At 67.7% G+C, this 111861-nt stretch carries 103 protein-coding genes, 2 pseudogenes and 1 riboswitch (2 of these 106 only partly in view); of the genes and pseudogenes, 55 read left to right on the forward strand and 50 right to left on the reverse strand.

From position 1 onward, the window contains the following. The 15 genes and pseudogenes from mraZ to lpxC all read left to right on the forward strand — a co-directional run. Nucleotides 1-413, forward strand: the 3' portion of a protein-coding gene (gene mraZ, locus C9412_RS00265; RefSeq protein ID WP_004143635.1) for a division/cell wall cluster transcriptional repressor MraZ. The gene continues 34 nt to the left of window position 1, outside the view; the window shows 413 of its 447 coding nt (coding positions 35-447); its start codon lies beyond the left edge, outside the window; the stop codon is at nt 411-413. Nucleotides 414-427: 14 nt separating this feature from the next. After that, nucleotides 428-1396: a 16S rRNA (cytosine(1402)-N(4))-methyltransferase RsmH gene (gene rsmH, locus C9412_RS00270; RefSeq protein ID WP_107229850.1), complete on the forward strand. Its 969-nt coding sequence runs from the start codon at nt 428-430 to the stop codon at nt 1394-1396. Continuing rightward, a complete protein-coding gene (gene ftsL / locus C9412_RS00275) occupies nt 1393-1656 on the forward strand; it encodes a cell division protein FtsL (RefSeq protein WP_087921528.1) in 264 nt (87 codons plus the stop codon). The genes rsmH and ftsL overlap by 4 nt, the downstream gene beginning before the upstream one ends. Next, nucleotides 1653-3497 carry a penicillin-binding transpeptidase domain-containing protein gene (locus tag C9412_RS00280; protein WP_107229851.1) on the forward strand — a complete coding sequence of 615 codons (1845 nt, stop codon included), beginning with the start codon at nt 1653-1655 and terminating at the stop codon, nt 3495-3497. The genes ftsL and C9412_RS00280 overlap by 4 nt, the downstream gene beginning before the upstream one ends. Next, complete coding sequence (locus C9412_RS00285) at nt 3494-5053, forward strand: UDP-N-acetylmuramoyl-L-alanyl-D-glutamate--2,6-diaminopimelate ligase (RefSeq protein WP_258189898.1); 1560 nt, start codon at nt 3494-3496, stop codon at nt 5051-5053. Before C9412_RS00280 ends, C9412_RS00285 begins: the two co-directional genes overlap by 4 nt. Continuing rightward, the gene (murF, locus tag C9412_RS00290; RefSeq protein WP_107229852.1) at nt 5050-6444 is read left to right on the forward strand and encodes a UDP-N-acetylmuramoyl-tripeptide--D-alanyl-D-alanine ligase; all 1395 of its coding nucleotides are present in this window, start codon (nt 5050-5052) and stop codon (nt 6442-6444) included. The genes C9412_RS00285 and murF overlap by 4 nt, the downstream gene beginning before the upstream one ends. Continuing rightward, nucleotides 6434-7519 (forward strand): phospho-N-acetylmuramoyl-pentapeptide-transferase, encoded by a 1086-nt coding sequence (gene mraY, locus C9412_RS00295; protein WP_057498482.1) that lies wholly within the window; start codon nt 6434-6436, stop codon nt 7517-7519. Before murF ends, mraY begins: the two co-directional genes overlap by 11 nt. Nucleotide 7520: 1 nt before the next feature. Then, nucleotides 7521-8843, forward strand: a complete 1323-nt coding sequence (gene ftsW, locus C9412_RS00300) for a putative lipid II flippase FtsW (RefSeq protein ID WP_107229853.1) — start codon at nt 7521-7523, stop codon at nt 8841-8843. Next, nucleotides 8840-9925, forward strand: a complete 1086-nt coding sequence (gene murG / locus C9412_RS00305) for an undecaprenyldiphospho-muramoylpentapeptide beta-N-acetylglucosaminyltransferase (RefSeq protein ID WP_107229854.1) — start codon at nt 8840-8842, stop codon at nt 9923-9925. The genes ftsW and murG overlap by 4 nt, the downstream gene beginning before the upstream one ends. A gap of 40 nt (nt 9926-9965) precedes the next feature. After that, nucleotides 9966-11402, forward strand: a complete 1437-nt coding sequence (gene murC, locus C9412_RS00310) for a UDP-N-acetylmuramate--L-alanine ligase (protein WP_107229855.1) — start codon at nt 9966-9968, stop codon at nt 11400-11402. Continuing rightward, the gene (locus C9412_RS00315) at nt 11399-12361 is read left to right on the forward strand and encodes a D-alanine--D-alanine ligase (RefSeq protein WP_107229856.1); all 963 of its coding nucleotides are present in this window, start codon (nt 11399-11401) and stop codon (nt 12359-12361) included. Before murC ends, C9412_RS00315 begins: the two co-directional genes overlap by 4 nt. Next, nucleotides 12358-13032 (forward strand): annotated as a pseudogene (locus C9412_RS00320) (cell division protein FtsQ/DivIB); the annotation flags it as partial. The gene C9412_RS00315 and the pseudogene C9412_RS00320, both read left to right, overlap by 4 nt. Before the next feature lie 71 nt (nt 13033-13103). After that, nucleotides 13104-14339, forward strand: a complete 1236-nt coding sequence (gene ftsA, locus C9412_RS00325; protein WP_005408083.1) for a cell division protein FtsA — start codon at nt 13104-13106, stop codon at nt 14337-14339. A 162-nt stretch (nt 14340-14501) separates the two neighbouring features. Beyond that, on the forward strand, nt 14502-15737 hold the full coding sequence (ftsZ, locus tag C9412_RS00330) for a cell division protein FtsZ (protein WP_107229858.1): 1236 nt from the start codon (nt 14502-14504) through the stop codon (nt 15735-15737). A 192-nt stretch (nt 15738-15929) separates the two neighbouring features. Continuing rightward, a complete protein-coding gene (gene lpxC / locus C9412_RS00335) occupies nt 15930-16841 on the forward strand; it encodes a UDP-3-O-acyl-N-acetylglucosamine deacetylase (protein WP_107229859.1) in 912 nt (303 codons plus the stop codon). A gap of 281 nt (nt 16842-17122) precedes the next feature. On the opposite strand, the gene C9412_RS00340 is transcribed toward lpxC, so the two are convergent. Beyond that, nucleotides 17123-17572, reverse strand: a complete 450-nt coding sequence (locus C9412_RS00340) for a DUF721 domain-containing protein (RefSeq protein WP_014035989.1) — start codon at nt 17570-17572, stop codon at nt 17123-17125. A 12-nt stretch (nt 17573-17584) separates the two neighbouring features. On the opposite strand from C9412_RS00340, the gene C9412_RS00345 reads away from it, so the two are divergent. The 3 genes from C9412_RS00345 to C9412_RS00360 all read left to right on the forward strand — a co-directional run bounded on the left by C9412_RS00345 (nt 17585) and on the right by C9412_RS00360 (nt 22630). Next, nucleotides 17585-18541, forward strand: coding sequence for a M23 family metallopeptidase (locus tag C9412_RS00345; protein WP_107229860.1), 957 nt, complete (start codon nt 17585-17587; stop codon nt 18539-18541). Nucleotides 18542-18839: 298 nt separating this feature from the next. Further along, nucleotides 18840-21572: a preprotein translocase subunit SecA gene (gene secA, locus C9412_RS00355; RefSeq protein ID WP_107229862.1), complete on the forward strand. Its 2733-nt coding sequence runs from the start codon at nt 18840-18842 to the stop codon at nt 21570-21572. A 101-nt stretch (nt 21573-21673) separates the two neighbouring features. Next, entirely contained in the window at nt 21674-22630 is a 957-nt protein-coding gene (locus C9412_RS00360; protein ID WP_107229863.1) for a Nudix family hydrolase, read from the forward strand. 51 nt (nt 22631-22681) lie between these two features. On the opposite strand, the gene C9412_RS00365 is transcribed toward C9412_RS00360, so the two are convergent. Both C9412_RS00365 and metF read right to left on the reverse strand, forming a co-directional pair. Further along, on the reverse strand, nt 22682-23266 hold the full coding sequence (locus C9412_RS00365; RefSeq protein WP_107229864.1) for a DUF4124 domain-containing protein: 585 nt from the start codon (nt 23264-23266) through the stop codon (nt 22682-22684). A 40-nt stretch (nt 23267-23306) separates the two neighbouring features. After that, on the reverse strand, nt 23307-24134 hold the full coding sequence (metF, locus tag C9412_RS00370) for a methylenetetrahydrofolate reductase [NAD(P)H] (RefSeq protein ID WP_107229865.1): 828 nt from the start codon (nt 24132-24134) through the stop codon (nt 23307-23309). Between the two features lie 203 nt (nt 24135-24337). Between metF and C9412_RS00375 the strand changes: the two genes are divergently transcribed. Genes C9412_RS00375 through C9412_RS00385 form a run of 3 tightly spaced genes read left to right on the forward strand, consistent with a single transcriptional unit; the run spans nt 24338 to nt 27076 of the window. Next, nucleotides 24338-25264, forward strand: a complete 927-nt coding sequence (locus C9412_RS00375; protein WP_107229866.1) for an alpha/beta hydrolase — start codon at nt 24338-24340, stop codon at nt 25262-25264. A gap of 34 nt (nt 25265-25298) precedes the next feature. Then, a complete protein-coding gene (locus C9412_RS00380; RefSeq protein ID WP_107229867.1) occupies nt 25299-26348 on the forward strand; it encodes a histidine kinase in 1050 nt (349 codons plus the stop codon). Further along, nucleotides 26345-27076 carry a LytTR family DNA-binding domain-containing protein gene (locus tag C9412_RS00385; protein WP_107229868.1) on the forward strand — a complete coding sequence of 244 codons (732 nt, stop codon included), beginning with the start codon at nt 26345-26347 and terminating at the stop codon, nt 27074-27076. Before C9412_RS00380 ends, C9412_RS00385 begins: the two co-directional genes overlap by 4 nt. A gap of 47 nt (nt 27077-27123) precedes the next feature. On the opposite strand, the gene C9412_RS00390 is transcribed toward C9412_RS00385, so the two are convergent. Genes C9412_RS00390 through C9412_RS00400 form a run of 3 tightly spaced genes read right to left on the reverse strand, consistent with a single transcriptional unit; the run spans nt 27124 to nt 30235 of the window. Further along, entirely contained in the window at nt 27124-28416 is a 1293-nt protein-coding gene (locus C9412_RS00390; RefSeq protein WP_107229869.1) for a HAMP domain-containing sensor histidine kinase, read from the reverse strand. Continuing rightward, on the reverse strand, nt 28413-29102 hold the full coding sequence (locus tag C9412_RS00395; protein WP_107229870.1) for a response regulator transcription factor: 690 nt from the start codon (nt 29100-29102) through the stop codon (nt 28413-28415). Before C9412_RS00395 ends, C9412_RS00390 begins: the two co-directional genes overlap by 4 nt. Before the next feature lie 2 nt (nt 29103-29104). Beyond that, complete coding sequence (locus C9412_RS00400) at nt 29105-30235, reverse strand: type 1 glutamine amidotransferase domain-containing protein (protein WP_107229871.1); 1131 nt, start codon at nt 30233-30235, stop codon at nt 29105-29107. 105 nt (nt 30236-30340) lie between these two features. Between C9412_RS00400 and C9412_RS00405 the strand changes: the two genes are divergently transcribed. From C9412_RS00405 to C9412_RS20800, 3 genes are all read left to right on the forward strand, one after another. Beyond that, nucleotides 30341-30898: a DUF3228 family protein gene (locus tag C9412_RS00405; protein ID WP_107230406.1), complete on the forward strand. Its 558-nt coding sequence runs from the start codon at nt 30341-30343 to the stop codon at nt 30896-30898. A 113-nt stretch (nt 30899-31011) separates the two neighbouring features. Then, nucleotides 31012-31203, forward strand: coding sequence for a hypothetical protein (locus tag C9412_RS20795; RefSeq protein WP_258189900.1), 192 nt, complete (start codon nt 31012-31014; stop codon nt 31201-31203). Nucleotides 31204-31224: 21 nt separating this feature from the next. Next, nucleotides 31225-31635: an energy transducer TonB gene (locus tag C9412_RS20800; protein ID WP_258189901.1), complete on the forward strand. Its 411-nt coding sequence runs from the start codon at nt 31225-31227 to the stop codon at nt 31633-31635. A 101-nt stretch (nt 31636-31736) separates the two neighbouring features. On the opposite strand, the gene C9412_RS00415 is transcribed toward C9412_RS20800, so the two are convergent. The 3 genes from C9412_RS00415 to ahcY form a co-directional block, all read right to left on the reverse strand. Then, nucleotides 31737-32222: a hypothetical protein gene (locus C9412_RS00415; protein WP_107229872.1), complete on the reverse strand. Its 486-nt coding sequence runs from the start codon at nt 32220-32222 to the stop codon at nt 31737-31739. Then, complete coding sequence (gene ybaK / locus C9412_RS00420; protein WP_107229873.1) at nt 32222-32695, reverse strand: Cys-tRNA(Pro) deacylase; 474 nt, start codon at nt 32693-32695, stop codon at nt 32222-32224. The genes C9412_RS00415 and ybaK overlap by 1 nt, the downstream gene beginning before the upstream one ends. Before the next feature lie 212 nt (nt 32696-32907). Further along, nucleotides 32908-34353 carry an adenosylhomocysteinase gene (gene ahcY, locus C9412_RS00425; protein ID WP_107229874.1) on the reverse strand — a complete coding sequence of 482 codons (1446 nt, stop codon included), beginning with the start codon at nt 34351-34353 and terminating at the stop codon, nt 32908-32910. A 36-nt stretch (nt 34354-34389) separates the two neighbouring features. Further along, nucleotides 34390-34473: riboswitch (S-adenosyl-L-homocysteine riboswitch) on the reverse strand. A 120-nt stretch (nt 34474-34593) separates the two neighbouring features. Between ahcY and C9412_RS00430 the strand changes: the two genes are divergently transcribed. Both C9412_RS00430 and ppc read left to right on the forward strand, forming a co-directional pair. After that, complete coding sequence (locus C9412_RS00430) at nt 34594-37110, forward strand: prolyl oligopeptidase family serine peptidase (RefSeq protein WP_107229875.1); 2517 nt, start codon at nt 34594-34596, stop codon at nt 37108-37110. A 260-nt stretch (nt 37111-37370) separates the two neighbouring features. After that, nucleotides 37371-40082, forward strand: a complete 2712-nt coding sequence (ppc, locus tag C9412_RS00435) for a phosphoenolpyruvate carboxylase (RefSeq protein WP_107229876.1) — start codon at nt 37371-37373, stop codon at nt 40080-40082. 124 nt (nt 40083-40206) lie between these two features. On the opposite strand, the gene C9412_RS00440 is transcribed toward ppc, so the two are convergent. Then, complete coding sequence (locus C9412_RS00440) at nt 40207-40710, reverse strand: acyl-CoA thioesterase (RefSeq protein ID WP_107229877.1); 504 nt, start codon at nt 40708-40710, stop codon at nt 40207-40209. A gap of 183 nt (nt 40711-40893) precedes the next feature. Beyond that, nucleotides 40894-42105: a methionine adenosyltransferase gene (metK, locus tag C9412_RS00445; protein ID WP_010481882.1), complete on the reverse strand. Its 1212-nt coding sequence runs from the start codon at nt 42103-42105 to the stop codon at nt 40894-40896. A 334-nt stretch (nt 42106-42439) separates the two neighbouring features. On the opposite strand from metK, the gene C9412_RS00450 reads away from it, so the two are divergent. From C9412_RS00450 to C9412_RS00460, 3 genes are all read left to right on the forward strand, one after another. Then, nucleotides 42440-44155: a lysophospholipid acyltransferase family protein gene (locus C9412_RS00450; RefSeq protein WP_107229878.1), complete on the forward strand. Its 1716-nt coding sequence runs from the start codon at nt 42440-42442 to the stop codon at nt 44153-44155. Next, on the forward strand, nt 44152-44952 hold the full coding sequence (locus C9412_RS00455; protein WP_107229879.1) for a UDP-2,3-diacylglucosamine diphosphatase: 801 nt from the start codon (nt 44152-44154) through the stop codon (nt 44950-44952). Before C9412_RS00450 ends, C9412_RS00455 begins: the two co-directional genes overlap by 4 nt. 114 nt (nt 44953-45066) lie before the next feature. Next, nucleotides 45067-46098 (forward strand): metal-dependent hydrolase, encoded by a 1032-nt coding sequence (locus tag C9412_RS00460; protein WP_107229880.1) that lies wholly within the window; start codon nt 45067-45069, stop codon nt 46096-46098. 84 nt (nt 46099-46182) lie between these two features. Here the strand turns inward: C9412_RS00460 and C9412_RS00465 are convergent, their stop codons facing one another. The 5 genes from C9412_RS00465 to C9412_RS00485 all read right to left on the reverse strand — a co-directional run bounded on the left by C9412_RS00465 (nt 46183) and on the right by C9412_RS00485 (nt 51182). Next, nucleotides 46183-47010, reverse strand: a complete 828-nt coding sequence (locus tag C9412_RS00465; RefSeq protein WP_107229881.1) for a class I SAM-dependent methyltransferase — start codon at nt 47008-47010, stop codon at nt 46183-46185. A gap of 168 nt (nt 47011-47178) precedes the next feature. Beyond that, nucleotides 47179-48174, reverse strand: coding sequence for a tRNA dihydrouridine synthase DusB (dusB, locus tag C9412_RS00470; RefSeq protein WP_107230407.1), 996 nt, complete (start codon nt 48172-48174; stop codon nt 47179-47181). Nucleotides 48175-48321: 147 nt separating this feature from the next. Next, on the reverse strand, nt 48322-48753 hold the full coding sequence (locus C9412_RS00475; RefSeq protein ID WP_107229882.1) for a hypothetical protein: 432 nt from the start codon (nt 48751-48753) through the stop codon (nt 48322-48324). 148 nt (nt 48754-48901) lie between these two features. After that, nucleotides 48902-49858 (reverse strand): ribokinase, encoded by a 957-nt coding sequence (locus C9412_RS00480; RefSeq protein ID WP_107229883.1) that lies wholly within the window; start codon nt 49856-49858, stop codon nt 48902-48904. A gap of 25 nt (nt 49859-49883) precedes the next feature. Beyond that, nucleotides 49884-51182, reverse strand: coding sequence for a nucleoside transporter C-terminal domain-containing protein (locus tag C9412_RS00485; protein WP_107229884.1), 1299 nt, complete (start codon nt 51180-51182; stop codon nt 49884-49886). Nucleotides 51183-51375: 193 nt separating this feature from the next. Here C9412_RS00485 and C9412_RS00490 point away from each other — a divergent pair, with 193 nt between their 5' ends. The 5 genes from C9412_RS00490 to C9412_RS00510 all read left to right on the forward strand — a co-directional run bounded on the left by C9412_RS00490 (nt 51376) and on the right by C9412_RS00510 (nt 56751). Further along, nucleotides 51376-52347, forward strand: coding sequence for an aldo/keto reductase (locus tag C9412_RS00490; protein ID WP_107230408.1), 972 nt, complete (start codon nt 51376-51378; stop codon nt 52345-52347). Between the two features lie 238 nt (nt 52348-52585). Next, a complete protein-coding gene (locus tag C9412_RS00495; RefSeq protein ID WP_005412278.1) occupies nt 52586-52780 on the forward strand; it encodes a hemin uptake protein HemP in 195 nt (64 codons plus the stop codon). Nucleotides 52781-52969: 189 nt separating this feature from the next. Beyond that, the gene (locus C9412_RS00500) at nt 52970-55135 is read left to right on the forward strand and encodes a TonB-dependent hemoglobin/transferrin/lactoferrin family receptor (protein ID WP_107230409.1); all 2166 of its coding nucleotides are present in this window, start codon (nt 52970-52972) and stop codon (nt 55133-55135) included. A 4-nt stretch (nt 55136-55139) separates the two neighbouring features. Beyond that, complete coding sequence (locus C9412_RS00505) at nt 55140-55742, forward strand: Hemin transport protein (RefSeq protein ID WP_107229885.1); 603 nt, start codon at nt 55140-55142, stop codon at nt 55740-55742. A 73-nt stretch (nt 55743-55815) separates the two neighbouring features. Further along, nucleotides 55816-56751 (forward strand): DUF6607 family protein, encoded by a 936-nt coding sequence (locus tag C9412_RS00510; RefSeq protein WP_107229886.1) that lies wholly within the window; start codon nt 55816-55818, stop codon nt 56749-56751. Nucleotides 56752-56824: 73 nt separating this feature from the next. On the opposite strand, the gene C9412_RS00515 is transcribed toward C9412_RS00510, so the two are convergent. The 3 genes from C9412_RS00515 to C9412_RS00525 form a co-directional block, all read right to left on the reverse strand. Beyond that, entirely contained in the window at nt 56825-57178 is a 354-nt protein-coding gene (locus C9412_RS00515; RefSeq protein WP_106550131.1) for a DMT family protein, read from the reverse strand. Between the two features lie 67 nt (nt 57179-57245). Next, nucleotides 57246-59762, reverse strand: a complete 2517-nt coding sequence (locus C9412_RS00520; protein WP_107229887.1) for an FtsX-like permease family protein — start codon at nt 59760-59762, stop codon at nt 57246-57248. Beyond that, entirely contained in the window at nt 59759-60406 is a 648-nt protein-coding gene (locus tag C9412_RS00525) for an ATP-binding cassette domain-containing protein (RefSeq protein WP_107229888.1), read from the reverse strand. The genes C9412_RS00520 and C9412_RS00525 overlap by 4 nt, the downstream gene beginning before the upstream one ends. Nucleotides 60407-60481: 75 nt before the next feature. On the opposite strand from C9412_RS00525, the gene C9412_RS00530 reads away from it, so the two are divergent. The 3 genes from C9412_RS00530 to C9412_RS00540 all read left to right on the forward strand — a co-directional run bounded on the left by C9412_RS00530 (nt 60482) and on the right by C9412_RS00540 (nt 63354). Continuing rightward, entirely contained in the window at nt 60482-61126 is a 645-nt protein-coding gene (locus C9412_RS00530; RefSeq protein WP_107229889.1) for an arylesterase, read from the forward strand. 87 nt (nt 61127-61213) lie between these two features. Further along, nucleotides 61214-61927: a response regulator transcription factor gene (locus tag C9412_RS00535; RefSeq protein WP_002811889.1), complete on the forward strand. Its 714-nt coding sequence runs from the start codon at nt 61214-61216 to the stop codon at nt 61925-61927. A gap of 155 nt (nt 61928-62082) precedes the next feature. Beyond that, on the forward strand, nt 62083-63354 hold the full coding sequence (locus C9412_RS00540) for a HAMP domain-containing sensor histidine kinase (RefSeq protein ID WP_107229890.1): 1272 nt from the start codon (nt 62083-62085) through the stop codon (nt 63352-63354). Between the two features lie 260 nt (nt 63355-63614). Here the strand turns inward: C9412_RS00540 and C9412_RS00545 are convergent, their stop codons facing one another. Beyond that, on the reverse strand, nt 63615-64316 hold the full coding sequence (locus C9412_RS00545) for an SGNH/GDSL hydrolase family protein (protein ID WP_107229891.1): 702 nt from the start codon (nt 64314-64316) through the stop codon (nt 63615-63617). Between the two features lie 211 nt (nt 64317-64527). Between C9412_RS00545 and C9412_RS00550 the strand changes: the two genes are divergently transcribed. The 3 genes from C9412_RS00550 (at nt 64528) to C9412_RS00560 (ending at nt 67110) form a co-directional block, all read left to right on the forward strand. Continuing rightward, nucleotides 64528-64923, forward strand: a complete 396-nt coding sequence (locus tag C9412_RS00550) for a diacylglycerol kinase (RefSeq protein ID WP_107230410.1) — start codon at nt 64528-64530, stop codon at nt 64921-64923. Nucleotides 64924-64956: 33 nt separating this feature from the next. Continuing rightward, nucleotides 64957-65706 carry a TerC family protein gene (locus tag C9412_RS00555; RefSeq protein ID WP_107229892.1) on the forward strand — a complete coding sequence of 250 codons (750 nt, stop codon included), beginning with the start codon at nt 64957-64959 and terminating at the stop codon, nt 65704-65706. Nucleotides 65707-65949: 243 nt separating this feature from the next. After that, on the forward strand, nt 65950-67110 hold the full coding sequence (locus tag C9412_RS00560; RefSeq protein WP_107229893.1) for an MFS transporter: 1161 nt from the start codon (nt 65950-65952) through the stop codon (nt 67108-67110). 342 nt (nt 67111-67452) lie between these two features. Here C9412_RS00560 and C9412_RS00565 read toward each other — a convergent pair whose 3' ends face one another. Beyond that, entirely contained in the window at nt 67453-69789 is a 2337-nt protein-coding gene (locus C9412_RS00565; RefSeq protein ID WP_146160111.1) for a hypothetical protein, read from the reverse strand. Here C9412_RS00565 and C9412_RS00570 point away from each other — a divergent pair. The 6 genes from C9412_RS00570 (at nt 69788) to C9412_RS00595 (ending at nt 74064) form a co-directional block, all read left to right on the forward strand. Then, nucleotides 69788-70408: a LemA family protein gene (locus C9412_RS00570; protein WP_069139522.1), complete on the forward strand. Its 621-nt coding sequence runs from the start codon at nt 69788-69790 to the stop codon at nt 70406-70408. The two genes, C9412_RS00565 and C9412_RS00570, sit on opposite strands and share 2 nt — an antisense overlap. A 3-nt stretch (nt 70409-70411) precedes the next feature. Then, on the forward strand, nt 70412-71299 hold the full coding sequence (locus C9412_RS00575; RefSeq protein ID WP_107229895.1) for a TPM domain-containing protein: 888 nt from the start codon (nt 70412-70414) through the stop codon (nt 71297-71299). Then, nucleotides 71299-71793 carry a TPM domain-containing protein gene (locus C9412_RS00580; protein WP_107229896.1) on the forward strand — a complete coding sequence of 165 codons (495 nt, stop codon included), beginning with the start codon at nt 71299-71301 and terminating at the stop codon, nt 71791-71793. Before C9412_RS00575 ends, C9412_RS00580 begins: the two co-directional genes overlap by 1 nt. 95 nt (nt 71794-71888) lie before the next feature. Further along, nucleotides 71889-72776 carry a prolipoprotein diacylglyceryl transferase gene (gene lgt / locus C9412_RS00585; RefSeq protein ID WP_107229897.1) on the forward strand — a complete coding sequence of 296 codons (888 nt, stop codon included), beginning with the start codon at nt 71889-71891 and terminating at the stop codon, nt 72774-72776. Beyond that, entirely contained in the window at nt 72773-73567 is a 795-nt protein-coding gene (locus tag C9412_RS00590; RefSeq protein WP_107229898.1) for a thymidylate synthase, read from the forward strand. Before lgt ends, C9412_RS00590 begins: the two co-directional genes overlap by 4 nt. A gap of 5 nt (nt 73568-73572) precedes the next feature. Next, the gene (locus C9412_RS00595; RefSeq protein ID WP_107229899.1) at nt 73573-74064 is read left to right on the forward strand and encodes a dihydrofolate reductase; all 492 of its coding nucleotides are present in this window, start codon (nt 73573-73575) and stop codon (nt 74062-74064) included. Between the two features lie 116 nt (nt 74065-74180). Here the strand turns inward: C9412_RS00595 and C9412_RS00600 are convergent, their stop codons facing one another. The 10 genes and pseudogenes from C9412_RS00600 to C9412_RS00645 all read right to left on the reverse strand — a co-directional run bounded on the left by C9412_RS00600 (nt 74181) and on the right by C9412_RS00645 (nt 84079). Next, nucleotides 74181-74831, reverse strand: a complete 651-nt coding sequence (locus C9412_RS00600; RefSeq protein ID WP_107229900.1) for a DUF1287 domain-containing protein — start codon at nt 74829-74831, stop codon at nt 74181-74183. Continuing rightward, a complete protein-coding gene (locus C9412_RS00605; RefSeq protein ID WP_107229901.1) occupies nt 74828-75853 on the reverse strand; it encodes a symmetrical bis(5'-nucleosyl)-tetraphosphatase in 1026 nt (341 codons plus the stop codon). Before C9412_RS00605 ends, C9412_RS00600 begins: the two co-directional genes overlap by 4 nt. Nucleotides 75854-75868: 15 nt before the next feature. Then, entirely contained in the window at nt 75869-76252 is a 384-nt protein-coding gene (gene apaG, locus C9412_RS00610) for a Co2+/Mg2+ efflux protein ApaG (protein WP_005415346.1), read from the reverse strand. A gap of 13 nt (nt 76253-76265) precedes the next feature. Then, nucleotides 76266-77069, reverse strand: coding sequence for a 16S rRNA (adenine(1518)-N(6)/adenine(1519)-N(6))-dimethyltransferase RsmA (rsmA, locus tag C9412_RS00615; RefSeq protein WP_107229902.1), 804 nt, complete (start codon nt 77067-77069; stop codon nt 76266-76268). Further along, the gene (gene pdxA / locus C9412_RS00620; protein WP_107229903.1) at nt 77066-78046 is read right to left on the reverse strand and encodes a 4-hydroxythreonine-4-phosphate dehydrogenase PdxA; all 981 of its coding nucleotides are present in this window, start codon (nt 78044-78046) and stop codon (nt 77066-77068) included. Before pdxA ends, rsmA begins: the two co-directional genes overlap by 4 nt. An 18-nt stretch (nt 78047-78064) precedes the next feature. Next, a pseudogene (locus C9412_RS00625) lies at nt 78065-79396 on the reverse strand (peptidylprolyl isomerase); the annotation flags it as partial. Further along, complete coding sequence (gene lptD, locus C9412_RS00630; protein ID WP_107230411.1) at nt 79393-81894, reverse strand: LPS-assembly protein LptD; 2502 nt, start codon at nt 81892-81894, stop codon at nt 79393-79395. The gene lptD and the pseudogene C9412_RS00625, both read right to left, overlap by 4 nt. A gap of 89 nt (nt 81895-81983) precedes the next feature. Continuing rightward, entirely contained in the window at nt 81984-82922 is a 939-nt protein-coding gene (locus C9412_RS00635) for a histone deacetylase family protein (protein WP_107229905.1), read from the reverse strand. A 9-nt stretch (nt 82923-82931) separates the two neighbouring features. Further along, a complete protein-coding gene (locus C9412_RS00640) occupies nt 82932-83486 on the reverse strand; it encodes a cob(I)yrinic acid a,c-diamide adenosyltransferase (RefSeq protein ID WP_107229906.1) in 555 nt (184 codons plus the stop codon). A gap of 8 nt (nt 83487-83494) precedes the next feature. Beyond that, nucleotides 83495-84079: a hypothetical protein gene (locus tag C9412_RS00645; protein WP_107229907.1), complete on the reverse strand. Its 585-nt coding sequence runs from the start codon at nt 84077-84079 to the stop codon at nt 83495-83497. A 107-nt stretch (nt 84080-84186) separates the two neighbouring features. Here C9412_RS00645 and ubiH point away from each other — a divergent pair, with 107 nt between their 5' ends. After that, nucleotides 84187-85395, forward strand: a complete 1209-nt coding sequence (gene ubiH, locus C9412_RS00650; RefSeq protein WP_107229908.1) for a 2-octaprenyl-6-methoxyphenyl hydroxylase — start codon at nt 84187-84189, stop codon at nt 85393-85395. Further along, a complete protein-coding gene (locus tag C9412_RS00655) occupies nt 85392-86573 on the forward strand; it encodes a UbiH/UbiF family hydroxylase (protein ID WP_107229909.1) in 1182 nt (393 codons plus the stop codon). Before ubiH ends, C9412_RS00655 begins: the two co-directional genes overlap by 4 nt. Before the next feature lie 233 nt (nt 86574-86806). Here C9412_RS00655 and C9412_RS00660 read toward each other — a convergent pair whose 3' ends face one another. The 6 genes from C9412_RS00660 to C9412_RS00685 all read right to left on the reverse strand — a co-directional run bounded on the left by C9412_RS00660 (nt 86807) and on the right by C9412_RS00685 (nt 92176). Next, nucleotides 86807-87202 (reverse strand): hypothetical protein, encoded by a 396-nt coding sequence (locus C9412_RS00660; protein WP_107229910.1) that lies wholly within the window; start codon nt 87200-87202, stop codon nt 86807-86809. A 49-nt stretch (nt 87203-87251) separates the two neighbouring features. Next, complete coding sequence (rlmM, locus tag C9412_RS00665) at nt 87252-88319, reverse strand: 23S rRNA (cytidine(2498)-2'-O)-methyltransferase RlmM (protein ID WP_107229911.1); 1068 nt, start codon at nt 88317-88319, stop codon at nt 87252-87254. Next, nucleotides 88303-88863, reverse strand: a complete 561-nt coding sequence (locus C9412_RS00670) for a nucleoside deaminase (RefSeq protein ID WP_107229912.1) — start codon at nt 88861-88863, stop codon at nt 88303-88305. The genes rlmM and C9412_RS00670 overlap by 17 nt, the downstream gene beginning before the upstream one ends. Nucleotides 88864-88959: 96 nt before the next feature. Further along, on the reverse strand, nt 88960-89682 hold the full coding sequence (locus C9412_RS00675) for a DUF6348 family protein (RefSeq protein ID WP_107229913.1): 723 nt from the start codon (nt 89680-89682) through the stop codon (nt 88960-88962). Nucleotides 89683-89730: 48 nt separating this feature from the next. Continuing rightward, nucleotides 89731-90384, reverse strand: coding sequence for a hypothetical protein (locus C9412_RS00680; protein ID WP_107229914.1), 654 nt, complete (start codon nt 90382-90384; stop codon nt 89731-89733). A gap of 43 nt (nt 90385-90427) precedes the next feature. Continuing rightward, the gene (locus tag C9412_RS00685; RefSeq protein WP_107229915.1) at nt 90428-92176 is read right to left on the reverse strand and encodes a glutamine--tRNA ligase/YqeY domain fusion protein; all 1749 of its coding nucleotides are present in this window, start codon (nt 92174-92176) and stop codon (nt 90428-90430) included. A gap of 287 nt (nt 92177-92463) precedes the next feature. On the opposite strand from C9412_RS00685, the gene C9412_RS00690 reads away from it, so the two are divergent. Beyond that, nucleotides 92464-92727 carry a DUF2007 domain-containing protein gene (locus C9412_RS00690; RefSeq protein ID WP_106550103.1) on the forward strand — a complete coding sequence of 88 codons (264 nt, stop codon included), beginning with the start codon at nt 92464-92466 and terminating at the stop codon, nt 92725-92727. 30 nt (nt 92728-92757) lie between these two features. Continuing rightward, on the forward strand, nt 92758-93423 hold the full coding sequence (gene msrA / locus C9412_RS00695; protein WP_181358653.1) for a peptide-methionine (S)-S-oxide reductase MsrA: 666 nt from the start codon (nt 92758-92760) through the stop codon (nt 93421-93423). Nucleotides 93424-94167: 744 nt separating this feature from the next. Here the strand turns inward: msrA and C9412_RS00700 are convergent. From C9412_RS00700 to ahpC, 5 genes are all read right to left on the reverse strand, one after another. Beyond that, nucleotides 94168-95124, reverse strand: a complete 957-nt coding sequence (locus C9412_RS00700; RefSeq protein WP_107229917.1) for a transaldolase — start codon at nt 95122-95124, stop codon at nt 94168-94170. Nucleotides 95125-95174: 50 nt separating this feature from the next. Further along, a complete protein-coding gene (rnk, locus tag C9412_RS00705; protein ID WP_079220704.1) occupies nt 95175-95579 on the reverse strand; it encodes a nucleoside diphosphate kinase regulator in 405 nt (134 codons plus the stop codon). A gap of 123 nt (nt 95580-95702) precedes the next feature. Next, complete coding sequence (locus C9412_RS00710; RefSeq protein ID WP_107229918.1) at nt 95703-96668, reverse strand: LysR substrate-binding domain-containing protein; 966 nt, start codon at nt 96666-96668, stop codon at nt 95703-95705. Nucleotides 96669-96753: 85 nt separating this feature from the next. Beyond that, nucleotides 96754-98346: an alkyl hydroperoxide reductase subunit F gene (ahpF, locus tag C9412_RS00715; RefSeq protein ID WP_107229919.1), complete on the reverse strand. Its 1593-nt coding sequence runs from the start codon at nt 98344-98346 to the stop codon at nt 96754-96756. Nucleotides 98347-98571: 225 nt separating this feature from the next. After that, on the reverse strand, nt 98572-99135 hold the full coding sequence (gene ahpC / locus C9412_RS00720; RefSeq protein WP_107229920.1) for an alkyl hydroperoxide reductase subunit C: 564 nt from the start codon (nt 99133-99135) through the stop codon (nt 98572-98574). Between the two features lie 344 nt (nt 99136-99479). On the opposite strand from ahpC, the gene prmC reads away from it, so the two are divergent. Next, complete coding sequence (prmC, locus tag C9412_RS00725) at nt 99480-100337, forward strand: peptide chain release factor N(5)-glutamine methyltransferase (RefSeq protein ID WP_107229921.1); 858 nt, start codon at nt 99480-99482, stop codon at nt 100335-100337. Between the two features lie 48 nt (nt 100338-100385). Continuing rightward, on the forward strand, nt 100386-101327 hold the full coding sequence (gene pip, locus C9412_RS00730) for a prolyl aminopeptidase (protein ID WP_107229922.1): 942 nt from the start codon (nt 100386-100388) through the stop codon (nt 101325-101327). Between the two features lie 103 nt (nt 101328-101430). Here pip and C9412_RS00735 read toward each other — a convergent pair whose 3' ends face one another. Beyond that, on the reverse strand, nt 101431-102315 hold the full coding sequence (locus C9412_RS00735) for a LysR family transcriptional regulator (protein WP_107229923.1): 885 nt from the start codon (nt 102313-102315) through the stop codon (nt 101431-101433). A 105-nt stretch (nt 102316-102420) separates the two neighbouring features. On the opposite strand from C9412_RS00735, the gene C9412_RS00740 reads away from it, so the two are divergent. Further along, on the forward strand, nt 102421-103839 hold the full coding sequence (locus C9412_RS00740; protein WP_107229924.1) for an MFS transporter: 1419 nt from the start codon (nt 102421-102423) through the stop codon (nt 103837-103839). A gap of 177 nt (nt 103840-104016) precedes the next feature. On the opposite strand, the gene C9412_RS00745 is transcribed toward C9412_RS00740, so the two are convergent. From C9412_RS00745 to C9412_RS00760, 4 genes are read right to left on the reverse strand one after another with little or no spacing between them, the layout of a single operon-like run. Continuing rightward, the gene (locus C9412_RS00745; protein WP_107229925.1) at nt 104017-104814 is read right to left on the reverse strand and encodes an N-formylglutamate amidohydrolase; all 798 of its coding nucleotides are present in this window, start codon (nt 104812-104814) and stop codon (nt 104017-104019) included. Next, complete coding sequence (locus tag C9412_RS00750; protein WP_107229926.1) at nt 104807-105361, reverse strand: NUDIX hydrolase; 555 nt, start codon at nt 105359-105361, stop codon at nt 104807-104809. Before C9412_RS00750 ends, C9412_RS00745 begins: the two co-directional genes overlap by 8 nt. After that, entirely contained in the window at nt 105358-106320 is a 963-nt protein-coding gene (locus C9412_RS00755) for a 5'-3' exonuclease H3TH domain-containing protein (protein ID WP_107229927.1), read from the reverse strand. Before C9412_RS00755 ends, C9412_RS00750 begins: the two co-directional genes overlap by 4 nt. After that, complete coding sequence (locus C9412_RS00760; RefSeq protein ID WP_107230412.1) at nt 106305-106883, reverse strand: nitroreductase; 579 nt, start codon at nt 106881-106883, stop codon at nt 106305-106307. Before C9412_RS00760 ends, C9412_RS00755 begins: the two co-directional genes overlap by 16 nt. Before the next feature lie 331 nt (nt 106884-107214). Here C9412_RS00760 and C9412_RS00765 point away from each other — a divergent pair, with 331 nt between their 5' ends. Both C9412_RS00765 and C9412_RS00770 read left to right on the forward strand, forming a co-directional pair. Next, nucleotides 107215-109530, forward strand: coding sequence for a DUF1631 domain-containing protein (locus C9412_RS00765; protein WP_107229928.1), 2316 nt, complete (start codon nt 107215-107217; stop codon nt 109528-109530). A 52-nt stretch (nt 109531-109582) separates the two neighbouring features. Further along, nucleotides 109583-110662, forward strand: coding sequence for an NAD(P) transhydrogenase subunit alpha (locus tag C9412_RS00770; protein WP_107229929.1), 1080 nt, complete (start codon nt 109583-109585; stop codon nt 110660-110662). 119 nt (nt 110663-110781) lie between these two features. Here C9412_RS00770 and C9412_RS00775 read toward each other — a convergent pair whose 3' ends face one another. The 3 genes in view from C9412_RS00775 to C9412_RS00785 are tightly spaced (at most 3 nt apart) and all read right to left on the reverse strand, a layout consistent with a single transcriptional unit that may run on beyond the window. After that, a complete protein-coding gene (locus C9412_RS00775; protein WP_107229930.1) occupies nt 110782-111243 on the reverse strand; it encodes a DUF3106 domain-containing protein in 462 nt (153 codons plus the stop codon). A gap of 3 nt (nt 111244-111246) precedes the next feature. Beyond that, a complete protein-coding gene (locus C9412_RS00780; protein WP_107229931.1) occupies nt 111247-111573 on the reverse strand; it encodes a hypothetical protein in 327 nt (108 codons plus the stop codon). Next, nucleotides 111570-111861, reverse strand: the end of a protein-coding gene (locus C9412_RS00785) for an RNA polymerase sigma factor (protein WP_107229932.1). The gene runs 293 nt beyond the window's last position; only the last 292 of its 585 coding nucleotides appear in the window; the start codon falls outside the window, past its right edge; its stop codon occupies nt 111570-111572. Before C9412_RS00785 ends, C9412_RS00780 begins: the two co-directional genes overlap by 4 nt.

A 111861-nucleotide genomic window follows, 5' to 3' on the forward strand; every position in this document is an offset into this window, starting at 1 on the left:
ACAAAGGGCGCATGGCGGTTCCCACCGCTTACCGCGACCTTGTCGCGCGCGCCAGCAACAACCGTCTCGTCTTGACCTACAACCCGTTCGAAGCCGGCTGCCTGTGGCTGTATGCAGAGTCGGAATGGGAGCGGGTCCGCGACGACGTCATGTCCAAGCCCAACACCCAGCGCGTCGTGCGCCTGTTGCAGCAGAAGCTGGTCGGCTCGGCCGCCCATCTGGAGCTGGACGGCAACGGTCGCATCAGCATCCCCGCCAGCCACCGCGGTGCGGTGGGCATTGAGAAGAAGGCGGTATTGCTCGGTATGGGCGACAAGTTCGAATTGTGGAGCGAGCAGGCGCATCGGGCCCTGATCCAGCAGACGTTGTCTGACGAGGATCTGGGTGATGGGTTGCTCGACCTGAAGTTGTGAGCCGGGGTGCCCGGATGCGCCCAGAAGCGCAGACCGGTCACCTTCCGGTGTCGCAGTCGCCGGCGGTGCACCTGCCGGTCCTGTACACCCAGGTCATCGAAGGCCTGAGGGTGATCGAAAACGGACGTTATCTGGATGGCACGTTCGGTCGTGGCGGTCATGCACGTGGCGTGCTCACCCAGCTCGGTCCCGAGGGGCGCCTGCTGGTCATGGACAAGGATCCGGAAGCCATCGCCGTTGCTGAGCGCGATTTCGCGCCGGATGCGCGCGTGTCCATCTTCCGTGGCAGCTTCGCCCAGCTGCTGCAGTGGGATGCGACGGCTGAAGGCCTGGACGGTGTGCTGTTCGATCTGGGCGTGTCGTCGCCGCAGCTGGACGTGGCCGAACGTGGCTTCAGTTTCGGCAAGGACGGCCCGCTGGACATGCGCATGGATCCGGACAGCGGTGAAAGCGCCGCGCAGTGGATCAACCGCGTGGAAGAGCGCGAGATTGCCGACGTGCTGTGGACCTACGGCGAAGAGCGCCAGAGCCGCCGCATCGCCCGCGCCATCGTGGCCCGCCGCGAGAAGCAGCCGTTCTCCCGCACCGCCGAACTGGCCGAGCTGATCGCCTCGGTGATGCCGCGTGGCAAGGACAAGATCCACCCGGCCACCCGCAGCTTCCAGGCCATCCGCATCCACATCAACCGCGAGCTGGCCGATCTCGAAGCCGGGCTCGATGCGGCGGTGGAACGGCTCAAGCCCGGTGGCCGCCTGGCGGTGATCAGCTTCCACTCGCTGGAAGACCGCATCGTCAAGCAGTACATGAACCGCCTGGCCAAGGCGCCGCCGGCCAACCGCCGCCTGCCCGAGGCGGTCGCGTTCGTGCCGACGCTGGACCTGATCGGTGGTGCCATCAAGGCCACCGACGAAGAGCTGGCCGCCAACCCGCGTGCGCGCAGCGCCGTGCTGCGTGTGGCGCAGAAGCGGGAGGCCAGCGCATGAGCCGGCTGCTGCTGATCATCCTGTTGGCCTCGACCGTGGCCTCGGCGATCGGCGTCGTGTTCGTGCGTCACCGCCATCGGCAGACGTTCATCGAGCTGTCGCGCGCCGAGCGCACGCGCGATGACATCAATCTGGAATTCGGCCGCCTGCAGCTGGAACAGGCCACGCTGGCCGAAGCCAACCGCGTCGATCGCATCGCCCGCGAGAAGCTCGGCATGAAGTTCCCCGAGGCTGCCGACATCGTGGTGGTGCGGCCATGAGCAAGACCGGCCGCAACCGCCCGCGCAACGCCTTCAACCTGCGCCAGCGCCTGCGCTGGGTCGCGCTGGCGCTTGGCCTGTGCTCGGTGTCGCTGGTCGGTCGCGCCGCCTACGTGCAGATCATCAACAGCGATTTCTACCAGCGCCAGGGCGAAGCCCGTTACCTGCGCGAGCTGCCGATCAAGACTTCGCGCGGCATGATCACCGACCGCAACGGCGAGCCGCTGGCGGTGTCCACGCCGGTCGCCTCGATCTGGGTCAACCCGCAGGACCTGCTGCGTTCGCCCGAGCGCATCCCGGAACTGGCCCAGGCCGTCGGCATGTCGGTGGACGAGCTGAGCAGCCGCCTGTCGCAGAAGTCGGACAAGGAATTCATGTACCTGCGTCGCCGGATCAATCCGGACGAGGCAGAGAAGGTGGTGGCGCTGAAGATTCCGGGCGTGGCCGCACAGCGCGAGTTCCGCCGCTTCTACCCGCAGGGTGAGGCGATGGCGCACGTGCTGGGCTTCACCAACATCGACGACCGCGGCCAGGAAGGGCTGGAGCTGGCGTTCGACGAATGGCTGCGCGGCAAGGCCGGCGCCAAGCGGGTGATCCGCAACCGCAAGGGCGAGACCGTCGAGAGCGATCTGCTGCGCGCCGCCGAACCGGGCAAGGACCTGACCCTCAGCATCGACCGCCGCATCCAGTACCTGGCGTTCAAGGAACTGCGCAACGCGCTGGTGGCCAACAAGGCGGCCGGCGGTTCGATGGTGATCATGGATGTGACCACCGGCGAGATCCTGGCCATGGTCAACCTGCCGACCTACAACCCGAATTCGCTGACCGGCGCGCTGCCTGATGCGCGCCGCAATCGTGCGGTGACCGATCTGGTCGAGCCGGGTTCGACGATGAAGCCGCTGACCATTGCCACCGCGCTGCAGGCCGGTGCGGTGACCAAGGACACCATCATCGACACCAACCCGGGTTACATGACCCTGGGCCGCTTCACCATCCGCGACGTGCCGCGCAACAACGGCGTGCTGAACGTGACCGGCGTGATCACCCGCAGTTCGAACGTGGGCGCGGCCAAGGTCGCGGCGAAGATGCCGGACCAGGTGTTCTACGACGGCGTGCGCCGCTTCGGCTATGGCTCGGTGCCGCACAGCGGTTTCCCGGGTGAATCCGGCGGCGTGGTGCTGCGGCCGGCGCGCTGGTCGGGTACCACCAAGACCACGATGTCCTATGGCTACGGCCTGAACGTCACTCCGCTGCAGATCGCTACCGCCTATTCGGCACTTGCCAACGGCGGTCGTCTGATCGCGCCGACCTTCGTCAAGGGCCAGCGCAACGAAGGCCAGCAGATCATCGATGAGAACGTCGCCAAGCAGGTGGTGGCGATGATGGAAACGGTGGTCACCCAGGGCGGCGCCAAGCAGGCGGCGGTGCTGGGCTACCGCGTGGCCGGCAAGACCGGTACCGCGCGCAAGGCCGGCCCCGGTGGCTACGAGCGCGGCCACTACAACGCGCTGTTCGCCGGTGTGGTGCCGGCCACCAACCCGCGCTTTGCCACCGTCATCGTCATCAACGACCCGCAGGCCGGCAAGTTCTACGGCGGCCTGGTGTCGGCGCCGGTCTATCACAACGTGATGGAAGGCACCCTGCGCCTGATGGACGTGCCGCTGGACGACCTGCAGTCGTGGCTGGCCGCACAGCAGTCCGGCAAGGTCGGCCACTCGGCTTCGATCCTGCCCGCGCCGCCGGCTGAGGCCGCACTGCCGGCCGATGCCGCCGCCGAATTCGATGCTGCGCTGCCCAGCGCGCACGCCCAGACGCCGCCCGCTACGGGAGGCACGCAATGAGTCCTTCGATGTTGCTTTCGCAGTTGCTTCCGGACGTGGCCCTGGCGGGCCATGATCCCGTTCTGACTGGCCTGGTGCTGGACAGCCGCGCTGTGCGCCCCGGCAATGCCTTCGTCGCCATCGCCGGTTTCGGCGCGCATGGCCTGGGCTTTGTCGAGCAGGCCCGTGCGGCGGGCGCTGGCGTCATCCTGTTCGAACCGCCGGCCCCTGCTGAGCTGCCGGCGCCGGCCGATGCGATCGCGGTGCCGGGTCTGCGCGCGCGCATGGGCGCGATGGCCGACCAGTTCCATGGCGCACCGTCGCGGGCGATGGCAATGGTTGGCGTGACCGGCACCAACGGCAAGACCTCCACCGTGCAGCTGCTGGCCCAGGCCTGGCACCTGCTCGGTACGCCCAGTGGCAGTATCGGCACGCTGGGCGCCGGACTTTATGGCGCGGTCGAGCCGACCGGCTTCACCACGCCGCTGGTGCTGCAGATGCACGCGCTGCTGGCGCAGCTGCGTGATGCCGGCGCGCGCGCGGTGGCGATGGAAGTCAGCTCGCACGCGCTGGACCAGGGCCGCGTGGATGCCGTGCACTACGACGTGGCGGTGTTCACCAATCTCACCCGCGACCATCTGGACTACCACGGCGACATGGCCAGCTACGGCGCGGCCAAGGCGCGGCTGTTCCATCGCCCGGGCCTGAAGGCAGCGGTGATCAACTTGGACGACGCCTTCGGTCGCCAGCTGTTCGCCGGCCTGCCGGCGGGCGTGCAGCCGATCGGCCTGAGCTCGCGCGGTGCCAGCGAGGCCAGCGTGCGCGCCGAAGCGCTGCAGCTCGATGGCCGTGGCATTGCCTTTGAACTGGTCATCGACGGCCAGCGCGCTGCGGTGCAGTCGCCGCTGCTGGGCCGCTTCAACGTGGACAACCTGCTGGCCGTGGCCGGCACCCTGCATGCGCAGGGCCAGCCACTGCCGCGCATCGCCGAGGTGCTGTCGGCGCTGCAGCCGATCCGCGGCCGCATGAACCGCCTCGGCGGCGAAGACGGTCTGCCGACCGTGGTGGTCGATTACGCACATACCCCGGACGCGCTGGAACAGGCGTTGGACAGCTTGCACGGCCACCTGCACGGTGCGCTGTTCTGCGTGTTCGGCTGCGGTGGCGAGCGCGATACCGGCAAGCGCCCGCAGATGGCTGCGATCGCCGAGCGCCTGGCCAACCAGGTCATCGTCACCGACGACAACCCGCGCGGCGAGGATGGCGACGTGATCGTGGCCGACATCCTGGCCGGCTTCCAGAACGCCGAGGCGGTGACCGTGCAGCGCAGCCGCGCGCGCGCGATCGGCCTGGCGGTGAAGCGCGCCGGTGCCGGCGACATCATCCTGATCGCCGGCAAGGGCCACGAGCCGTACCAGGAAGTGAACGGCGTGCGCCATGACTTCGACGACACCGAAGTGGCGGCGGCTGCATTGGCGGCCAAAGCCGGTGTTCTAGCAGCGACGCGCATGGATGCGCTAGTGGCCCGGCCGCAGGACGCGGAAGAGGGCCCCCAGGCCGGGGAGGGCGCCGCATGAAGCGCACCCTGCTTTCGCTGATCGCGCATTGGGCCGGCGGCGAGATCCACGGCGATGACGTGGCCATCGACGCGGTAAGCAATGACACCCGCAGCCTCGGCCCGGGCAGCCTGTACGTGGCGCTGCGTGGCGAGCGCTTCGATGGCCATGACTTCGCCGCCGACGCACTGGCACGCGGTGCCAGCGCGCTGCTGGTCGAACGCCTGCTGCCGCTGGACGTGCCGCAGGTGCTGGTGGCCGACAGCGAGTTGGCGCTGGCCAAGATCGCCACCGGCATGCAGCGCGACCGCGGCACCGAGGTGTTCGCGATCACCGGCAGCAATGGCAAGACCAGTGTGAAGAGCCTGCTGCTGTCGATCCTGCAGCAGGTGGCGCGCGAGGCGCACCGGGTGGTCTACGCCAACCCGGGTAACCGCAACAACGAGATCGGCTTGCCGCTGGCGGTGATCGACGCGCCGGAAGATGCCGACTACGCCGTCTACGAGATGGGTGCCGGCAAGCCGGGTGACATCGCTTACCTCACCGACATCGCCCGCCCGCGCTATGCGCTGGTCAACAATATCGCCCCGGCGCACCTGGAGCGCATGGGCAGCCTGCTCGGCGTGGCGGTCACCAAGGGCGCGATCTACGCGGCGCTGCCGGCCGATGGCGTGGCGGTGATCAACGTGGACGATGCCTACGGGCGCTGGTTCGAACAGCATTTCGTCGGCACTCTGCCGCGCTGCCGCGTGCTGCGCTACGGCCTGGAGCACACCGCCGAGGTCACCGCGCGTGATATCCGTGGCGGTGCACAGGGCAGCCAGTTCGTGCTGGTCGCGCCGACGGGCGAGGCCCGCGTGGTGCTGGGCCTGCCGGGGCGCCACAACGTCAGCAACGCGCTGGCCGCCGCCAGCCTGGCGCTGGCCGCCGGTATCGATCTGGCGCTGATTGCGGCCGGGCTGGCCGAGGCACAGCCGGTGCCGGGCCGCCAGATCGCCCATCAGCTGCACAACGGTGCAGTGCTGGTGGACGACAGCTACAACGCCAACCCGGGTTCGCTGGCCGCCGCCATCGACGCCCTGGCCGCTGCGCCGGAAGAGGGTTGGCTGGTACTGGGCGACATGCGTGAGCTGGGCCCGGATGCCGAAGCGCTGCATGCCCAGGCCGGTCTGCGCGCCCGCGCGGCCGGTCTCAAGCGGCTGTACGCGCTGGGTCCGCTCAGTGCCGCCGCTGCGGCCGCCTTCGGTGAAGGTGGCCGCCATTTCGCCACCCATGATGCGCTGTCACAGGCGCTGCAGGACGAGTTGCACGCTGGTGTGCGCTGCCTGGTCAAGGGTTCCCGTGGCAGTGCCATGGACCTGATCGTCAAAGCGCTGCTGGCGCAAGGAGAGGAATCCCCGCATGTTGTATGAACTGGCTCGATGGTTGCAGCAGTTGGAGAGCCTGTTCGGGCTGTTCAACTACCAGACGTTCCGCGCCATCCTTGCCGCGCTGACGGCGCTGTTCCTGTCGCTCTGGCTGGGCCCGGCGATGATCCGCAAGCTTGCCCAGTTCAAGGGCGGCCAGCCGATCCGCAGCGACGGCCCGCAGACCCACTTCTCCAAGGCCGGCACGCCGACCATGGGCGGCTCGCTGATCCTGCTTACCGTCACCCTGTCGGTGCTGATGTGGGCCGACCTGCGCAACCGCTACGTGTGGCTGGTGCTGGCGGTGATGCTGTGCTTCGGCGCCATCGGCTGGTATGACGACTGGATCAAGATCGTCCGTCGCGACCCGAACGGCCTGAAGTCGCGCTGGAAGTACCTGCTGCAGTCGATCTTCGGCCTGGCCGCGGGCATCTTCCTGTTCCAGACCGCCGACGTACCGGCGGCGCTGACCTTCTATATCCCGATGTTCAAGTCGGTGGCGCTGCCGCTGGCCGGCATCGGCTTTGTGGCCATCGCCTACTTCTGGATCGTCGGTTTCTCCAATGCGGTGAACCTGACCGACGGCCTGGACGGCCTGGCCATCATGCCGACCGTGCTGGTGGCCTGCGCGCTGGGCGTGTTCGCCTATGCCTCGGGCAACGTGGTGTTCGCCAACTACCTGCAGATCCCGCAGATTCCGGGGGCCGGCGAGCTGGTGATCATCTGCGCGGCCATTGCCGGCGCCGGCCTGGGCTTCCTCTGGTTCAACACCTATCCGGCCATGGTCTTCATGGGCGACATCGGCGCGCTGTCGCTGGGCGCGGTGCTGGGCACGATCGCGGTGATCACCCGCCAGGAGCTGGTGCTGGTGATCATGGGCGGCGTGTTCGTCATCGAAACGCTGTCGGTGATGATCCAGGTCGCCTCGTTCAAGCTGACCGGCAAGCGCGTGTTCCGCATGGCGCCGATCCACCACCATTTCGAACTGAAGGGCTGGCCCGAACCGCGCGTGATCGTGCGCTTCTGGATCATCTCCGTCGTGCTCGTGCTGATCGGCCTGGCCACGTTGAAGGTGCGCTGAGATGAACGACCTGTCCCGCCAGGCAACACGCCTTGAAGCCATCGAAGGCAGCTACGACAAGTGGCTGCTGGGCGCGATCATCGCGCTCACCGGTGTCGGCGTGGTGATGGTGGCGTCCAGCTCGATCGCCTTGATGAGCAGCCCGTTCTACTACCTCAACCGCCACCTGATCTTCCTGGCGGTCGGCATCGTGCTGGCGGTGGTGGCCGCGCGTACCGAGCTGAAGTCCATCGAGCAGTACAACCAGATGCTGCTGCTGGGCTGCTTCGTGCTGCTGCTGGCGGTGTTCGCGCCGGGCCTGGGCAGCACCGTCAACGGTGCGCGCCGCTGGATCAACCTGGGCATCTCCAAGTTCCAGACCGTGGAAGCGGTGAAGGTGCTCTACATCGTGTGGCTGTCCAGCTACCTGGTGCGCTTCCGCGATGAAGTGAACGCGACTTGGCCGGCGATGCTCAAGCCGCTGGGCGTGGCCGGTGCGCTGGTGGTGCTGCTGCTGCTGCAGCCGGACTTCGGTTCGTCCACCCTGCTGCTGGCGATCACCGCCGGCATGCTGGTGCTGGGCGGGGTCAACATGCCGCGCATGTCGATGCCGGTGATCATCGGCCTGGTCGGCATGAGCGCGCTGGCGATCATCGAGCCGTACCGCATGCGCCGCATCACCTCGTTCCTCGACCCGTGGGCCGACCAGCAGGGCGACGGCTACCAGCTGTCCAACGCGCTGATGGCGGTAGGCCGTGGCGAGTGGACCGGGGTTGGCCTGGGCAATTCGGTGCAGAAGCTGTACTACCTGCCCGAGGCGCATACCGACTTCATCTTCTCGGTCACCGCCGAGGAATTCGGCTTCCTGGGCACCTGCGTGATCGTGGCCCTGTACGCGCTGCTGGTGGGCCGCACCTTCTGGCTGGGCATGCGCTGCGTGGAAATGAAGCGCCACTTCTCCGGCTACATCGCCTTCGGCATCGGCCTGTGGATCAGCATGCAGACCTTCGTTTCGATCGGCGTGAACCTGGGCATCCTGCCGACCAAGGGCCTGACCCTGCCGCTGATCTCCTCCGGCGGTTCGTCGGTGCTGATGACCTGCGTGGCGATGGGCCTGCTGCTGCGCGTGTCCTATGAACTCAAGCGCGCCGAGCGTCGCCAGGCCGTGCGTATCGGTGGTGGCGCCGAAGACGCCGTTGCCGAGCCGATGGACGAACCTGCTGCACCTGCGGCGGCCAGCGTACCGATGAGCGCCGAGCCGGTGGCCACCACTGCGCCGAATGCCGCGCGTGGCACCAGCCGCCTGCAGTCGCGTATCGAACCGACCTTCGGGAGGCTGTCATGAGCAGCGCCTCCAACGCCCGCCCGGTGATGATCCTGGCCGGTGGCACCGGCGGCCACATCTTCCCCGGCCTGGCCGTGGCCCGGGTGCTGCGCGAGCGCGGCGTGCCGGTCACCTGGATGGGCGCCGAGGGCGCGATGGAAACCCGCCTGGTGCCGCAGCACGACATCGCCATCGACACGCTGGCCATCACCGGCCTGCGCGGCAAGGGCAAGCTGGCCCTGCTGGGTGCACCGTGGCGGCTGATGCGCGCGCTGCGTGCGGCCGGCATGATCATCCGCAAGCGCCAGCCGCGTGCAGTGGTGGCCTTCGGCGGCTTTGCCTCCGGCCCCGGTGGCATGGCCACGCGCCTGCATGGCCTGCCGCTGATCGTGCATGAGCAGAACCGTGCGCCGGGCCTGACCAATCGCATCCTGTCGCGCTACGCGCGCCGCCTGCTGACCGGTTTCCCGGGCACCTTCGCCAAGGGCGAGGAGTTCGTCGGCAACCCGGTGCGTGCGGAAATCGCCGCCATCGCACCGCCCGAGCAGCGCTTTGCCGACCGCCACGGTCCGCTGCGCGTGCTGGTGGTCGGTGGCAGCCAGGGCGCGCGTGCGCTCAACACCGGCGTGCCGCAGGCCATCGCGGCGCTGGGCGCGGACGTGCCGGTGCAGGTGCGCCACCAGAGTGGCGAGAAGCTGCATGCCGAAGCGGTCGAGGCCTATGCCAAGGCCGGCGTGCAGGCTGAAATCACGCCGTTCATCGCCAACATGGCCGAGGCCTTCGCCTGGGCCGACCTGGTGGTGTGCCGTGCAGGCGCGTCGACCCTGGCCGAGCTGTGCGCGGTCGGTGTCGGCAGCGTGCTGGTGCCATTCCCCGCCGCCGTCGACGATCACCAGACCCGCAATGCGGAGTACCTGGTCGAGCGCGATGCGGCGGTGTTGCTGAAGCAGGACGGAACGCTGGCCGACGGCATTGCCGCACTGCTGCGCGATCTGTCCGAAAATCCCGCCCGCCGCATGCAGATGGCGCAAGCCGCGCGTGCCCTGGCCAAGGTCGATGCCGCCGAGCGCATCGCCGATATCATTCTTGAGGAAGCTGTATGAAGAAGGCATGCCACCGCGCCTGCCCTGCGCGAGGCCGCGCATGATCCGTCGCCTGCACGACACCAACGACCTGGTGCGCGCGTTCCCGCGCGTGCACTTCGTCGGTATCGGCGGCACCGGCATGAGCGGTATCGCCGAAGTGATGCTGACGCTGGGCTATGAAGTGTCCGGCTCGGACAACGCTGACAACGGCGCCACCCGCCGCCTGGCCAGCCTGGGTGCGCGCATCATGCGCGGCCATTCGGCGGCCAACGTGCTGGGCACCGACTGCGTGGTGGTGTCCAGCGCGATCCGCGAAGACAACCCGGAACTGATGGAAGCGCGCAGCCAGCGCATTCCGATCATGCCGCGTGCGGCCATGCTGGCCGAGCTGATGCGCTTCCGCCGCGGCATCGCGGTGGCCGGTACGCACGGCAAGACCACCACCACCAGCCTGACCGCTGCGGTGCTGAGCGAAGGTGGCCTGGACCCGACGTTCGTGATCGGTGGTCAGCTGCTGGCCGCCGGTGCCAACGCCAAGCTGGGCGGTGGCCAGTGGCTGGTGGCCGAGGCCGACGAAAGCGATGGCAGCTTCCTGCGCCTGAACCCGCTGATGTCGATCATCACCAACATCGATGCCGACCACCTGGAGAACTACGGCAACGATTTCGCCCGCGTGCAGGCGGCGTTCGCCGAATTCCTGCAGCGCCTGCCGTTCTACGGACTGGCGGTGCTGTGCATCGATGACCCGGAAGTGGCCGCGCTGGCCGCCAAGACCCCGCGCCACGTGATGAGCTACGGCATGAGCCCGCAGGCCGACGTGCGCGCCGAGAACGTGGTGCAGGAAGGTTCGCGCATGCGCTTCACCCTGCGCCTGCCGCAGGGCACCAGCCAGGAAGTGGTACTGGCGCTGCCGGGCAGGCACAACGTGCTGAACGCACTGGCCGCTGCGGCCGTGGGCTGGCAGCTGGGCGTGGCCCCGGACGCGATCGCGCGTGCGCTGGAAAGCTTCGCCGGCGTTGGCCGTCGCTTCAACGATCTGGGCGAAGTGACCACCGCCAGCGGCGCCAAGGTGCGCATCATCGACGATTACGGTCACCACCCCAGCGAGCTGGAAGCGGTGTTCGCCGCCGCCCGCGGTGGTTGGGCCGACAAGCGCCTGGTGGTGGCCTTCCAGCCGCACCGTTACAGCCGTACCCGCGACCAGTTCGACAAGTTCGCTGCGGTGCTGTCCAGCGTCGATGCGCTGGTGCTGAGCGAGGTCTACCCGGCCGGTGAGGAACCGATCGCCGGTGCCGATTCGCATGCGCTGGCCCGCGCCATCCGTGCGCGCGGCCGCAGCGAGCCGGTGGTGGTGGGCAAGGCTGCCGAACTGGCCAGCGTGCTGCCGGACGTGCTGCAGGACGGCGACCTGCTGCTGATGATGGGCGCCGGCGACATCGGTGCCGTGGCCACCCAGATCGCGGTGGAAGGCTTCAAGGCGGAGGGCCAGGCGTGAGCACGCTGACCTTCCCGCCGCTGCACGTGACCGACCCGGCCGTGTTCGGCCGTGTGGCCGTACTGCTCGGCGGCAGCTCGAGTGAACGCGAGGTGTCGCTGGATTCGGGCCGCAACGTGCTTGAAGCGCTGCAGTCGCGCGGCGTCGATGCGTTCGCGGTGGATGGCATCCCTGCGCTGGCCAAGGCGCTGGCCGCCGGTGGCATCGACCGCGTGTTCAACATCCTGCACGGCCACAACGGTGGCGGTGAGGATGGCATCGTGCAGGGCCTGATGGACGCCTTCGGTGTGCCGTACACCGGTTCGGACGTGCTGGGTTCGGCGCTGAGCATGGACAAGATCCGCACCAAGCAGGTGTGGCTGTCGCTGGGCCTGCCGACCCCGCAGTACCGGAAGGTCGATGCCTCCAACGTGCATGCGCTGGCCGCCGAACTGGGCCTGCCGGTGGTGGTGAAGCCGGCCAATGAAGGTTCCAGCGTGGGCATCAGCCGGGTCACCGACGAGGCCGGCCTGGATGAGGCGGTGGCGCTGGCTGCACGCTACGACGGCCAGCTGCTGATGGAACAGATGGTGGTCGGCGATGAACTGACCGTGGCCATCCTCGGCGATGTCGCGCTGCCGTCGATCCGCATCGTGCCCAAGGGCCAGTGGTACGACTACAACGCCAAGTACATCGCCGAAGACACCCAGTACCTGTGCCCGGGCCTGGACGGTGACGCCGAAGAAGAAATCCGGCGCATCGCGCTGGCCGCGTTCCGCGCTGCCGGCTGCCGTGGCTGGGGCCGCGTGGACGTGATGCGCGACCGCAGCAGCGGCCGTTTCTTCCTGCTGGAAGTGAACACCGCGCCGGGCATGACCAGCCATTCGCTGGTGCCCAAGGCCGCACGCCAGGCCGGCATCGGTTTCGAGGAACTGGTGTGGCGCGTGCTGGAGCAGACCCTGGAGGCCAGGCACGCATGAACGCGCTGCTGCGCATCTTCGTCTGGCTGTTGGCGCTGTCGGTGGTTGCACTGCCGGTGGTGGCCGTGGTCAATGGCTGGGTCGGCGCCGAGCGCTGGCCGCTGGCGAAGCTGCGCGTGCATGGCGAGTTCAAGCGGGTACCGGCCGAACAGCTGCAGCAGGTGCTGCTGCCGTACGCGCGCGCCGGCTTCTTCGCGGTCAAGCTGCAGGATGCCCAGGATGCGCTGGAAAACCTGCCGTGGGTGGAGAGTGCACGGGTGCGCAAGCAGTGGCCGGACGTGCTGGAAGTGACCCTGGTCGAGCACAAGCCGTTTGCGCGCTGGGGCAATGATCGTCTGGTCTCCGAGCAGGGCAAGCTGTTCCCCACGCCGAAGAAGTTGTCCGACCTGGCACTGCCCGAGCTGGACGGCCCGGACAGCCAGACCGAAGAAGTGATGAAGCTGTACAGCGACTCGCGTGCATTGTTCGCACCGGCCGGTGTTGACGTGCGGCGGGTGACGATGGACGCGCGCGGCAGCTGGTCGCTGGTGCTGAGCAACGGCACCGAGGTGGTGGTCGGCCGTGACGACGCGCGCTCGCGCCTGCAGCGCTTCGTCAAGGTGCTGCCGCAGCTCAACCGCCAGGACGCGCCGATCGAGCGCGCCGACCTCCGTTACACCAATGGTTTCACGCTGAGCTGGGGTACCCCGGCCACGCCGGCGAAAACGCCGGCGACCCCGGCCAGCAGGACGCAGGAAAGGACATGAATCGCAAGGGTGACAAATCGCTGATCGTTGGCCTGGACATCGGCACCTCCAAGGTGGTGGCGCTGGTGGGCGAGTACTCGCCGGGCAACCCGATCGAAGTGATCGGCATCGGCTCGCACGAATCGCGCGGCCTGAAGCGCGGTGTGGTGGTGGATATCGAATCGACCGTGCAGTCGATCCAGCGCGCGGTGGAAGAAGCCGAGCTGATGGCCGGCTGCGAGATCCGCTCGGTGTACGCCTCGATCTCCGGCAACCACGTGCAGTGCAAGAACTCGCCCGGCATCGTGCCGATCCGCGACGGCGAAGTGACCTGGGGCGACCTGGATCGCGTGCTGGACGCGGCCAAGGCGGTGGCGATTCCGGCCGACCAGAAGATCCTGCACGCCATTCCGCGCGAGTACGTGCTGGACGATTCGCAGGAAGGCATCCGCAACCCGGTCGGCATGACCGGCGTGCGCCTGGAAGTGCACGCGCACCTGGTGGTGTGCGCGCAGTCGGCCGCGGCCAACATCAGCAAGTGCGTGCAGCGCTGCGGCCTGCAGGTGGACGATCTGGTGCTGTCCTCGCTGGCCTCCAGCGTGGCGGTGCTGACTGCCGACGAGCGCGAGCTGGGCGTGGTGCTGGTCGACATGGGCGCCGGCACCACCGATATCGCAGTGTTCGTGCAGGGCGCGATCTGCCACACCGCCTCGCTGCCGATTGCCGGCGACCACGTGACCAACGACATCGCGCACATGCTGCGCACGCCCACGCCGGAAGCCGAGCAGATCAAGGTGCGCTACGCCTGCGCGCTGGCCCAGCTGGCCACCGCCGAGGAGAGCATCCAGGTGCCGTCGGTGGGTGACCGCCCGCCGCGCCGCATGCCGCGCCATTCGCTGGCGCAGGCGGTGCAGGGCCGTTACGAGGAGATCTTCGAAATGGTGCAGGCCGAACTGCGCCGCTCCGGCTTCGAGGAACTGGTGCGCGCCGGCATGGTGCTGACCGGCGGCGCTTCGAAGATGGAAGGCGTGGTCGAGCTGGCCGAGGAAATGCTGCAGATGCCGGTGCGCGTGGGCATCCCGCAGCACGTGACCGGCCTGGGCGAAGTGGTCGGCAACCCGGTGCACGCCACCGGCGTGGGCCTGCTGCTGATGGGCAGCCAGATCGAACACCCGCGTCGCCCGTCGCTGCCCACCGGGCGCGCCGGCAGCATGTTCAAGAAACTGAAGACCTGGTTCCGCGGCGAGTTCTGACGCGGCACCGGCACCACCCGGGTGACCCCCGGCAGCAACACCGGCAACACGACGCAACACCGGCAACACACAACCCACACAGCCGCAACGTCGGCATGCAGCAGGACGGCAGGACGCCCGAATGCCCATGCCAGCCAAAGCGGATACAACGAGGACACGGACATGGCGCATTTTGAACTGATCGAAAAGATGGCACCCAATGCGGTGATCAAGGTGGTTGGCGTGGGCGGCGGCGGCGGCAATGCCGTGGCGCACATGGTCAACTCGGCGGTGGACGGCGTGGAATTCATCACCGCCAACACCGACTCGCAGGCCATCAAGAATTGCGGTGCCAAGCTGCAGCTGCAGCTGGGTACCAACGTGACCAAGGGCCTGGGCGCAGGCGCGAACCCGGAAGTCGGCCGCCAGGCCGCGCTGGAAGACCGTGAGCGCATCATGGACGCGCTGCAGGGCGCGGACATGGTGTTCATCACTGCCGGCATGGGCGGCGGCACCGGCACCGGCGCTGCGCCGGTGGTGGCCCAGCTGGCCAAGGAAATGGGCATCCTGACCGTGGCCGTGGTCACCAAGCCGTTCCCGTTCGAAGGCCGTCGCCGCATGCAGGTGGCGCTGAAGGGCATCGAGGAACTGAGCCAGCACTGCGACTCGCTGATCACCATCCCGAACGAGAAGCTGATCACCGTACTGGGCCGCAACGCGACCATGATCCAGGCCTTCCGTGCCGCCAACGACGTGCTGCAGGGCGCCGTGCAGGGCATCGCCGACCTGATCGTGCGTCCGGGCCTGATCAACGTCGACTTCGCCGACGTGCGCACCGTCATGTCCGAAATGGGCCTGGCGATGATGGGTACCGGCACCGCCCGTGGCGATGACCGCGCCCAGGCCGCCGCTGAAGCCGCGATCCAGAACCCGCTGCTGGACGATGTGAACCTGGCCGGTGCCAACGGCATCCTGGTCAACATCACCGCCGGCGCCGACTTCACCATGGCCGAGTTCGACGAGATCGGCCGCACCATCGATGGCTTCGCTTCCGAAGACGCCACCGTGGTGGTCGGCACCGTGCTGGATCCGGACATGCAGGACGAAGTGCGCGTGACCGTGGTCGCCACCGGCCTGAACCGCGTCTCGGCCAGCAAGACCCAGCGTCCGGGCGAGCGTGCGCCGATCAAGCTGGTCCGCAACGCCACCACCGGCCAGCCGGAGTTCGGCGACTTCGACAACGGCGGCGACGCCGTGTCCAAGGCGGTGGGTGGCATGGGCCTGGGCCTGCGCCGTGCCAGCAGCGATACCGCGGCCGCTTCGACCCCGTCGGCGCCGGCCTCCTCGGCCCCGGCCGCGGCGGAACTGCCCAACGACTACCTGGACATCCCGGCGTTCCTGCGCCGCCAGGCGGACTGAGCGGAGTCGCCCGGGGCTTGTCCTCCCCGGGTTGCGCCACCATGTCCTGAAAACGCGGGCGCCGGGCCAGGATGGGCCCGGCCGCCCTGCTTGACGCGCGTCCCATCGGCGCGCCGGTGTGTCCTGCCTGCCTTTCAGCCAGGGTAGGGGACCGCGCGTGTTAATCTAATGTGTCACTTCCGGCCATCCCCCATGATCCAGCAACGCACCCTCAAGAACACGATCCGCGCCACCGGCGTTGGCCTGCACAGCGGCGACAAGGTCTACATGACCCTGCGCCCGGCACCGGTCAATCATGGCATCGTGTTCCGCCGCGTCGATCTGGACCCGGTGGTGGAAGTGCCGGCCAAGGCCGAGCTGGTCACCGAAGTGACCCTGTGCACCGGCCTGACCTGCAACGACGCCAAGATCCAGACCGTCGAACACCTGATGTCGGCGCTGGCCGGCCTGGGTGTGGACAACATCATCGTCGAACTGTCCTCGGCCGAGCTGCCGATCATGGACGGTTCGTCCGGCCCGTTCGTGTTCCTGCTGCAGTCGGCCGGCATCGTGGAACAGGATGCGCCCAAGCGCTTCATCCGCGTGCTCAAGACCGTGGAAGTGACCGAGGGCGACAAGGTGGCCCGCTTCACCCCGTACGAAGGCTACAAGCTGGGCTTCACCATCCAGTTCGACCACCCGATGATCCCGGCCAAGCAGTCGCGCCAGGAAATCGAGTTCTCCACGCTGGCCTACACCAAGGAAATCTCCCGCGCGCGCACCTTCGGTTTCATGCGCGACCTGGAGTACATGCGCGAGCGCAACCTGGGCCTGGGCGGTTCGATGGACAACGCGATCGTGCTGGACGAGTTCCGCGTACTCAACGAAGACGGCCTGCGCTACGCCGACGAATTCGTGCGCCACAAGATCCTCGACGCGATCGGTGACCTCTATCTGGCCGGTGGCCAGGTGCTGGGCGCCTATGAAGGCTTCAAGTCGGGCCACGCGCTCAACAACAAGCTGGTGCGGGCGCTGATGGCCGACGCCACGGCCTGGGAATGGGTCACCTTCGACTCGCCGGCCACGCCGGATCCGGTTGAGTACGCCACGCCGGCCTACGCCTGATCTGCGTAAATAATTGAATTAAAAAGAAAAACGCCGCCTTACAGGGCGGCGTTGTCGTTTCCGCGGCCGTTGCCGCATTCAGCGTGCTTGGCGATCGTCAAGCCGGGTTCGAGGTCACGATTTTGTGAACCTGTTGGATCGGAAGCCTGAATTTAACGTTGTTTTAACAACAATCTAACGACAGGGCCCCGGATGGCAGATAGGATGCGACCCGGCCCCCGAAATGTTTCACGCCGTGGTGACACGTGCGACGGGGAGCGGAGCCGGATGCTCCGTTGCCCTCAGGATCGCTTCTTCGGCTTCGAAGGAATGTCCTGCAGGCAAGCCAAGGCGTCGCGTAGCCCTTTGTGCGTGGCGGCTGAAACTGCGTGGGGGCCATTCCGGTTGTCGATCGCTGGGGAGCGTGAGGGAGTGGTGGACGCAGTCTTGATGGTCACCCTGGTGGCCTTCAGCCCGATGGAACGGGCCGCGTCGAGCAACTGGGCCTCGGCAAGCCGCAACTTGGCATGCCAGACCGGGGATTCGACGAGAAAAACGAGGTGTTCCCCGTCCACATTGGCCAGCCGGCAACGGCTGCGCAGAGGTGGCGGCAACTGGGGGCGCAACTGACGGTCCAGCGCGTCGAGCCACAAGGCACGCCGCAGCGGGTTCCCGCTTTTGTCCGCCATCACCGCATCCAGCGCCGGTTTCGGCACTGACGCGGGGCGAACGCTGGATTTCGGCTCAGACATGAAAACTCACTGATGGCATTCAAAAAGATCGTAATCAAAACGCGTGAAGGACAGGCCAAGGCGTCGCCGATCACGCGATTGCGGTTCTATTTCGAGGACCGCCCCCGCGCCCTGCTGGGCAGCGTGCTCGGGGTAGGCTGCATTATCGGCCTTGCCGGCGGCATTGGCGCCAGCGCGCTGAATGATTCGCGCCTGCAGGCCAAGGTCGAGCGCCAGGATGCGGAGCTGGCCAAGGTCAAGCGCGATGCGCAGACCCAGGTCAACGCATTGGCGGCCCGCCTCGGCGAGCTGCAGGCCCAGGCCACCCGCCTCAACGCCCTGGGCGAACGGCTGACCCAGATGGGCAAGCTGGAAGACGGCGAATTCGACTTCAACGAGACCCCCGGCCTCGGTGACGGCGATGCCGGCGGCCCGACCGCCGACATCCCGGTGAAGGACGTCAACGCCGACTTACAGGTGCTGGAGCAGCGCTTCGCTGCTTCAGGCCGCCAGCTGTCGGTGATGGAATCGCTGATGTTCGACCACCAGCTGCAGCAGAACGCCGTGCCCTCGCGCATGCCGATCCGCAACAGCTATGTGACCTCCGGTTTCGGCACCCGTGCCGACCCGTTCGGCCGCGGTGCCGCCACCCACAAGGGCATGGACTTCCACGCCAGGGTCGGTGACCCGGTGATGGCCGTGGCCGAGGGCGTGGTCAGCTTCGCCGGCGTGAAGGGCGGCTACGGCAACGTGGTCGACGTCGACCACGGCAATGGCTATGTCACCCGCTACGCGCACAATTCGCGCCTGGTGGTGAAGGTCGGCGATCTGGTCCGTGCTGGCCAGGAAGTGGCCAAGGCCGGTTCCACCGGCCGTTCGACCGGCGCCCACGTGCACTTCGAGGTGTGGGAAAACGGCAACGTGGTCAACCCGCGCAAGTTCCTCGGCGACGGCGGCAACACGCCGGTCGGGCGGATCAGCCGCGGCTGATCCCCGGCTTGGGGGCAACGCCGGGGTCAGGGCCCTTCCGCGCTGCGGAAGGGATCCGACCCGATGCGGTTGATCTGGTAGTGCCGGCCGCTGGCCGGCAACCTCATGATCTTCGGCAGCATCGCGGGTTGCCGGCCAGCGGCCGGCACTACCCAAAGCGGGGTTGAAACCTCAGCCGCCCGTCCCAAGCTACAATGGGTGTTGCCATCGACAGGGCGCCAGGCGCCCTGTTTCGTTTGCGGCGGACGGATCCCAAGGGGGAGGCCGGGCGTCGTGTCCATCCAACCCGGTTCCTTCAATGATCAACAGCCTGCTTACCCGCGTATTTGGCAGTCGTAACGAACGACAGCTGCGCCAGCTCAACCGCATCGTCGCCAAGATCAATGCGCTGGAGCCGGAGATCGAGAAGCTTTCCGACGAGCAGCTTCAGGCCAAGACGCCGGAGTTCAAGCAGCGCATTGCTGGCGGTGAAGCCCTGGACAAGGTGCTGCCCGAAGCCTTCGCGGTCTGCCGCGAAGCCGGCCGCCGCGTGCTGGGCATGCGCCACTACGACGTGCAGCTGATCGGTGGCATGGTGCTTCACCTGGGCAAGATCGCAGAAATGCGCACCGGTGAAGGCAAGACCCTGGTGGCGACCCTGCCGGTGTACCTCAACGCGCTGGAAGGCCAGGGCGTGCATGTGGTCACCGTCAACGACTACCTGGCCCGCCGCGACGCCGCGCAGATGGGCAAGCTGTACAACTGGCTGGGCCTGAGCGTGGGCGTGGTGTACCCGGGCATGCCGCACAGCGACAAGCGCGAAGCCTACGCCGCCGACATCACCTACGGCACCAACAACGAATTCGGTTTCGACTACCTGCGCGACAACATGGCGCTGTCCAAGGCCGACCGCTACCAGCGCGGCCTGCACTACGCCATCGTCGACGAAGTCGACTCGATCCTGATCGACGAAGCGCGTACCCCGCTGATCATCTCCGGCCCGGCCGACGATTCCCCGGAGCTGTACATCCGCGTCAACCGTGTCGTGCCGAACCTGGTCAAGCAGGAAGCCGAAGACGGCGAGGGCGATTTCTGGGTCGACGAGAAGGGCAAGCAGGTGCACCTGTCCGAAGCGGGCATGGAGCACGCCGAGCGCCTGCTGGTCGAGGCCGGCATCCTCAACGGCGAGACCGAGGGCCTGTACGCGGCGCAGAACCTGACCGTGGTCCACCACCTGAACGCCGCACTGCGCGCGCACGCCATCTACCAGCGTGATGTGGACTACATCGTGCGCGACGGCGAAGTGGTCATCGTCGATGAGTTCACCGGCCGCACCCTGTCCGGTCGTCGCTGGTCCGACGGCCTGCACCAGGCCGTGGAAGCGAAGGAAGGCGTGCCGGTGCAGCGTGAGAACCAGACGCTGGCCAGCATCACCTTCCAGAACCTGTTCCGCATGTACAAGAAGCTGTCCGGCATGACCGGTACGGCCGATACCGAAGCGTTCGAATTCCAGAGCATCTACGGCCTGGAAGTGGTGGTGATCCCGACCAACCGCCCGACCATCCGCAAGGACAGCCCGGACCAGGTGTTCCTCAACCGCAAGGGCAAGTTCAATGCGGTGCTGGCCGACATCGAAGAGTGCGCCAAGCGCGGCCAGCCGGTGCTGGTGGGTACCACCTCGATCGAAACCTCGGAAATGCTGTCCGAGCACCTGCGCAAGGCCGGTGTGAAGCACGAAGTGCTCAACGCCAAGCAGCATGACCGCGAAGCGACCATCGTGGCCAACGCCGGCCGTCCGGCGGCGGTGACCATCGCCACCAACATGGCCGGCCGTGGTACCGACATCGTGCTGGGCGGTTCGCTGGAAGCGGAAATCCACGAGCTGGGCGAAGGCGCGACCGACGAGCAGAAGGCCGCGATCAAGGCCGAATGGCAGAAGCGCCACGATGCAGTGAAGGCCGCCGGCGGCCTGCACATCGTCGGTACCGAACGCCACGAATCGCGCCGTATCGACAACCAGCTGCGTGGTCGTTCCGGCCGCCAGGGTGACCCGGGTTCGTCCCGCTTCTACCTGTCGCTGGAAGACAACCTGATGCGCATCTTCGCCTCCGACTGGGTGCAGAAGGCCATGCGCATGATGGGCATGAAGGAAGACGACGTCATCGAGGACCGCCTGGTCAGCCGTCAGATCGAGAAGGCGCAGCGCAAGGTGGAAGCGCACAACTTCGACATCCGCAAGAACCTGCTGGACTTCGACGACGTCAACAACGACCAGCGCAAGGTGATCTACGCCCAGCGTGACGAACTGCTGGACGCCGAATCGGTGAAGGACAACGTCGATGGCATCCGCGACGACGTGATCTTCGACATCGTGGCCCGCTTCGTGCCGCCCAATTCGATCGACGAGCAGTGGGACCTGCGCGGCCTGGAAGCGACCCTGGAGTCGGACTTCGGCCTGCAGATGTCGCTGACCGATCTGGTCAAGTCGCACGAGGAGCTGGACGCCGAAGCCATCGCGGTGAAGGTGCAGGAGCGCGTCAACCAGCACTTCGCCGAGAAGGAAGCCGGGCTGGGCGAAGAGACCATGCGCGCGCTGGAGAAGCACGTGATGCTGACCGTGCTGGACCAGAGCTGGAAGGAGCACCTGGCCCGCATGGATTACCTGCGCCAGGGCATCTACCTGCGCGGCTACGCACAGAAGCAGCCGAAGCAGGAGTACAAGAAGGAAGCCTTCGAGCTGTTCTCGGACATGCTGGAGAACGTCAAGCGTGAAGTGGTGACCCTGCTGGCCCGTGTGCGCATCCGCAGCGACGAGGAAGTGCAGGCGCTGGAAGCGGCCGAGCGCCAGCAGGTCGAAGCGCGCCTGAGCCAGTCGCAGTTCCAGCACCAGGATGCCGGTGGCTACAGCGCCGACGAGGAAGCCGCGCAGGTGCAGGCCGCGCAGCAGGGTGTGGCGCAGATGCAGCGCGACGAGCCCAAGATCGGCCGCAACGACCCGTGCCCGTGCGGCAGTGGCAAGAAGTACAAGCACTGCCACGGCCAGTTGAGCTGACCCCGGAAGGCCCCGCGAAAGCGGGGCCTTTTCTTTGTGCAGGACGATGCGACCTTCCGATGCGATTGCGCCGGTCGCCCTGTTCTGGGCATGCTCCCCCCATGCCTTCTCCCACCCGATCGATCCACGTCGTGGCCGCCGTCATCACCGACGCCCGTGGCCGTGTGCTGCTCAACCGCCGTACCGGCAACCGCGACATGGCCGGGCTGTGGGAATTTCCCGGCGGCAAGCGCGAGCCGGGCGAAACCTCCGAACAGGCACTGGTGCGTGAACTGCGCGAGGAACTGGGCATCGAGGCCGATGTCGGCGAGTGGCTGATGGATGTGCCACAGCGCTACCCCGACAAGCACCTGACCCTGGAAGTGCGCCACGTGCGCAGCTGGAAGGGTACGCCCCGCGGCCGCGAAGGGCAGGCGATCACCTGGGTGGCGCAGGACAAGCTGGGGCGCTATTCGATGCCGCCGGCCGACCTGCCAGTGGTCGCCGCGCTGCGCCAGCCCGACCGCTACCTGATTACCCCGGCGCCGGCGGACGCGGCCGATGGCGTACAACGCTGGCACGATCAACTGCAGCACGCCGTGGCGTCCGGCCAGCAGCGCATCCAGCTGCGCCTGCCGCCGGCCCATCCGCAGCGGCAGGCGATGCTTGAGCAGGCGCTGCGCACGCATCGGCGCAGTGGCGTGCAGTGGTTGCTCAACCGCGATATCGAACTGGCGCGTGCGCTGGGGGTGGGCGTGCATCTGGGCAGTGAACAGCTGCTGGCGCTGCCGCAGCGCCCATTGCCGGAAGGGCAGCTGGTGGCGGCGTCCTGCCACGACCTGCAACAGCTGCAGGCCGCACAGCAGCTGGGCTGTGACTTCGCGGTGCTCGGCCCGGTGCAGGCCACCGCCAGTCATCCCGAGGCCGTGCCGCTGGGGTGGGATGCCTTCGCCGAGCTGCGTGCACAGGTGTCACTGCCGATCTACGCGCTCGGTGGCATGGGCAGTGGCCACATCACCGAAGCGCGCCGCCATGGTGGGCAGGGCATCGCTGCCATCCGCGGGCTGTGGCCGGCGTAACGCCGCACGCGGGGTCGGATCCCTGTGCAGCAGGGCTCTGACCCCTGCCGATCACAAGGTGATCCAGAAACATCCGTATTGCCGCCGCAGGCCCAGCACGGTGGACGCCCGCGCCACGCTGCCCGGCAGCGTCTGCTCCAGGCGCAGGCCGACTGGATGCCGTGCCACTGGTGGCTCAGGGTCGGATCCCTGCGCAGCAGGGCTCTGACCCTCCTCCTGCAGGACGTCCTGATCCTGCCGCGGATACACCGGCACCACGTCCACCAGCGGCCGCCGCGCCAGTGATTCCAGCTGGCCCAGGATGCGCTGTGCACCCGCGTCCGACACCGCGCCCCACAGGTACAGCGAGGACAGCCGGTTCACATCGTTGCTGACGATACCGGTGCGCAGTGCGTCCACCAGCTCGCTCAGGCGCCGTGGGCAGCGCGCACCCAGGGTGTCGGGCGGGGCGGTGTTGCCAGTGGGTGCCGGCGGCGGCAGCCGTGACCGTGCACCCACGCTGTCACAGGGCCGGTCGGTGTAGACGCTCTGCCCCTGCGCATCGGTGCAGCGGTTCAGGCGCGGGGACTGCGCATGGGCAACAGGGGCCATCGACGACAGCAGCACCAGCACCAGCGGGAAGGACATCCGGATCATCGACGCAGGGTAGCGCCGATCGTGGCTGCGCGGCGTGCTTTCAGCCCTGCAGCAGTTTGAGCACTGACGTGGTCGGCTTGGCCAGGTTCAGGGTGTAGAAGTGCAGGCCAGGCGCGCCGCCTTCGATCAGGCGCTGGCACAGACGGGCCACCACCTCGGTGCCGAAGGCGCGCACCGATTCGGCGTCATCGCCGTAGGCCTGCATCTTGCGGCTGATCCAGCGCGGTATCTCCGCCCCGCACTGCTCGGAGAAGCGGCGCAGCTGACTGAAGTTGGCGATCGGCATGATGCCCGGTGTGATCGGTACCTGCACGCCGAGTCGGCGCACTTCATCGACGAAATGGAAGTAGGCATCCGGATTGAAGAAATACTGGGTGATCGCCGCGTCGGCGCCGGCATCGATCTTGGCCTTGAAGTGCTTCAGATCGGCCAGCGCATCGCTCGCCTGCGGGTGGGTCTCTGGATACGCGCCCACTTCGATGTGGAAGGCGTCACCGTGCTCGGCGCGGATGAAGGCGATCAGCTCGGAGGCATAGCGCATGTCACCGGGAAAGCCCATGCCCGAGGGCAGGTCGCCGCGCAGCGCGACCAGGCGCCGGCAGCCGATGGCGCGGTACAGCTTGAGCAGTTCGCGGATTTCCTGGCGGGTGCCGCCGACGCAGGACAGGTGCGGTGCGGCATCGAAACCGTGGTGCTGGTTGAGGTGGCGCACGGTCTCGGAGGTATAGCTCAGGGTCGAACCACCGGCGCCGAAGGTGCACGACACGTAGTCGGGGGCGTAGTCCTTCAGCCGGGTCGCGGCGCGGTCGAGCTGGCTGCGCTGTTCGTCGGTCTTGGGCGGATAGAACTCGAAGCTGATGGCGGTCATGGCACGGGCGGCGGCAGCGGGTGTGGATCAGTATATCGCTTCATCAAGATGGATGTGTGATAGCGGTGCGAGGGTAGGTCATCCGTGGCGCGCGACCGTTCGCCCTGCTGGCCGGCCGTTGCTCCGGAATCTCAACCGGGGGCGCTGCACCGGCAGCACGCTGTTCCCATCCCGGCACCACCCACCCGATGAAGGAGCAGACAATGAAGATCTTCCTGGCACTCTGGTACGCGATGAAGGCCCTGGCCCGGCTGGCGATGATCGGCATGGCGATGGCCGTGCTGGGCTCCGGCTCGGCGCATGCCGCCACCGACGCGGCGGCCGGCAAGGTGCAGGTCGAGGTGGTCGGCAAGGGCCGACCGCTGTTGATGATTCCCGGCCTCAACAGCAGCGCCGAGGTCTGGCGCGAAACCTGCCTGGCGCTGAAGGATGTGCAGTGCCACCTGGTGCAGCTGCCGGGCTTTGCCGGCGCCGCGCCCACCGATCCGCGCCCGGCCGAATTCCTGCCGGCGATGCGCGGGCAGCTGCTGGCCTACCTGCACGACCAGCACCTGGGCCCGGTGGTGGTGGTCGGCCACAGCCTCGGCGGCCTGCTGGGCCTGCAGATGGCGCAGGCCGAGCCGAAGGCGGTCAGCGCGCTGGTGGTGGTTGATGCATTGCCGTTCCTGCCGGCGGCGCGCGACCCGAACGCCACCGCAGACAGCGCGCGGCCGATGGCCGACCAGCTGCGCAGGGGCATGCTCGCCGCCGATGCCGAGCAATGGCAGGCGCAGCTGAAGGCGGGCCTGCCCGGCATGACCCGCGATCCGCAGCGCCAGGCCGAGCTGGGGCGCTGGGGTGAGAGCAGTGACCGCCAGACCACCGCCGACGCCATGCACGGGGTGATGACCACCGACCTGCGTGACAGCATCGCAGCGATCACTGCACCGACGCTGGTGCTGGGCAGCTGGGCCGGCTACCAGCCGATGGGCGGCACCGAGGGAAGCACCCGGGCCATATTCCAAGCCCAGTACGCCAAGCTGCAGGGCGTGCAGATCGCGATGAGCGCACAGGGGTTCCACTTCCTGATGTGGGATGATCCGCGCTGGCTGCAGGAGCAGCTGCGTCGCTTCCTGGCCGCGCATCCCTGATCGCTGCCCTTTTCCGCTCACAGCCCAGGTTCCGATGGACGCCACCACCTCATCCCGCCGCTTCTGGACGCTCAATGCGCTGGCCTGGGCCGGTTACGCGATGTACGGGCTGTGGGCCGGAATGCGGATCGGTGGCGGCGTGGTGTACAGCGGCATCGTGTTGATCACCGTCAGCGTGGCCGCCTGCCTGTGGCTGTGCAGCGGCATGCTGCGTGCGGTGGCACTGCGCCAGCGCTGGTGGGACGGCAGCCTGGGCCTGCTGATGCTGAAGCTGGCCGCCGGCGTGGTGCTCGGGGCCAGCGTCGCGCAGGCGGTCACGGCCGCACTGCTGCTGCCGGCACTGGCGCTGGGCTGGGTACAGCTGCCCGGCGGTCATGCCGATTACCAGTGGTCGTCGTTGCTGGTGTACTGGATGAACACCGCTCTGTTCCTGCTGATGTGGACCGGTCTGTGGGCCGGCCTGCACGGCCTGCGCCGGGCCCGCCACAGTGAGCTGGCCCGCCTGCGTGCCGAGGCCGAGCGCAGCGCACTGGAACGCGATGCACTGCGTGCACGGCTCAATCCACATTTCATGTTCAATGCGCTGAACAACCTGCGCGCGCTGATCCTGGAAGACCCCGAGCGCGCCCGCGACATGGTCACGCGCCTGTCGCGCACCCTGCGCCAGGCGCTGGCGCACAACCGCAGCGAGCAGGTCACCCTGGCCGAAGAACTGGCGGTGGTGGACGACTATCTGGCGATCGAGGCCATCCACTTCGAACAGCGCCTGCAGGTCGTTCGGCGCATCGATGATGACGCCCTGCAGGCGCAGTTGCCGGCGATGGCGTTGCAGCTGCTGGTGGAGAACGCGATCAAGCACGGCATCGGCAGCCGCCCCGGTGGTGGCGAGGTGCAGATCCGCGCCACGCTGGACGGCGATGTATTGCGCCTGCAGGTGGACAACCCGCTGGGCAGCGCCAGCGAGCCTGCCGACGGGCATGGCGTCGGCCTGGCCTACCTGCGTGCGCAGCTCGGTTCGCGTGGCCGTTTCACCCTGCAGCCGGTCGGCGACCGCATGCAGGCCCTGCTGGAGATTCCGCAATGAGTGGCGTACTGCGTGTGCTGATTGTCGATGACGCACGGCTGGCACGGCAGGAGCTGCGCACACTGCTGTCTGCGTTGCCGTGGGTGCAGTGCGTGGGCGAGGCCGACGATGTGCCCGCCGCGCGCGAGGCGATCCTGACGCTGGCGCCGGACCTGGTGCTGCTGGATGTGCAGATGCCTTCGGGCAGTGGATTCGACGTGCTGGACGGCCTGGAGACGGTGCCGGCGGTGGTGTTCGTCACCGCCTACGACACCTATGCCGTGCGCGCGTTCCAGGCCAATGCACTGGACTACCTGGTGAAGCCGGTGGAGGCGCCGCGGTTGCTGGAGGCGCTGAAGCGGGCACACCAGCGTGAGGCGGTGCAGGCCGAAGCGCCGGAGTCGCGCAGCACGCTGGGCGCGCAGGACCAGGTGTTCGTGCGCGAGGGAGAACGCTGCTGGTTCGTGGCGGTCTCCGAGATCCGCCGGCTGGTGGTGGATGGCAACTACACGCGGCTGTGGTTCCGCGACCAGAACGCCCTGCTGACCCGCAGCCTGAGCGCGCTGGAATCGCGCCTGCCGCAGGACCTGTTCTTCCGAGCCAACCGCAACACGCTGGTCAACCTGCGCCGCATTCGTGGCGTGACGCCCAGCATCGGTGATGGTTACGACCTGACGCTGGATGATGGCAGTGAGGTGGAAGTATCGCGGCGGCAGGCGCGGGAACTGCGCGAGCGGATGGCGTTGTAGGGCCGGCTACAGCTTGGCGCTGACCGGGCTGGACCGCCGGATGCGCTTCATGCCTCGGCTGGCTGCCCCCTCAAGCGGGCCGTCACCCCGCCACCGCCGTGCTGGATGACCAGTTCGAGCCCGTAGTGGCTGCACAGTCGTCGCATGATATCCAGGCCCAGGCCGTTGCCCTCGCTGCCATCACGCTTGTCGAATGGCCGCGGCTCGGGCCAGTTGCCAAGGAAGGGCGAAGTCCCTGCCGTGTTGTGCACCAGCAGCTGACCGTCCTGCCATGCAATCAGGACCTGTCCCTGCGCGGTATGCGCGAACGCATTGCCGACCAGATTGGCCAGGACTACGCGCAGGGCCGCCTCGGGCGCGCGCAACGTGGCCCCGTCGGGCACGGTCAGCCGTACCTCGACCGGCCGTGCAGCCAGCAACGGAGACTGCTCGATGATCACCCGTTCCAGCAGCGGCACAAGTTTGACCGGTGGAGCGCCGTGGCTGGCGGTTTCTTCGCGAGCCAGCGCCAGCAGCGCCGCAATGGCCTGCTGCAGCTGCAGTGCCGAAAGACGGATATGCTGCACATGCTGGCGGCCACGCTCGGACAGGCCCGACTCGCTGGCCAACTGGCCAGCCGCACTGGAGATGACGCTCAAGGGGGTGCGCAGTTCGTGGCTGGCATCGCGCGTGAACGCATGTTCGCGGGCAACGAAGGCAGCGATGCGTGCGGACAATCCATCCAGGGCGCGGGCGAGCACGCCAATCTCGTCGTCCTCGAAACGTGCTGCCAGGCGCGCGCCGGGGCCTGGTTCCGGCTGCAGCGCTTCAACCTCTTCGACCAGCGTGTAGAGCGAGCGTGTACTGCGATGGGCGAGCCAGATGCCGAGGACAATCGCCGCGATCAGGACCAGCAGTGCTGTGCCGGCAAGCAGCATCACGACCCGATCGCGGATCGGCCTGACCACTAGTTGCGCACTGACCTCAGACACAAGCCAGGCAGGGGGAGCGCCGGCCGGGGGATCGATCCGCTTGAGATGGTAGTGCCGGCCATCGACACCCGCGAACTCCGAGCGCCAGGGTTCCTTCGCGAACTCGCTGCGCAGATCGTCAGGGAAGGTAGAGGGTGAACGATGCAGCTGGATTGCGGCATCGGCAGGTGTCCGCCAGTCCCCTTCGTGTGCGTGCCGGGCGAGCTGAGCCTGTGCTTCACGGTCCAGTTGGGCGTTGAAGATGCTGTCTTCCACCACATACATGAACACCAGCGAGTAGGTACCGAACACCATGGCGGTGAACAGCGCGAAGGCTGTGAATGTGATCACCAGTCGACGGCGCAGGCGCAGGGTGGGCCGCGGCTTCATGGCGAAGCTTCCAGACGGAAGCCGACACCGTGGACGGTGCGCAGCATCTCGCCTTCGAACGGCCTGTCCAGTACCTGCCGCAACAGGTACAGATGCGAGCGCAGCGGATCGGAAGGAGGTGCTTCATCCCCCCACAGGCGTTGAACGAGCTCGCTGCGGGTGACGGTTCGCGGCCAGGCCTCGGCCAGTACGAGCAGGATGCGCTGCGGAACCTGTGCCAGCTCCAGCAGCAATCCCGCGCGCCAGGCCTGGCCGCTGCGGCGGTCGATGCTCAACGGTCCAATCTGCAGGAGGTTCGGCTGACCCACGCGATGGCGGCGGGCGAGGACGAGACAGCGGGCGAGCAGCTCGGCATCGTCGAAGGGCTTGACCAGATAGTCATCCGCGCCCGCAGCGAAGCCCTGCAGCTTGTCGTCGATCGCATCGCGTGCGGTCAGCATCAGGATGGGGACGTGTCGATCGCTGCACTGGCGCAACCGACGGCAGACCGCCGTACCATCGATGCCCGGCAACCCGATATCGAGCAACAGCACATCCGGTGGTGACGCCAGCGCCAACTGCAGCCCGACGTGTCCGTCAGCGGCGAAATCGACCAGATGGCCACGCGCCTGCAGCATGTCGATGATGGCCGAGGCCAACGGCAGGTTGTCTTCAATCAACAGCAGGCGCAGGCGCTCGGCGTCCATGGTCAGGGCTGCATGCGGGCCAGGAGAGCGCTAGCTTCGTCCAGACCAGGCTGCTTTTCCAGCACAGCCAGTACTTGCGAACGGGCCAGATCGGTCCGGCCCAGGCGCCAGTGCGCTTCTGCCATCGCGACCTGCAGCCTTGGCTCGTCCATATACGGGCTGGCCAGCTGCATGATGGACAGCGCGTCGGCGATCGCAGTGGCGTCCTTTGCCGCTTTCAGCTGGTAGAAGCCCAGCATGCCGATCAGCTCGACGTGATGGTCGGACGGGCGCTGCGCCAGTATTCGCGCCGCCTGCCCATCGCGCTGCTGCAGGTGCTGCTCCACCAGCGCCATGCTGCGTTCATCGCGCCATGCCTGGCGTGCCAGCGGCACACGCCCGCTGGCGCGCACGAAGGCATCAGCCAGTGCGGCGGTCGAGAACGGGTTCTGACCGGTCAGCAGGCGTCCATCAACTACGATCTTGGGCATCATCAGCGGTGCCTCCTGCCAGCGTGCGCCCAGCTCGCGCATGCGCGGTTCGAGCTGGAACGCGAATTCCTTCGCCCAACGTTTGCCGAACAGTGCTTCTTCCTCTTCCGTGAATCCGGTCATGGCGCGGCCTTCCACCATGGCCCGGCCATCGGGAAGGCGAACACCTGCCAGTGCGGCCGGACCATGGCATACCGCCGCGACCAGTCCACCCTGCTGCCAGATTCCGGCAATCGTGGCATGCAGGGCCTTGTCGGCCGGAAGGTCGAACATGGCACCCTTGCCGCCGATCACCAGGACGCCCTGGTAGTCGCTGGCACGCAATTGTGCAGTGGGCAGCGTCGCGGCAAGCTTGCCCATGGCCTGGGAATCGGCAAGGACGGCTGCGTTGAAGGCCTCGGTGGGGTTGTACTTGTCAGCCTCGACGGCGCCGCCACGCGGACTCGCCACATCGATGTCGAAGCCGTTCTGCTTGAGGATGAGCCAGGCCTGGGCGAATTCGTCCATCTCGAAGCCCGGACGGGTCTTCCCCTGGTCCCTGCCTTCGCTGCTGACGACGAGCAGCACCCGTGATGGTGCGGCAGACGCGGAAGATGGGGTCATGGCAGGGAGGAGAAGGACGGTCAGAAGGCTGAACAGCAGGGGGAGGCGGAAGCGGTTCATGCAGGACTCTCCGGGATATGTGCGTGCACTGTGGCCGGCAAATGTGAAGCAGACTTCAAGCGCGTCGACCGTTACCCTGAGGGCCTGTTCCCGTTCGTGCATGCCATGTCCATCGTCCTCACCGATTTCGCCCGCCCCCGCCTGTTTCCGCGCGTGCCGCGCGGCAACACCATCCAGGACTGCACTGCCGAGCAGTTCGAAGCCCACCTCAATGCGCATGCACCGCTGAAGGTGCTCGATGGCTACGCGCCGTTCTGCAAGCTGTTCGTCTATGAGAACTGGACCAGCACGCGCTGCCTGACCGTGCCGGTGACCGAGGCCAACCGTCACCTGCTGCGCAGCGGTTACGAGGCGCGCAACCGTGAAGAACTGCCGGTGCTGGTGCGCTGGTTCGAAGGCGTGGAATCGCCGCGTGCGAACTACCTGGTGGTGATCCTGTACAGCGCCGAACAGCTGGCCAGGGAAGGTTCGCCGATCGAAGCCGACTGGGGCATCGTCGGCTGCATCTATACCGCCGAGCCGGAAGAGGTGCCGATGGCGCCGATCACGATGATGCGCAATGCGCTGGGTGTGGAGGAGGGTGGTTCCGGCGTGCCGCTGGACCGCGAGGCCTACCAGCGTGCGGTGGCGTTCTGGGAGCACAACGCCAACTGGCGGCCATAGGCGGCCCGGGTCGGACCCCCGCACTGCGGGGCCCTGACCCGATCATCCGATCCCATGCGCCCGCTATGATCGGGGCCAGGCAAACCGACCAGGGATGGGGTATGGATATCTGGATGAAGATGATTCCGGTGGTGCTGGCAGGGCTGTTGCCCGCTGCCACGGTGTTGGCGGCGAAGCCCTCTGCTGACACCGCGTGTGCTCCACTGGCCACAGTTTCCGGACTTCGCGATGCGAACGTGACTGCATTGTCGATGCAGCCCCGGGACGGTCGCTGCGTGGTCGAGGTGACGGCGAGCGACGGCTAGGGGCTGCTTCGGCAGCGACAGATGCTGGAGGTGCTGGTGCAGCATGCCTGCGCAGCACCTGCGGAGGTGACGGTAGACAGCCTGCGGCCATCACTGATGCTGCGTACACCGAAGCGATGTGCCGCGCGCAGCAGCCGGGATCTGTTCGCGGGCGACGAGACGGCCTGGATGCCACCCCGCGGTGTGTCGCCGCGCTACCCGAGGCAGGCCATGCAGGAAGGGCTTTCCGGTCGCAGTCTGCTCAAGGCCGTGGTGGATGCGCAGGGCGCCGTCGTTGCAGTGATTGTCGAAAGATCCAGCGGTCATGCGGTGCTGGATGAAGCGGCGGTTGAGGAACTGCGTGGTTGGCGCTTCACCCGCACCGACGCGAAGAGTGCAGTGCCGGAATTGAGCATCGTGCGCGTACCGATGCGGTATGAGTTGGTGGAGTGACCGCCATCCACGCATGGCGTGGATCTACGGGGCAATGCCATCCACGTGTGACGTGGAAGTGCGGACCGCAGTAGAGCCACGCCATGCGTGGCTGCATCCGGTCAGGCGGTTTTCCATTCCCACCACGGATAATGGTACTCGCGGTCGATTGCCTGCCAGCGTTGGCCGCAGTGTGCACAGGCGACCGTGTGGCAATCGCCCGAGCCATCCTCGGCCTCCTGCAACGAGAGCAGCTGCATCTGCCCTTGTTCGATCAGAAGACGCGGATCGAAGAACGGGTAGCTTGCATTGAGCGTGCACAGGCAGCCTTCGCGCGTTCGCCAGTGGCGCAACCGAAGCAGCGCCGCTTTCAGGTGCGCCTGGTTGCTGATCAGCATGCCGCCGAGCGCGATGCCCTGGCAGCGCTGTTCGATCAGGTCTGCATGCGTGGCCAATGCATCCAGCGAGGACGTGGTGAACAGCCGTGCGACCGTGCGTGCAGCGTCGGTGATGCGCTTGCCATCGCGTGACAGCAGGTCCTGCAGCAGGACATCGGCCTGAGCGTCCTCAAGCCGGGGCGACGGCGCTGCGGACCACGGCCAGCGCATCAACGTGACTTGCCGATCGCCGCGTAATGGCCGGCGGTCAGCCGCAGCAGGTCGGCCGGTGCCAGTTCCACTTCCAGGCCACGGCGTCCGGCGCTGACGTGCAGCGCGGGTAGCGCTTCGGCACTGGCATCCAGGAAGGTGCGCAGGTGCTTCTTCTGCCCGAGTGGGCTGATGCCACCGACCAGGTAGCCGGTGGCGCGCTGCGCGGCATCGGCAGCGGCCATCTCGCACTTCTTGCAGCCGGCCGCTTCGGCCAATGCCTTCAGGTCCAGCTGGCCGGCCACCGGCACGATCGCCACCAGCAGTTCGTGTGCCTCGGTGCTGGCCAGCAGGGTCTTGAACACCTGGGCCGGGTCCAGGCCAAGCTTGTCGACGGCTTCGCCACCATAGGATTCGGCGTGGGCGTCGTGCACGTAGCTGCGCACGGTGTGGGCGATCTTCTCGCGCTTGAGCAGGTTGATGGCCGGGGTCATGGACGCATCGTAGCGTGTGGGAAATGGATTGCCTTGACCGAGGCTATTGCGGGTGGATGCGTGATGTACGGCCACACGCAAACGCAGAACGGGCGCCCGAAGGCGCCCGTTCTGTCCGAACCGTTGCCGGGGTCAGAGCCCTTTCCTGCGGAAAGGGATCCGACCCCGGTCGCGCGGGTAGTGCCGGCCGCTGGCCGACCCCGCGCACGGCATCAGTAGCGGTAGTGGTCCGGCTTGAACGGGCCTTCCACCGGCACGCCGATGTAGTCGGCCTGTTCCTGGCTCAGGGTGGTCAGCTTCACGCCGATCTTCTCCAGGTGCAGGCGCGCGACTTCTTCGTCCAGCTTCTTCGGCAGCAGGTAGACCTTCTTCTCGTAGCTGTCCTTGTTCGCCCACAGGTCGATCTGGGCCAGGGTCTGGTTGGCGAACGAGTTGGACATGACGAAGCTCGGGTGGCCGGTGGCGCAGCCCAGGTTCACCAGGCGGCCTTCGGCCAGCAGGAAGATCGCGTTGCCGTTCGGGAAGACGTACTTGTCCACCTGCGGCTTGATGTTGACGTGCTTGATGCCGGCGAAGGACACCAGCGCATCGACCTGGATCTCGTTGTCGAAGTGGCCGATGTTGCAGACGATGGCCTGGTCCTTCATCGCGCTCAGGTGCTCGATGCGGATGATGTCCTTGTTGCCGGTGGTGGTGACGTACAGGTCGGCACGGCCCAGGGTCGATTCGATGGTGTTGACTTCATAGCCTTCCATCGCCGCCTGCAGGGCGCAGATCGGGTCGATCTCGGTGACGATCACGCGTGCACCGTAGGCACGCAGCGAGGCAGCGCAGCCCTTGCCGACGTCGCCGTAACCGCAGACCACGGCCACCTTGCCGGCCAGCATCACGTCCATCGCGCGCTTCAGGCCATCGGCCAGCGACTCGCGGCAGCCGTACAGGTTGTCGAACTTGCTCTTGGTGACCGAGTCGTTGACGTTGATCGCCGGGATCAGCAGGGTGCCGGCCTGGGCCAGCTGGTAGAGGCGGTGCACGCCGGTGGTGGTCTCTTCGGAGACGCCCTTCCAGTCCTTGACCACGCGGCCCCAGTAACCCGGACGTTCCTTGGCCACGCGCTTGAGCAGGTTCTTGATGACCTGTTCTTCGTGCGAGGACGAGGCGGTGTTGACCCAGTCGCTGCCGTTTTCCAGCTCGTAGCCCTTGTGGATCAGCAGGGTGACGTCACCGCCGTCGTCGACCACCAGCTCCGGGCCGGTCAGGGTGCCGTCGGCCAGGGTGAAGGTCAGCGCGTCCAGGGTGCAGTCCCAGTACTCTTCCAGGGTCTCGCCCTTCCAGGCGAACACCGGGGTGCCGGTGGCGGCGATGGCCGCAGCGGCGTGGTCCTGGGTGGAGAAGATGTTGCACGAGGCCCAGCGCACGTCGGCGCCGATGTCCTTCAGGGTCTCGATCAGCACCGCGGTCTGGATGGTCATGTGCAGCGAGCCGGTCACGCGCACGCCCTTCAGCGGCAGCTCGGCCTGGTACTTGCGGCGGATCGACATCAGGCCCGGCATTTCATGCTCGGCGATGTCCAGTTCCTTGCGGCCCCAGTCGGCCAGGGTGATATCGCGGATCTTGTAGTCGCCTTCGGTGGAGAAGGTCTTGGCAACAGCGTTCATGCAGTAGCTCCGGTTGTGGGCGAGCGGGTGCTCGCATCTAGCCGGGCGCCGTTGTTACAAAGCCACCTTACCGAGCCTGGCCGGGCCTCGTGGGATCCGGTCGCAGCGCCCCTCGGCAGGGGAGAACCCCCATTATATCGCGGCCCCGGCATGAGATCGGGATGACCCAACCATCGGCAGGTGGGGCGGCGTGCACGGCCTGTTAAGGTCGGTGTTTTCACGCATCACACAGGTGGAACGATGAGCATGCACGCGCGCCGTACGCGGCGCTGGACCGGCCTGGTCCTGTCGATGGGACTGCTGGCGGTGGCCCCGCTGGCCTGGGCGGCGGCACCGCAGGCCGCCACGACGCAGGCGCAGGGCGTCAACGGCTACGAACTGCCTTCGGCCGCACTGCAGGCGGTGGTCGATGCCCCGCGCGCGCCCTCGCTGTTCCTGTCGCCGCGCCGCGACGTGGCCGCGCTGATGCAGATGCCGTCGCTGCCGTCGATCCAGGTGGTGGCGCAGCCGGAGCTGAAGCTGGCCGGCCTGCGCATCAACCCGCGCACGTTCTCCGACAGCCGCTTCAGCTTCGGCGAAAAGCTGTGGCTGATGAACGTGGCCGACGGCAGGGAACGGCAGATCAGCGGCCTGCCGGGCACGCTGTCGATCGCCAGCCTGATGTGGTCGCCGGACCAGAAGTGGCTGGCCTTCAACCAGCTCGACGCGGCCAGTGGCGCCAACGAGCTGTGGCTGGTGGATGTGGCCGGCGGCAGCGCCCGGCGCCTGGTGGCGGGCCTGAACACGGTGATCGGCAGCGGTTACCAGTGGCTGCCGGACAGCCGTGGGCTGGTGGTGTTCACCCGCCCGGCCAACCTCGGGGCCGCACCGGCCGCCGATGGCATCCCGACCGGACCTGCGGTGCAGCAGACCAGCCAGGGCGGCGGCGTGGTGTCGATCCGCACCTACCAGGACCTGCTGAAGAACGAGGCCGACGCGCGCCAGTTCGACTACTACGCCACCACCCAGCCGATGGAAGTCGGCCTGGATGGCAGCACCCGCGCGATCGGCGCGCCGGGCATCTTCATGGGTTTCGCGGTGTCGCCCGATGGCCGCTTCGTGCTGCGCCAGCCGGTGCAGCGGCCGTATTCCTACGTGGTGCCGGTGAGCAGTTTCCCGCGCCGCATCGAAGTGATCGACCGTACCAGCGGCAAACTGGTGCACACCGTGGCGGTGCGGCCGCTGGTGGAAGGCCTGCCGACCGGCAATGACGCCGAGGTGACCGGCGTGCGTGACATCAGCTGGCGCGGCGATGCCGATGCCACCCTGGTCTGGGCCGAAGCACAGGATGGTGGTGATCCGAACCGCGAAGCCAAGGTGCGCGATGCGGTGCTGATGCAGGCCGCGCCGTTCGACACGCCGCCGGTGACCCTGGCCCAGCTCGGCAGCCGTTTCGCCGGCATCAGCTGGGGCCGGGGTGACCTGGCCCTGCTGGGCGAATCGTGGTGGAAGACGCGCAGGACCAAGACCTGGCTGATCGCCCCGGACAACGCCAGCGCCGAACCGCGCCTGCTGTGGGACCGCGATGCGCAGGACCGCTACGCCGACCCGGGCCGGCCGCTGCTGGCCAGCGATGAGCGTGGCCGCTCGCTGCTGCAGACCAGCGCCGATGGCGGCAGCCTGTATCTGGCCGGTGCCGGTGCGTCGCCGGAAGGTGATCGTCCGTTCGTGGACCGCTTCGATATCGCCACGGGCAAGGCCACCCGCCTGTTCCACTCGCAGGCGCCCAGCTACGCCGCGCCGGTGGCGCTGCTGGACGCGCAGGGCAGTTCGCTGCTGCTGAGCCGCGAGAGCCCGGATGAGCCGGCCAACTTCTACGTGCAGTCGCTGGCCGATGCCAGCGCCGCACCGCGCGCGCTGACCCACTTCGCCCACCCGCTGCCGCAGCTGAAGGGCGTGCAGAAGGAGCAGATCCGCTACAAGCGCAAGGATGGCGTCGATCTGACCGCAACCCTGCTGCTACCGCCGGGCTACGACCCGAAGCGCGACGGCCCGCGCCCGCTGCTGATGTGGGCCTACCCGGGCGAGTTCAAGAGCGCGGCCGCGGCCAGCCAGGTGACCGATTCGCCGTACCGTTTCAACGCGGTCAGCTACTGGGGGCCGCAGGCGTTCCTGGCCAAGGGCTACGTGGTGCTGGCCAGCCCGTCGATGCCGATCATCGGCGAGGGCGACAAGGAGCCCAATGACACCTACATCGAACAGCTGGTGGCCAATGCACAGGCCGCGGTGGATGAGGTGGTGCGGCGTGGCGTGACCGATCGCGAGCACATCGCCATCGGTGGCCATTCCTACGGTGCGTTCATGACCGCCAACCTGCTGGCGCATACGCGCCTGTTCAAGGCCGGCATCGCGCGCAGCGGCGCGTACAACCGCACGCTTACCCCGTTTGGTTTCCAGGCCGAGGAGCGCAACTACTGGCAGGCGCAGGACGTCTACCAGAAGATGGCGCCGTTCAACTACGCCGACAAGATCAAGGATCCGATCCTGTTCATCCATGGCGTGGACGACAACAACTCCGGCACGTTCCCGATCCAGAGCGAGCGCATGTTCGCTGCGGTGAAGGGCCTGGGCGGCACCGCGCGGTTGGTGATGCTGCCCAACGAATCGCATGCCTACCGCGCACGCGAATCGATCATGACCATGCTGGCCGAGAGCGAGCGCTGGCTGGAGCAGACCATCGGCCCGGCCGAGCAGGGCAAGGCGAAGAAGAAGCGCTGACGTGCCTGACGGCGGCCCCTGCAACGGGGCCGCCATGCCACGGCGTAGAGTCGACTGGGTAGAGTCGACTGTTAGTCGACTATCGCGCGCAGCGCGGGTTTTCGAAGATCTGACAGGAAAGCAGTCGACTAACAGTCGACGCTACCCTTCAGGTGTTGCCGGGATACGTGCAGATGAAACCATTTTTGCATCGCAGCACGACGCCCGATCTGGGATAGGCTTGGGCTCAGGATCCGTTGACCGAGGCCCGTGCGTCGCCGATGAACGAGTACCGCAGCAGCATCGAATTCGCTTCCCCCGATCTTCCGCTTCGCGATGATGTGCGCCGGCTCGGCGCGCTGGTCGGCGACCTGTTGGTGGAACAGGTATCGGCCGCTTTCCTCGACGATGTGGAAGAGGTACGTACCCGCGCCATCGCCCGCCGCGAGAACCAGGCGCCGCTGTCGGAGCTGGCCGAGGGCCTGGCCGGGCGCTCGCCGCAGCAGGCCGAAACCATGGTGCGTGCGTTCAGCACCTACTTCCAGGTGGTCAACATCGCCGAGCGCGTGCACCGCATCCGGCGTCGCCGCGACTACCAGCGCGCCGGCACCGCCGCACCGCAGCCCGATGGCCTGCAGGATGCCCTGCAGCACCTGAAGGCGCAGGGCGTGAGCCTGGATGAACTGGCGCAGTGGCTCCCGCGCATCGACATCGAACCGGTGTTCACCGCCCATCCCACCGAAGCCGTGCGCCGCGCGCTGCTGGAAAAAGAGCAGCTGATGGTGGCCAGCCTGGTCGACAATCTGGATGGCCAGCGCACGCCCGGTGAAGCCGCCGCCGATGCTGCGCGCTTCCGCATGGCACTGACCGCCTCATGGCAGACCACCGATTCCTCGCCGGTGCGGCCCACCGTCGATGACGAACGCGAACACGTCGGCTTCTATCTGGTGCAGGTGCTGTACCGGGTGATTCCGGTGCTGTACGAATCGCTGCAGCAGGCGCTGCGCGATACCTATGGCGAAGAACTGCCGTTGCCGCGCCTGCTGCGTTTTGGCACCTGGGTGGGCGGTGACATGGACGGCAATCCGAACGTGGATGCCCACACCATCCGCAACACGCTGGATGCACAGCGGCAGGCGGTGCTGGGCCGCTACCAGAAGGAACTGCTGCAGCTGGCGAGCCTGCTCAGCCAGTCCACCGAGCGGGTGGGGGTCAGTGATGCGCTGCAGGCGCGCGTGGCGCATTACCAGCAGCTGTTGCCGCAGGTGCAGTCGCGGCCGCGCCATGCTGACATGCCGTACCGCCTGCTCAACGACCGCATGCGGGTGCGCCTGCAGGCCACGCTGGAGGACGGCGAAGGCGCCTACGCTGGCCCCGATGAACTGATCGAGGATCTGCAGCTGATCCTGGACAGCCTGCGCGCCAACCGCGGTGAGCACGCCGGCGGCTTTGCCGTGCAGCGACTGCTGTGGCGGGTGAAGACCTTCGGCTTCCATCTGGCACGCCTGGATGTGCGGCAGGAATCGAGCGTGCATGCACGTGCACTGGCCTCGGTGCTGGGCGGCGAGGAGGCGTGGCAGGCGCTGGATGCGCTCGGCCGTGCGCGGCTGCTGGGCCCGCATGCCAGCGGTGAGACACCGCTGCCGGCCGGCAACGACGAAGGCAACGCGCGCCTGGATGCGGTGTTCGCCGCACTGGCCGATGCGCGCGCACGGCATGGTGGCGATGCACTCGGCAGCTACATCATCTCGATGGCGCACGACCGCAGCGATGTGCTGGCGGTGCTGGCGCTGGCACGCCGTGGCGGCCTGGTGGAAGAGGGCGGTTCGGTACCGCTGGATATCGCGCCGCTGTTCGAAACCGTGGACGACCTCAAGCGCGGCACCGCCACCCTGCGTGACCTGTTGGCCGACCCGGTGTATCGCGCCCATCTGCGTGCGCGTGGCGATGTGCAGATGGTGATGCTCGGCTATTCGGACAGCAGCAAGGACGGTGGCATTGCGGCATCACGTTGGGGCCTGCAACGCGCGCAGGTGGAGCTGCTGGAGGTGGCGGCCGAGGCCGGCATCGGGTTGACGTTCTTCCATGGCCGTGGCGGCTCGATCAGCCGTGGCGGCGGCAAGACCACGCACGCGGTCGATGCGTCGCCGCGCGGCAGCATCGATGGGCGCCTGCGGGTGACCGAGCAGGGCGAGGTGATCCACCGCAAGTACGGCATCCGTGCGCTGGCGCTGCGTTCACTGGAACAGGCCGCCGGCGCGGTGCTGCGCGCCAGCCTGCGCCCGCGTGCGGCCGAGCCGCGCGAGGATGACTGGCGGCCGGTGATGGATGCGGTGGCGTCTGCCAGCAGCGAGGTCTATCGCGGCTTCGTCGGCCAGGCCGGTTTCATGGACTACTTCCGCACCGCCACGCCGATCGATGTGATCGAGCGGATGACGCTGGGCTCGCGGCCGTCGCGCCGCCTCGGCCAGGACGCGGCACTGGGCAACCTGCGCGCGATTCCCTGGGTGTTCGCCTGGAGCCAGGCGCGCGCGGTCATCCCCGGCTGGTACGGCGTGGGCAGTGGCCTGCAGGCGGCGGTGGATGCCGGCCATGAGGGCACCCTGCGCGAGATGGCGCGGGACTGGCCGTTCTTCCGCACCTTCCTTGACGACATCGCGATGGTGCTGTCAAAGGGCGATATCACCATCGCCGAGCAGTTCTCGAAACTGTCCGGCGACCTGCACGCGCGCTTCTTCTCGCAGGTGCAGCGCGAACTGGAACTGACCCGGCAGTGGCTGCTGGCGCTGATGGGCCAGCAGACGCTGCTGGACCATGACGCACGGCTGGCGCTGTCGATCCGCCTGCGCAATCCCTATGTCGATCCGATCAGCGTGCTGCAGGTGGACCTGCTGCAGCGCTGGCGGGCCAGCGGACGCGATGACGAGGACCTGCTGCGCGCGCTGGTGGCCTGCGTGAACGGTGTTTCGCAGGGCGTGCAGAACACCGGGTGATCCACCTGGCAGGGTAGTGCCGGCCAGCGGCCGGCACTACCTTATTCCTCCGGCGACGGCGGGTTCGCAACGGTAGAGTCGAGCTTGCTCGACTGACGCGGAACCCAGTCGAGCAAGCTCGACGCTACTCCGCCGAGGGCGGGTTCGACGCCAGCAGTTCCAGGTGCCGCTGTTCCATTTCCTGGCGCAGCTGGCGGCGGATCTGCGCGGCGGCCTGGCGGCGCTTCTCGTCGGAGGTGGCCGGCTGCAACGGCGGCACCGGCGTCGGCCGGCCTTCCTCGTCCACCGCCACCATGGTGAAGAAGCAGCTGTTGGCGTGGCGCACGCTGCGCTTGAGGATGTCCTCGGCCACCACCTTGATGCCGATTTCCATCGACGAGGTGCCGGTATGGTTCACCGAGGCCAGAAAAGTGACCAGTTCACCCACCGCGATCGGCTGGCGGAACATCACCTGGTCCACCGACAGGGTGACCACGTAGCGGCCGGCGTAGCGGCTGGCGCAGGCGTAGGCCACCTGGTCGAGCAGGCGCAGGATGGCGCCGCCGTGGACCTTGCCGGAGAAATTGGCCATCTCCGGCGACATCAGCACGGTCATGGACAGCTGGTGGGTTTTCAGTTCGGTCGACATGGCCCGATTGTATCGGCAACCGGGTAGTGCCGGCCGCTGGCCGGCAACCGCGCGATCGTTTCCGGAGGCCATGAAAAAGCCGGCCAGCGGCCGGCTCTACCAGAAAAGAGAAGGGCCGCTTGCGCGGCCCTTCGTGAAGGTCAGCCGACTAACAGTCGGCTCTACAGCGGCCCTTCGTGTTTCTTACTTCAGCTTCGCATCGGCGCGCAGGGCGGCGGCGCGGTCGGTCTTTTCCCAGGAGAAGGCCGTGGCGTTGACGGTCTCGCCTTCGCCGTTGAGGTAGCTGAACTCCTTCGGCTTGCGGCCGAAGTGGCCGTAGGCCGCGGTCTGCTGGTACATCGGGTGCACCAGGTCCAGCATCTTGATGATGCCGTACGGGCGCAGGTCGAAGTGCTTGCGGATCAGCTTCTCGATCTTGTCGTCGCTGATCTTGCCGGTGCCGAAGGTGGTGACCGAGATCGAGGTCGGCTCAGCCACGCCGATGGCGTAGGAGACCTGCACTTCGCAACGGTCGGCCAGGCCGGCGGCAACGACGTTCTTGGCAACGTAGCGCGCGGCGTAGGCAGCCGAACGGTCGACCTTGGACGGGTCCTTGCCGGAGAACGCGCCACCACCGTGACGGGCCCAGCCGCCGTAGGTGTCGACGATGATCTTGCGGCCGGTCAGGCCGCAGTCGCCCACCGGGCCGCCGATCTCGAACTTGCCGGTCGGGTTGATGTGGAACTTGGTGCCCTTGTGCAGCCACTTGGCCGGCAGCACCGGCTTGATGATCTCTTCGCGGACGGCCTCGATGAGGTCCTTCTGCTTGATGCCCGGGGCGTGCTGGGTCGACAGGACCACCGCGTCGATGGCCGAGACCACGCCGTTTTCATAGCGCAGAGTGACCTGGCTCTTGGCGTCCGGGCGCAGCCACGACAGCGGCGAGTTCTTCTTCTTGCGGATCTTGGCCTGCTGCTCGACCAGGCGGTGCGACAGGTGGATCGCCGCCGGCATGTAGCTGTCGGTCTCGTTGGTGGCATAGCCGAACATCAGGCCCTGGTCGCCCGCGCCCATTTCTTCCGGCTTCTTGCGGTCCACGCCCTGGGCGATGTGCGGCGACTGCTTGCCGATCAGGTTCAGCACGCCGCAGGTGGCGCCGTCGAAGCCGACGTCGGAGCTGTCGTAGCCGATGTCCGTGATGACCTTGCGGGTCAGCGCTTCCAGGTCGATCCAGGCGCTGGTGGTGATTTCACCGGCCACAATGGCAACACCGGTCTTGACCATGGTCTCGCAGGCCACGCGGGCGCGCTGGTCCTGGGTCAGGATCGCGTCCAGCACCGCATCGGAGATCTGGTCGGCAACCTTGTCCGGATGGCCTTCGGAGACCGACTCGGAGGTGAAGAGATAGCTGGACATCAGGCGGTATATCCCTTGATTCGGATGGAAAGATGGGCGCGCATGATACACGGGGTGCGCCGCCTGTGCATTGTGAACCGGTACCGGTTGCCGGTGGTTAAGCCCGCGTAGGCCCGCAGGGGCCGCCAGTGCGGGATTGGGGCCCAGCCTCGAGGCCCAGTGTTCCACCAGCGTGACAACGGGCGGGCGGCCTGGCGGCCCCGACCGCGCAGGTCGCGACGCCGACGGGCAGGCGGGCCGCCGTCATCGTTCTGCCCCAAAACCGCCATCTGGCTGCCGCCTGCCGGGCGCAGGCTGTCGGCCAATCCGGCCGCCGGGCATGAGTGGATCCGCCATGCAGGAACTCGAACAGCGTCTCCAGCAACGCTTCCCCGATTGGTTCCATGGCCGTCGTGGCCAGCTGGCGCGGCCGTTGCTGCGCAGCGTCAGCCGATGGTCGCGGCTGGACCAGATCGAGGCCTTCCTGCAGCGCAGCTCAGGCCTGCGCGGCTTCGGCTTCGTCGCCGCCGGCCTGGAGTTCATCGACGGCCAGTACCAGGTGGACCCCGCCGCCCTGGCCAGGATTCCGGCCAGCGGCCGCCTGCTGATCGTGGCCAATCATCCGTCCGGGGCGCTGGATGCACTGGCGCTGCTGGATGCGGTCGGCCGCATCCGCCGCGACGTGCGGATCGTGGCCAACGACCTGCTGGGGGCGATCGCGCCGCTGCAGGATCTGCTGCTGCCGGTGCGCATCCTCGGTGGCAAGGCGCAGCGCGGCAGCCTGCATGCGGTCGAAGAAGCGTTGGCGGCCGAGCAGTGCGTGATCGTGTTCCCGGCCGGTGAGGTCTCGCGACTGTCGCTGCGCGGTATCCGCGATGGCCGCTGGCAGCGTGGGTTCGTCCGCTTTGCCCGCGCCGCGGGCGCGCCGGTGCTGCCGGTGCGGGTGGAGGCGCGCAACTCGGCGCTGTTCTACGGCGCCTCGACCCTGTTCAAGCCGGCCGGCACCGCGCTGCTGGCGCGCGAAATGTTCACCCGTCGTGGCCGCCCGCTGCGGCTGAGCATCGGCGAGCCGATGCAGCTGGGCAAGGGCGGTGACCCGGGCGCACAGCTGCTGGCGGTGCGCCGCGCGCTGTATGCGCTGGGCCGCAACGGTGTGGCCGGCAATGCCGCTGCCTTCGCAGGCCCCGAGCCGCTGGCGTCCCCCGTGCCGCCCTCGCAGGTTGCCGCCGGCATTGCCGCGGCCACCCAGCTGGGCCAGACCGCCGACGGCAAGCAGATCCTGCTGGCCACCTGCACCGCCGACTCTCCGCTGCTGCTGGAACTGGGCCGCCTGCGCGAGCTGACCTTCCGCCAGGTGGGTGAGGGCACCGGCCGCAGCCGTGACCTGGACGACTACGACCCACAGTACGAGCACATCGTGATCTGGGACGCGGCCGCGCAGCGCATCGCCGGCGCCTACCGGATCATGCGCGGCGCGCAGGCGCTGGCCCGGCACGGCCTGTCCGGGCTCTACAGCGCGTCGTTGTTCCGCTATTCCGACGACGCCATCACCCATATCGCCGAGGGCCTGGAACTGGGCCGCAGCTTCGTGGTGCCCGACTACTGGGGCAGTCGCAGCCTGGACTACCTGTGGCAGGGCATCGGCGCCTACCTGCAGTGCCGGCCGGGCATCCGCTACCTGTTCGGCGCGGTGTCGATCAGCTCCGCGCTGCCACGCGACGCGCGCGAGCAGCTGGTGGCCTACTACCAGCGCTATTACAGCGGAACCGCCGGGCTGGCCGAATCGAACCGGCCGTTCCAGTACTTCGCCGCGCCTCCGAGCTTCGGTGAATTGGACGCCGGCGCCGCGTTCGATGTGCTCAAGGCCAACCTGGCCGCGCTGGGCACCGGCGTGCCGACGCTGTACCGCCAGTACACCGATCTGTGCGAACCCGGCGGCGCGCGCTTCCTCGCCTTCGGTGTCGATCCTGATTTCAGCGATTCGATCGATGGCCTGATCGAGGTGGACCTGTGCTCGATCCGGCCGAACAAGCGCAAGCGCTACCTGCGCGACGCGGGGGCGCCGGCATGAGCACGCTGGCGAACCTGTCGCCGCACCGGCGCGCAGTGTTCGTCTCCGACGTGCACCTGGGTTCGCGTCACTGCCATGCCGCCGAGCTGGCGCGGTTCCTCTCCCAGCTGCGCTGTGAACGGTTGTACCTGGTCGGAGACATCATCGACCTGTGGTGGATGGCGCATCGCCGTGCCAACTGGCGGCAGTCACACAGCGAGGTCATCCAGGCCCTGCATGCGCTGCGCCGCGCCGGCACCGAGATCATCTACATCCCGGGCAATCACGATGCCTCGCTGCGCCACGTGTGCGGGGTGATGCTGCCGGCGATGCAGGTGCGCCGGCGTGCCATCCACGTGACCGTCGACGGGCGCCGGCTGCTGGTCGCGCACGGTGACGAGTACGACGGCGTGACCCATTTCGGTGGCCTGCAGGAAAAGTTCGGTGACTGGCTGTACTACCGCATCCTCACCGGCAACCAGGCGCTGAACGCGGTGCGGCGCCGGCTGGGCATGCGCTACTGGTCGCTGTCGGAGTTCCTGAAGAAGCGCAGTGGCGCGGCCGAGCGCTATATCGAGCGCTTCGTGCAGGCCGGGTTGGACGACGTGCGCCGGCGCGGGCTGGACGGTATCGTCTGCGGGCATATCCACCGCGCCGCGCTGGTGGAGCGCGATGGCCTGGTCTACGCCAATGACGGCGACTGGGTGGAGAGCCTGACGGCGCTGGCCGAGGACCATGATGGCGCGCTGCGCCTGCTCGATCACAATGGCCAGACCCTGGTGGAGCTGCCGGGCGCGCGATTGTCACAGGCGGCGTAGCCCGCTTTCGTAGCCTCGAGCTTGCTCGACGGCCGTGCGCGACGGGGTCTGGGCGAAGCGCAGTCGAGCAAGCTCGACTCTACAAAAGCGTATGCAAGCCGCTAGCATCGGGCCATGGATTCCCTGACCCAGATCGTACTTGGTGGCGCCGTTGCCGCTGCCATCGCCCCGCCCGGCCATCGCCGCGCGGCCCTGCTGGCCGGTGCCGCGCTGGGTACCCTGCCGGACCTCGACGCGTTGTGGCTGGGCTTCACCGCCGCCGACCCGGTGGCGAACATGATCGAGCACCGCAGCTTCAGCCATTCGCTGCTGGTGCTGCCGTGGGTGGCCGCGTTGATCTGGTGGCTGTTCAAGCGCTTCGGCAACGGCCGGGTCGCGCAGTCGCCGACGCGCTGGTTCTGGGCGATCCAGCTGGCGCTGCTCACCCATCCGGTGCTGGACGCGTTCACGGTCTACGGCACGCAGCTGTGGTGGCCGCTGCGGCCGCATCCGGCGATGGGCTCGAGCGTGTTCATCATCGATCCCGCCTACACGGTGTGGCTGCTGCTGGGCTGCGTGCTGGCCTGGTTCGGACGTGCACGGCCGTGGGCGGGCACGGTGCTGGGCGTGGCGTTGCTGGTCAGCAGCGCCTACCTGGGCTGGGGCCTGATCGCCAAGGCGCAGGTCGACCGTGCCGCGCAGCAGAGCCTGGCGGCGATGGGGCTGGGTGACGCGCCACGCTTCTCGGTGCCGATGCCGTTCAACACGCTGCTGTGGCGGGTGGTGGCGATGACACCCAGCGGCTACGTGGTGGCTGACCGCTCGCTGCTGGCCGACCAGGGGCCGATGCAGTTCGAGGGTCATGCGTCCAATGTGCAGGCGCTGCGCGAAGCCGCGGCGATTCCAGCGGTGCAGCAGCTGCAGTGGTTCAACCGCGGTTTCATGCGTGCGCAGGTGGTGGAAGGCCGGCTGGTGCTGAGCGACCTGCGCATGGGCCTGGAACCGGACTACACCTTCAACTTCGTGGTGGCCGAGCAGGTGGACGGGCGGTGGCAGGCGATCGTGCCCGAGCAGCGCCGCACCGATTACAGCAGCCCGCAGGCACGGGCCGAGATGAAGGGCCGGCTGGCAGCGATGTGGCAGCGGATCTGGCACACCGCGCCGTAGATCCACGCCATGCGTGGATGGCACAGTAGATCCACGCGATGCGTGGATGGCACAGTAGATCCACGCCATGCGTGGATCGGGCCCTCAATACACCGTGGCGCGGCCCTGCACGAACGAATAGAAGAACACCGCATTCGGATCGTTCTGCACCAGGCGGAACTCGCGGCGCATCCCTTCCACCGTTTCCTCGTCCACCGTGCCGGCCTGCAGCAGCTGGTCGGCGGCCGACAGCAGCAGCTGTTCCCAGAACGCGATCATCGTCTTGCGACGGGCCGGTTCGCGGTTGTCCAGGTGGATGGTCTTGATCTCGGTGTGCACATCGCGGAAACCGCCGGCCAACAGCAGGTTGCCCAGCTTGGCACCGACGAACGGATCGCCGCCATGGTCGTACTGGAAGTCGTTGAAGGCCATCCAGTAACGCCAGATGTGCGGCGAGTACGGATCGAGCAGGAACGAGGCGTTCATCACTTCGGTGATGTACACCGGCGATCCGGGGGCGAGCACGCGGCGCACTTCACTGAGCACGCGCGCCGGCGACGGTACATGCTCCAGCACCCAGCACAGGAACGCGGCATCGAAGCTGCGCGCTTCGAAGGGCAGCTCGCCTGCGTCGGCCTGCTGCAGCGTGTAGCGGTCGCTGCACCACGGCGTGCGGGCCAGGTTCTCGCGGGCAGTGGCCAACTGGGTCTCGCTCAGGTCCACGCCGGTCACGTGCAGTTCGGGGAAGCGGCGCAGCAGGATCTCGGTCTGCGCCCCCACGCCGCTGCCCACTTCCAGCAGGCGCCGCGCGCCGCTGTAGTCGATCTGGCCGAAGATGCTCGATTCCAGCAGGCGGGCCTGGGTCATCAGGCGCTGCTGCTCGGTGCCGGAGAATCCGTGCAGATAGGTCGGGGAAGAGATCGGCGGGGTCATGGCGGGCTCGTGTGGAGGTCGAGTTTGCTGGTGGGGTGTTGCGCCGGGGTGGGCGACGCAACGTTGCGTAGAGTCGAGCTTGCTCGACTGTTCTGAAAACCAGTCGAGCAAGCTCGACTCTACAAATGCGCCAGTCGAGCAAGCTCGACGCTACAAGGGCGCAGGTGGTCAGGCGGCCGACGGCAACGCCGGTTCCCCGGCGATCAGGCGGTCGAAGTACTCGGTGGTCAGCGCGATCTGGCTCTGCGGGTCTTCGGCACGGTTGACCACCGCACGGAAGGCGGCATTCTCCGGCCGGTCCTTGGCATACCAGCCCAGGTGCTTGCGCGCGATGCGCACACCCTGCGGTTCACCATAGAAGGCATGCAGCGCGTGCAGGTGGCCCAGCAGGATGTCGCGCACTTCGGCCAGCGAGGGCGGCGGCAGCTCCTGCCCGGTGGCCAGGTAATGCGCCACTTCGCGGAAGATCCACGGCCGGCCCTGCGCCGAGCGGCCGATCATCACCGCATCCACGCCGGTCTGCTGCAGCACGTAGGCGGCCTTCTGCGGCGAATCGATGTCGCCGTTGGCAATCACCGGAATACGCAGCGCGGCCTTGATCTCGGCAATGGTGCTGTATTCGGCCTGGCCAGTGTAATGCTGGTCGCGGGTGCGGCCGTGCACGGCCAGCGCGGCGATGCCGCTGTCTTCGGCAATGCGCGCAATGACCGGACCATTGCGGTGGTCGCAATCCCAGCCGGTACGGATCTTCAGGGTGACCGGTACATCCACCGCGTTGACCACCGCTTCCAGGATGCGCGCCACCAGCTGCTCGTCGCGCATCAGCGCCGAACCGGCCCAGGCGTTGCACACCTTCTTGGCCGGGCAGCCCATGTTGATGTCGATGATCTGCGCGCCATGGTCAACGTTGTAGCGCGCCGCCTCGGCCAGCTGCTGCGGTTCGGTGCCGGCGATCTGCACGCTGATCGGCGCCGGCTCGCCGTCATGGTCCATGCGGTGGATCGACTTGCGCGTGTTCCAGAAGCGCGGGTCGCTGATGGTCATTTCCGAGGCGGCCAAGCCCGCGCCCAGCCGTTTGCACAGCAGGCGGAACGGCTTGTCGGTGACGCCGGCCATGGGCGCCAGCACGACGTTGGGGGCAATGGTGTACGGGCCGATCTGCATGCGCCCATTGTAGAGCGCGGGCGCGGTCTGGGCGGTGTCGACGGGCCCCGGGTTCAGGCCGATCGGCACCGACCTCATGCCGTACCGGCATCAGCAGATGCTTGACGGTTGCTTCCACCGCCCCCAAGGGCGGGCGAAGCTGAGCGGCTAGCCCAGGCTCTGCCAGGCCTGGCGGGTACCCAGGGCGAAGGCCAGCGCAAGGCCCAGGCAGGCCAGCGAGCTGGCCGCCCAGAAGCGCACGCCGTTGTAGCCGGGGCGGAACAGCGCCAGGCCGAAGCCCATTGCGGCGCGCAGCAGCAGCAAGGCAGCGATGGCGGGCAGGACCAGGCGGCTGGCCGGCAGCGGCGAATGCCAGCCTGCGGCGGCCAGTGCGTAAAGCGTCCAGGCCACCAGCACGGCAGTGATGCCGGCGGTCATCAGCGGCGGCCACCAATGCCCGGCCTGGGCCAGCCGGACCACGCGCGCACCGGCACCGAAGCGTTCGTACCACGGGGCACCGAAGGCAATGCAGGCAATGTGCAGCAGCGCCGCGACGGCACTGCCGGCGGCCGCGACCAGCAGCCAGGGGAATCCGTCCATGTCTTGCCCAAGCGGGGAAGCTGCGTGAATGGTGGGCGCAGGCCAGGGGGACGGCAATGCGACCGGCGGTCGCAGGAGCGTGGAGATGGGCAAAAGAAAGCCCGGGTGCCTGCGCCCCCGGGCTTCTTCATCCACGCATGGCGTGGATCTACACGTCGGCCGGGGTGAAACGCGGCATCGCCGCAGCGGCGCCTTCCTTTTCGGTGGAACGACCGGCGAACTGGTTGGCGAAGCGCACGTGGCGGGCGAACGGGGCGTCGGCCACCTGCGCCAGCGAGGCCGCCAGTGCACCGTTGAAGGCGTCACCGGCACCGGTGGTGTCGATCGCCTGCACCTGCTCGGCACCCACGCGGTAGTACGGCTGGGTGTCGCCGCGCAGGTTTTCGTCGGCATGCGAGACGAACACGCCCACCGAACCCAGGGTCACCACCACCGTGCCGTTGCCGACCAGCTTGCGGCACAGCGCATGCAGGCTGGCGCCATCGAGCGCGGCCACGTCGTTGGCATCCACGCGCTCGCCGACATGGCGGCCGAGCAGGGCGGCGAACTCGGTCTCGTTCGGGGTGATCACATCGGCCAGCTTGAGCAGGCCGATGGTCGAGGGCGCGTCGGCCGGCGCGGTGTTGAGCACGGTGGTGACACCGGCCTCGCGGGCGGTGGCCAGTGCCGCTTCAATGGTCTGCACCGGCGATTCCAGCTGCACCAGCACCACCTTGGCGGCAGTCAGCCGCGCCTGCTGCTGCTGCAGGAAGTCGGTGCTGAGCGCGGCGTTGGCGCCGGGGCCGATGACGATGGTGTTGCGGCCACGCGCGTCCACGTAGATGCCCGCGGTGCCGGTCGGCTCGCTGCTGGCCTCGGCGATCAGCCCGAACCCATCCTGCGCGGCCAGTTCGCGTGCGGTGGCGCCACCGGCGTCATCGCCGAGCGCGCACAAGAAGTGCGTCTCGGCGCCGGCGCGGCAGGCGGCCACGGCCTGGTTGAAGCCCTTGCCACCCGGGCCGGTGCTGTAGCGGCCGGCAATGGTCGCGCCCGGTGCCGGCAGCGACTCGCACCGCCACACGTGATCGACATTGAAGGAACCGACGACAACGACACTGCTGCTCATAGGGAATCTTTTCTCAACCAAGGGTTCAACTGAAGTGCGTCAGCACGCCGGCGATGGTGGCCGTCATGAAGGTGGCAATGGTACCGCCCAGCACCGCGCGCAGGCCGAACTTGGCCAGGTCGTGGCGACGTTCCGGGGCCAGGCCGCCGATGCCGCCGATCTGGATGGCGATCGAGCTGAAGTTGGCGAAGCCGCACAGCGCGTAGGTGGCGATCAGGCGGCCTTCGTCGGACAGGGTCACGCCGGCGATCTGGCCATTCACGATCTGCGACAGTTCGGTGTAGGCCACGAATTCGTTGATCACCACCTTCTGGCCGATCAGCGAACCGACGGTGGTGGCATCGGCCCACGGGGTGCCGATCACCCACGCGATCGGGGCCAGTACGTAACCGAAGATGGTCGACAGGTTGGTCGGCTTGCCGATCATCGCGGCCAGGCCGGTGACATCACCGATCCAGGTCAGCGGGGCGTTCAGCAGCGCGATCAGGGCGATGAAGGCCAGCAGCATGGCGCCGATGTTCAGCGCCAGCTTCAGGCCGTCACCGGCGCCGGCGGCGGCCGCGTCGATGATGTTGCTGGAGGTCTTCTCCACTTCCATCTTCACCGTGCCGCGGGTCAGCGGGGTGCCGGTTTCCGGAATCAGCAGCTTGGCCACGACCAGGGTGGCCGGCGCCGCCATGATGCTGGCCGCCAGCAGGTGCTTGGCGTAGAACGCCTGCTGCACCGGGTCGCCGCCGCCGAGCATGCCCACATAGGCCGCCAGCACGCCGCCGGCGATGTGCGCCATGCCGCCGATCATCATGGTCAGCAGCTCGGACTGGGTCATCTTGGCGATGTACGGGCGCACGGTCAGCGGCGCCTCGGTCTGGCCGATGAACACGCTGGCGCAGACGCTGGTGGTTTCCGCACCGGACACGCGCATCACCTTGGTGATCGCCCACGCCATCACGCGCACGATCGCCTGCATGACGTTGAGGTGGTACATCACGCCCATCAGCGCCGAGAAGAAGATGATGGTCGGCAGCACCTGGAAGGCGAAGATGAAGCCGTAGTTCTGGGTGTCCATCAGCGAGCCGAAGATGAACTTCGAGCCTTCGTTGACGAAGCTCAGGACCTTGACGAAGCCGTGCCCCAGCGCGTCGAACACGTCGCGGCCGCCCGGCACCAGGATCACCAGCGCCGCAAAGGCGATCTGCAGGGTGATACCGGTGGCAACCAGCTTCCAGTCAACCGCGCGCTTGTTGTTGGAAAACAACCAGGTGATGCCGATCAGCACCGCCAACCCGAACAGGCCGAAGCCGATCCTGCCCAAACCTTCGACCATGTGAGTGACTCCCCTGGGGCGTCGCGAAAAACGGGAAGCCTAGTGCAGGGCCGGGGCCGGGGCAAGGAAAAGCAGCGTGCAGGCGGCCATCGGTACCGATCAGGCCAGCAACGGCAAGGGCTTGCGGCCGGCGCCGGCAGGTAGAATGGGGTTCGATCCCGGCCCGGATGCGGGCCCGCAGCAGGAGATTTGCATGCACTACCGTCGCCTGGGCTCCACCGGCCTGCCGATTTCCGCCCTGTCCTTCGGCGCCTGGGTGACCTTCGGTGACCAGATCCCGCGCGACGAGGCGCGCAACCTGGTGGCCGCCGCCTGGGACCACGGCGTCAACTTCTTCGACAACGCCGAGGGCTATGCCAACGGCCGCGCCGAACAGGTGATGGGCGATGTGATTGCCGACCTGCGCCTGCCGCGCGATGGTTTCTGCGTGTCCAGCAAGGTGTTCTTCGGCAGCGCCAAGGACCCGCGGCCGACCCAGCGCGGCCTGTCGCGCAAGCACGTGACCGACGCCTGCCACGCCGCGCTCAAGCGTCTGCGGGTGGACTACCTGGACCTTTACTACTGCCACCGCCCGGACCCGGACGCACCGGTTGCCGAGACCGTGCATGCCATGGACACCCTGGTGCGGCAGGGCAAGATCCTCTACTGGGGCACCTCGGAATGGTCGGCTGCGCAGATCCAGCAGGCGCTGGACGTTGCCGAAGCACACAACCTGCAGGGCCCGTCGATGGAGCAGCCGCAGTACAACCTGCTGCACCGCGAGCGGGTCGAGGTCGAGTACGCGCCGCTGTACGCCCGCGCCGGCCTCGGCACCACCATCTTCTCGCCGCTGGCCTCGGGCCTGCTGACCGGCAAGTACGACCAGGGCATTCCCGCCGATGCGCGGCTGGGCCGGGAAGGGATGGAATGGCTGCAGGACCTGGTGCTGGGGGCTGACGCCGAGGCGCGCCTGGCGCAGGTACGCCGTTTCAGCGAGGTGGCGCGCGCGCTGGGCCAGGCCCCGGCCACGCTGGCCATCGCCTGGTGCCTGCGCAACCCGAACGTGTCCAGCGTGATCCTCGGCGCCAGCCGGGTCGAGCAGCTGCTGCAGAACCTGCAGGCGCTGGACGTGCTGGAGCAGGTGGATGCCGCCGGCTGGGCGCAGGTTGAAGCCGCGTTCGCCTGAACGACGGGGCCTCTCGCCTCTGCCTCCCGTAGCGTCGAGCTTGCTCGACGGCGCTTGCGAGTGGATCGCAAACGTCAGTCGAGCAAGCTCGACGCTACACGTGCGGATTTTGATTGACGAGATCTATCGAATTTACGAATTCGATCATTAATCTCATCAATGAAAGTGAGAATGGTTGTTGATTGTCAACTGAGAATCATTATCATTTAACTCGTCCCTCGCACGAGTCCAGATGCTCATGAATGCTCAACCTGTACTGCTGCGCCCCGAAACGCTGACCCTCCGCGATCGTCCGGTCCGCGTCGTTCCGCCGGAAGAGGTCATCGACAGCGAAGCCCTGCTCAAGGGCCGTCGTGAAATCCTGATCCAGCACGGCGACCGCTTCTACCGCCTGCGGCACACCAGCAACGACAAGCTGATCCTGACCAAGTAACCGCGGTCTGGTCGCCCGCCTCCCTCCCTCCTGCCGGCAGCGCCGGCAGGGTGGGCGACCCGTCCGCGCCCGCTCTCTCCCCCTCGGTCTACCGCGTGCACCTTCCGGGTGTGCCGGTAACCGGGGGTTCCCCTGCCTGACTGACCGAACCCGATGACCCGCCATACCGCCCTCTGCCTTGCCGTCTGGATCGCGCTGCCGCTGTCCGCCCACGCCGCTGCTGCGGCCAGCGCCGCCCCCGAGGCGCGCGAATTCGACCGCGTGCAGGTCACCGCCACGCGCACCGAGCGCGCGGTCAGCGACGTTGCCGCCACCGTCGATGTGATCGACCGCGAGCAGATGGATCGCCATCTGGTGCAGGACATCAAGGATCTGCTGCGCTACGAGCCGGGCCTGTCGGTCAGCCGCAGCGCGGCGCGCTTCGGCCTGGGCAGCATCCGCATCCGCGGCCTGGACGGCAATCGCGTGCGCGTGCAGACCGATGGCATCGCAATGCCGACCAGCTTCAACATCGGCTCGTTCTCCAACGCCAACCGCAACTTCACCGATCTGGACACGCTCAAGCGCGTGGAGATCGTGCGCGGCCCGGCCAGCTCGTTGTACGGCTCGGACGCACTCGGTGGTGTGGTGGCGTTCGTCACCAAGGATCCGGCCGATTACCTCAAGGACGGCAAGGACAGCTACGTCGGCCTGAAGTTCGGCTACGACGGCGAGTGGAAAGGCCTGCTTGGCGGGGTGACCAGCGCCTTCGGTGGTGAGCACTGGAGCGGCATGGTCAACATCAACCATCGCCAGGGCCAGGAAACCGACAACAAGGGCGACGTGCGCAGCCTGGACAACACCCGCACCGCCCCCAATCCGCAGGACCGCGACGGTCGCAGCGGCCTGGCCAAGCTGGTCTACGCACCGAGCGAGGACCAGCGCTTCCGCCTGACCGTGGAAGGCAACGAAGACAACACCGATACCAACGTGCTGTCCTCGATCGACCGCACCACCACCACCGGCATGAAGGCACGCGATACGCAGAACCGCACCCGCGTGTCGTTCGCGCATGAAATGGATGCGCTGGACAAGGGCTTCGCCGACAGCCTGCACTGGCAGCTGTACACCCAGCACAGCGAAACCACCCAGATCACCGACGAGGACCGTGCCAACCGCAGCCGTCGCCACCGCGAGTTCAACTTCGACCAGCGCGTGTATGGCCTGCAGGCCCAGTTCAACAAGGCCTTCAGCACCGGCAGCGTCGAGCACGCGCTGACCTATGGCTTCGAGGGCGCACGCACCGAGATCCGCCAGAAGCGCGATGGCTTCCAGGTCCTGGCCAACGGCCAGATCAGCACCACCATCCTGCCCGATGCGTTCCCGGTCCGCGATTTCCCGATCAGCAAGACCACCGAGCTGGGCCTGTATGCACAGGATGAGATGCGCCTGGCGGACGGCAAGCTGTCGCTGGTGCCCGGCGTGCGCGTGGACCGCTACGAACTGAAGCCGGAGGTGGACAGCATCTTCGCCGAAGACAACCCGGGCGTGGCGGTGGCCAAGCTGACCAAGACCAGCGTCTCGCCGAAGTTCGGCCTGGTCTACCGTTTCACCGACCAATGGTCGCTGTTTGCCGGCTACTCGCACGGCTTCCGTTCGCCGCCGTACAACGACGTCAACCTCGGCTTCACCAATTTCGCCTTCGGCTACACCGCCATTCCCAATCCGGACCTGAAGCCGGAAACCAGTGATGGCATGGAACTGGGCCTGCGCTTCCTGTCGCCGGCCGCCTACGTCAGCGTCAGCGGCTACTACAACGAGTACAAGGACTTCATCGAGTCGCAGTCGCTGGTGGGTACCAACGCACAGGGCCTGATGGTGTTCCAGTCGCGCAACATCGCCGACGCCCGCATCTACGGCGCCGAACTGAAGGCCGGCGTCGACTTCGGCCAGATCAGCCCGAGCCTGCAGGGCTGGGCACTGCGCAGCGCGGTGGCGTGGTCGCGTGGCGACAACAAGACCGAGGATGTACCGCTGGATTCGGTTGACCCGCTGCGTGGCACCGTCGGGCTGATGTATGACACCGATACCTGGGGCGTGGAACTGGCCGGCACCTTCGTCAAGCGCAAGGACCGCGTTGCTTCGGCCACGGTGTACCGCCCGGCCGGCTACGGTGTGGCCGACCTGATGGCGCACTGGAACTTCGCCCCGGGCGCCACCTTCAACGTCGGCGTGTTCAACCTGGGCGACAAGCGCTACATCGATTGGTCCAACGTCTCCAGCGTGGGGTCGACGCTGTCGCCGACCAGCCGCGTGCTGGACCGCTATACCAGCCCCGGCCGCACCCTGTCGGCCAGCCTTGCCGTGTCCTGGTGATCCCATGAGCCGAGCCCTGTCCGCCCGTCGTCTGTCGTCCGCCCTGCCGCGCCCTTCGCAGCAGGCCTGGCCCACGCCGGCGCAGCTGGCAGCGCTCGGCACCGTGCTGTGCCTGTACCACGCTGACGGCAGCGAACTGGGGGGATGGCACCAGGCGGTGCGCGTGCATGCCTGCCAGGGCGTGGACAGCGAGGGCCTGCGCGAAAGCCTGTGCTTCCTCGACGGCCGCGGCCGATGCGTGTGGCGGCTGTACCTGCTGCCCGACAGCGACTTCCTGGCCTGGGACCGGCTGGTCGCATCGCTGCCACCGGGCCCGGAGCACGACAGCGATGGCAGCGTGGGCGAACGCCTGTGGCGGCGCCTGGCCGGCCACTTGGGCGGGCAGCGCTGGCGCCTGTGCGTACTGCGCCTGCACGCCGCCGACGAGGGCCGCACGCTGGCGGCGAGCCTGTCCACGTTGTCGTCACTGGGCGCGGCCACGGCACGCCGCATCGCATGCATGGAAGGCGCAGAGGGCGAACTGGCGATCGACGACTGCTGCTGTGCCGATGCGGCGCGGCGCCCGGCGCCACGCGTCCCCGGCGATCTGCCGCTGATCCGCCTGTGATCCTTTCCTGATGGAACGCCCGACGGCCACGGATGGCCTCTCAACGAACCTGCAACCCCGAAGGAAGACCCCGATGAAGTTCCAGACAGCCAGCGTCCTGCTGTTGCTCGCCGCCAGCGGCGTGGCCAGTGCGCAGCCCTCCGACATCGCCCGCGACCACGACAGCATCCTGGCCATGCAGGGCGAATACACCGTCGATTTCGCCTTCGACGAAACCGTGCTGCTGAAGCCGGGCTACGAGCGTGCGCCGGCGATGCGCAGCGGTGGCAACGAAGTGGTCATCGTGGTCGAGGACACCCCCAAGCGCATCGTGCTGCAGCACCTGCTGCTGGACGAGAAGAGCGGCCACATCACCAAGCACTGGCGCCAGGACTGGGTGTACGAAGCGCCCAACCGTTTCGAGTTCAGCGCCGACCAGACCTGGCAGGTGCGCAGCATTCCGGCCGCCGTGAACCAGGGCGCCTGGACCCAGTGCGTGTACGAAGTGAGCGATGCCCCGCGCTACTGCGGCACGGGCGTGTGGAGCTACACCAACAACGTGCCGAGCTGGACCAGCGACCTGAGCTGGCGTCCGCTGCCGCGTCGTGAGTACACCAAGCGCAGCGACTACAACGCGCTGGCCGTGATCAACCGCCACACGCTGACCCCGAACGGCTGGACCCACGAACAGTTCAACACCAAGGTGCAGCGCAATGCCGATGGCAGCCAGGTGGAGATCGCCCGCGAGTTCGGTTTCAACGACTACGTGAAGACCACCGAGATCGACTTCACGCCGGCGCGCAACTACTGGAAGGCCACGGCCGGCTACTGGTCCAAGGTGCGCCAGCGCTGGGACGGCTTCCTCGGCCAGGCCCCGGGCGTGCATCTGAAGACCAAGCTGGACGGCATGGCGATGATCATCCCGCTGTTCACCCAGGCCGAAGAGATCCAGGCCGGCAAGAAGGTGAAGGACTCGCAGATCGACGCGGTGTTCGCCGAGTTTGTCGAAAAGGCACCGAAGGAAGGTTGATCGGCACCGCATCCACGCATGGCGCGGATCTACCGGTAAATCCGCGGTAGATCCACGCCATGCGTGGATGCTTTCATTCCTTGAACATCAAGAACGCCGCCGCCACGATCAGGCCGAACGCCGCATAGTGGTTCCACTTCAGCGGCTGGCCCAGGTAGAACGCGGAGAACACCGCGAACACCAGCAGCGTGATCACCTCCTGCATGCCTTTCAGCTGCGGCGCCGAATACACCGCGCTGCCCAGCCGGTTGCCCGGCACCTGCAGGCAGTACTCGAAGAAGGCGATGCCCCAGCTGACCAGGATCACCGTCATCAACGGTGCGCTCTTGTACTTCAGGTGGCCGTACCAGGCGAAGGTCATGAAGATGTTGCTGCCCAGCAGCAGCAACACCGGGTACAGGTAGGCGGCGAACGACGTGCCGGGCATCCGGGCGATCTCGTGGGGTGGGGCGCGCAGCATAGCGCTGCCCCACCCGCAGCGTGTCACGACCGCGTCAGGCTTCGCGCAGGGCCAGCGCCGGCGGCGTGTGCAGGATGCGGCGGGTGCCCCACCAGCCGGCCAGCAGGCTCAGCCCGATACCGACCAGCCCGCCCAGCAGCAGGCCCGGCCAGGGCGGCAGCAGCGGCAGCTCGAACACCTTCTGCGAAACCACCACACCGATGGCCGCGGCCGCGCCCACCGCCAGCAACGCGGCCAGGGTGCCCAGCGCACCGAACTCGACCAGCACCGCGCCACGCAGCTGGCGCCGGGTCGCGCCCAGCGTGCGCAGCACCGCGCTGTCGTAGCGGCGCTCGCCCGCCGTAGCCTGCAGCGCGGCCAGCAGTACCAGCACGCCGGCCAGCAGGCTGAACACCATCACCAGCTGCACCGCCTGCGCCACCCGCTCCATCACATCGCGCACCTGCGAGATCACCGCATCCACATCCAGCAGCGACAGGTTCGGCTGTGCGCGCACCAGCTCGCCCAGCCCGGCGGCCTTGCCGGCCGGCAGATGGAACGCCGACAACAGGTTGTGCGGGGTGTCACCCACCGCATTGGGGTTCAACAGCACGAAGAAGTTGGGCCGGAAGGTGTTCCAGTCGGCCTTGCGCACGCTGGTGACGGTGAACTCGCGTTGCTGCTCGCCCACCGCAATGCTGATGCGGTCACCGGGATGCACGCCATAGCGCTTGGCCCAACCGATCTCCACCGACGCTTCCGGCGCCGTGCTGTCGGCCTTCCAGAAGGTGCCGTCGACCAGCGTGTTGGCCGGCGGGAAGGTACTGCGCCAGCTGAAGTTCAACGGCCGGTTCTCGTCATCGTCATCGCGCTGGCCTTCGCCCGGATCCGCTTGGCCGCTCTGTTCCGGCGTGCGGTCCACCCGCAGCGGCGGCTTGCCGTTGATCGCGATCAGGCGGCCGGTGGCCATCGGTTCGATGCTGGCGTCGTTGGCGCCGAGCCCGCGCAGCGCGGCCAGCACGTCCTGGCGCTGTTCGGGCTGGATGTTGATCAGGAAGTAGTTCGGTGTATCGGCCGGCAGTCGCTCGCGCCACTGCTGCAGCAGGCCGGGTCCGGTCACCGCCAGCAGCAGCAACGCACACAGCGACAGCGACAGCCCGACCAGCTGCATCACCGCCAGCAGCCGGCGCCGGGTCAGTGCGGCCAGGCCCAGCCGCCAGTTGCCGTGCAGGCGGTGCTGCAGGCCGCGCAGCAGCTGCAGCAGCACGAAGCCGACCACGCCGGCCGCCACCGCCAGCGCGGCCAGGCCGCCCAGCACCCACAGCGCCAGTTTCAGGTCACCGGTGACCTGCACCGCCAGCAGCAGGCTGGCGCCCAGCGCGGCCACGTAGGCCAACAGCGAGGCCGGCGGCAGCGCGGCGAAGGAGCGGTTGAGCACGCGCATCGGCGGCACCCCGCGCAGGCGCAGCAGCGGCGGCAGGCCGAAACCGAACAGCAGCAACAAGCCGATGCCGGCGCCGGTCAGTGCTGGCATCGCTTCGGGCAGCGGCAGGCGCTGCGGCACCAGGCTGCCCAGCACCTGCACCAGGCCTTCCTGCGCGGCCATGCCAAGGCCGATGCCGAGCGCGCAGGCCGGCACCGCCAGCATCAGCAGCTGCAGCGCCAGGCCAAGCAGGACGTCGCGCTGGCGTGCGCCCAGGCAGCGCAGCACCGCCACCTGGTCGATGCGGCGCAGGGCGAAACGGTTGGCCGCCAGTGCGGTCGCCACGCCGGCCAGAAGTACCGCCAGCAGCGCGCTCAGGCCGAGGAAGCGGCCGGCCAGGTCGAAGGCCTGGCGCACGCCGCGCTGGGTGTCGTCCACACTCAGCAGGCGCTGGCCCTTCACCTGTGGCAGCAGCCACTGGCGCAGCGCGGCAACCTGGTCGGCCGTGCCGGCGAACATCAAGCGATAGTTGACCCGGCTGCCGGGGCCGAGCAGCCCGGTGCCTTCCACATCGGCGCGGTTGACCAGCAGGGTGGGCGAGAGCGTCAGCAGGTCGCCGCCGGTGTCCGGCTCGGCCTCGATGATGCCGGCGATGCGCAGCGTGCCGCTGCCGAATTCGAGATCATCGCCGGCCTTCAACCCCAGTCCCTGCAGCAGGCGCGGGTCGGCATAGGCCTGGCCCTGCGGCGGCATGCCGGCGTTGTCGATCAGCGCACCGCCGGGCGTGACGCGCACCCGCAGCGTGCCACGCAATGGGTAGCCGGCCTGCACCGCCTTGATGCTGGCCATCTGGCTGGCATCGCTCTGGAACAGCACGCTGCCGAAACTGGCGATGCGGGTGTGTGCCAGGCCACGGCGCTGCGCTTCTTCGGCGAAGGCCGCTGCCGGATCGGTGCGGCCGGCGATGCCGAGGTCGCCGCCGAGCATCTCCGCCGCGCTGCCGGTCAGGGCCAGGTTGACCCGGTTCACCAGCGTGCCGACCGCGGTCATCACCGCCACGCCCAGCACCAGCGCGGCGAACACGGTCAGCAGGTCGCCGGCCAGGGCTTCGCGCCGCAGCGCGCGCCACGCATGCCGCAGCAGGTTCATGCCTGCGCCCCGCGCTCGACCGGCAGCAGGCGGCCGTTGTCGATGCGGTGGATGTATTGGCAGCGCTGGGCCAGGCGCAGGTCATGGGTGACCAGCACCAGCGTGGTGCCGCTGCCGGCATTGAGTTCGAACAGCAGGTCGCTGATGTGCTGGCCGGTGGCATGGTCCAGCGAGCCGGTCGGTTCGTCGGCAAACAGGATGTGCGGGCGGGTGACGAAGGCGCGTGCCAGTGCGACCCGCTGCTGCTCACCACCGGACAACTGGCGCGGATAGTGGCGGGCACGGTGGGACAGGCCGACCTGGGCCAACACCTCATCGACCCGCGCGCGATCCTCGCGGCCGGCCAGTTCCAGTGGCAGCGCGACGTTCTCGGCGGCGGTCAGCGCTGGCAGCAGGTGGAAGCTCTGGAACACGAAGCCGACGGTGCGCGCGCGCAGCTGCGCCCGCGCTTCTTCATCCAGGCTGCCCAGATCCTGCCCGGCTACCGCGATGCGGCCACGGCTGGGCAGATCCAGCCCGGCCAGCAGGCCGAGCAGGGTGGTCTTGCCGGAACCTGAAGCGCCGACGATGGCCACGCTGGTGCCTTCATGGACGGTCAGGCTGATGTTGTCCAGTATGTGGACTTCACCCTCCGGGCCCTGCACGGATTTGCCGACCTGGTCGACGGCGATGGCGACGGACGCGCTGCGGGGGGACAGGCTGTCGATGAGGAGACTCCAATGCGCAAGACGGGATGGAGCCGGCGAGCCGGCGCGATGATGGTGCTGCTGCTAGCGTTGCTGCTGTTGCCCGGGCTGGCCTGTGCCAAAGGTCCGGCCGGTACCGTGCTGGTGCTCGGCGACAGCCTCAGTGCTGCCCACAATATCCCCGCCGATGCCGGTTGGGTCAGCCTGCTGGACAAGCGGGTCAGGCAGCAGTCGAAAACCCCGCCGCGCATCGTCAATGCCAGCATGAGCGGGGAAACCACCGCCGGTGCGCTGACCCGCCTGCCGGGCCTGCTGGCGAAGGAGAAGCCGAGCGTGGTGGTGATCGCGCTGGGCGGCAACGACGCGCTGCGCGGGCTGACCCCGGCGCAGGTGCAGGCCAACCTGGAAAAGATGGTGCAGGCCAGCCAGAAGGCCGGGGCCAAGGTGCTGCTGCTGGGCATCGACGTGCCGCCCAACTATGGCCCGGCGTACCGCCAGCGCCTGGCCGCGGTCTATCGCGCGCTGTCCACGCAGTACAAGGTGCCGCTGCTGCCGTTCCTGCTCGAAGGCGTGGCGCTGCAGCCGGGCATGATGCAGGCCGACGGCCTGCACCCTACGGCACAGGCGCAGCCGAGGGTGCTGGACAACGTCTGGCCGTTGCTCAGGCCGCTGCTCTGAACCGTTTGATTTCCTCTTGACGGAACTTCACATCACGTCCACCGTCGATACGGCATGTTTCACAAAGCTGAAGTTAGAGGGAATCACATGCGTCAGACGAAGGAGACCTCCGGCTTGGTGCTGGTGGTCGAAGACAACCGCAACATCTCCGAGATGATCGGGGAATACCTGGAAGGTCGCGGCTTCGAAGTCGACTATGCACAGGACGGCCTGGATGGCTACCGCCTTGCGGCGGAAAACAGCTATGACGTCGTGGTGCTCGACTTGATGTTGCCGCGCCTGGATGGCATCGAAGTGTGCCGTCGCCTGCGCAACGATGCGCGCAAGTCCACCCCGGTGCTGATGCTCACCGCACGCGACACGCTGGACGACAAGCTCACCGGCCTCGGTTTCGGTGCCGATGACTACCTGACCAAGCCGTTCGCGATCCAGGAACTGGAAGCCCGCCTGCGCGCGCTGATCCGCCGCGAACGTCGCCAGGTCGGTTCGGAAGTGCTCAAGGTCGCCGACCTGGTGCTCGATCCGGTCAGCATGCGTGCCACCCGTGCCGGTACCGAGCTGCAGCTGTCGCCGATCGGCCTGCGCCTGCTGACCATCCTGATGCGCGAATCGCCGCGCGTGGTCACCCGCCAGGAAATCGAACGCGAGATCTGGGGCAATGGCCTGCCCGATTCGGACACCCTGCGCAGCCATTTGTACAACCTGCGCAAGATCATCGACAAGCCGTTCGACCGTCCGCTGCTGCACACCGTGCAGAGTGCCGGTTACCGCATTGCCGACATCGCCCAGCCGATGGCCTGAGCGGAGCCCGCGCCGGTGCAGATGCAGGCACGGCCGGGCAACGGCCCAGCAGGATCAGGCCGATGAGCCGCCGGCAGCGCCGGCGGTCATCTGCCGTGCACGACTACGGCGCGGTGCGCTGCCTATAATCGCAGCGCTCTGACCGGGACTCCGTAATGCCGCACGGCCTGCCGCGCAAGATCCGTATCGCTTTCATCCTGCAGGCAGTGCTGGCCAGCCTGGGCATCCTGCTGGGTGCCTGGCTGGTATCGCTGGTGATCAAGCACAGCCTGGTCGGCGCCGCCCTGCGCGAGGAGGCGGCGTACTACTGGACGCTGCTCGACGCCTCGCCGGTGCAGCCACCACCGAACACCCAGAACATCCGCGGCTATCTGCTGGAAAACGGGCAGTCGGCGCTGAGCCTGCCGGCCAACCTGCGCAACCTGGAACCGGGCTTCCACGAACTGCCCAAGGACGACCAGCTGGTGCTGGTGGATGTACGCCCGGCCGGTCGCCTGTACCTGGTGTTCCTGCGCTCGCGCGCGGAGATGCTGGCGTTCTGGTTCGGCATCGTGCCGGTATTGCTGACCCTGCTGGCGGTGTATGGCGCCAGCTGGGTGACCTACCGTGCATCCAAACGGCTGGTATCGCCGGTGAACTGGCTGGCACGGCGGGTGTCGCGCTGGGATCCGGGTCACCCGGAGGCGGCCGATCTGGAGCCGAACAAGCTGCCGGCCGACATGCAGGGTGAGACCCGACAGCTGGCTGCTGCGCTGCATTCGCTGGCCAACCGGGTCAGCGCGCACGTCGCGCGTGAGCGCAACTTCACCCGCGATGCCAGCCATGAGCTGCGCACGCCGCTGACCGTCATCCGCGTGGCCAGCGACATGGCGCTGGGCGATGAGACCCTGCAGCCGCGCCTGCGCCGCAGCCTGCAGCGCATCCAGCGTGCCGGCCGTGACATGGAGGCGGTGATCGATGCGTTCCTGATCCTGGCCCGCGAGGCCGACGTCGAGCCGCAGATCGAACTGTTCGATGTCAACGACATCGTCCGCTACGAAGTGGACAACGCCAACGAGCTGCTGGGCAGCCGTCCGGTGTCGGTGCACCTGCACAGTGATGGCCCGGTGCAGCTGCATGCGCCGCCGCGGGTGCTGCAGGTGGTGGTCAGCAATCTGGTGCGCAACGCCTGCAGCTACACCGACGAAGGGCGCATCGACGTGTCCGTGCACAACGATCGGGTGGTGGTGCGCGATACCGGCATCGGCATGTCCGCCGAAGCACTGGCGCGGGCATTCGAGCCGTTCTACCGCGCCGAGCCGAGCCGCCCGCAGGGCACCGGCCTGGGCCTGTCGATCGTGCGCCGGCTGTGCGACCGCTTCGGCTGGAAGGTCAGCCTGAGCAGTGAACCGGGGCAGGGCACCGAGGCCACGGTGATCTTCCGCTAGAGGACTTTTGCCGGGCTGCGCCCGGCACCCGCTGAGGCAACGTCAACATCAGAAGCAGGCATTCTCTGGGGAGCAGGGCGGTGTGGGTGTGCAGGACACGCCGTAAACCCGTCCATGGGGGCTCGATGGCGCCATCCATGGCGCCAACGGTCCTGCAAACCCACACCGCCCCGCCTTCGACAGTTTCCCGCGATCCACAGTAGATCCACGCCATGCGTGGATGAATTCAGTAGATCCACGCCATGCGTGGATGGGGTGGCTCAGTTGCAGTTGACCTTCGGCGCCAGCGCCCGGGTCCAGATCGCATAGCCGGCCGGGGTCATGTGCAGCATGTCCTCGCGGAACAGCTTCGCATCCGGCTGGCCGTCGGTACCGAGCATCGGCGTGTAGATGTCGGTGTAGCCGGTATTGGGCAGTCTGGCCAACGCGGCCTTGATCAGCGTGTTGGCCTGGTTGATCGCCGGCAGCAGGTGCGCACGCGATGGGCTCGGCTTGATCGACAGGTACTCCACCGTGGTCTTCGGCAGGTCGCGATGCACGCGCTGCACGAAGGCGACCACGTCGTCGCGCACCTGGGTCGCGCTGCGGCCGCTGTTGAGGTCGTTGTCACCGGCGTAGAAGAACACCTTGCACGGTGCATACGGCACTACGATGCGGTCGGCATACCAGGTGCTGTCGCGCACTTCCGAACCGCCGAAGCCGCGATTGAACACCGGCTGGCCGGGGAAGTCGGTGGCCAGGCTCTCCCAGTAGCGGATGGAGGAGCTGCCGATGAACTCGATGCCACCGCGCGGTGGCGGGCTGGTGCGGTCAGCGCGGGCGAAACGGGCCATGTCGTCGGCCCAGGCCACGTTGGAGACCTGTTCGGGCACACGCGGTGCCGAGGGGGGGCTCAGGGCCTGCGCCAACGGTGCGGCGCTCAGCAGGCCCAGCATCAGCAGGCAGGTAGGGCGGCGGGACATCAGGTGCTCCAGCAGGCGGGGACCCTCATCTTAGAAGGGCGCGACGATGCGGTGCTTGCCTCTGGCAGGCCATTCGCCGGGGTGATCCAGGGTATGGCGGCTGGCCTTGTGGCAAAATGGCGTCCATCTGCCTATTCCTGTGCACCCATGATTCCCTGCCGTGCGTCTGAGCGGTCGCTGCGCCGCGCCCCTGTTGCTGGATGCTTCGCCCGTGGCTGACCACTTCGGCCATATGCCCCGGGGCCCGCGTCGCATCTTCCAGGCCGCCCGCTGGTCCTGGCAGGGCCTGCGTGCCGCCTGGCTGCACGAGTCCTCGTTCCGGCTGGAGGTCTACCTGCTGGTGCTGTTGACCCCGCTGGCGATCTGGCTGGGCCAGACCCCGGTAGAGCGCGCGCTGCTGATCGGCTCGATGCTGCTGGTGCTGGCGATGGAGCTGGCCAACTCGGCCATCGAGGCGGTGATCGAACGCTATGGCAGCGAGATCCACGAGCTGGCCGGCCGCGCCAAGGACATGGGCTCGGCGGCGGTGTTCGTGCTGATGATGAACGTGCTGCTGTGCTGGGCCCTGGTCGTGGTTCCGCACGCGCTGGCCGGAACCTACGGCTGAAACCCCATTCCCCCACTGCCTTGAAGAGATTCCATGTCCTTTGAGTTCCTCGCCGACCCCAACGCCTGGGTGACCCTGTTCACCCTCAGCGCGCTGGAAATCGTGCTCGGCATCGACAACCTGGTGTTCATTTCCATCGCGGTCAGCAAGCTGCCCGAAGAGCGCCGTCCGTTCGCACGCAAGCTCGGCATCGCCGTGGCGTGCATCACCCGCATCGCGCTGCTGGTGTCGCTGGCCTACCTGGCACACATGTCGGCCAATCTGTTCACCGTGGCCGGCATGGGCATCTCCATCCGCGACCTGGTGCTGATCGTCGGTGGCCTGTTCCTGATCATCAAGGGCTACATGGAGATCAAGGAGCTGATCACCGGTGGCGAAGACGAGAACCCGGCCACCAGCAAGGCGTCGGGCGTGTTCGGCATGGTCATCCTGCAGATCGCCATCATCGACATCGTGTTCTCGCTGGACTCGGTGATCACCGCCGTCGGCATCGCCGACCACATTCCGGTGATGGTCGCCGCCATCCTGCTGTCGGTGCTGGTGATGCTGCTGGCCGCCAACCCGCTGGGCCGCTTCATCGATGCCAACCCGACCGTGAAGATGCTGGCGCTGGCCTTCATCCTGCTGATCGGTGCGGTGCTGATCCTGGACGGTCTGGACGTGCACGTGCCCAAGCCCTACATCTACGTCGCGATGGGCTTCTCGGTGCTGGTGGAGTGGCTGAACCTGCTGATGCGCCGCCGCGCACGCGAACACCACGTGCCGGGTGCCGGCGACTGGTAAGCGATCCTCCCAGAACCCCCGGCCAACGCCGGGGGTTCTTCGTTCTGCCTTGTAGAGCCGAGCCCACGCTCGGCTGCTTTTGCCGCGGTGTACGGCAGCCGAGCGTGGGCTCGGCTCTACAGGGATGGGGGCAGCGACCACTTGTGAACCCGGATCAACAGTGTTTTCCCGGGGCGAGGCTTAATCGCCCGCAGCAAAGCGCGCAGGCTACGCACCTGCCCGTTTCCGCCCCCAGGAACCCCCATGAACTCCAGAGCCGCCCTGCTGGCCCTCGCCGTCGGCGCTTTCGCCATCGGCACCACTGAATTCGCGCCGATGGGCCTGCTACCGGTCATCGCCGATGGCGTCGGCGTCGGCATTCCCACCGCCGGCATGCTGATCACCGCCTATGCCGTGGGCGTGATGCTGGGTGCCCCGGTGATGACCCTGCTGATGGGGCGCTTCGGCAAGCGCACCGCGCTGATGCTGCTGATGTCGATCTTCGTGGTCGGCAACCTGCTGTCCGCGCTGGCGCCGAATTACGGCCTGCTGCTGTTGTCGCGGCTGGTCACCAGCCTCAACCATGGTGCCTTCTTCGGCATCGGCGCGGTGGTCGCCGCCAGCCTGGTACCGAAGGAAAAGCAGGCCGCTGCCGTAGCCACCATGTTCATGGGCCTGACCATCGCCAACATCGGTGGCGTGCCGTTGGCCACGTGGGTGGGCCAGCAGCTGGGCTGGCGCCTGTCCTTTGCCGGCACGGCGGTGCTGGGCCTGGTCGCGATCACCGCGCTGGGGCTGGCCCTTCCGGCGTCGGCGCCGGGCCCGCGCCCGGACGTGCGCCGCGAGTTGAAGGCGATCGCGCAGCCGCAGGTGCTGCTGGCGATGGCCACCACGGTGCTGGGTGCGGGCGCGATGTTCACCCTCTACACCTACGTGGCGCCGGTACTGACCGAACTGACCGGCGCCTCCAACGCGTTCATCGCGGTATCGCTGGCGCTGATCGGCATCGGTTTCACCGTCGGCAATGGCATCGGTGGCCGCATGGCCGACTGGTCGCTGGATGGCGCCACCCGCATCCTGCTGGCGGTCCTGGCCGCGCTGATGTTCGTGCTGCCGCTGGCCTTCATGAGCCACGCTACCGCCGCGTTGGGCGTGCTGTTGTTCGGTGCGGCGACCTTCGCCATCGTGCCGCCGTTGCAGATCCGGGTGATGCAGGCGGCGAGCGAAGCGCCGGGCCTGGCCTCGTCGATCAACGTGGGTGCATTCAACCTGGGCAATGCGCTGGGGGCCGCGCTGGGTGGGGCGGTGATCAGCCTGGGCCTGGGCTACGCCGCGATTCCGGTGGCGGGTGGCCTGCTGGCTGCTGCCGCGCTGGTGCTGGCGTGGTGGGGGCGGGTGCGTTCCCCGGTGGCTGAAGCCTGCTGAGGGGGTGTTCCGGCAGGGCTTGAAGCCCTGCACCCGCCGAATCAACGTCAACGGCAAAAGCCTGCATTCCGTGGGATGGCGGGGTAGGTCCGGTTGAGGGGGGCGCTGCAAGTACGTCCATGTAAGCTCGGTCGCCGCATCCGTGCGGCTCACGCCCCCTCAACCGGACCCACCCCACCTTCGACAGTTTCCCGCGGTCTGCCGCAATGACCGGGGTCGGATCCCGTTGCTGTACAACGGGCTCTGACCCTGGTTCTGCTCTGGTAGGTGTCGACCTTGGTCGACACGAATGCATGGAGTATGGGCTTCTGCAGAGACCAGTGCGTGGATGGATCTGACTGGCTAGTATTTTTTCAGTACGGCCTCATCAGGGCTCCAGTTGTCGTCTGCACCGTCCTGCAATGATTCCGGCACCGGCCAGATAAGTACGCCGGCGTCCTCGCCGGCGAGTCGATGTGCATGAACCCACAGCTCAGTCCCGGCTCGATTGAATGCAAGGGATTTCAATGCGATTCCTTCTGGAATAGCGAGGCGCGAGACGTGCTTGCCGGAATCCATGCGCCAGACATCGACGTAACGGCCCGGTGAAGCACCTGTAACCGTCATCGCGAGCAGCCTTCCATGCGCCGTGCGTGCCAGGGCCTGAGTACCGGCTTTTCGTTCTACCTCAAATGCCGCTTCCCCGTTGGAAAGACGATGAATGCGAAGAACTTCCCTCTGGTCTGTTGGATCACGAGCCTCTTCGGCGACCCAGTCGCCCGCGACGCTCCCTAACACCAAGCGTCCAGTGCTTCCGGACCTCAGTGAAAAGCTCTTGACCACATCGCCTGACGCAGGTGCAACACCAACCAGACCGCAACTTGTGAACCAGAAGAGTCCGTCTCCCAGATCAGGTGCGGGACCTGAGGAGCAGGATTGCATGTAGCCAAAGACGCGCCGTCTCAAGTTGGTTCTGTCTTTCCAAAGGTCCTTCATCGCGATGGCTTCTCCTGATCCTGTGTCCATGATCCGCTCAGGGAAGCGCTCTTCTGTCGCCATATGAGACTCCGAGTAAAGATAGGAGTTGCCATCTACATCGAGTTGCCAGCGAGGAGCCATGGTGCTCTGCATGCAACGGTTGCTTCGGATGGACCCGGTCGCATCAACGCTGATCTGCACAGGGCAGGACGTGAGAATCTGTTGCGTCAGACTTGGCTCGGTTGCGATCAGGACCCATAACCGCCCCTTTCGGTCGACCTTTGTCTCGATGACCCGCTGACTTTCACCCATCTGCCAAGCCACGACGCCCCCGTCCTTCTTCGCGGCAACGTAACCGTATGACCTGTTGGTGGCTGACGTGACATGGAACTGGTCACCGGATAGCGAACGAATCTGGCCAGAGTTGTTGCCCGGTTGAATACCCTGGATCGGGAGCCACTGCAGCATCGTCGTCGCTCCATCCACGGGTAGACGAGGGGCGATGCGCTGAACCGGCGTCTCATCGCTTCGGTTGAACAGATTCGAGATGACATCCAATGATGTTCCAGGTCCCGCCGGGAGCGTTGATACCAGCGCCTGCACCTGGTCTGAGAATTCCTGGCTGGCGTGGTTCTCTGTGATCATCTCGGTCTCCCAATGCGGGTAGGGCACACCGACGACCCCCGGAATGGATGCGAAGGCCTTCCATTTGACACGGCGTTGTTCCTGGCGCCGTTCCGCATACCAAAGGAGTGTCTGCGAAGGAGCGCCTGTCATATCCGTCAGGTCGATCAGAACAACGTGCTTGTCGCCTGACTTGCGTCGCGAAGTGTCAATGTGGGAACTGGAGAACGTCAGTCGATCCACTGTCAGATCAGTGAACGAGCCACCTGTGGGATCGAGATCGGATGGAGACAGCTGTTCTACGTAAGTACGCCAGCGCGACTTCTCTTCGGGGGCGATGACCCCCAACGTGGCCGCTACATCGATTGCATCAAGGTTCTTCGCGAACACGACTGCACTTTTCTCAGGGTGGAAGTGTCCGTAGACCTTGATCCACGCCCGCTCCATGTCCCCCAGGATAGGTTGAGCGCCATCCCTCTGGCGGAATGAGCTGGAAAAATAGTCTCGTGCACGAAGCGCAGTGCTGACCTCCTGCGTCGATGCGGACACGATGTAGGCCTTGCCCATATAGCTGTCACCCTCTACGTGAAGCAGCATGTCCCGGGTCAGGGCTTCGGCGGGCGTGGTGACGGCAGGCGGAGTAAGGACAGGCCCGGGCGTCGGAGCATCCCGCGTGGGCCCCGGGGTTGGCTGGGCGCAAGCCGTGGGTATGAGCACAGCGATGATGGCTGCTGTTGAAATAAGTCTGTGCATGATTGAGGTCCATGCCCATTTCCCGATCGATGGCTGCTGCATCTGAGCGGGCGGGCAGTTCAAGTGCGGGATTCCTGAACTATCTGATGCGGAAACTGTGTTGAGCCATGCAACAAGTACGAAATGGGCCCGCGATTGCCCTGCCCGGGGGACCTGGCCAACGGCAGGCGGAAGCCAGCGGCAGAGCCGCCCCCAGGCCCAGTTCAGGCAATGCGCCAGCCCCATCGCTTCAGCGACCTGCTGGTCTGGACCGGTCGGCCCTGCCGGATTCCTGTTCATCTCCACACGCTCGTTAACACCGGCCATGGCATGCTCGGCGCCAAGCCCACCCGGAACCTCCGCCATGCGCCTGTTCACCCGTGTCCTGCCCCTGATGCTGCTGGCCTCCCTGCTGTCCGGCTGCGGCTACAACGCCATCCAGCAGAAGGATGAGGCGGTCAAGGCCAGCTGGTCCGAAGTGCTCAACCAGTACAAGCGCCGTGCCGATCTGGTGCCCAACCTGGTGCAGACCGTGAAGGGTTTCGCCAGCCAGGAAGAGCGCGTGCTGACCGAAGTCACCAACGCCCGTTCGCGCGTCGGCCAGATCAATGTCAACGCCGATGACGAAGCCTCGCTCAAGCAGTTCCAGCAGGCCCAGGGCGAACTCGGCAGTGCGCTGTCGCGGCTGCTGGTGGTCACCGAGAACTATCCGGTGCTGAAGTCGGACCAGAATTTCCGCGACCTGCAGGCGCAGCTGGAAGGCACCGAAAACCGCATTACGGTGGCCCGTGGCCGCTACATCCAGCAGGTGCAGGACTACAACACCTACATCCGCTCGTTCCCGCAGGTGATCACCGCCAAGATCTTCGGCTACAAGACCAAGCCGAACTTCACCGTGGAAAACGAAGCGCAGATCTCCAACGCGCCGGCGGTCGATTTCGGCAACGCGCCGCAGCAGCAGCCGGCCCCGCAGCCGGGCCACTGACCCATGCGCCTGGCCACTGCGCTGCTGGCCTTGCTGCTGTGGCTGCCGCTGGCGTCGCAGGCGCAGCCGCTGGCGCCGATTCCGGCGCTGGATTCGCCGGTGGTCGATACCACCGGCACGCTCGATGCCACGCAGAAACAGGAGCTGGTTCAGCAGGCGCTGGACCTCCAGCAGCGCAAGGGCAGCCAGTTGCAGGTGCTGGTGGTACCCACGACCCAGCCGGAAGACATCGCGCAGTACACCACCCGCGTCTTCGACCAGTGGCAGATCGGCCGCAAGGGTGTGGATGACGGCGTGCTGCTGGTGGTGGCCAAGGACGACCGGCGTGTGCGCATCGAACCGGGCTACGGCCTGGAAGGGGCGATCCCCGACGCCATCGCCAACCGTGTCATCCAGGAATACCTGGTGCCGCGTTTCCGCGCCGGCGACTACGCCAGTGGCATCACCGATGCCACTGCAGTGCTGGTGAAGATCGTCGACGGTGAAGCACTGCCTGCGCCGGTCAGCAGCCAGCGTGGCCGCGAGCCCGACGGTGGCGGCGATACCTGGTTCCTGGCGCTGTTCATCGGCGTATTCGCCGGCAGCATCCTGCGCGGCGTGTTCTCGCGCGTGCCGCGACCGCTGCGTGGCCTGCTGGGCGGTGCCGGTGCAGCACTGGCGGCATTTCTGTTCACCTCAACTCTGTTGGCCAGTGGCCTGGCGGGCATCGTGGGCCTGATCGTGGCGATGCTGTCCGGCCACCCGGGCCGCTTTGCCGGTGGCGGCGGCTGGGGCGGGGGCAGCTGGGGCGGCGGAGGCGGCTTCGGCGGAGGTGGTGGATTCGGTGGCGGCGGTGGCTGGGGCGGCGGCGGTGGCCGTTCCGGCGGCGGCGGTGCTTCGGGAGGCTGGTGATGATCCAACGTCTGTGTCGCCATGTGTTCTCGCCCTCGGTAAGGCGGGCGTTCCCGCCGGCCACGCTGCAGGCGATCACCGAGGCCATCGCCGCCGGTGAGCAGCGCCATGGCGGGCAGGTGATGTTCGCGGTGGAGGCCGACCTGCCGCTGGACGCGCTGTGGCAGCGGGTCACGCCGCGCCAGGCCGCCGAGCAGGCCTTCGCCCGCCTGCGCACCTGGGATACGGCCCATAACAATGGCGTGCTGATCTACCTGCTGCTGGCCGACCACGCCATCGAGATCGTGGCCGACCGTGGCCTGCACGGACGGGTCAGCCCGGCGCAATGGCAGCGGGTCTGCACCCATCTGCGCGAGGGCCTGCGCGGGGCCAATCCGGTGGCGGCGCTGCAGGGGGCCATCGATGAGGTGTCGAGCCTGATTGAAGGGCACTTTCCGGCCGCGGCGCGGTCGGAGGATGAGGCGTTGCCGGACACCCCGCAGATCCTGGGCTGAACCCCGTTCTGCGATGTGCGGGCCGCCCCGTGCCGATGCCGGCCCGAGGCCGGGCCGGGACGCTAAAATGTCCGTACTCCTGCCAGGCGTCTTCCATGATCTATTTCCACGACATCGACCCCATCGCCCTCTCGCTGGGACCGATCAAGGTGCATTGGTACGGCATCATGTACCTGCTCGGCTTCACCGCCGCCTGGCTGCTGGGCCGCACGCGCATCGCGGCAGGGCGCCTGCCGGGCGTCGATGCCAATGGATTCTCCGACCTGCTGTTCTACGCCATGCTGGGCGTGGTGCTGGGCGGGCGCATCGGCTACATGCTGTTCTATGCGCTGGGCGATTTCCTGCACAACCCGCTGCTGCTGTTCAAGGTGTGGGATGGCGGCATGAGCTTCCACGGCGGCCTGCTGGGCGTGCTCGGTGCCTGCTGGTGGTGGTCGCGCAAGCACAAGCTGCATTTCTTCGACACCATGGATTTCATGGCGCCGCTGGTGCCGCTGGGCCTGGGTTTTGGCCGCATCGGCAACTTCATCGGCGCCGAGCTGTGGGGCAAGTACACCGATGGCACGTGGGGCGTGGTGTTCCCGTCCGGTCTGCCGGCGCCGCTGAACCAGCTCGATCACGCGACGCTGCAGGCGCAGTTCGCCAGCGGCGCGCTGAACCAGTTCGCCCGCCATCCCTCGCAGCTGTATGAAGCATTCCTGGAAGGCCTGGTGATGTTCGTGGTGCTGTGGGCGGTGTCGGCCAAGCCGCGCCATCGTTACCTCGTCGGTGGCCTGTTCGCGCTGATGTACGGCCTGTTCCGCTTCGCGGTGGAGTTCGTGCGCATGCCCGACAACGGTGTCTACGTCGCGTTCGACTGGCTGACCCGTGGCCAGATCCTGAGCCTGCCGCTGATTGCCTTCGGCCTGGTGCTGCTGGTGATGTCGCGCCGCGCGCCGGTGCTACAGCCGCAGCCGCCGGTGGCCGCCGAGGGCAAGGCATGAAGCCCTACCTGGACCTGCTCTCGCATGTGCTCGAACACGGCGCGGAGAAGAGTGATCGCACCGGCACCGGCACCCGCAGCGTGTTCGGCTGGCAGATGCGCTTCAACCTCAACGAAGGCTTCCCGCTGGTCACCACCAAGAAGCTGCACCTGCGCTCGATCATCCACGAGCTGCTGTGGTTCCTGAAGGGCGACACCAATATCGGTTACCTGAAGGACAACCAGGTGCGGATCTGGGACGAGTGGGCCGACGCCAACGGCGATCTCGGCCCGGTGTACGGCAAGCAGTGGCGCAGCTGGGCCACTGCCGATGGCGGCGCGATCGACCAGATGCAGTGGCTGGTGGACGAGATCAAGCGCAACCCCGATTCGCGGCGGCTGGTGGTCAGCGCCTGGAACGTGGGCGAGCTCTCGCAGATGGCGCTGATGCCGTGCCACAACCTGTTCCAGTTCTACGTGGTGGACGGCAAGCTCAGCTGCCAGCTGTACCAGCGCAGCGGCGACATCTTCCTCGGCGTGCCGTTCAACATCGCCAGCTACGCGCTGCTGACCCACATGGTGGCGCAGGCCACCGGCCTGGGCGTCGGCGATTTCGTGCATACGCTGGGCGATGCGCACCTGTATTCGAATCACTTCGAGCAGGCGCGCGAGCAGCTGTCACGCGAACCGCGCGCGTTGCCGACGCTGCGGTTGAACCCGGAGGTGACCGACCTGTTCGGTTTCCAGTTCGACGACATCCGCATCGACGGCTACGACCCGCATCCGGCCATCAAGGCACCGGTGGCGGTGTGAGCGCGATGAAGCTGTCGATGATCGTGGCGCTGGACCGCAACCGGGGCATCGGCCAGGGCAATGCCATGCCCTGGCATCTGCCGGACGACTTCAAGCACTTCAAGGCGCTGACCCTGGGCAAGCCGATCCTGATGGGGCGCAAGACCGCCGAATCGATCGGCCGCGTGTTGCCGGGGCGGACCAACCTGGTGCTCACCCGCAGCGGCCAGGTGCCATTCGAGGGCATGCGTGCGGTGGCGTCGCTGGAGGAGGCCAAGGCGATTGCCGAAGGCGAGGGCGCCAGTGAGCTGTGCATCATCGGCGGCGGCGAGATATTCCACCAGCTGCTGGACCAGGCCAGCGACCTGTACCTGACCTGGGTCGATGCGGAGGTGCCGGCTGACACGCATTTCCCTGAAGTGGATGCGCAGGACTGGCAGGAAGTGAACAGCGAGCCGCACCCGGCCGATGCGCGCCACGCCTACGCGTTCCGCTTCGTGCACTACCTGCGCCGCTGAGGGCAACGCACGAGTAGAGTCGAGCTTGCTCGACTGCTCTTGGCGGATACACACGGCTTCGTCGAGCAAGCTCGACGCTACGAGGCCTGTACCGGCACCGTCGAGCAAGCTCGACGCTACGGCCCGGGCATCCGGTAATGGCCGATGATCGCGTGCAGGAACAGCAGGTTCTCTTCGCGCGTGCCGCGCGCGATGTTGTGCAGCACCAGCGGCGTGCCATCGGCCAGGCGGCGGTCGGAGACGATGCCCACATGCAGCAGGCCATTGCCGTTGAGCTTCCAGGCGACGATGTCGCCGGCCGCGTAGTCGGCGGCGGCGGCGGTGATCGGCTGCTGCCACCCCTGCCGCTCGAACCAGCGCATCAGGTTCGGCACGCGCCGATGGTCGATGTTGCGGTCCGGTCGTGACAGGCCCCAGATCGCTGGATAGGCGCTGAAGTCGTCGCGCATGTCCTCATGCACGCGGGCCTGCAGGTCCAGGCCTTGGCTGCGCAGCGCTCGCACCACCACGTCGGTGCAGACTCCACGATCGGCCGGCACGTCGCCGCCGGGGTAGGCCAGCACCCGGTAGGCCGGGTCGTAGCGGGTGGTGACGCCGATCTGCGCACGCGCGGCGGTCACCAGCGGGGACGATGCAGTCTGCTGCGCCGGGCGGCGGTCTTCGCTCTGCGCTGTGCCGGGGGAGGGAGGCGGAGCAGGCTGGCAGCCGCTGGCGATGGCCAGCGTCAGCAGCAGCACCGTCCCTGGTGCCCGGCCCGCGCGCATCATGCCTGCGGCGGGGCGCCGTTGTTGCCGGGGCCAGTGGAGCCACCCCCGCCCCCCCCGCCTCGACGGCGGCGACGACGCGGTCCACGGTTGCCCGGATTGGCCGCGGGCGTGTTGCCGCCGCCGTGTTCCTTGCCCTGCGGCGCCGCTGCCGGCCGCTCGTGCGCAGGGCGCGCCGGCGGGCGGGCGTTGGGCACTGGTGCCGGCACATCGCGGCCCGGCACCTGCACCACGCGCAGTTCATCGGTGTCCAGCTGCAGTGCGGTCAGCTTGCCGCCCCACACCGCGCCGGTATCGATGGCGTGCACGCCCTGGGTGATGGTCAGGCCCAGGGCCGACCAGTGGCCGCAGACGACCTTGAGGTCGCGCTCGACCCGGCCGGGGACTTCGAACCAGGGATACAGCCCCTGTTCCTGGGTGCCGGGCGTGCCCTTATCTTCAATGCCGATGCGCCCGCGCGGGGTGCAGTAACGCATGCGGGTGAGCACGTTGATGATCGCCCGCGAGCGGTCATAGCCGGACAGGTTCGGCGCCCAGCTCGGCTTGTCGCCGTACATGTTGCGGAACAGCTTGCGGTAGCCGGCGCCGTGCAGCTGCACTTCCACTTCGGCGGCATGCTTCTCGGCCATCTGCGTGGTCCACTTCGGCGCCAGGCCGGCATGCACCATCATCCAGCCCAGCTCACGGTCCACGTGCACCAGCTTCTGCAGGCGCAGCCAGTCCAGCAGTTCGTCGCGGTCTTCGGCCTGCACGATGCGCAGCAGGTCCGGATTGACCTTGCGCTGTTCCTCTTCGGTGCGTGCACCGACGGCCAGCAGCGAAAGATCATGATTGCCCAGCACCACCACGCTGTGCTCGCGCAGCGAGTGCACCAGCCGCAGCGTTTCCAGCGACTGGCCGCCACGGTTGACCAGATCGCCGCAGAACCACAGGGTGTCCTGCGCCGGGTCGAAGCGGATCTTCTCCAGCAATCGCTGGGTGACGTCATAGCAGCCCTGCAGGTCGCCGATCGCCCACACACTCATCGTTCGGCCTCCGTGTCAGTGCAGGGTACGCGGCACGGCCAGCACGAACGGTGCGACCGGCGCGGCGAATTCGGTGCCGTCGTCGGCGACCATGTCGTAATGCCCCTGCATGGTGCCGTGATCGGTTCCCAGCATGACACCGGACGTGTAACGGAAGTCTTCACCGGGGCGCAGCCGCGGCTGCTCGCCGATCACGCCATCACCATCGACATGCTCGACGCGACCGTTGGCATCGGTGATGCGCCAGTGGCGTGCGACCAGGCGCGCGGCAACCCGCCCCTGGTTGTGGATGCGGATCGTGTAGGCGAACGCATAGCGGCCGTCTTCCGGCGCGGATTGATCGTCGAGGAAGCGCGGCGCGACTTCGACGGAGATGGCGTAAACGTCAGCGTCTTCCATACCGGCAGTGTAATCAGGAGGCATTGGCCAAAGCGATGAATTCGGCCACGTCCAGCTGTTCGGCGCGGGCATCGGGACGTACGTCGGCGGCAACGAACTGCTCGGCGGAGACCACGTTGTTGAGCGCGTTGCGCAGGGTCTTGCGGCGCTGCCCGAACGCGGCCTTGACCACCTCGGCGAAGCGCTTGTGGTCGTGGATGTTGATCGTGGCCGGGTCGCGCGGCACCAGCCGAACCACGGCCGAGTCGACCTTCGGCGGCGGCCGGAACGCGCCCGGCGGCACCACGAACAGTGAGGTCACCTGGCAGTACGCCTGCAGCATCACGCTGAGGCGGCCATAGACCTTGCTGCCCGGGCCGGCGGCCATGCGGTCGACCACTTCCTTCTGCAGCATGAAGTGCATGTCGCGGATCACCGCGGCGTGCTCCAGCGCATGGAACAGGATCGGCGAGGAGATGTTGTAGGGCAGGTTGCCGACCAGGCGGATCGGCTGGCCGGCGGCCAGCTCGGTGAAATCCACGCGCAGCACGTCGCGGTGGACGATGGTCAGCTCGCCCAGCGGCGCGGCAGCGGCGGTCAGCGGTGCGATCAGGTCGCGGTCGAACTCGATCACCGTCAGTTTCGGATGCACGCGCAGCAGCGGCAGCGTGATCGCACCCTGGCCGGGGCCGATTTCAACCAGGCGATCGCCTTCTTTCGGATTGACCGCCATCACGATCTTGTCGATGTAGTGGCGATCGGCCAGGAAATGCTGGCCAAGCTGCTTCTTGGCCGGGGCGGTAAACACCGGGCCGGAGGGGGAATGCGGGGAATTCATGCGCTCAGTGTACGTTGCCGCGCCAGCTGCGCACACAGCGCCGTCGCCGCCTGCAGACTGGAGGGGTCGGCAATGCCGCGCCCGGCCAGGTCCAGGGCGGTGCCGTGGTCCACCGCCACACGCGGGTAGGGCAGGCCCAGAGTCAGGTTCACGGCCTGCTCGAAGCCGGAATACTTCAGCACGGGCAGGCCCTGGTCGTGGTACATCGCCAGCACGGTGTCGAAACCGGCCAGCTTGGCTGGCAGGAATGCGGTGTCGGCCGGCAGCGGGCCGATCAGCTCCATGCCTTCGGCGCGCAGGCGCTGCAGCAACGGGATGATCAGGTCCAGCTCCTCATGGCCCAGATGGCCGTCTTCGCCGGCATGCGGGTTCAGGCCGAGCACGGCGATGCGCGGTGCCGGCAGGCCGAACTCGCGGCGCAGCGCGGCATGCACGGTGCGCAGGGTATGTTCCAGGCCGGGCGCGGTGATGGCGTCGGCCACCTCGCGCAGCGGCAGGTGGGTGGTGGCCAGGGCCACGCGCACGATGCTGTTGGCCAGCATCATCACCACCTTGACCCCGGCCTGGTCGGCCAGCAGTTCGGTGGTGCCGCTGTAGGCAATGCCGCCGTCGTTGATGACCGCCTTGTGCACCGGCCCGGTGACCACGCCGTGCAGCTCCCCGGACAGGCAGGCCTGGCCGGCGCCGAGCAGGGCGCCGATGACCGCACTGGCATTGGCCGGGTCGGCCTGGCCGAAATGGCTGGGCACGGCATTGGCCACCACGCGCAGGCGCAGATCGCCGGGGACGCGGGCTTCGGCGTCTTCGGGCAGCAGTTGCAGGGGCAGGTTCAGCGCGGCAGCGGCCGCGCGCAGGGTGTCCGGGTCGGCGAACGCCAGCAGCCGGCAATCTTCACGCGGCTGCTGGACAAGGCGGACACACAGTTCCGGGCCGATCCCGGCGGGCTCGCCCGGTACCAGCGCGAGCTCGGGGCGCATCGGTCAGGACTGCGGCGGCGTGGCGGTGTTTTCCGCGCGGTCGCCGCTGCGGAAGCTGACGTAGGCTTCGCCACGCAGTTCCTGCAGGAAGCGGTTGTACTCGTCTTCCAGCTTGCGGCGGCCGATGGTCTCGCGGACCTGGGCACGCTGGTTGTCGGTGGTCACATCAGTCTGGCGCGTAGCCACGCGCTGCACGATGTGCCAACCGGCGTCGGTGCGGAACGGCTGGCTGACGCCACCATCCTGGAGGCCACTCACCTGCTGGCCGAAGGCCGGACCGAACGCGTCGGCCGGGAACCAGCCCAGATCACCGCCCTGGCCCTTGCTGTTGTTGTCCTCGGAGGACTCCTTGGCCACGGCCTGGAAGTCGGCACCGCCGGCGATGCGTGCACGCAGGGTGTCGATCTTGGCCTTGGCAGCGGCATCGGTCTGGTGGTCGTCCACGCGCACCAGGATGTGGCGGCCGTGGAACTCGGTGACGGTATGCTCGCCGGCGGCGGCAGCACTGGCGTCACGCACTTCCACCAGCTTCAGCAGCTGGAAGCCGCTGGGGCCACGGATCGGGCCGACCACGTCGCCGGCCTTCATCTTTTCCATCAGCTGGGCGAAGGCCTGCGGAATTTCATCCAGGCTGCGCCAGCCCAGGTCGCCGCCTTCCAGCGCGTTGGGGCTGTCCGAATAGCGCACGGCGGCGGCGTTGAAGTCCAGCTCGCCCTTGTCGAGCAGGGCCTTCACGCCGTCAGCCTTCTTCTGGCCGGTGGCGATCTGGTCGGCGTTGGCGCCGTCGGGCAGGGCCACCAGGATGTGCGCCAGGTGGTACTGGTTGCCGACGGTGGCCTGCTGCTTCAGCGCGGCATCCACTTCGCCCTCGCTGACGCTGATGCGGCTCTGCGCGAAGCTCTGGCGCAGGCGCTGCACGGTGATCTCGTCGCGGACCGAGGCACGGAAATCGTTGAAATCCACGCCGTCATGGGCCAGGCGCTGGCGCAGGGCGTCCAGATTCGAACCATTCTGCTGGGCGATGGCATTCATCGCCTGGTTCAGTTCCTGGTCGCTGATGCGGATGCCGCTGCCCTGGGCGCGCGCCACCTGCAGCTTGACCAGCACCAGGCGCTCAAGCACCTGGCGGCTGAGCACGTCTTCCGGCGGCAGCTGGTTTTCACGGCCGACGTACTGGGCCTTGATGTTGGCGATCGCGCGCTGGAGTTCGCTCTGCAGGATCACGTCCTCATCGACGACGGCGGCGATGCGGTCAAGCGGCTGCGCCTGCTGGGCAAGCACCTGCAGGGGGGCGGACACGCTGGACACCGCCAGCAGCGAGGCGAGAAGAACGGGGAAGCGCTTGGTCATGGGATCAGGTTCGGATCGTAGTCGTCCCGGGTCGCCCCGGTGTTGCTCGGCGGCACCAGATAGAGGTCGTCGCGGTTGTAGCCGAGGATAGCACGGCGCAGGGTACGGTCCGTGTCCTGGCCGAGAGAGCTCAGGCCCTTGAGCACGAACTCCAGCTGGATGGCGTTGTTCATCTCGCCCTCGCGGTTGCGCACGTAGCGGCGGGCGACCGCGCGCACGGCCAGGCAGCAGCTGTCCCACTGAACGCCGGCGATGATTTCCAGCGGTTCCTTGTCCTGCAGGGAGTAGTAGTAGCGGCCGACCAGGCTCCAGCGCGCATTCAGCGGGTACAGGAACGACAGGTCGGCCTGTTCCAGCAGGGTCCGGTCATGCTTGTTGGCGTTGGCCGGGGCACCGGAGTTGATGCGGTAGCGGTAGGTCAGGTTGACCACGCCATCGTTGGGCATCAGGTAGCGGGCACGGACGCTGGCCAGATCCTCGCGCTTGTACTTGGGGTCCCACTGGTAGGTGGCGCCCAGCGTCCAGCGGTCGTTGATCATGTAGTTGCCGTCGGCGATCCAGGCCGACTTGCCCTTTTCCACCGGCGCGCCGCCGGGGGTGACGGTCACCCGCGACTCGTCGAAGTACTGGATCTGGCCGATCGCGGCCGAGAACCGCTCCTTGCCGGTGGTCTGGTCGATGAAGCGGGTGCCCAGGGCCAGGGTCAGCTGGTTGGCATCGTTCTGGCGGTCGGCACCGGTGTAGCGCGAGTCGCGGAACAGCTGGCCCCAGCTGAAGGTGAAGTCGCGGGTGTCGAAGATCGGCAGGTCGTCCTGGTTGCGGTACGGCGTGCGCAGGTAGAACAGGCGCGGCTCCAGGGTCTGCAGGAACGACTTGCCGCCGATGCTGGTCTCGCGGTCGAAGAACAGGCCGGCGTCGATGCTGCCGATCGGCAGGCTGCGGCTGGGCGAGGTGTTGCCGCGCAGCTGTTCCGGGGTGGCGGTGGTCGGGTCGATGCCCTGCGAGCGCAGGATCTGGCCCTGGATGCCGTTGACGCCGTCAACCAGGCCGCGGTCCAGCTGGTAGGCCGTATAGCGGTAGGCCAGGGTCGGCGTGATGTACCAGGCCGCGCCACTGATGGGGAAGGACACGTACGGCTTCAGGTCCAGGCGGGAACCGCCGCTGACACCGACACCGGAGCGCTGCTGCTGGCCGTTGCGGGTGTACTGCAGGTCCGGGCCGGCATCGGCGCCATACTTGAAATTGACGTCGTCGTGGGTGAAGCGCACGGCCTCGGCATACAGGCCGGTTTCCAGCCACGGCAGGACCGGCTTGTCCCAGTTGAAGAACACGCGCGGCTGGCGGTTGTACGGCAGTGCGCTCTCATTGAGGGTGTAGTCGGTCAGCTGCCAGCGGTCGGCCATGATGCCGGCCGTCCAGTTGGTGCCGGTGCCGTACAGGCCCACCGTGCTCTGCAGGTTGGAGGCGGTCACGCCGACCAGGCGGTTGGCGAAGTCCTCGACATAGCGCTCGTCGCTGACCCAGGCCAGATTGGCGCGCGCCTGCCAGTGATCGTCCACGTTGTGGTAGCCGCTGAACATCACCCGGCCGCGGTCACGGTCGCGCAGCTTGTCGTCGGGCATGAAGGCAGTCAGCAGTTCGCCGCGGCCGCCGTTGTAGAGATAGCGGAACTCGTTGTCGAGCATCAGGCCGCGCCGGCTCATGTAGCGCGGGGTCAGGGTGTCGTCGTAGTTCGGCGCCAGATTGAAGTAGATCGGCTGCGCGTAGTCGAAACCGTTGCGCCCGGACATGCCCAGCTGTGGGAACAGCAGGCCGGTCTTGCGGCGGTCATCGATCGGGAACTTGAAGTACGGCGCCCACAGCACCGGCACCTTGCCGATACGCAGCACGGCGTTGCGGGCGGTGCCGAAGCCTTCGTCGTTGTCCACTTCGATCTGCGGCGCCGACAGTTTCCACACCGGCTGCGACGGGTCGCAGGTGGTGTAGGTGGAGCGGTGCATCTGCCCGACCGCACCCTGCAGGTCCACCGACTCGGCATCGCCGTTGCCGCGGCGCGAGACCAGCTGGTACTTGATGTCGGTGATCTTGTGGGTATCGCTTTCCTGGTTGCCCTCGGCGCGCTTGGCGACCATGCGGATCGAGGAGTCCTGGTAGCGGACATTGCCGTCGGCGATGTAGTTGCCGGTCTCGGTGTCGAAGCTGAGCTTGTCGGTACCGACGAACTGGTCGCCCCGGCGCAGCGCCACGTTGCCCTCGTACTGCGGCACGGTGGTGGTGCCGAGCAGCTGGTCGCCTTCGATGTCGGTGGGCTGCTGCTCGCGCGCGGCGCTGGCGGCGGCCTTGTCCTGCCCCGGGACCGGGGTGGGCGCATCAGAAAACGCGGGAATGACGTCGGTGGCCGGGCACAGGCCCCAGTTGAGCGGCTTTTCATCGGCCATTGCCGGCAGGCAGATGGCGATGCTCAGAGGCAGGGGAAGCAGGCGGAGGGCTCGGCGCACGCGGTTCGGATTCGGGCGAAAACGGACGGTAGCTTGCCCCATCCCTTGCATAGGGGCAATGAAGGAGGCCGGGTCGCGCCGGTTCGGGTTCATCCGGCGGTGGCGTCCCGGGCCGGTGACATCAGGGCCCGGACATGGGCGACGCTGCACTCGGCAAGGGCCTGCAGGTCGTATCCGCCTTCCAGCATCGACACCACCCGGCCGGCCGCGTGGCGCCGTGCCAGCGCGTGCAGTTCAGCGCTGATCCAGGCGAAATCGTCGGTTTCCAGCATCAGGTCGGCCTGTGGATCGCGCAGATGGGCATCGAAGCCGGCCGAGATCAGCAGCAGCTGCGGGCGGAAGTCGTCGATGGCCGGCAGCATCTCGTCGGCCCAGACATTGCGGAAGCGGAAACCGCCACTGCCCGGCGGCAGCAGGATGTTCATCAGATTGCCGGCACCGCGGTCGCGGCGCAGGCCGGAATTGGGGAACAGGCCGGCCTGGTGGGTGCTGTAGTACGAGACCCGCGCGTCGTGCTGGAAGATGTCCTGGGTACCGTTGCCGTGGTGCACGTCGAAGTCGACCACCGCGATCCGCTCCAGGCCATGGCGATCGCGCGCATAGGCGGCCGCGATGGCGATGTTGTTGAGCAGGCAGAAGCCCATGGCGGTGCTGCTGGTGGCGTGGTGGCCCGGCGGCCGTACCGCGCAGAAGGCCAGCGGATCCTCGCCCAGCATCACCGCATCGACGGCGGCCACACCGGCGCCGGCCGCATGCACGGCGGCACTGGCCGAACCCGGCGAGGTCCAGGTGTCCATGTCCAGCTGGCGCAGCGGCGCGGTCTGCGGCTGCAGCACGAAGTCGAGCAGGGCACTGTCGTGGACGCGGCTGAGTTCACCGAACTTGGCCGGCGGTGCTTTGCGCCAGTCCAGCTGGCCCGGGAAGGCAGCATGCAACGCATCGAGCACGTACTGCAGGCGTTGCGGGCATTCCGGGTGGCCCGGGCCGGGATCGTGCAGCTGGCAGGCAGGATGGGTGAAGACCAGCATCGTGCCGACTCAGCGCGTACGCGGCTGGGGCTGCCACAGCACCTCGCCGTGGCCGTCGGCCCGGGCCAGTACCCGGGCCAGCACGAACAGCAGGTCCGACAGCCGGTTGAGGTACTGCAGGGCCTCGCTGCGCACCGCTTCCTGGCGGGCCAGGGCAACGGTCTCGCGCTCGGCGCGGCGCACGATGGTGCGCGCCAGATGACAGCGTGCGGCGGCCTCGCCGCCGGCCGGCAGGATGAACTCCTTCAGCATCGGCAGGCCGGCGTTGTAGTGGTCCAGCTGCTGCTCCAGCGCCGAGACGTCGGCGGCGTGGATCGCGGCATGGCCGGGGATGCACAGCTCCGCACCCAGGTCGAACAGCTGGTGCTGCAGATGCACCAGCAGCGCCCGCACATCGTCGGGCAGCGTCGTGGCCAACAGCAGCCCCAGCGCGGCGTTGGCCTCGTCAACGGTGCCATAGGAAGCGACACGGGCGTCATCCTTGGCCACGCGGCGGCCGTCGCCGAGGCCGGTGCTGCCGTCGTCGCCGGTGCGGGTATAGATGCGCGAGAGGCGGTGGCCCATGGCGCGGCTCAGTGATGGATGTCGCGGCGGGCCTGCTGGAGCTTCAGCACCTGCTCCACGGCCAGCTGCAGCGCCGCGGCCAGCGCCACATAGATCGCGGTGGTGCGCAGGTAAGGGCCGAACCACTGTGCATAGTTCTGTGCCCAGCCGGCCAGCGTCGGTTCGGCCACGTTGCGCGTGGTCCAGTAGAAGCCGCCCTGCGCCAGCAGATGGCAGAGCGCCACCGAGGCCACCAGCAGCAGCGCCCCCTTGGCCAGCACCGGCCAGCGGGCACCCTGGTAGTTGCGGCCGAGCAGCAGGCCACCGGCCCACAGCGAGAAGTACGCCGGCAGCAGCAGCCAGTAACCGGGCGATACGCAGTAGTGCTGCCAGAAATCCAGGCCGCTGCTGCGGATCACGATCCAGTCCACCAGCACCGCAAACACCATCAGCAGCGGGAACGCCCAGCGCGTCCAGCGCGCCAGGTAGAAGCCACCGATGAAGAACACCGCCCAGGATGCGTCGGGGATGGCCGCGAAGTGGTTGACCCGGGTCGCCGCCAGCAACAACACGAGCACGGACAGGACGAAAGCGCGGTTGGCGGTGTCGGACATGGGGGCGGGCCCGGAGCGGATTCAGCTTTCATTCTAGCCCGCCACGCCGGTTGGCGCAGGTGGGGGCGGTGGGGCTGCCGGTGGGGCGAGCGCGTATCATCCATGCCATGAGTGAACGACATGACGTGTTGATCGTCGGCGGCGGCCTGGTCGGCGCCAGCCTGGCCATTGCCCTGGACCGCCTGGGGCGCGATGTAGGCCTGCTCGAGGCCAGCCCGGCCGGCGAGCTGCCGGCGGTGTTCGACCAGCGCAACCTCAGCTTTGCCGCAGCCACCGTCAACGCGCTGACCGCGCTGGGGGTGATGCAGAAGCTGGCCATGGCACCGGGCCCGATCCGTCGCATCCATGTCAGCCGTGCCGGCGACTTTGGACGGGTGCAGCTTGATGCGGCCGACTATGACCGGCCGTGGTTCGGCCAGGTGGTGGTGGCACGCGATTTCGGCCAGGCACTGGAAGCACGCTTGCAGGAACTGCCGCGCCTGCGCCGTTACCGGCCGATGCGGTTCCTGGGCCTGGGCGAGGTGGTCGACGGCTACCGTCAGGTGCGGGTGGCCGACGAGGCCGGCGAACGCGTGCTGCTGGCGCGGCTGGTGGTGGGGGCCGACGGTACCACCAGCGGTGTGCGTGGTGCACTGGGCATCGAAGTTGACCGCCATGATTTCCAGCAGACCCTGTTCGTGGCGCGCGTGCGCAGCCAGCGCGCACCGGATGGCACCGCCTGGGAGCGCTTCACCGATACCGGCCCGACCGCCCTGCTGCCACGCGGCGACCGCCATTTCGGTACCGTGCATGGCGTGGCCCGTGATCAGGCCGATGCCGTGATGGCGCTGGACGATGCGGCGTGGCTGCAGCGCCTGCAGGCGGCGATCGGCTGGCGTGCCGGTCGCCTGCTCGACTCCGGCCCGCGCAGTGCCTATCCGCTCATCCAGGTGCTGGCGCGCGCATTGGCCGGTGAGCGCGCGGTGCTGCTCGGCAATGCCGCCCAGACCATTCATCCGCTGGGCGCGCAGGGCTTCAACCTGGGCCTGCGCGATGCGCTGACCCTGGCCGAACTGCTCGAAGAGGGCGGCGACGATGCCGGCAGTGAGGCGCTGCTGCAGGCCTATGCCGCCCGTCGCGAGGAAGACCGCCGGCAGACGGTGGCCTTCTCCGGAGGCCTGGCGCGGTTGACCAGCAACCCGGCGCCGCTGATGCGGCCGTTGCGCAGTCTTGGCCTGGTGGCCGCACAGCGCGCGTCGGTGCAGTCGATGCTGGTCGGTGGTGCGATGGGCTTCCGCGGCGAGGTGCCGCGCCTGTGCCGGGGAGAAGCCGCATGAGCCGCCGCGGGCGCCTGGATGTGGCCGTCGTGGGCGGCGGCGTGGTCGGTGCGGCCTGTGCCTTGGCGCTGGCCGACGCCGGGCTCTCCGTAGCGCTGGTCGAAGGTCGCGAGCCGGCACCGTGGCAGGCCACGCGGCCGGATCTGCGGGTATTCGCCTTCGCCGCCGACAACGTGCAGCTGCTCGAGCGACTGGGCGTATGGCCGGGCATTGCCCAGGCCCGTGCCTGGCCGTACCGGCGCATGCAGGTGTGGGATGCCGCCGGTGGCGAGGATCTGCTGTTCGACGCTGATCGCTTCGGCCGTCGCCAGCTGGGTTACATCGTCGAGAACGGCCTGCTGCAGGATCGCCTGTGGGCGGCTCTGCCAGCGGCTGGCGTGCAGTTGCACTGCCCGGCGCGGGTGGAAGCGCTGGAACAGGATGAGGACGGCGTGCGCCTGCGCCTGGACGATGGCCGCCGCCTGGACGCGGCACTGGCCGTGGCGGCCGACGGTGCCGAATCGACCCTGCGCCAGCTGGCCGGGATCGAGGTTGAAAAACACGACTACCACCAGCGTGGCGTGGTGGCCTACGTCGACAGCGAGCTTCCCAACCAGGCCACGGCCTGGCAGCGCTTCCTGCCGACCGGGCCACTGGCGCTGCTGCCAGTGGCCGAACGCCGCAGTTCCATCGTGTGGACCCTGCCCGAGGATGAAGCGGCACGCGTGCTGGCGCTGGACGATGCCGCGTTCAATCGCGAACTGACCCGTGCCTTCGCCGCGCGCTTGGGCGAACTGCGGCTGGTCTCGGCACGCGCGGCGTTCCCGCTGCGCCGCCAGTTGGCCCGCCATTACGTGGCCGGCCGCGTGCTGGCACTCGGCGATGCGGCGCATGTGGTGCATCCGCTGGCCGGGCAGGGCGTGAACCTGGGCCTACGTGATGTGGCCGCCCTGCAGACGTGGCTGGCGCCGTCGGCCGAACGCCGCGGCCAGCCGCGCCTGTCGCCGCAGCGCCTGCAGCGCTGGGCGCGCGAACGGCGCAGCGACAACCACATCGCGGCCTACAGCTTCGATGCGATCAACCGCCTGTTCTCCAACGACGAGATGCACCTGACCCTGGCCCGTGGTCGCGCATTGGGCTGCGTGGGCAAGTGGCCACCGCTGGTGCAGGCATTCTGGAAGCGCGCCGCCGGCGTATAGCCGGAATACAGACCGCACGGCGCTGCGGGCATCGCTGGCGTGTTACCAACCACGGGACGCCGCTCTGTAGGTGCCAACCTTGGTTGGCACGGCACCGACATTGTGCCAACCAAGGTTGGCACCTACCGAAAGCGGGCTCCGCAGGGGTTCAGTAGATCCACGTCAACCGAAGGCGGGCTCCGCAGGGGTTCAGTAGATCCACGCCATGCGTGGATGAAGATCGCGACGGTGGATCAATCGACCAGCCAACCCGCCAGGTCGGCGCGGTCGAGCTTGCCGCGGTGCTCGCGGTCCAGCGCGTTGAATTCGTCGGCCAGCGCCGGGTTGGCCTGCGCTTCCTGGCGGCTGATGAAGCCATCGCCATCCACGTCCAGGTCGCTGAAGCGGATGCGGTACTGGCCGAGCACGCTGCTCGGTTCCAGCGAGCGCACGGTCACCTGCGCCTCACCGACCGGCTGTGCGATCTGCACGCTGCCGGTGACCCGTCCGGCATCCAGCGGCTGCTGGCGGATCGCGCCACCGGTCGGCCCGAGTGGTTGGCTCTGGGCCGGCGTGTGCGGCAGCTGCTGGGCCATCGCCGGGGTGGCTGCCAGCAAGGTGATCAGCAGGGTGAGCGAGTGGTATCGCATGGTTCCGTTCCCCGGTAGCGCCGGGCCACGCCCGGCGGATGCAATGGGTTCAGCGCAGCGGCGAAGCCAGTACGGTGATCTCTTCGCGGTCGTGGTACAGCTGCTTGGCGCGCACCACCAGCGGCTTGCCGGCCTGGTCCTGGAACAGGTCCAGGCACAGCCGGGTCTCGTCCCAGCGCTTCTTCATCGGCAGTTTCAGGTTGAAGATCGCGTGGCGGCACCAGCCTTCGCGGAACCAGGTGGCCATGCGCTCGGCCACGCGGCGCGGCTGCTCGACCATGTCGCAGACCATCCAGTCCAGCGGCTGCTCCGGGTGCCAGTGGAAACCATCGGCACGCAGGTGCTCGACCAGTCCAGTGTCCAGCACGTGCTGGCGCAAGGGGCCGTTGTCGATGCTCAGCACCTGCATGTGCTGGCGGGTCAGCACCCAGGTCCAGCCGCCGGGCGCGGCACCGAGGTCGGCCGCGCGCATGCCGGGCTTGACCAGCGCTTCGCGCTCTTCCGGCGTCAGCAGGGTCAGCAGCGCTTCGTCCAGCTTCAGCGCCGAGCGCGAGGGCGCTTCGGGCAGCAGCTTCAGGCGCGGAATGCCCAGTGCCCACGGCGCGCTGTCGGCCGGATCGGCGACGCAGACGAAGGCGTGGGTGCCGTCGACGAACACCACGTGCAGGCGCGGCAGCCGGTTGTTCGGCTTGTCGGTCAGCTTGCCGGCCTTGCGCAGCGCCGGGCGCAGTGCGTTGCCGAACGCGCGGGCCAGCCCGGACAGCGGCTTGCCGGCGTCCGAGTCCGGATGTTCCACCCACAGGTCACCGAAGCGTGGCGCATCGGCCAGCACCTCGAGCATCGGGCTGATGCGGTCGGCCGGGTCCAGCTGCGGCAATTCGGCCAGCACCACCAGCTTCTGCCGCGCGAAGATCAGCTCGCGCCAGCGCAGGCGTGGCGCCAGCGCAGCCGCCTCATCGCACATGAACAGCACGTAGCCGTCATTGCGCTGGGTGCGCGCATAGCCAGCGAAACCGGCTTCACCGGCGCGGAACTGCAGCTCGCCGGCCAGCTCGGGCTCGAAGCCCTGCCGGCACAGGCACAGCAGGCCGATGCCGGCCTCAGTAACGGGCGCCATCGCTTTCCCCATAGGCGCGCAGCACGCTGCGTGCGGCGTCGCGGTTCAGGCCCTGCACCACTTCGATGCCACGCTTGTTGAGTTCGCCGACCCAGTCGGCCGGCAGCGGGCCTTCGTCGAACGGGGTCAGTTCCTCGACGTCGGCCGAGCTGGCGCCGATCAGCAGGCGGTCAATGCCGGCCCAGACGGTGGCGCCGTAGCACTGGCAGCACGGCTGCGAGCTGGTAGCCAGGGTGACCGGCGACAGCACCGCGTTCAGGCGCGGGGTCTGCAGGCGCTGCTGGGCCAGCATGTAGGCCATGTTCTCGGCGTGCGCCAGCGAGGTCGCATGCGGCATCACCCGGTTCACACCGGCGGCGATGACCTTGTCATCCGGCCCGAACACCACCGCGCCAAACGGGCCGCCACTGGCGTGCTCGACGTTCAGCCGCGACAGCTCGATCGCCAGTGCGACCTTGGCCTCATCGCCCGGATATCGACGATCCAGGTCGATCTGGTCGTGGATCCAGGCGGGAAGGGTCAGGTGGACTTGCGCGTACAGCATCGCGGGGGTGCCTCGTGTGGGATGGAAGAAAGTGCGGTTGCTTGGGGAACCGGCGCGCAGTGTAGCCGCACCGGCCTGTACCGGGTGTGGGTGGGATCAGGCGGGCGCGCCGGTGCGGATCACCACGTACTGCTTGCGGAACTCCAGGCCGGCCTGCGGCCAGCTGGCGGCGTAGGCGCGCAGCAGCGGCAGCGCGGCGGCGAAGTCATGGCCGTTGACCCGGCAATCGGCCTCGCACAGGCCCTCGGCGTCGCGCGAGGCGAACAGGCGGATGGCCAGGAACGGGCGCGCCTTCAGCAGGTCGTCGAAGGCGTCCATGCTCCTGGTGAACAGACAGCAGGGGCAGGAGCCGTGGTCGTCCTCGCGGCAGGTGGAGGCATCCACCTCCTGTGCGCGGTAGTGTGCCAGCGGCCCCAGCACCACGGTGCGCTGCAGTTCCTCGCCTTCGTCGCCGGCCGGATAGGTCAGGCCCAGCATCGGCAGGCCCTGCGCATCGGCGGCGCCGACCGCGGTCTGCAGGGTCGCCAGGTCCACCCGCACCCAGGTCTGCAGGCCGGACAGCAGCGACGCCCGCTCATCGGCACCGTTGGCGTGCTGGTACTCGAACAGGCCATCGGCGAACAGCACGGGGTGCTGGATCTCGATGACCGTGGAGGTCTGCCAGCCGCCGTTGTCGCGCGCCTGGGCCGCCATCGCATGCGGGGTCAGGCGTAGGCCGCTGTCCAGCTGCAGTGCGCTGTCGTCGACGCGGCAGGTGATGCCGTCTTCCTGCAGCACCTGCTGCAGCAGCGGGAGAAGGGCGATGGAGCCGGTGGTCATGTCGGGCCTGTGGATGGATGGGGTGGGGCATCCAGGCCGGGCCTGGGGCTAGCGGTCGAGCGCGTCGAGTTCTGCGCGATACCGCTGCGCGTCCGTCTGTTGCTGCGGATCATCGCCCTGGTCGCGCAGCCAGGTCTGCAGCTCGCGGCGATAGTCCGCGCGGAAGTCGGCGTTGCCCGGGCTGAAGTGCAGCTTGCGCGCCGCCACCTCCACCCGCTCGCGAGCACTGGCACGGGCCTGGGCGATGCCATGTGGCGATTCATCGGTGAGGATGACGAAGTTGCGCGGGAAACCCGGGGTGTACTTCACCACGAACGGCTGGTCCTGCGCCGGGATGCGGATCGTGTTCTCCAGCGGCCACAGCGCGGCGGTATTGGTATGGAACACCACCTCCACGTCGCGGCCCTCGGCGGTGCGCAGTACCGCTTCGTAGCGCCAGATGTACTGCTCGTTGAGCGTGGAACTGGTTTCCTCGGCCTTGACGATCACCGCCACTCCGCGCTCGCCCACCGCATTGAGGAAGGTGGCGTTGAGGAAGCTGCCGAGGAAGATGTTGAGCATCGCCAGCGGGAATACCGCGATGGCGTAGACCGGTGAACGCCGCCACCACGAGACCAGCCCGGCCAGCACCATTGCTGCAAAGAACGTCAGCAGCGGATGCTGCGAGATGAACCAGAGCAGGGCGGACAGGGCGGTGATCATCGTCGCGGTCGTGCGGGCGCCGTGCGGGCGCCCGCGCCGTTGCTCAGGCCGACCAGGTGTCGCGCAGGGTCACGCTGCGGTTGAACACCGGCTTGGCTTCGGTGTGGTCGCGGCGATCGGCGACGAAGTAGCCGGTGCGCTCGAACTGGAACGACTGTTCCGCTGCAGCGCTGGCCGCGGCCGGCTCGACATAGCCGGTGACGGTGCGGCGCGATTCCGGGTTGAGGTAGTCGCGGTAGGTCTTGCCTTCCGATTCGTCGTCCGGGTTCGGCACCGAGAACAGGCGGTCGTACAGGCGGATCTCAGCCGGCACGCCATGCACGGCGCTGACCCAGTGGATGGTGCCCTTGACCTTGCGGTTGGCGCCTTCCATGCCAGGACGCGATTCCGGATCCAGCCAGCCGCGCAGCTCGGTGATGGTGCCGTCGGCGTCCTTGACCACTTCATCGCAGCGGATGATGCCGGCGCCGCGCAGGCGCACTTCGCCGCCCGGCACCAGGCGCTTCCAGCCCTTCGGCGGTACTTCGGCGAAGTCCTCGCGGTCGATCCACACCTCGCGTGCGAACGGCACTTCGCGGCTGCCGAAACTCTCGTCCTTCGGATGGTTGCTGAAGGTCAGCTGCTCTGCATGGCCTTCGGGCAGATTGGTCAGCACCAGCTTGACCGGGTCGACCACCGCCATGCGACGCGGTGCGGCGCTGTCCAGGTCTTCGCGCAGCGCGCCTTCCAGCACGCTGAAGTCGATCAGCGAATTCTGCTTGCTGATGCCCACGCGCTCGGCGAAAAGGCGCATCGCCGCCGGGGTGTAGCCGCGGCGACGCAGGCCCTGCAGGGTCGGCATGCGCGGGTCTTCCCAGCCATCCACCAGCTGTTCGGTGACCAGCGCCATCAGCTTGCGCTTGCTCATCACCGTGTAGTTGATGTTCAGGCGCGAGAACTCGATCTGGCGCGGCTTGGCCGCTTCGCGCGGCAGGCCGGCGTCGACCAGCGGCTGGGTCAGCGCGTCGTCATGGGCGAAATCGACGTTGTCCACACACCAGTCGTACAGCGGGCGGTGGTCTTCGAATTCCAGCGTGCACAGCGAGTGGGTGATGCCCTCGATCGAATCGCCCAGTGCATGGGCGAAGTCGTACATCGGGTAGATCGGCCACGCGTTGCCGGTGTTCTGGTGCTCGACGTGCTTGATGCGGTACAGCGCCGGATCGCGCAGGTTGATGTTGCCACTGGCCATGTCGATCTTGGCGCGCAGGGTGCGCGCGCCATCCGGGAATTCACCGGCGCGCATGCGGCGGAACAGGTCGAGGTTTTCCTCGACGCTGCGGTCGCGCCACGGCGACGGGCGGCCCGGCTCGGTCAGGGTGCCGCGGTAGGCGCGCACTTCCTCGGCTGACAGGTCGCAGACATAGGCCTTGCCCTGTTCGATCAGCTTCTCGGCGGCCAGGTAGTAGGTCTGGAAGTAGTCCGAGGCGTGGCGCAGCTCGTTCCACTCGAAGCCCAGCCAGCGCACGTCGTCCTGGATCGCGGCCACGTATTCCGGATCTTCCTTGGCCGGGTTGGTGTCGTCGAAGCGCAGGTTGCAGACGCCGCTGAACTCACCGGCGATGCCGAAATTCAGGCAGATCGACTTGGCGTGGCCGATGTGCAGGTAGCCGTTGGGTTCGGGCGGGAAGCGGGTCTTGATCGCCTGGTGCTTTCCGCTGGCCAGGTCCTCGCGCACGATCTGGCGGATGAAATCGCGCTTCTCGTGGCTGTCGGCGGGGGTCTCGGGGCTGGCGGGGGTGTGCTCGGACATGAGTCTGGGGCGAAAAAGGGCAGAAAGACCAACAGTCTAGCGCGTACCGGGCAGGGCTGCCCGGTGGGCCAGGGGGTTGCCGGCCAGCGGCCGGCACTACCCCCCCATCTTCCGGGGTTGCCGGCTGCCGGATTGCGGATCGACACGCAGATGGGTAGTGCCGGCCGCTGGCCGGCAGATTGCGTATCCACACGCGGATGGGTAGTGCCGGCCGCTGGCCGGCAGAACGCACCACCGGCATTCAGCCCCCGGGCGTATGCTGGACCCCTGTCCCACGGAGCCGCCGCATGCACATCGTGTACAAGGCCGACAACCTGTTCGACGCCCACCTGGTCAAGCACGCGCTGGAAGATGCCGGCATCCCGGCCTTCGTGTTCGGCGAGTCGCTGCTGGGCGGCATGGGCGAGCTGCCGCTGTTTGGCGTACTGCGGGTCGGCATCCCCGATGCCGCGCGCCCGCAGGCCGAGGACATCGTGGCCGCGCTGGACTTGGGCCAGGCCCCGTCCGACCCCATCTCCGATGCAGACGACATTGCCGGACTGCCGGCGTAGGAGCGCATCATGTTGGGTATTGGCCAGGGCATTCTCGGCATCGGTGCGTTCAAGCAGCGCCTGCCGCGTGCGGAAGAAGCGTTGCCGGGGCGCGAGCAGCCGCTGCCGCTGCACAGCAACCAGCACTTCGTGAACAGCCATCCGCTGAAGGACCGCTTCGCCGGCCTGCAGCAGATCCGCTTCGCGCTGGGCTGCTTCTGGGGCGCCGAGCGCAAGTTCTGGACCGAGCCGGGCGTGTACAGCACCTCGGTGGGCTATGCCGGTGGCATCACCCCGAACCCGACCTATGAAGAGGTCTGCTCGGGCCTGACCGGCCACACCGAAGTGGTGCAGGTGGTGTTCGATCCGGCAGTGGTGAGCCTGGAGCGTCTGCTGCAGCTGTTCTGGGAAAGCCACGACCCGACCCAGGGCATGCGCCAGGGCAACGACACCGGCACCCAGTACCGCTCGGCCATCCACGCCACCGACGAGGCGCAGTACAAGGCCGCGCTGGCCAGCCGCGAGGCCTACCAGGCGCAGCTGGATGCGGCCAGCTACGGGCCGATCACCACCGAGATCGTGTTCCCGGCACCGGCGTACTACTACGCCGAGGATTACCACCAGCAGTACCTGGCGAAGAACCCGAACGGCTACTGCGGCATTGGCGGCACCGGCGTGAGCTGCCCGATCGGCCTGGATGTGGAGGCGCCGCGCTGACGCGCGGAGGTCCGCCTGCGGCGGGCAACATCCACATCAACATCCACAGCGGCTATGGGTTGCTGATGGTTTGGCGGGACGGGGGCGGCTGGCAGGACACGCCGTAAACCCCGCTCCGCGGTCCGGCCCAGCCGCTAGCGGCTGGGCGTTCGGGCGCTTGCGAAGCAGTGCTTCGCAAGCAAAGCGCCCTCACCCATGGGGGCTCGATGGCGCCATCCATGGCGCCAACGGTCCTGCCAGCCGCCCCCGTCCCACCTCCGACAGTTTCCCGGTGACGGTGGGAAACAGCATTGGGTTACTGATGAACTGATGGAAAAGAAAAAGGACGCGGCGTTCGCCGCGTCCTTTTTCTTTGGTTCTGCATTGCCCCGTAGAGTCGAGCTTGCTCGACTGCAAGCAAGCGAAGCGCGCGACCCGCTGTTGCTCTTCTTTCTTTCTTCCGTGGCGGGCGGCCACCGGAAACTGTCAGAGGGCGGGCGGGTTGGGTTCGCGGGAGTGTCCGCCGCATGGGCCCGAGGCATGCCTCGGGCGGGTTGGGCAGGACGCCCAAGCCCGGTCTTGCCGTGTGCGCAGGACAGCGCACACGAGCAAGCGGCGGCCAAGCCTCCAGGGATGGATTCACGGCGTCTCCCGCGAACCCAACCCGCCCGACCCAGCGCGGCTGTTGCTCCCGCAGTCAGTCGAGCAAGCTCGACTCTACCGAGCCGAACAGCCCGCCACGAGGGGCTCAGCCGTTCGCTGGAATCACAGTGCCGAGCGAATGCGCTCGCGCAGCGCCTGCAGATCCTTGGCAAACGCATCGATGCCGGTGGCCAGCTTCTCGGTGGCCATCGGATCAGCCGCCAGATCCGCCGCGAACTTCGCTGCGTCGATCGGGGTCGCCGCCGCGCCGTCGGCGGCACCGGCCAGCAGCTTGCGCGGCAGCTCGCCGTGGTCGGCGTCCAGCTTTTCCAGCAGGTCCGGCGAAATGGTCAGGCGATCGCAGCCGGCCAGCGCTTCAATCTGCGCGGTGGAGCGGAACGAGGCGCCCATCACCACCGTCGGCGAACCGCGGCGCTTGAACTCGGCATACACGCCGCGTACGAACTTCACGCCCGGGTCTTCGTCGATGCTGGCCGGGGTCTGGCCGTTGGCCACGTACCAGTCGAGGATGCGGCCGACGAACGGCGAGATCAGGAACGCGCCGGCTTCGCTGCAGGCCAGCGCCTGGGTCGGGTTGAAGATCAGGGTCAGGTTGCAGTCGATGCCTTCGGCCTGCAGCACGCGCGCCGCTTCCACGCCTTCCCAGGTCGCGGCGATCTTGATCAGGATCTTCTCGCGCGGCACGCCGGCATCGGCGTACATCTGGATGAACTGGCGGGCCTTGGCCACGGTGGCGGCGGTGTCGTGGGCCTGGTCGGCGTCCACTTCGGTGGACACGCGGCCCGGCACCAGCGTGCTCAGCAGCGCGCCGACGCCGATGGTCAGGCGGTCGGCCACCGCGTGCACCACGGCTTCGCGGTCACCGCTCTGCTGGCGGCCCCAGGCCAGTTCGCGTTCGATCAGCTCGGCGTAGACCGGCAGGTCCAGCGCCTTCTTCACCAGGGTCGGGTTGGTGGTGCAGTCCACCGGCTGCAGGCGCTTGATGGCGTCGTAGTCACCGGTATCGGCAACGACCACGGACAGTTCGCGCAGCTGGGACAGTTTGGACGGGGTACTCATTACGGCTCCTGGTGCAGGGGGATCGAATCGCGCGCGGTGCGCAGCGGTAATCAGGGGCGGTCGTTGTGGACCGCGGTCACGCGCAGGCGGAGCTTGCGGCCGCCGGGCGCATTCCAGTCGATGCTCTGGCCGATGGCCAGGCCGAGCAGGGCACTGCCGACCGGGGCCAGCACGGACACCTTGCCCTCATCGACGTTGGCTTCGCGGGGGAAGACCAGGGTCAGGACATGCGTTTCGCCCGACACTTCATCTTCGCACTCCACGCGCGAATGCATCATGACGATGCCTTCGGGAATCTGGTCCGGCGCCAGCACGGTGGCCCGGTTGAGTTCTTCGGCAAGCGCGAGCGCGGCAGGCGTCTGGCTCAGCGCAGGGGAATCGAGCATGGCCTCCAGGCGGTCCATGTCGAAGGTGGATACAGTGATCGACGGCGGCAGGCCGCTGGCGGTGTTCATGGTGACGCTCCTTGGTTGAAAGCCATGCAAAAGGCGGCACCTGCTGGCGCCGCCTGTCTGTATTGTGGGGACAAATGCGGCCGGAATCGACTCCTGCCGATTCCAGGCCCGCGCCGTAGGGGCTCAGCCGTTCAGCACCGGGCCGGGCAGCGCGGTGGCGTCGCCCACGCCGGCATTCACCGCATCGAGGGTGAACAGTGCCTGTGGCAGTCGCTTGAACTGGTCGGCCAGTTCCATCAGGAAATCGTTCATCGCCGAACTGCGGCGCCAGATCATCGCGATGCGGCGGCTGGGACGGCCTTCACCGGTGAAGTCGAGCAGGCGGATGTTGTTCGAGCGCGGCACCGGCGGCTGCACCGACAGGCTCGGCAGCAGGGTGATGCCGACGTCGGCGGCCACCATCTGGCGCAGGGTTTCCAGGCTGGTGGCGCGGAACTCGGACTTCTCGTTGGCGCCGAACAGGCGGCACACTTCCAGCGCCTGGTCGCGCAGGCAATGGCCGTCTTCCAGCAGCAGCAGCTTCTGCGTGGCCAGCTCCTGCACGTCCAGATGTTCGCGGCGGGCCAGCGGGTGGCGCCCGGACACGGCCAGCAGGAACGGCTCCTCGAACAGGAACTCGGCGTGCAGCTGGTCGTCGATCACCGGCAACGCCAGCAGTGCGGCGTCCAGTTTGCCCTCGCGCAGGCGGTCCAGCAGCACGTCGCTCTTTTCCTCGACCAGCAGCAGTTCCAGTTCGGGGAAGCGCTCGCGGATGCGCGGGATCACATGCGGCAGCAGGTATGGGCCCAGGGTCGGGAAGATCCCCAGGCGCACCGTACCGGCTTCCGGATCGCGGCTGCGTCGCGCCGCTTCCTTCAACTGTTCCACTTCGGACACGATCACCCGTGCCCGTGCGGCAGCCTCCTGGCCGGCCGGGGTCAGCATCACCTTGCGCGGTGCGCGTTCCACCAGCGGCAGGCCCAGCTCTTCTTCCAGCTTGCGGATCTGCGTGGACAGCGTGGGCTGGCTGACGAAGCAGGAAGCGGCAGCCCGGCCGAAATGCTTGTGGTCGGCCAGGGCTACCAGGTACTTCAGATCACGTAGGTTCATCCTTACACCCCAGGGGCAACGGACCGGCTGACGGCTTGGTTACCCGGCAGGCAGACAAGGTTCCCGCTGACCTGGGAACGGTGGATCAGGCAGCTTCAGCAACGGCACCGCTGCTGCTGCTCACCGACGAGCGGATCAGATGATCGAACGCGCTCAGTGCGGCGGTGGAACCGGCGCCCATGGCGATGATGATCTGCTTGTAGGGTACCGTGGTGCAATCGCCGGCAGCGAACACGCCCGGCAGATTGGTCTGGCCGCGGTCGTCGATGACGATCTCGCCGCGCGGCGACAGCGCCACCACATCCTTCAGCCACTCGGTGTTGGGCAGCAGGCCGATCTGCACGAAGATGCCTTCCAGCTCGACACGGTGGGCATCGCCGCCAACGCGGTCCTTGTAGACCAGGCCGGTGACCCGGCTGCCATCGCCCAGCACTTCGGTGGTCTGGGCGCTGGTCAGCACAGTGACGTTGGCCAGGCTGCGCAGCTTCTTCTGCAGCACTTCATCGGCGCGCAGGCTGGAATCGAACTCCAGCAGGGTCACATGCGACACGATGCCGGCCAGGTCGATGGCCGCTTCCACGCCGGAGTTGCCGCCGCCGATCACCGCCACGCGCTTGCCCTTGAACAGCGGGCCATCGCAGTGCGGGCAGTAGGCCACGCCCTTGTTGCGGTACTGGTCCTCGCCCGGCACGTTCATCTGCCGCCAGCGCGCGCCGGTGGACAGGATGACCGAGCGCGACTTCAGCACCGCGCCATTTTCCAGTTGCACCTGCACCAGGCCATCTTCACCGGCCGGTACCAGCGCAGTGGCGCGCTGCAGGTTCATGATGTCCACCTCGTACTCGCGCACATGCTGTTCCAGCGCCGTGGCCAGCTTCGGGCCTTCGGTCTCCTTCACCGAGATGAAGTTCTCGATCGCCATGGTGTCCAGCACCTGGCCACCGAAACGTTCGGCGGCGATACCGGTGCGGATGCCCTTGCGCGCGGCGTAGATCGCCGCCGCCGCGCCGGCCGGGCCACCGCCGACCACCAGCACGTCGAAGGCGTCCTTGGCGGCGATCTTCTCGGCATCGCGCTTGCCGGCGTTGGTGTCCAGCTTGGCCACGATCTGTTCCAGGGTCATGCGGCCCTGGTCGAACACTTCGCCGTTGAGGTACACGGTCGGCACCGACATGATCTCGCGCTGCTCGACTTCGTCCTGGAACAGCGCGCCGTCGATGGCCACGTGCTGGATGCGCGGGTTGAGCACCGCAGCCAGGTTCAGCGCCTGCACCACGTCCGGGCAGTTCTGGCAGGACAGCGAGAAGTAGGTTTCAAACTTGTATTCGCCTTCCAGGTTCTGCACCTGCTCGATCAGCTCGGCAGTGGCCTTGGACGGGTGGCCGCCGACCTGCAGCAGCGCCAGCACCAGCGAGGTGAACTCGTGGCCCATCGGCAGACCGGCGAAGGTCAGGTGGATGTCCTGGCCCGGGGTGCCCAGGTCGAAGGACGGCACACGGCCCTGGCCATCGCGCAGCACCTGCAACGAGATCTTGTCCGACAGGCTTTCCAGGGTCTGCAGCAGCTCCAGCATTTCCTGCGACTTGGCGCCGTCGTCGGCGTGCGCGGTGATCTGGATCGGGCGGGTCACGCGCTCCAGATAGGTCTTCAGCTGCGACTGCAGGTTGGCGTCCAACATCGGGTCTTCTCCTGGCTTCAGGCAAACAGGGGGCGTGGCACCGCTGTAGAAGGTAGCGGACCAGCAGGGGGTAGGGGTGAACCCAAGACAGCGACCGTGGAAGGGGCTGGCTGGCCAAGGCTGGCGCGCGTTGGCTGTCTTGGGTTCACCCCCACGCCGGCGGGGGGACCGGCACGGGGATGAAGGGCGCGCGGTGGCGTGGGGCCACCGCAGGCCGGTACTGCTTTAGATCTTGCCGACCAGGTCCAGCGACGGGGTCAGGGTCTTCTCGCCTTCCTTCCACTTGGCCGGGCAGACCTGGTTCGGGTTGGCGGCGGTGAACTGGGCGGCCTTCAGCTTGCGCAGGGTCTCGGCGACGTCACGGGCGATCTCGTTGGAGTGGATCTCCTGGGTCTTGATCACGCCTTCCGGGTTGATGATGAAGGTGCCGCGCAGGGCCAGGCCTTCTTCTTCAATGTGCACGCCGAAGGCGCGGGTCAGCTTGTGGGTCGGGTCGCCGACCAGCGGGAACTGGGCCTTGCCGACGGCCGGCGAGGTTTCGTGCCAAACCTTGTGCGAGAAGTGGGTGTCGGTGGTGACGATGTAGACCTCGGCGCCGGCCTTCTTGAACTCGGCGTAATGGTCGGCGGCGTCTTCGATCTCGGTCGGGCAGTTGAAGGTGAAGGCGGCCGGCATGAAGATCAGGACGGACCACTGGCCCTTCAGGCTGTTGTCGGAAACCTTGATGAACTCGCCGTTGTGGTAGGCATTGGCTTCGAACGACTGGATCGGAGTGTTGATCAGGGACATCGTTTTTCCTCTGTGTGAAGGGGAGTGGGTGAATCGACAGGAGCTAGGTTACCGATTCAATTGCGATAAGAACAATCCATTGATTGCATCTATTTGATAGATGCAGGCTATCAAAATGCGATGAGCAGGCACTGAACCTTGCCGCTCACATCCTGCAACTGTCTGTATGAAAAGGAAAATCTTCCCCGGCAGGTGAACGCGGCCGATAGCCCGTCCTTATCCCGTTCGCCAGAACCTGAACGGATTCCCGCTTTTGTAGCGTCGAGCTTGCTCGACGGCTTTTCCGGACCCGGCTGTCATCTCAATCAAAGGCAGTCGAGCAAGCTCGACTCTACAATTGCGGCATGTCTGTCAAAACCGAACCCACCCTGCGCCAGGCTGTGGCCGAGGCCAGTGCCCGTCTGGGCGGCATCGAGGCCCGCCACGAGGCCGAACTGCTGCTGCTGCATGTGCTGGAGCGCCCGCGCAGCTGGCTGTTCGCACATGCCACCGATCCGCTGGCCGCGGCCGACCAGGCCGCCTTCGACGCCCTGCTGGCACGCCGCGCGGCCGGCGAGCCGGTGGCCTACCTGACCGGACGCCGCGGCTTCTGGACGCTGGACCTGGAGGTCGACCCGGCCACGCTGATACCGCGCCCGGAAACCGAGCTGCTGGTGGAACTGGCGCTGGACCGCCTGCCGCCGGAGCGCGCGCTGCAGCTGGCCGACCTCGGCACCGGCAGCGGCGCGATCGCGCTGGCGCTGGCCAGCGAACGGCCGCAGGCGCAGGTGCTGGCCACCGATGCCAGCCCCGGTGCGCTGGCTGTCGCTGCGCGCAACGCGGCGCGCCATGAACTGCACAACGTGCGCTTGGCCGAGGGCGGGCACGATTGGTATGCGCCGCTGCAGGGCGCGCGCTTCGACCTGATCGCCAGCAACCCGCCGTACATCGCCAGCGACGATCCGCACCTGGAACAGGGCGACCTGCGCTTCGAACCGGCCACCGCGCTGGCCTCGGGCCCGGATGGCCTGGACGACATCCGCCGCATCGTCGAGGGTGGCCCGGCGCATCTGTTGCCCGGTGGCTGGCTGCTGATCGAGCACGGCTGGGACCAGGGCGAGGCGATCCGCGCGCTGTTCGACGCCGCCGGTTTCGCCGACGTGCAGACCGTGCAGGACCTGGAGCAGCGCGACCGCATCACCCTGGGCCGGCGACCGGCCTAGAATGGAGGTTCTCCTGCCCCGGCAGGGCATCACCCTGGAGCTGCAAGCATGCGTACGCTGTACCCCGCCATCACCCCCTACGACGTCGGCACCCTGAAGGTCGACGACCGCCACACGCTGTACTTCGAACAGTGCGGCAACCCGGACGGCAAGCCGGTGGTGATGCTGCACGGTGGCCCGGGCGGCGGCTGCAGCGACAAGATGCGCCAGTTCCACGACCCGTCCAAGTACCGCATCATCCTGTTCGACCAGCGCGGTGCCGGCCGTTCCACCCCGCACGCCGACCTGGTGGACAACACCACCTGGGACCTCGTTGCCGATATCGAAACGCTGCGCGAGCACCTGAAGGTCGATCGCTGGCAGGTGTTCGGCGGCAGCTGGGGTTCGACCCTGGCGCTGGCCTACGCCGAAACCCACCCGCAGCGCGTGACCGAACTGGTGCTGCGCGGCATCTTCATGCTGCGCCGCTGGGAACTGGAATGGTTCTACCAGGAAGGCGCCAACCGCCTGTTCCCGGATGCGTGGGAGCATTACCTGAAGCCGATTCCGTCGGTGGAGCGTCACGACCTGATCTCGGCCTTCCACCGCCGTCTGACCAGCGACGACGAAACCACGCGCCTGGAAGCGGCCAAGGCGTGGGCGGTGTGGGAAGGCGCGACCAGCTTCCTGCACGTGGACGATGACTTCATCAACAGCCACGAAGACCCGCATTTCGCACTGGCGTTCGCCCGCATCGAGAACCACTACTTCGTCAACGGCGGCTTCTTCGAGGTGGAAGACCAGCTGCTGCGCGACGCACACCGCATCGCCGACATCCCGGGCGTGATCGTGCACGGCCGCTACGACGTGGTCTGCCCGCTGGCCAACGCCTGGGACCTGACCAAGGTGTGGCCGAAGGCCAAGCTGGAAATCACCCCGGCCTCGGGTCACTCGGCGTTCGAAGCGGAGAACGTGGACGCGCTGGTGCGCGCCACCGATAGCTTCGCCTGATCGGAGGTAGTGCCGGCCGCTGGCCGGCAACGCCAGGGGTCAGATCCCTTTCCTACGGAAAGGGATCTGACCCCGTGCGGAATCATCCACGCATGGCGTGGATCTACCACTCCCCGGCCAACAACGCGTCGGCCAGCACCTGCAGTTTCGGGGAGTGCTGCCGCGACGGCGGGTAGATCAGCGACAGTGCGCGGCTGCGGCCTTCGAACGGCTGCAGCACGCGCTGCAGGCGGCCATCGGCCAGCGCGTCGGCCACGGCGAAATCCATCACCTGCACGATGCCGATACCGGTCATCGCCGCTTCCACCAGCGGGTCACCGCTGTCGAACACCATCCGCGTCGGTGGCGTGAACTCGTGCAGCTGGCCCTGCTGCAGGAACTGCCAGTCGACCACACGGCCACTGCGCAGATTGCGTACGGCCAGGCACGCATGGCGATGCAGATCCTCGACAACGGCCGGCGTGCCGCAGCGAGCCAGGTAGTCCGGGCTGGCCACGGTTACCCAGCGCAGGGGCCGCAGCGCGCGCGCGACGATGCGCTGGTCGGCGATCACGCCGGTGCGCAGCGCGGCATCAAACCCTTCCTCGACCAGATCGACCAGACGGTCGCTCAGCACCGCTTCCACCTGCAGTTGCGGATGCCGTTCCAGCAACGGTGCCAGCAGCGGCACCAGCACCTTGCGCCCGAACATCGAGGGCGCGCTGATCTTCAGCGTGCCCGAGGGCGTGCAGGGGCGGTCGGCCAACTGGCGCTCGGCATCTTCGAAGCCGCACAGCAGCGGCGCGACCTGATCGACGAACTGGCGGCCATCCGGGGTCAACGCCACGTTGCGGGTGTTCCGCTGCAGCAGTTTCACCCCCAGCGTGGCCTCCAGCCGGCTGATCGCGCGCGACAGGCCGGACTGGCTCAGGCCCAGCTGGCCGGCCGCCACGGTGAAGCTGCGCGCTTCGGCCACCTGCACCAGCATGCGCACGGCATTGAGGTCCATCGCGGTTCCATTCATGCTGAAAATCATGACAGATATGGCTGTGCGGGGGTTTATTGATTGTGCCGCATCAATGAGACTGCGCTCCCCCCTTGCTCCAGACCACCGATGCCTCCCCTCAAATATCCCCGCGGGGCGCTGGCCCTGTTGGCCACTGCCCAGCTGATCATCGCCCTGGACGCCACCATCATCTTCGTCGCCCTGCACGACATGGGGCGCGCGTTGCAGATCAATGCGCAGCAGCTGCAATGGGTGGTCAGCGCCTACACCGTGGCCTTTGGTGGCAGCCTGCTGCTGGGCGGACGTGCCGCCGACCTGATCGGTCGCCGTCGCTTCTACCGGCTGGGCATGCTGCTGTTCGCGCTGGCCTCGCTGCTCGGTGCGCTGGCGCCCAATGCCACCCTGCTGATCATCGCGCGTGCGGCACAGGGTGTCGGCGCCGCGCTGCTGTTCCCGGCCACGCTGGCGCTGATCAACACGCTGTATGCCGAAGGCCCGTTGCGCAATCGTGCGCTGGCGATCTGGAGCATGGCCAGCGCGGTCGGGCTGGCGCTGGGCACGCTGCTGGGCGGGGTGCTGACCCAGGCCTTCGGCTGGCCGGCGGTGCTGGCGGTGATCGTGCCGCTGGCCACGGCCTGCGCTGTTGCCGCAGGCGTGTGGTTGCCGGCCGACGGTCCGCGCGTGCGCGGCCGCTCCTTCGACCTCGCCGGCTGCCTCACCGTCACCGCCGGCGGCAGCCTGCTGGTCACCACCCTGGTGCAGGGGCCGGAGTGGGGCTGGACGGCGCCGGCGACGGTGATCTGCCTGCTGCTTTCAGCCGTACTGCTGACGGTGTTCGTGCAGATCGAGAAGCGCAGCCGTGACCCGCTGATGCAGTTCGCGCTGTTGCGCCTGCCGGGCCTGCGCGCGGCACTCGGCCTCACCTTTGCGTTCATGAGCAGCTACGGCGTGCAGTACTACTTCCTGGCGCTGTACTTCCAGGATGGCTATGGCTGGAGCCCGCTGCAGGCTGGCCTGGCGTTCCTGCTGCCGACCCTGGTGTGCACCTTCGGCATCCGCATTGCCGAACGCATGCTGCATCGCAGTTCCGCGCGCCATGTACTGGCCTGGGGATTCGCGGCCGGTGCCGTGGGCATCGCAGGCGTGGCGCTGGCATTGCCGCACGGCGCCAGCTACTGGGCGCTGCTGCCGGGCATCGTGATCCTCAGCGTGGGACAGGGCATGAGCTGGACAGCGATGTGGATCGTGGCCGGACAAGGCGTGCCGGGGCCACAGCAGGGGGTCGCGTCCGGCATGGCCGCCACCGCCCAGCAGATCGGCGGTGCGTTGGGACTGGCGGTGCTGGTGATGGTGGCCAACGCTGCACGTGGCACGCAGGCGGCGACCAGCCCCGACGCCCTGCAGGGCATGGTCAATGCCCAGTACGGTGCCGCGCTGTTTGCCGCGCTCGGCGTGGTCATCGCGCTGGGCCTGCGCCCGGCGTCGGTCGAATCGGCCGCGACCGTCTGCCCGGCCAACGAGGCATGATTGAAGCCGTTCCCGTGAATGGATGCGCCACGCCTGTGGTGGTGCCGGCCGCTGGCCGGCAACTGCAATGATCCAGCTACCCTGAGGTTGCCGGCCAGCGGCCGGCACTACCGACTCGGGGTGGATCCACGCGCGTTCAACCGAACGCGGGCAGTTCCGGGATGGATGCACGCGCGTTCAACCGAACGCCAGCAACTGCGGCTGCAACGCGCTGAAAATGCGCGCCAACCGCTCGGCCCACGCTTGCTGCCCGGCTTCATCGGCAATCAGGTCCTGGCGGATCTCCAGTTCCACATGCACCAGCCCGCGGCCTTCACCATGCACCGGTACCGCGTAGTCGCTGGTACTGCTGACCGAATACGGTTCGTTGTCGCCCACCACCAGGTCGCCTTCGCCGCGCAGCGCCTGCAGCAGGGCGTGGGCAAACCGTGTGTCCTGGTGGTACAGCACGCCGGCATGCCACGGCCGCTGCACGCCGCTCATCGCCGGGGTGAAACTGTGCATCATCACCAGCAGGGTGGGCCGGCCGGCAGCGCGGCGTGCATCCAGTTCGGCGTCGATGCGCGCGTGGTACGGCGCATGGATCGCGTCGATGCGCTGCTGCCGCTGCGCCGCCGACAGCGAGGCATTGCCCGGCACCACGGTGTGGTCGCTCACTTCGGGAATCAGCGTCGGCGATGCCAGCGGGCGGTTGCAGTCGATCAGCAGCCGCGAATAGGTCTGCTCAATCGCCCACGCATCGAGCCGTTCGGCCAGCGCGCGGGTGGTGCCGGCAATGCCGATGTCCCAGCCGATATGGCGGTCCCGTTCGGCCTGCGGCAGACCGAGGCCTGCAAGGGCACGCGGCACCTGCTGGCCGGCATGGTCGGCCAGCAGCAGGAACGGTGAGGCGCCCTGCGCCCGGTGGATCGAATAGATCGCCGGATCGTCGGCGCCGAGCAGCGCCGGCAGTGGGTGCAGATCGGCGTCAGCCACGCGGGCGGCCGTCCAGATGGTGCTCGATCATCCACAGCCCGGCCCACAGCTTGGCGTCCAGCGCGTAGCCTTCGCCCATCTTCTGCACCAGCCAGGCCGCGGCCTGGCTGCGCGGAATCTCGTGCACGGTGATGTCCTCGCTGTCATCGCCGCCGCCTTCGCCGATCCGGCGCAGGCCGGTGGCGCGCACGAAGGCGATCTGCTCGCTGCTGGCACCGGACGAGGTCGGCCCGATCATCAGCACTTCGGCGTGCTCGGCGGTCCAGCCGGTTTCTTCTTCCAGTTCGCGCACGGCCGAGACTTCGATGGATTCGCCAGCATCGACGTCACCGACCAGTCCGGCCGGCATCTCGATGGTCGGTGCCTGCAGCGGCACGCGGAACTGTTCGACGAACAGCACCTTGTCCTCGGGCGTGACGGCGATGATGATCGCCGCCAGGCCACCGGCATGGGTGCGTTCGCTGTATTCCCAGGTGCCGCGCACGACCATGCGCTGGTACTTGCCTTCGTAGACCACTCGCGGTGCTTCGGTGTTGCGCTGGCTCATGCGGGCTCGCCGGAATTGGAAAAAGTGGGAACGGGGTCTGCCACGCCGGCAGCATCGAACAGCCGGCGGCGCGTCATCGGGCCGAAGCGCAGGGTCTGGCACAGGCCGCCCAGCAGTTCGGGGTCGGCCGGCTGGCGCGGCATGCCGCTCTGGCAGCCCTCCAGCGGCGCGTCCAGCGCGATGGTGGTCAGCTGGCGCCAGAGCTGGGCATGCTCGCGCTGTTCACGCAGCCGCACCGCCATCTGTGCCGCGCCGCGCAGGCGCAGGAACGGCACTTCATCGATACGGTCAAACAGGGCATCCATGCTGCCGAAGTGGGCCAGCAGCACCGCCGCCGATTTGGCGCCCACGCCACTGACACCGGGAATGTTGTCCACCGCGTCGCCACACAGCGCCAGGTAGTCGGCAATCTGGTGCGCGTGCACGCCGTGGCGGGCCTTGACCCCGGCCACATCCCAGCGCTGGTTGCGCGCGTAGTCCCACTGTTCGTCATGGTCGAGCAGCAGCTGCGACAGATCCTTGTCGGCGGAGATGATCACCCCGCGATGGCTGCCACGGTGCCGGTGCAGGGCGCTGCCGATCAGGTCGTCGGCCTCGAAATCATGATGGGCCAGCACCGCCAGCCCCAGCGCCGCGCACAGGGCCTTGCAGTGTACGAACTGGCGCTTGAGCGCCTCCGGCGCCGGATCGCGGTTGGCCTTGTAGGCCGGGTACAGGCGATGGCGGAATCCGCTGTCCAGCGCTTCGTCGAAGGCGATGGCGATATGCCGTGGCCGCTCGCGCTCCAGCAGGTCCAGCAGGAAGCGGGCAAAGCCATGCACCGCGTTGGTCGGCCAGCCCTGGCTGTCCTGGAACTGGTCGGGCAGCGAATGCCAGGCACGGAACACGTAGATGCTGGCATCGACCAGATACAGCGGCGGTGCGGGCTGGGCGCTCACCGCGCTCACGGTGCGGTCCATTCCTGCAGCAGCGTGGCCGGATCGGGGCGTTCGCGCTCGGGCACCGCAGCCTTGGGCGTGCCGATGTGGATGAAGCCGGCGATGCGCTCGCCTTCGGCCAGGCCCAGATGCGCCTGCACGGCCGGGTCGAACGCCATCCACGCGGTCAGCCACTGCGCGCCAAAGCCCAGCGCCTGCGCGGCCTGCAGCAGGGCAAAGCAGACGCAGCCGGCGGTCATCAGCTGTTCCTGCTCGGGCACCTTGGGGTCCGGGCGCGGGCTGGCCACCACCACGATCACCAGCGGCGCATGGCTGAAACGCTGGCGGTCCTTCTCGAAGACCGCATCGCCGGCCTGCGGGTCGCGCTGGCGGCTGCGCTCGGCCAGGAAGTCGCCCAGAGTGTGACGTGCATCGCCGGCGATTTTCAGGAAGCGGAACGGCACGCGCTTGCCGTGGTCGGGCACGCGTACCGCCGAGGCCAGCATCCGCTGCAGGGTGGCCGGGTCCGGCCCGGGTTCGCCCAGTTGCCGCGAGGGCACCGAGCGGCGGGCATCCAGGGCGAGCAGGGCGGCGGGGTCGGGCATGGTGTCTGAACCGGTCATCACGGGCATTTGATTATAGTCGGGGCGGTCAATGACGCCGCCTGTGTCGCGTCTGCACCCTGAATATCAAACTGTGATGAACATCATGCCACTGGCGGGAAACGGACGGCCGCTTCCCCTCGCCTCATGGGCCTTGCACGGCTTACGATATCGGTCTTGCCGGGCCGCCGGTCATGAGGTTTGAAGTGAGGACTGTTTCACTGTCCGTGACGGGCTGGCCGGCCTACCATCGACGTACCGGTGCATGGGGTGTGCCGGTCGTCGCGATGTCCATGCTGTCTGTCGTACCAGAGAAGGTGGGGAGCCTTCCCGAATGATGAGCGTGCCCACACCGATGGGATCGCCGGGCAGTGACCCGGCCCAGCTCCAGCGTGCCCGGGACATGGTCCTGCCCGCGCTGTGCCAGGCGTTCGGGGCCGCGCTGGCGCGGTTCGATGATGCGTTGTTCGACCGTGCGGGCAATGCCGGTTCCTCGCAGCTGTTGTTCCTGGATGCGATGCGCGAGTTGCGCCGCCGCCGCGAGGAGATCGCCGCCGCCTTTGCCGGCCACCTGCAGCGGGCCTGGGAGGCGCTGGCCGCCGGCGAGCCGCTGTCGGCCGATGCCACCCTGTCCGGCCAGGCCGAAGACGGCTTGAGCCTGCTGGCCGAGCACGTGCTGGAATCGCGGCTGGCGGTGCGCAATTTCGCCACCGTGCTGCTGCGCGACTTCAAGCCGGTGCTGGCGCGGCTGGACCGCCGCCTGGGCCGCCTGATCGGCGGTGCCGAGCTGGACGCCGACCACAACCCGATCAGCCCGGAACATCTGGGCGTGGCCATCCACGAGGCGTTTGCCGGCTGTGAACTGGCTCCGGAAGTGCATCTGGTGCTGATCAAGCTGTGCGAACGCGACCTGCGCGCGCCGATCGGCCGCATCTACGAGAAGCTGGACGAGCAGCTGGCGGCGGCCGGCGTGATGTCGCAGATGGGCACGCCGCAACGCCCGCTCTCGGCCGCACCCGAGCCGCGCAGCGCTGGCGCGCTGGAAGATCTGGTCGAGCACCGCCACGGTGCCGACGCCGGTTTCGCCGATGACGAGCAGGCCGCTCCGGCCTGGGCGCAACGCTTCGCTGCGCGCTGGTCGGAACGTCGCGGCCACATGCAGCAGCACCTGGGAGGCGAGGACAGCGGCAGCGGCGAGCCCTATCCGGGCCAGCAGGGCATGCTGCTGGAAGCGCTGCACGAGTTGCTGCAGCAGACCCGCCATGTACGCGAGGACGCCACGTCGGCCGCCCAGGTGGCCATTGGCCAGCAGCGCCCGTTGAGCCAGCGCGAGATGATGTCGGTGCTGTCGCTGCTGCAGGCCACGCCCAGCGCGACCCTGCGCGCGGCGATCGGCGAGGATGGCGAATCGCTGGCGCAGCGGCTGAAGAGTGAAGTGCTGTCCAGCGCCACCCGGCTCGGTGTCGATCCCGGCCAGACCCGGCTGGATCCGCAGGACGAAGATGCGATCGATCTGGTCGGCATGCTGTTCGACGTGATGCTGGACGAGCGTGAACTGGAAGGCCGCTCGCGCGAACTGATCGGCCGCCTGGTGGTGCCGTTCGTGAAGGTGGCCATGCTCGACCGCCGCATGTTCGTGCAGAAAGCCCACCCGGCGCGCAAGCTGCTCAACTCGCTGGCCGAGGCCTGCGAGGGCAACACCGGCGAAAGCCAGGCCGAGCGCATGTTGATGGCCAAGGTGGAGGAAATCATCGAGCGCCTGGTGGCCGAGTTCAACGAGAACCTGGCGATCTTCCTGACCCTGGAAGAAGAGTTCCGCGAATTCCTGGTGCAGCATCGCCGCCGCGTGGAAATCGCCGAGCGCCGCGCTGCCGAGACGCAGCGCGGCCAGGAAAAGCTGGAAATGGCCCGCACCCGCGCCGGCGCCGAACTGGATCGGCGCATCGGCGACGCCACGCTGCCGCCGGCCATCGCCGCGTTCCTGCGCCAGCCATGGCAGCACCATCTCACCCTGGCGCTGCTGCGCGAGGGCGAAGAGGGCGCGTCGGTGGCCGAGGCCCTGAGCCTGGGCGACGGCCTGCTGGAAGAAGTGGCCGAGGCCCGTCGCCAGATCGTCGGCAAGCCGTGGCTGCAGGCCTGGCAGCCGGTGCTGGCCAAGGTGTTTGCCAGCGTGGGCGTGCACGGCGACGCCGCCACCGGCGCCATCGATGCTCTGCATGACACCCTGCAGGGCATCGCCGAATCGCGGCCGGAACTGCAGCGCGCGCTGCCCGAGCTGCCGCAGGTCGCGCTGCCGGCACCGCCGGTGGCCGAATCGCCGGCGGTGGAACTGAGCGGGCAGATCGACGCCGATGACTTCGACAACGCCGACGCCGACCGCTTCCGCCGCATGGAGATCGGCAACTGGCTGGACTTCGTCGACAAGGACGGCAAGGTGCAGGCCGGCAAGCTGTCGTGGGTCAGCCCGATTTCCTCGCGCCTGCTGTTCGTCAACCGCCGTGGCGTGCGCTTCTGCGTGGCCTCGCCGGAAGAACTGGCGGTGATGGTGCGGCTGGGCCGCCTGCGCGCCCATGTGGATGACGGCGCCTTCGACAGCGCCATGCAGGGGGTGATCGACCGCCTGGACCCGGGCAGCGCGACGCTGCACTGAGCACGGGCCGCCTGCTAGGATCGGGAAAACTCACCGATCAGCGGGGACCTGCATGGCCGTGGCGTTGCTGGGGATCAAGGAGAACGCGCCGGGCGAACGGCGCGTGGCGCTGACGCCGGAAACGGCGAAGAAGCTGGGCGCGCTGGGCATCACCGTCTGGTACGAAGCCGGCGCCGGCCTGGCTGCCGGCTTCCCTGATGCCGCCTATGACGATGCAGGCGCACGCGCGTTCGACGCCGCGCGCTGGCCCGAGATCGACATCCTGCTGTGCGTACAGGCGCCGCCGGCGACCGTGTTGCAGCAGCTCAAGCCCGCGGCCAGTGTGATCGGCCTGCTTGTGCCGGCGGCCGATCCGGCCTTGGCCGCCTTGGCGGCCGACGACCGCCTGCGGCTGTTCCCGCTGCAGCAGCTGCCGCGTACCACGCGTGCACAGGCGATGGACGTGCTCAGTTCGCAGGCCGGCATGGCCGGCTACAAGGCCGCGCTGATCGCCGCCGAACGCGCGCCACGCTTCTTCCCGATGCTGACCACCGCCGCCGGCACCGTACGCCCGGCCAAGGTGCTGGTGATCGGTGCCGGCGTGGCCGGCCTGCAGGCCATCGCCACCGCGCGCCGGCTCGGTGCACAGGTGGAAGGTTTTGACGTGCGCCCGGAAACCCGCGAACAGATCCAGTCGCTGGGCGCGCGCTTCCTCGACCTGGGCGTCAGTGCAGCGGGCGAGGGCGGCTATGCGCGTGCGCTGACCGACGAGGAACGCGCCGAGCAGCAGCGGCGGCTGGCCGACCATCTGCGCGGCGTGGATGTGGTGATCTGCACCGCCGCGGTGCCCGGGCGCCCGGCGCCGACCATCGTGACCGCCGCGATGGTGGAAGGCATGGCCGCCGGCAGCGTGATCGTCGATCTGGCTGCCGAAAGTGGCGGCAACTGTGCGCTCACCCAACCCGGGCAGTGCATCGAACACCAGGGCGTGACCATCGATGGCCCACTGGGCCTGGCCAGCCGTGGCGCGACCCAGGCCAGCGAAATGTATGCGCGCAATCTGCTGAACTTCGTCGCGCTGTTCGTGCGTGAGGGCCAGCTCTCGTTCGACTGGGACGATGAGCTGCTGGCCAAGACCCGCTGGCAGGCGTGAGTGGCATGGGGTCAGATCCCTTTGCCTCTGGCAAAGGGATCTGACCCCGGTTCCCGGAATCTGCCAGGGGGCGGATCCCTCTGCGTCAGCAAAGGGCGCTGACCCCGTTCCCCGGGGCGTTACCGCGGCTTGGCCGGCGGCGGGTTGTCGCGCACCCAGTCCCTGCGCTGTTCCGGCGTCATCTGCGACCAGCGCTCGCGCAACGCCTCACGCTGTGCCGGCGGCATATCGCGCATCTGTCCGAACAGGGCGCGGGCCTGCTCGCGCTGTTCCGGGCTCATGTGCTCGAAGCGGCGCAGGCCACGGCGGGCCTTGTCGCGCTCTTCCGGGCTCATCGACTGCCAACGCTGGCCATGCGAGAGCATGCGCTGGCGCTGGCCGGCATCGGCGCTGTTCCAGCGGTCGCGCAAGGGGGCCAGCAGTGATTCGCGCTGGGCCTCGCTCAGCTGTTCCCACGCCGGCAGCGGCGCGGCCGGTGCAGGACGTGCGGCCGGAGCGGGAGCGGCGCTCTGCGCCAGCGCGGGGACGGCCGGCAGCAGCGACAGGGTCAGCAGCAGCGGCAGGAGGTTGATTCGGGGCATGGTTCACTCCATCGCCAGGTCGGTGTCGCCCAGCCACAGGTACAGATCGGGATTCTCGTCGTACAGTGCGCTGTTGTCTTCCGCCGCTGCAAGCACCGGTGCCGGCGCGGGGCCCACCAGGGGGCCATGGCCGGTGAACTGCAGGCCGATGCCCAGTGCCACCACCAGCGAGCAGGCGCTGGCCAGCCACCAGCGCAGGCGCCCACGCTGGAGCGCGCGGGCGCCGTGACGGGCCTGGCGCAGGCGCGCCAGCGTGGCCGGCGACAGCGCCTGCAGCGACTGCGCGTGCAGGCTGCGCAGGGCGTCATCGGAAGGCAGGGAGCGGTTCACGGGTGGGTCTCCAGATAATCCTGCAGCGCCTGCCGGGCGCGTGCGAGGTGGGTTTTTACCGCGCCTTCGCTGCAGCCCATGGCGCGGGCGGTGGTGGCCCCGTCCAGGTCCTGCAGCACGCGCAGGGTGAAGGCTTCGCGCTGGCGGGCGGGAAGGGTGCGCAACGCCTCCACCAGCTGCTGGTACTGCTGGCGCTGCTCGTGCGCCTGTGCCGGGTCCGGGCCAGGGTCGGCCCAGTCGATCTCACCGCCCTCGGCGTCCTGGTTGTCGCGCCAGAACGGCAGGCGG

The sequence above is a fragment of the Stenotrophomonas sp. Nf1 genome, from assembly GCF_003028475.1.
Lineage (GTDB): Bacteria > Pseudomonadota > Gammaproteobacteria > Xanthomonadales > Xanthomonadaceae > Stenotrophomonas.

Bases quoted from the DNA above. Each gene is read 5' to 3' on its own strand.
- C9412_RS00360 (WP_107229863.1), top strand. From the start codon at position 21,674: ATGCCTTCTCCCACCCGATCGATCCACGTCGTGGCCGCCGTCATCACC.
- C9412_RS00680 (WP_107229914.1), bottom strand. From the start codon at position 90,384: ATGATCACCGCCCTGTCCGCCCTGCTCTGGTTCATCTCGCAGCATCCG.
- C9412_RS00285 (WP_258189898.1), top strand. From the start codon at position 3,494: ATGAGTCCTTCGATGTTGCTTTCGCAGTTGCTTCCGGACGTGGCCCTG.
- C9412_RS00280 (WP_107229851.1), top strand. From the start codon at position 1,653: ATGAGCAAGACCGGCCGCAACCGCCCGCGCAACGCCTTCAACCTGCGC.
- C9412_RS00605 (WP_107229901.1), bottom strand. From the start codon at position 75,853: ATGAGTGTGTGGGCGATCGGCGACCTGCAGGGCTGCTATGACGTCACC.
- C9412_RS00740 (WP_107229924.1), top strand. From the start codon at position 102,421: ATGCCTCCCCTCAAATATCCCCGCGGGGCGCTGGCCCTGTTGGCCACT.
- C9412_RS00465 (WP_107229881.1), bottom strand. From the start codon at position 47,010: ATGACCCCGCCGATCTCTTCCCCGACCTATCTGCACGGATTCTCCGGC.
- C9412_RS00385 (WP_107229868.1), top strand. From the start codon at position 26,345: ATGAGTGGCGTACTGCGTGTGCTGATTGTCGATGACGCACGGCTGGCA.
- C9412_RS00655 (WP_107229909.1), top strand. From the start codon at position 85,392: ATGAGCCGCCGCGGGCGCCTGGATGTGGCCGTCGTGGGCGGCGGCGTG.
- C9412_RS00490 (WP_107230408.1), top strand. From the start codon at position 51,376: ATGCACTACCGTCGCCTGGGCTCCACCGGCCTGCCGATTTCCGCCCTG.
- C9412_RS00535 (WP_002811889.1), top strand. From the start codon at position 61,214: ATGCGTCAGACGAAGGAGACCTCCGGCTTGGTGCTGGTGGTCGAAGAC.
- C9412_RS00405 (WP_107230406.1), top strand. From the start codon at position 30,341: ATGTCCATCGTCCTCACCGATTTCGCCCGCCCCCGCCTGTTTCCGCGC.
- C9412_RS00485 (WP_107229884.1), bottom strand. From the start codon at position 51,182: ATGGTCGAAGGTTTGGGCAGGATCGGCTTCGGCCTGTTCGGGTTGGCG.
- C9412_RS00530 (WP_107229889.1), top strand. From the start codon at position 60,482: ATGCGCAAGACGGGATGGAGCCGGCGAGCCGGCGCGATGATGGTGCTG.
- C9412_RS00770 (WP_107229929.1), top strand. From the start codon at position 109,583: ATGGCCGTGGCGTTGCTGGGGATCAAGGAGAACGCGCCGGGCGAACGG.
- lgt (WP_107229897.1), top strand. From the start codon at position 71,889: ATGATCTATTTCCACGACATCGACCCCATCGCCCTCTCGCTGGGACCG.
- C9412_RS00340 (WP_014035989.1), bottom strand. From the start codon at position 17,572: ATGTCTGAGCCGAAATCCAGCGTTCGCCCCGCGTCAGTGCCGAAACCG.
- ftsZ (WP_107229858.1), top strand. From the start codon at position 14,502: ATGGCGCATTTTGAACTGATCGAAAAGATGGCACCCAATGCGGTGATC.
- C9412_RS00400 (WP_107229871.1), bottom strand. From the start codon at position 30,235: ATGAACCGCTTCCGCCTCCCCCTGCTGTTCAGCCTTCTGACCGTCCTT.
- ahcY (WP_107229874.1), bottom strand. From the start codon at position 34,353: ATGAACGCTGTTGCCAAGACCTTCTCCACCGAAGGCGACTACAAGATC.
- C9412_RS00540 (WP_107229890.1), top strand. From the start codon at position 62,083: ATGCCGCACGGCCTGCCGCGCAAGATCCGTATCGCTTTCATCCTGCAG.
- rsmH (WP_107229850.1), top strand. From the start codon at position 428: ATGCGCCCAGAAGCGCAGACCGGTCACCTTCCGGTGTCGCAGTCGCCG.
- C9412_RS00580 (WP_107229896.1), top strand. From the start codon at position 71,299: ATGATCCAACGTCTGTGTCGCCATGTGTTCTCGCCCTCGGTAAGGCGG.
- C9412_RS00600 (WP_107229900.1), bottom strand. From the start codon at position 74,831: ATGATGCGCGCGGGCCGGGCACCAGGGACGGTGCTGCTGCTGACGCTG.
- ubiH (WP_107229908.1), top strand. From the start codon at position 84,187: ATGAGTGAACGACATGACGTGTTGATCGTCGGCGGCGGCCTGGTCGGC.
- C9412_RS00560 (WP_107229893.1), top strand. From the start codon at position 65,950: ATGAACTCCAGAGCCGCCCTGCTGGCCCTCGCCGTCGGCGCTTTCGCC.
- C9412_RS00545 (WP_107229891.1), bottom strand. From the start codon at position 64,316: ATGTCCCGCCGCCCTACCTGCCTGCTGATGCTGGGCCTGCTGAGCGCC.
- C9412_RS00415 (WP_107229872.1), bottom strand. From the start codon at position 32,222: ATGCGCTGGCCGTGGTCCGCAGCGCCGTCGCCCCGGCTTGAGGACGCT.
- C9412_RS00590 (WP_107229898.1), top strand. From the start codon at position 72,773: ATGAAGCCCTACCTGGACCTGCTCTCGCATGTGCTCGAACACGGCGCG.
- mraY (WP_057498482.1), top strand. From the start codon at position 6,434: ATGTTGTATGAACTGGCTCGATGGTTGCAGCAGTTGGAGAGCCTGTTC.
- rnk (WP_079220704.1), bottom strand. From the start codon at position 95,579: ATGAACACCGCCAGCGGCCTGCCGCCGTCGATCACTGTATCCACCTTC.
- C9412_RS00450 (WP_107229878.1), top strand. From the start codon at position 42,440: ATGCAGGAACTCGAACAGCGTCTCCAGCAACGCTTCCCCGATTGGTTC.
- C9412_RS00685 (WP_107229915.1), bottom strand. From the start codon at position 92,176: ATGTCCGAGCACACCCCCGCCAGCCCCGAGACCCCCGCCGACAGCCAC.
- murG (WP_107229854.1), top strand. From the start codon at position 8,840: ATGAGCAGCGCCTCCAACGCCCGCCCGGTGATGATCCTGGCCGGTGGC.
- C9412_RS00700 (WP_107229917.1), bottom strand. From the start codon at position 95,124: ATGAGTACCCCGTCCAAACTGTCCCAGCTGCGCGAACTGTCCGTGGTC.
- ftsL (WP_087921528.1), top strand. From the start codon at position 1,393: ATGAGCCGGCTGCTGCTGATCATCCTGTTGGCCTCGACCGTGGCCTCG.
- rlmM (WP_107229911.1), bottom strand. From the start codon at position 88,319: ATGGCGCCCGTTACTGAGGCCGGCATCGGCCTGCTGTGCCTGTGCCGG.
- C9412_RS00555 (WP_107229892.1), top strand. From the start codon at position 64,957: ATGTCCTTTGAGTTCCTCGCCGACCCCAACGCCTGGGTGACCCTGTTC.
- rsmA (WP_107229902.1), bottom strand. From the start codon at position 77,069: ATGAATTCCCCGCATTCCCCCTCCGGCCCGGTGTTTACCGCCCCGGCC.
- C9412_RS00390 (WP_107229869.1), bottom strand. From the start codon at position 28,416: ATGAAGCCGCGGCCCACCCTGCGCCTGCGCCGTCGACTGGTGATCACA.
- C9412_RS20795 (WP_258189900.1), top strand. From the start codon at position 31,012: ATGAAGATGATTCCGGTGGTGCTGGCAGGGCTGTTGCCCGCTGCCACG.
- C9412_RS00765 (WP_107229928.1), top strand. From the start codon at position 107,215: ATGATGAGCGTGCCCACACCGATGGGATCGCCGGGCAGTGACCCGGCC.
- C9412_RS00660 (WP_107229910.1), bottom strand. From the start codon at position 87,202: ATGCGATACCACTCGCTCACCCTGCTGATCACCTTGCTGGCAGCCACC.
- pdxA (WP_107229903.1), bottom strand. From the start codon at position 78,046: ATGCGCCCCGAGCTCGCGCTGGTACCGGGCGAGCCCGCCGGGATCGGC.
- C9412_RS00690 (WP_106550103.1), top strand. From the start codon at position 92,464: ATGCACATCGTGTACAAGGCCGACAACCTGTTCGACGCCCACCTGGTC.
- C9412_RS00510 (WP_107229886.1), top strand. From the start codon at position 55,816: ATGAAGTTCCAGACAGCCAGCGTCCTGCTGTTGCTCGCCGCCAGCGGC.
- C9412_RS00565 (WP_146160111.1), bottom strand. From the start codon at position 69,789: ATGGCGGAGGTTCCGGGTGGGCTTGGCGCCGAGCATGCCATGGCCGGT.
- C9412_RS00670 (WP_107229912.1), bottom strand. From the start codon at position 88,863: ATGCTGTACGCGCAAGTCCACCTGACCCTTCCCGCCTGGATCCACGAC.
- C9412_RS00440 (WP_107229877.1), bottom strand. From the start codon at position 40,710: ATGTCGACCGAACTGAAAACCCACCAGCTGTCCATGACCGTGCTGATG.
- C9412_RS00480 (WP_107229883.1), bottom strand. From the start codon at position 49,858: ATGAGCAGCAGTGTCGTTGTCGTCGGTTCCTTCAATGTCGATCACGTG.
- C9412_RS00635 (WP_107229905.1), bottom strand. From the start codon at position 82,922: ATGCTGGTCTTCACCCATCCTGCCTGCCAGCTGCACGATCCCGGCCCG.
- C9412_RS00575 (WP_107229895.1), top strand. From the start codon at position 70,412: ATGCGCCTGGCCACTGCGCTGCTGGCCTTGCTGCTGTGGCTGCCGCTG.
- C9412_RS00515 (WP_106550131.1), bottom strand. From the start codon at position 57,178: ATGCCCGGCACGTCGTTCGCCGCCTACCTGTACCCGGTGTTGCTGCTG.
- metK (WP_010481882.1), bottom strand. From the start codon at position 42,105: ATGTCCAGCTATCTCTTCACCTCCGAGTCGGTCTCCGAAGGCCATCCG.
- C9412_RS00380 (WP_107229867.1), top strand. From the start codon at position 25,299: ATGGACGCCACCACCTCATCCCGCCGCTTCTGGACGCTCAATGCGCTG.
- C9412_RS00595 (WP_107229899.1), top strand. From the start codon at position 73,573: ATGAAGCTGTCGATGATCGTGGCGCTGGACCGCAACCGGGGCATCGGC.
- C9412_RS20800 (WP_258189901.1), top strand. From the start codon at position 31,225: ATGCTGGAGGTGCTGGTGCAGCATGCCTGCGCAGCACCTGCGGAGGTG.
- C9412_RS00750 (WP_107229926.1), bottom strand. From the start codon at position 105,361: ATGAGCCAGCGCAACACCGAAGCACCGCGAGTGGTCTACGAAGGCAAG.
- ftsW (WP_107229853.1), top strand. From the start codon at position 7,521: ATGAACGACCTGTCCCGCCAGGCAACACGCCTTGAAGCCATCGAAGGC.
- C9412_RS00735 (WP_107229923.1), bottom strand. From the start codon at position 102,315: ATGGACCTCAATGCCGTGCGCATGCTGGTGCAGGTGGCCGAAGCGCGC.
- C9412_RS00395 (WP_107229870.1), bottom strand. From the start codon at position 29,102: ATGGACGCCGAGCGCCTGCGCCTGCTGTTGATTGAAGACAACCTGCCG.
- C9412_RS00675 (WP_107229913.1), bottom strand. From the start codon at position 89,682: ATGACCACCGGCTCCATCGCCCTTCTCCCGCTGCTGCAGCAGGTGCTG.
- C9412_RS00455 (WP_107229879.1), top strand. From the start codon at position 44,152: ATGAGCACGCTGGCGAACCTGTCGCCGCACCGGCGCGCAGTGTTCGTC.
- C9412_RS00760 (WP_107230412.1), bottom strand. From the start codon at position 106,883: ATGCCCGACCCCGCCGCCCTGCTCGCCCTGGATGCCCGCCGCTCGGTG.
- dusB (WP_107230407.1), bottom strand. From the start codon at position 48,174: ATGCAGATCGGCCCGTACACCATTGCCCCCAACGTCGTGCTGGCGCCC.
- C9412_RS00710 (WP_107229918.1), bottom strand. From the start codon at position 96,668: ATGAACCTACGTGATCTGAAGTACCTGGTAGCCCTGGCCGACCACAAG.
- apaG (WP_005415346.1), bottom strand. From the start codon at position 76,252: ATGGAAGACGCTGACGTTTACGCCATCTCCGTCGAAGTCGCGCCGCGC.
- C9412_RS00375 (WP_107229866.1), top strand. From the start codon at position 24,338: ATGAAGATCTTCCTGGCACTCTGGTACGCGATGAAGGCCCTGGCCCGG.
- ftsA (WP_005408083.1), top strand. From the start codon at position 13,104: ATGAATCGCAAGGGTGACAAATCGCTGATCGTTGGCCTGGACATCGGC.
- murC (WP_107229855.1), top strand. From the start codon at position 9,966: ATGATCCGTCGCCTGCACGACACCAACGACCTGGTGCGCGCGTTCCCG.
- metF (WP_107229865.1), bottom strand. From the start codon at position 24,134: ATGACCGCCATCAGCTTCGAGTTCTATCCGCCCAAGACCGACGAACAG.
- ahpF (WP_107229919.1), bottom strand. From the start codon at position 98,346: ATGTTGGACGCCAACCTGCAGTCGCAGCTGAAGACCTATCTGGAGCGC.
- ppc (WP_107229876.1), top strand. From the start codon at position 37,371: ATGAACGAGTACCGCAGCAGCATCGAATTCGCTTCCCCCGATCTTCCG.
- C9412_RS00365 (WP_107229864.1), bottom strand. From the start codon at position 23,266: ATGATCCGGATGTCCTTCCCGCTGGTGCTGGTGCTGCTGTCGTCGATG.
- prmC (WP_107229921.1), top strand. From the start codon at position 99,480: ATGTCTGTCAAAACCGAACCCACCCTGCGCCAGGCTGTGGCCGAGGCC.
- ybaK (WP_107229873.1), bottom strand. From the start codon at position 32,695: ATGACCCCGGCCATCAACCTGCTCAAGCGCGAGAAGATCGCCCACACC.
- C9412_RS00645 (WP_107229907.1), bottom strand. From the start codon at position 84,079: ATGTCCGACACCGCCAACCGCGCTTTCGTCCTGTCCGTGCTCGTGTTG.
- C9412_RS00520 (WP_107229887.1), bottom strand. From the start codon at position 59,762: ATGAACCTGCTGCGGCATGCGTGGCGCGCGCTGCGGCGCGAAGCCCTG.
- lpxC (WP_107229859.1), top strand. From the start codon at position 15,930: ATGATCCAGCAACGCACCCTCAAGAACACGATCCGCGCCACCGGCGTT.
- C9412_RS00430 (WP_107229875.1), top strand. From the start codon at position 34,594: ATGAGCATGCACGCGCGCCGTACGCGGCGCTGGACCGGCCTGGTCCTG.
- C9412_RS00345 (WP_107229860.1), top strand. From the start codon at position 17,585: ATGGCATTCAAAAAGATCGTAATCAAAACGCGTGAAGGACAGGCCAAG.
- secA (WP_107229862.1), top strand. From the start codon at position 18,840: ATGATCAACAGCCTGCTTACCCGCGTATTTGGCAGTCGTAACGAACGA.
- C9412_RS00775 (WP_107229930.1), bottom strand. From the start codon at position 111,243: ATGCCCCGAATCAACCTCCTGCCGCTGCTGCTGACCCTGTCGCTGCTG.
- C9412_RS00475 (WP_107229882.1), bottom strand. From the start codon at position 48,753: ATGGACGGATTCCCCTGGCTGCTGGTCGCGGCCGCCGGCAGTGCCGTC.
- C9412_RS00495 (WP_005412278.1), top strand. From the start codon at position 52,586: ATGAATGCTCAACCTGTACTGCTGCGCCCCGAAACGCTGACCCTCCGC.
- C9412_RS00640 (WP_107229906.1), bottom strand. From the start codon at position 83,486: ATGGGCCACCGCCTCTCGCGCATCTATACCCGCACCGGCGACGACGGC.
- C9412_RS00755 (WP_107229927.1), bottom strand. From the start codon at position 106,320: ATGGACCGCACCGTGAGCGCGGTGAGCGCCCAGCCCGCACCGCCGCTG.
- ahpC (WP_107229920.1), bottom strand. From the start codon at position 99,135: ATGTCCCTGATCAACACTCCGATCCAGTCGTTCGAAGCCAATGCCTAC.
- C9412_RS00505 (WP_107229885.1), top strand. From the start codon at position 55,140: ATGAGCCGAGCCCTGTCCGCCCGTCGTCTGTCGTCCGCCCTGCCGCGC.
- murF (WP_107229852.1), top strand. From the start codon at position 5,050: ATGAAGCGCACCCTGCTTTCGCTGATCGCGCATTGGGCCGGCGGCGAG.
- C9412_RS00460 (WP_107229880.1), top strand. From the start codon at position 45,067: ATGGATTCCCTGACCCAGATCGTACTTGGTGGCGCCGTTGCCGCTGCC.
- pip (WP_107229922.1), top strand. From the start codon at position 100,386: ATGCGTACGCTGTACCCCGCCATCACCCCCTACGACGTCGGCACCCTG.
- C9412_RS00570 (WP_069139522.1), top strand. From the start codon at position 69,788: ATGCGCCTGTTCACCCGTGTCCTGCCCCTGATGCTGCTGGCCTCCCTG.